Below are 113267 nucleotides of genomic sequence, written 5' to 3' on the forward strand. Positions count from 1 at the left end.
CAGTATCGCGCACAGTAAGGGCCGGGGCCGTGATCCGCGAGGGTCACGGCCCCGGCCCTTTTGCATGCGCTGACTGTCCCCGGTCCGCCCGGTTCCCCGGCGGCGGCAGGCTCGCCGGGCTCCCCGAACTGCTGGGCCCCGCTTGATGCGGGAAGTGGATGCGGAAGAAGAAGAGCCGCGTACGGTCGCCCTCACCGACGTCCGTACGCGGCATCTTCGCCTGCCGGGGTGCTCCAGCGCACCGCTCTCGCCCGTCCGCGAGTCGTCGCGGGCGCGGGCCTTCCCCGGCGGCACTGGCTCCCCGTCCCCAGGGGATTCAGTGCCCGTTCAGTGGCCGGCTGTTATCAGCCGGACGGTCCTCGTTGGTCTGCGCTCGGTCCGTGTGCCGCCCCGGCGGCCCGAGTGGGGTCCGTCGCCTCGGCGGTCGGGCGTCAGCGGGTGATCAGGTCGGCGACGGCCTGGGCCTGGCTCGCCATCTGCTCCCAGCCGCCGAAGAGCATGACCAGCAGCACGGCGCAGGGCAGCGCCATGGCGAGCGCCACCGCCGGGTGCCTGGTCGGCTCCGCGGACCGGCGCTGAGTGAAGGCCGGCCGACGGCGGCGGGGGGATCCCGTGAGCTGCTGTGCCATGCCCCTACTCCTGATTCGTGTGCTGCCCGTACCCGTCGATCCGGTCGTACGGCCGGTCGAGGTGGACGCGGTGGACGGCTTACCTCGGGGGACGAGCTCCCCGTCCACCGCTGAGGACAACGCTATGGCGCGAGGGGGCAGTCGGACGTCATGCCGTCGTACTGTTCTGCGGGCATCCCGGAGGATGACGCTCCGACTTGGGGACTACTACCGCAGGGGGAGACGGTCTCGACCGCGCCCCCGGGGGAACCCTGAGAGACGACCCCGAGAAACGTTTCGGCACCCCCCTGACCTGCCAGGCAGTGCAAGATCGGACAATCGCACGGAGGGTTGAGGTGTTGCGTATCAGCACACCGCAGCGGGCAGTCCGTAAGCTGTGCCAGACAGGAACTGACGATGCCCCAACCGACGGGGCCTCACCCACAGGCTGACGGGGAACGAAGATGGCGATGATGCGGCTGAGGCGTGAGGACCCCCGCATCGTCGGGCCGTACCGCCTGCACCGGCGGCTGGGGGCCGGCGGCATGGGCGTCGTCTACCTCGGCTCCGACCGCCGCGGGCAGCGGGTCGCACTCAAGCTGATCCGCGCCGAACTCGCCGAGGACATGGAGTTCCGCACCCGCTTCGCCCGGGAGATCGCCGCCGCCTCCCGGATCCGCGGCGGCTGCACGGCGCGCGTGGTGGGCTCCGACATCGAGGCCGACCGCCCGTGGCTGGCCACCGCGTACGTCCCCGGCCCGTCGCTGTACAAGCGGGTCGGCGACGAGGGCCCGCTGAGCTGGCCGGAGGCGGCCCGGATCGGCGCCGCGCTGGCCGACGGACTGGTCAAGGTGCACGGGGCCGGCGTCGTCCACCGGGACCTCAAGCCGTCCAACATCCTGCTCTCGCCGCGCGGGCCGCGGATCATCGACTTCGGCATCGCCTGGTCGCGCGGCGCCAGCACGCTCACCCACGTCGGCACGGCGGTCGGCTCCCCCGGCTTCCTTGCGCCCGAGCAGGTCCGCGGCGCCGCGGTGAACCCCGCGACCGACGTCTTCGCGTTCGGTGCCACGCTCGCGTACGCGCTCACCGGCGACACCCCGTTCGGCTCGGGGGCCTCGTCCGAAGTGATGCTGTACCGGGTCGTGCACGAGGAGCCCGACCTGTCGGCCGTACCGCCGCAGCTGGCACCGCTGATCGGGGCCTGCCTGGCGAAGGAGCCCGCGGAGCGGCCCGGCGCGGCCGCCCTCCACGAGCGGCTCAGCGAACTGGCGGCCCGGGGCACGGCCGCGCCCGACGGCACGGGCCCGGACCGGCCGGAGCGTGCGGCGGGCGGGCGGCCGCCCGGTGCGGCGCCCGGCCGCCCCGGCGTGCCGGGACGCGGCGCGGCAGCCCCGATGCCACCGGCCGGCGGCGGGCGCGGGGTGCCCGCGCCCGGGCGGGCCCCCGACCCGGCGGGCGCCGCGCGCGCCCGAGCGGCGGCGGGCAGCCGGCCGGGCGGGCCGCACGGCGGCGGGCAGGGCGTCCAGGCCGGTGGAGCCGTCGGGCACCCGGGCGGGCCGCAGGGCGGGTACCCGGGCGTTCGCCCCGGTGCTCGGGCCGGCGTCCACCCGGGCTCGCGGCCCGGTGTCGCGCAGCGGCGGCCGCAGGGCCAGCCGGCCACCACGCCGATGCCGCGGCCCGAGTCCGTCCAGACCACCCGGCCGATGCGCGAGCGCCAGCAGACCCCACCGCCCGGGCGGACCGGCGGTCCCGGCGGGCCGGCGGGAGCGCGCGAGCGGGAACAGCAGTGGGCGGACCGGCCGCGCCCGCGGGCCCGGGACCGGCAGCACACGCCCGCCCCCGGCGGACGTCCCGGCGGCTCGCGCCGGCGGCTGATGCGGCAGCGACTGATCGTCTTCGTCACCGTCACGCTCGGCGTGGCCCTGGCGATCGCGGCGGCACAGGGCTGCGAGAACCGCAGCAACCAGGGTCGCGGCCCGCTCGGCGCCGGCGGCACGACCATGAGCGCCGCCCCCGTGCCGGCCGGCCAGGCGGGCACCGCCGCACCCGCCGCTCAGCCGGCCGGGGCCGGGCAGTCGGTGGACGGCGTGGCGCCGTCGGCCGCGCCCACCCCGCTGGCGGCGGCCCACGGCGGTGCCGCGGGCGGCGACGGGGCGCTGGCGCCCGCGCAAGGCGCGGGGCCCACGGTCGACTGGCCGAACCGCAGCTACCCCGACCCGGCGGGCGGTCCGGCCGTCGCCCTGCGGGACGGACGTTCGGCGGGGGCCGGGCCGCAGGTCGCGCTGAGCGCGGTCCTCCCGGCCCGCTACAAGGGCGCGCCGGCCACCCTGGTGGTGCTGCGGCGGGCGGAGGGCTCGGTGCCGGTCGACCTGGTCCAGCTCTTCTCGTTCAACGGGGACACGCCCGTGCCGCTCACGTCCCGTTCCTCGGCCGCCGACCCGCAGGCGACGGCCACCTGGCGGCTCGACAACGGCGCGCTGGTCCGCGAGGAACGCAACGGTCAGACCGGCGCGACCGCCTCCACCCGCTACTCGGTGCGGGCCGACGGGACCCTTGAGGAGTCCTGGCCCGGCGCCCCCACCCTCACCGTCACCCCGCCTCCCGCCGCAGCCCCCGCGCCGCCCACCTCCCCCACCGGCTGAAGCGCTCACGCAGCGGGGGGGTCGGCGGGCGCCGGCATCGCCTCGGCCGCCGCCTTCACGGCACGGGAGGTCGGACCGGACTTCACACTCCGCGAGCATCGCCACGAGGCCGGGAGGCCTGGGACGCCGGTGGGGGGCTGTTTGCCGGTGGGCCTGGGGCGACGGTGCAGCGTGGGCCGACCGTGGGGCTGGGCCGACGGTGGGGCCTGGGGCGCGAGGCCGCAGGGCGGGCTCGGAGAGCAGCCCCGCACACAGGAGGTCGGACCGGCCGACTTCCTGTGTCAGGCGGTGGCGGTGACGGCGTAGAAAGCCACCGCTGCGGCGGCGCCGACGTTGAGGGAGTCGATGCCGTGGGCCATGGGGATCCGGACGGGGTGGTCGGCCGCGGCGATGGCCCGGCGGGTGAGGCCGTCGCCTTCGGCGCCGAGCATGAGGGCGGCCTTGGGGAGGCTGTGCGGGGCCAGGGCGGCGAGGTCGACGGCGCCGTCGGCGGGGGTGAGGGCGAGCAGGCTGAAGCCGGCGGCGCGGACCGTGTCCAGGGCGTCCGGCCAGGGGTCGAGCCGGGCGTAGGGGACGGCGAAGACCGCGCCCATGGAGACCTTCACGGCGCGCCGGTACAGCGGGTCCGCGCAGTCGGGCGAGAGCAGGACGGCGTCCATGCCGAGCGCGGCGGCGCTGCGGAAGATCGCGCCCAGGTTGGTGTGGTCGACCAGCCCCTCCAGCACCGCCACCCGGCGGGCGCCGGCCAGCACCGCGGCGGCGTCCGGCAGCGGCTTGCGCTCCATCGATGCGAGTGCGCCGCGGTGGACGTGGTAGCCGGTGACGGCCTCGGCGAGGGCGGGCTCGACGACGTGGACGGGGGCTTCGGCGCCGGCGATCACGTCGGCCATCACGTCCAGCCACTTGGCCGTGAGCAGCATCGACCGCATCCGGTAGCCGGCGGCGAGGGCGCGGCGGATGACCTTCTCGCCCTCGGCGATGAACAGGCCCTCGGCGGGCTCGCGCCGACGGCGAAGTTCGACGTCGGTCAGGCCGGTGTAGTCGGCGAGTCGCGGGTCGGCGGGATCGGTGATGGTGCTGGGTTCGGACACCCTGCGATCTTGCCAAGTCGGGGTGGAGAAGGCCAAACGGCCCAAGGGCCGGAGATGGCTGCCCTTGGCCCGTTGGCACGCAGAGTGCAAATATGACGTATGGCCCGTTTTCCGGGCCGATCCTGGGCTCCGTCGGCCTCTGGTGCTTCTGGCTCCTCCGTCGCCTCCCGTGCCACTGGTACCGCCGGCTCTTCCGGTGGGCGCCCACACGGTCGGCAACAGCAGCCACGAGCGGCGCGGCCGAAGCCGGTGAAGCGCCGGTCGGTGGCTGGGCAGGTGTTCGCGCTGCAGGTGGTGGTGGTGCTGCTGCTCGTGGCGTCCGCCGTGGTGGCGCTGGTGGTGCAGTCCCGCAACGACGCCCGGGAGGAGGCGCGCAGCCGGTCGGTGGCGGTCGCCCAGACCTTCGCCAACTCGCCCGGCATCGTCGAGGCGCTGCGCTCCCCCGATCCGACCGCGATCCTCCAGCCGAAGGCACAGGCCGCCGCGGTCAACGCCGGCGTGGACTTCATCGTCGTGCTCGACACCAACGGCATCCGCTACACCCACCCCAACCCGGCCCGGATCGGCCAGAAGTTCGTCGGGAACTACCAGCCCGCCTTGCAGGGGGAGGTGGTGACCGAGGAGGTCAACGGCACGATCGGACCGCTGGTCCAGGCGATCGTTCCGGTGCACGCGCCGGACAGCCAGGTGGTCGGTTTGGTGTCGGCGGGCATCACGATCGCCAACGTGAGCAGTGCGAGCGAGCGGCAGCTGCCCGTCGTGCTGGGCGCCGCGGCGATCGCACTGGGGTTGGCGACCTGCGGCACGGCGCTGATCAGCCGGCGGCTGCGGCGGCAGACGCACGGGCTCGGCCCGGCCGAGATGACGCGGATGTACGAGCACCATGCGGCGGTGCTGCACGCGGTGCGCGAGGGGGTGCTGATCGTCGCGGGCGACGGCCAGCTGCTGCTCTGCAACGACGAGGCGCGCCGACTGCTGGACTTGCCCGCCGACGCCGAGGGGCGGATGGTGCCGGAGCTGGGTCTGGACCCGGCACCCGAGGAGCTGCTGACCGCCAACCGGGCGGTCACCGACGAGGTGGTGCTGGCCGGCGAGCGGCTGCTGGCGGTGAACGTCCGGCTGACCGACCGGGACGGCGGCCCGCCCGGCTGTGTCGCCACGCTGCGTGACTCCACCGAGCTGCTGGCGCTGTCCGGACGGGCCGAGGTGGCGCAGCGGCGGCTGCGGCTGCTGTACGACGCGGGTGTCACGGTGGGCAGTTCGCTGGATGTGACGCGGACGGCCGAGGAGCTGGTGCAGGTGACGGTGCCGCGGTTCGCGGACTTCGCCAGCGTCGACCTGGCCGAGCCGGTGCTGGAGGGTGAGGAGCCGCCGCAGGGCCTCGCACTGGGGCGGATGCGCAGGGCGGCGTTCCGCGGGGTCCGGGCGGACTCGCCGTTCTACCCCGTCGGCACCGTGGTGGAGGTGGTGCCGTCGACGCCGCTGGCGGGGTCGCTGGACAGCGGGCTGCCGGGGGTGGAGCCGAGGCTGGCGGAGACATCGGCCTGGCGGGAGCAGGATCCGGAGCGGTCGGCGCAGGTGCTGGCCTACGGGGTGCACTCGCTGGTGCGGGTGCCGCTGCGGGCGCGCGGGGTGCTGCTGGGGGTGGCGCGGTTCTGGCGGGCGGACCGGGAGGAGCCGTTCGAGGAGGAGGACCTGGCGCTCGCCGAGGAGCTGGTCGCGCATGCCGCGGTCTGCATCGACAACGCGCGCCGGTACACCCGGGAACACACGATGGCGGTGACCTTGCAGCACAGTCTGCTGCCGCGCACCCTGCCGGAGCAGAACGCGCTGGAAGTGGCGCACCGGTACCTGCCGGCGCAGGCGGGGGTCGGCGGCGACTGGTTCGACGTGATCCCGCTGCCGGGCGCGCGGGTGGCGCTGGTGGTCGGGGACGTGGTGGGGCACGGACTGCACGCGGCGGCCACGATGGGGCGGCTGCGGACGGCGATCCACAACTTCTCGACGCTCGACCTGCCGCCGGACGAGCTGCTGGGACACCTGGACGACCTGGTGAACCGGATAGACCAGGAGGAGTCGGCGACCGGCGGTGCGGCGGCGGTGACCGGTGCGACCTGCCTGTACGCGATCTACGACCCGGTGGCGCGGCGTTGCACGCTGGCCAGTGCGGGGCATCCGCCGCCGGCGCTGGTCGATCCGGAGGGTCGGGTGGTGTTCCCCGAGCTGCCGACCGGGCCGCCGCTGGGGCTGGCGGTGCTGCCGTTCGAGACGGTGGAGCTGGAGGTGGCCGAGGACAGCCGGCTGGTGCTCTACACGGACGGCTTGGTGGAGGACCGCGAGAGGGACATCGACGAGGGGCTGGAGCTGCTCCGGACCGCGCTGTCCGGGCCGCCGCGGACGCCGGAGCAGACGTGTGCGGACGTCCTGGGAGCGATGCTGCCGGCACATCCGCAGGACGACATCGCGCTCCTGGTGGCGCGGACGCGGATGCTGGCGCCGGAGCAGGTGGCGGAGTGGGAGGTGCCGTCCGACCCGGCCGCGGTGGGCGAGGTGCGGGCGGCGGTGTCGGAGAAGCTGGCGCTGTGGGGGCTGGACGAGGCGGCGTTCGTCACCGAGCTGATCCTCAGCGAGCTGGTGACCAATGCGATCCGGTACGGGTCGGGGCCGATCCGGGTGCGGCTGCTCCGCGACCGGACGTTGATCTGCGAGGTGTCGGACGGCAGCAGCACGTCGCCGCATCTGAGGTACGCGGCCACCACGGACGAGGGCGGACGCGGGCTCTTCCTGGTCGCCCAGTTCGCGGACCGGTGGGGCACGCGGTACACGGCCACCGGGAAGGTGATCTGGACAGAGCAGCCGTTGGAGTGAATGTGGCTGCGTGTGGTTTGGCGTGGGAAGTCGGCGGGGCCGACTTCCCACGCCCGCGGTGTTTGCAAAGGCCACGCTTTGCAAACAGCACGGGCGAGCCCGAGGGCCGGCCGCGGAGGTGTCCGGTGCGGGGGCCCGGGGTCATCCCCCGGGCCCCCGGAGGACGGCCCGGCGCCGTGCTTTGCAAAGTCACCTTTGCAAAGCGGCGGGTGGGTCAGGAGTGGAGGGCGGGGGCGAGGACATTGACGACGTCGCCGATCACGATCACGGCCGGGGGCTTGATCTGCTCGGCCTGGACGACGGCCGCGACGGTGGCGAGGGTGGCGTCCACGCGGCGCTGGGCGGCGGTGGTGCCCTCCTGGACGACGGCGACCGGGGTGTCGGCCGGGCGGCCGCACTCGACCAGCCTGGCCGCGATCGCCCCGATCTTGTCCACGGCCATCAGCAGCACCAGGGTGCCGCTCATCCGCCCGACGGCCTCCCAGTTGGTCAGCGAGCGCTCGTCATCCGGGCCGACGTGACCGGAGATCACCGTGAACTCGTGGGTCATCCCGCGGTGGGTGACCGGCACACCGACCGAGGCCGGGACACTGATCGAGCTGGAGATGCCCGGGACCACGGTGACCGGCAGCCCGGCCTCCGCGCAGGCCAGCAGCTCCTCGCCGCCACGCCCGAAGACGTACGGGTCGCCACCCTTGAGCCGGACCACGAACTTGCCGGCCTTGGCGTGCTCGATGAGCGTCCGGTTGATCGCCTCCTGGGCCATGAACCGCCCGTACGGGATCTTCGAGGCGTCGATCACCTCGACGTGCTCCGGCAGCTCGGCCAGCAGCTCGCGCGGCGCCAGCCGGTCGGCGACCACCACGTCCGCGTCGGCCAGCAGCCGGCGGCCGCGGACGGTGATGAGGTCCGGGTCGCCCGGGCCGCCGCCGACCAGGGCGACGCTCCCCCGGCCCGACGGCTGGGAGGTACCCCCGACACCGTGCGCACGGTACTGGCGGGCGGCCAGCGAGCCGTCCCGCAGGCCGTCCACGATGGCGTCGCGCAGGGCGGCGGAGTGCCGCGGGTCGCCGGTGAGGACGGCGACGGTGGCGCCCCCGTCGCGGCCGCTGGCCGGCGTCCAGGCGCTGGCCGCGGCCGCGTCGTCGCTGCGCGCGCAGAACACCCGCTCCCGCTCGGCCTCGGCGCTGACCGCCGCGTTGACCGCCGGGTCGTCGGTGGCGACCAGCGCGTACCAGGTGCCGGCGAGGTCGCCGTCCTGGTAGCGGCGCTCGTGCCAGGTCAGCTCACCGGCGTCGGCCATGGCCTGGACGGCGGGCGTGGTGGCCGGGGATATCAGGTGCAGGTCCGCACCGGTGGCGATCAGGGCGGGCAGCCGGCGCTGGGCGACGTGGCCGCCGCCGACCACGACGACGCGGCGGCCGGCGAGCAGCAGGCCGACCGGGTACGGGGTGCGGCCCTCGGTACCGGGGTGGGGGTTGGGCGCGGTCATGGGCGGAGCTCCTGGATCGGGGTGAGGGTGGTGGGGGTACAGCACCGCTCCGCGTGCCGGCGCGCCCTCGGGCCGGTACACGGAGCGGTGCGGGCAGACGTCAGGACTTCTCGGTGACCCCGGCGGAGTCGAACGTGGCTACATCGTGCATCGCGCGGGCCGCACTCTGCACCAGCGGCAGGGCCAGCAGGGCACCGGTGCCCTCGCCGAGCCGCAGGTCGAGGTCGATCAGCGGACGCAGGCCGAGCTTGGCCAGCGCGGCCTGGTGACCGGGTTCGGCGGAGCGGTGGCCGGCGATGCAGGCGGCCAGCACCTCGGGGGCGATCGCCTTGGCTGCCAGCGCGGCCGAACCGGCGATGACACCGTCCAGGATGACCGGGGTGCGCAGCGAGGCGGCGCCGAGCAGGAAGCCGGCGATGGCGGCGTGCTCCAGGCCGCCGACGGCGGCGAGGACGCCGATCGGGTCGGCCGGGTCCGGCTGGTGCAGGGTGAGGGCGGCGCGGATGACGTCGACCTTGCGGGCGTGGGTCTCGTCGTCGATGCCGGTGCCGCGGCCGGTGACCTCGGCCGGGTCCAGGCCGGTGAAGACCGAGATCAGGGCGGCGGAGGCGGTGGTGTTGGCGATGCCCATGTCGCCGGTGATCAGTGCCTTGTTGCCGGCGGCGACGAGGTCGCGGGCGGTCTCGATGCCGATCTCGAGGGCCTTGAGGGCCTCCTCGCGGGTCATCGCCGGACCCTGGGTCATGTCGCCGGTGCCGGGGCGGACCTTGCGCGGCAGCAGGCCGGTGGTGCGGCCCTGCTGGATCGCGTCGGGCAGCTCGGCGGCGACGCCGACGTCCACCACGCAGACCTCGGTGCCGATCTGCTTGGCGAAGGCGTTGACCACCGCTCCCCCGGCCAGGAAGTTGCCGACCATCTGGGCGGTGACCTCCTGCGGCCAGGGGCTGACGCCCTGGGCGTGGACGCCGTGGTCGCCCGCGAAGATCGCCACGCAGGCGGGCTCCGGGAGCGGCGGCGGGCACTTGCGGGAAAGGCCGGACAGCTGGGCGGAGATGATCTCCAGCATGCCGAGCGAGCCGGCCGGCTTGGTCATCCGCTTCTGGCGGTCCCAGGCCTCGCCGAGCGCCTTGGCGTCGAGCGGGCGGATGCCGCGCAGGGTCTCGGAGAGCACGCTGTGCGGCTCCTCGCCGGGCAGCGCGCGGTTGCCGTACTGCTCCTCGTGGACGACCCAGGAGAGCGGGCGCTTCTTGGCCCAGCCCTGCTGCTGGAGCTCGGGCTCGTCCGGGAAGGCGTCGACGTAGCCGACGCAGAGGTAGGCGACGACCTCCAGGTGCTCGGGCAGGCCGAGCTCGCGGACCATCTCCTCCTCGTCGAAGAAGCTCACCCAGCCGACGCCGAGGCCCTCGGCGCGGGCGGCGAGCCAGAGGTTCTCGACGGCGAGGGCGGCCGAGTACGGGGCCATCTGGGGCTGGGTGTGGCGGCCCAGGGTGTGCCGGCCGCCACGGGTGCGGTCGGCGGTGACGACGATGTTGACGGGCGTCTCGAGGATCGCCTCGATCTTGATTTCCTTGAACTGCTTGGCCCGGCCCTTGGGGAGCGAGTCCGCGAACGCCTCGCGCTGGCGCTCGGCCAGTTCGTGCATCTTGCGGCGGGTCTTGGCCGAGCGGATCACCACGAAGTCCCACGGCTGCGAGTAGCCGACGCTGGGCGCGGTGTGGGCGGCCTCCAGGACGCGGATCAGCACCTCGTGCGGGATCGCGTCCGGGCGGAAGCCGTTGCGGATGTCGCGGCGCTCGCGGATGACCTGGTGGACGGCCTCACGGCCGGCGTCGTCGTAGCCGGGGGCGGCCGGGCCGCGCGGCTCGGCGGGCTCCTCGGGGGCGGCTTCCTCGGCGGCCGGCTCGGCACCGGTCTCGGGGGCGGGCTCCGTCCCGGGGGCGGGCTCCTCGGCGGAGGCGTCGGCGGCGGGCTCCGCGACGGCCTCGGTTGCGGCCTCGGCTTCGGCCGGAGCGGCCTGGGCCGGCTCGGCCTCGACCGGTGCCTCGGCGGCTCCCTCGGGCTCTCCGGTCGGCGCCGCGGGCTCGGCGGCGGCCGGCTCAACAGCGGCGGGCTCGACGGCGGCGGCCTCGGCGGGTACCCCGGCGTCGGGGGCCACGACCTCGGGTGCCACGACCTCGGGTGCCACGGCGTCGGGTGCCACGGCGTCGGGGGCGGTGTCCCCGGCCGGCGCGGCCTCCTGCGGCTGCCCGCCGTCCGGCGCGGCGACGGCCTGGCCGGACGGCATCTCGCCGGTGCCGACAGCCGTCTCGGCAGCCGCGGGCTGGGCGCCGGCCTCGGCGGCGACGACCGCCTCGGCCTCGACCGGTGCCTCGGGCTGCTCGGCGGGCGCTATGGGCACGGCCTGCTGAGCCTCGCCCTCCGCGACGGCCGCGGCCTGCTCGGTCGCCTCGACCTGCGGGAGGCCGTGCGGGGCGGGCGCGGCGAGGAAGGCGGAGATCCGGCGGGGCTGGTTGGCCGGGGCGCCCTGGGTGGCGGGCTCGGACGGCTGCTCCTCGACGGCGGCCGGGGCGGACGCCTCGGCAACGGGCGCGGCCTCGGCGGAAACCTCAACGGCGGCCGGCTCGACAGAGACGGGCTCGGCGGCGGGCTCGACGGGCGCGGGCTCGACGGAGGCCTCCGGGGCCTCGACGGGCGCGGCCTCGACGGGCGGCTCGACCGGCTGCCCGGCGAGGGCCTCTGCGGCCGGAGCGACGGCCTGGTCGGCCGGCTGCCCGGCAGCGGCCTCGGCGGCCTGCTCCGCCACGGGCCCGGCGACGGCCGCGTCCATGGCGGGCACCTCCGCGACGACCGCCTCCACGACAACCGCCTCCGTGGCAGCCGGATCGACCGCCACCGCTGCCTCGACGACCTGCGGGGCCGCCGGGACCGGCTGGACGCCCGGTGCCTGCTGGGGCACCGGCTGGGCCTGCAGCGGCGCGACGGCCTGCGGCGGCTCCGGCTGGCCGACGACGACCGGGATGCCGTGGGCGGGCGTGCCGCCCTGCGAGGGGCCGCGGTCGGCGAGGGAGCGGACCGGCACCTGGCCGGTCATCAGCGACGGGTCCGGGATCGGCGGGCCGGCGTGCAGCGGGCGGCGCTGCTGCTGAGCCGCCGTCAGCGCCTCCTGGCCCTGTGCCTGGAGCGGGAGCTGGACGGGCTGGCCCTGCAGCGGCTGCGGCTGGACCGGGGCCTGCTGCGCGGCCGGGTCGGCGGCGCCGAGCACCGGCGGCTCCAGCGGCGGCCAGGACGGCTCGACCGGGGTGCCGTGGGCGCCCTGCTGGTCGGCGGCCGGCTCGGCGGGGACGGCCGCGAGCGGCTCGCCCCAGGAGCCCTGCGGGCCGGGCATCAGCAGCACGTCGTCCTCGTCGTCGAGCGGGTCCGGCTGGTCGGGCTGGTCGAGGAAGTGGAAGGCGGGACGCGGGGCGCCCGGGTCGACGGCCCAGCCCTCGCCCGGCACACCGGGGACGGACATCTCGGAGACCGGCACCCCGGCGGCGTGGGCACCGGCGACGGGGGCGCCCGGAACCGGGGCCCCGGGCCCACCGGCGACCGGCATGCCGTAACCGGGCGCGGCGAGCGGCTGGCCCTGGCCGGGCACGCCCTGCGGCGGCAGCGTGACCGCCCCCGGCGGCACCGCGCCGGGCAGGCCGTTCCCCGGCATCGCGGCGTTCGGCATCGCGGCGTTCGGGATCACGCCACCGTCCATCGCGACGCCCTGCACGGGTGCGACGCCCTGTACGGGTGCGACAGCCGCGACGCCCTCCGGGCCGCCGAGCGGGTCGGGCCCGGCGAGCAGGTGCTCCGGCAGTCCCTCGTTCGGGACGTGGCCGCCATCGGTCATGTCAAAGCTCCTTCCAGGCCGCTGCCGCGCCCTTGGCGACGCGATCACCGACCGCAGCGCCCATCCGCACGGGCCGGGCCAGCACCGGCCCGCCCCTCAACCACACACGGCCGCCGCGCCGAGGCGCTGCGGCCGAAGTCCTTCCGGCGCGCTGCGGCACCCCGGCCCGCACACCACCCCGGAGGGGTGGCGTGCCATCTGAAACAACGACAAGCCGGGGCAACCGGCACGACCGCACCGGACCCTACGGCATTCTCCAGGTCCGGCATGCGGCCCGTCGAATTGCCCACACTCCGAGCCGTAGCTGGTTGCATCGCGTCAAAAAGGCGACAAACCGACCGGATCGGGCGGGCCATCGGACGCCGCAGCCGTCCCGGACGCCACACTACCGGCCCGGCGCCGCCGCCTCTCGAATCGGTGTCCGGATGCGACCTGGATCACCGCCCGGACGTGCCCGCCGCGCGACCTCGTCACCCCGTCAGGAGCCGGAGCCGCGCCGGAACCCTCACCGGATGTGCCACCGGGGTCACCGCCGGAGGCACTTCGTCTTCACACGATCTGCTCACCCCAGAGCAGGAGCACGCCCGGCTCCCCCGTGCCGAGCCGCAGCGCGCCCGTCCCGTCCGCCTGCAGCGGCGTGGCCTGCAGCAACGCGCCGTCCGGCCGGTAGCCGGCCTCGGCGATGGCGCGGCGGATCTCGTCCGCCTCGGCGAGGCCGTGGGCGACGGCCACGAACCGCTCGGGCCGGCGGGCCAGGACGGCGCGCACCACCACGGTGCCGCCGGCCTCGACGACGGCGGCGTCCGGCTCCGGCAGGCCGCCGAGCACCTCGGGGCCGCTGCCGTGGACGGTCTCCACCTCGACGCCGTAGCGGCGGGCGTTGACGGTGAGCCGGGCGCAGGCCGAGCGGTCGGCCTCGATCGCGACCACGGCGGCGCCGAAGCGGGCGGCCTCGACGGCGAGGGCGCCGTGGCCCGCGCCGACCGACCAGACGAGGTCCCCCGGGCGGGCACCCAGACGGGCCAGCACCAGGGCGCGCACGTGCGCCGGGAGCGTCCCGGATGCGCCGGGCGCGTCCTCCGCGCTCCCGGCGCTCGCGTAGGAGTCGACGGGGAGCGCCCAGCCGCGGTCCGGGCCGGGGAAGCCGACCGGCCGTCCGGCCAGCCAGCCGGCGGCCTGGCCGACCGTGCCCGCCTGCGGGCCGCTGCCGTTGCCGCCGATGACCAGCACGACGTTGGGGTCGCGCCAGATGTGGTCGGCGACCCGGTCGGAGGTGAGGACGGTGACGTCCTCCTCGGGGGTACCGAGGGCCTCGCAGACCACGAAGGTCCGGTGCACCCCGCGCAGCATCAGGGCGAGTTCGCTCGGCCCGGCGCCGGGCGCGGTGAGGACGGCGACCTTGGGGTTGGCCCGGCAGATGTTGGCGGCGCGGCGCAGCCGTCCGCCGTGTGCGCTGACCACCTGGGCGTCCTCCCAGGGCATGCCGGCCCGGGCGAAGGCGGCGGCGACCGAGGAGACGGCGGGCAGGACTTCGAGTTCGAGGCCGTACTCGGGGCGGCGCAGGGTGCGGACGACGCCGAAGAAGCCGGGGTCGCCCTCGGCCACGACGACGGCGGCGCCGCGGTGTTCGGCGATCCGGCGGGCGGCGAGCTGGACGTTGCCGAGGGCGAGCCGCTCGGCGCCGGGCGGCACCGGGAGGGCGTTGAGCTGGTAGGGGGCGCCGGCCACCAGGGTCGCCGCGGCGAGGGCCGCGCCGGCGGCCTCGGTCAGCGGGGTGCCGTCCCACCCGATGACCGTGATCCGGTCAGCCATCTGCGGCTGTTCTCCCTCGCCTCGGTGCGCCGACATGCGGCGCCCGCGTGCGGCGCCGGTCAGAGGTTACCGGGTGCCATCCCATCGGCGCCGACATCTCGCACACATGTCCGTCGCGCGCGGGGCCTGCGGGGCGCGGGTGCGGAAGGTGGCGAGGGGCGGCGTGGGTGCGGGGGCCGAGGGGCGCGAGGGGCGGCGAGGGGCGCGGGTGGAGGCGGAGGAGCCGGGGCCGGAAGGGGTGCGCCGGGGCCGGGGCGGTGCGAGCTGGCTCAGTCGCGCAGGACGTAGCGGTCGCCGGGCCAGCCCGTCCCGTGGTCGGCCGGGTTCTCCATGTCCTCGGGCAGCAGGCTCCACAGGATGAGGTCGCTGCGGCTCTCTCCCCCGGCCTGGCGGCCGGGAGCCGCCCCCACGGTGACCTCGCCGGGCTCGCCGCGCACTATCCACGCGCTGCGCAGCACGCCCTCGCTGATGGAGCCGACCTTCTGGGCGACCTGCTGGGCGGCGGTGTTTCCGGCGGCGGTGCGCATTTCCAGCCGCAGGAAGCCGCGGTCCTCGAAGAGCCACTGGGCGACGCCGAGGACGGCCTCGGGCGCGTAGCCCTCGCCGCGTGCCCAGGGGGCGGTGACGTAGGAGATCTCGGTGGAGCGCAGCCGCCAGTCGGTGTTGCGCAGTTCGACCAGGCCGACGAGGCGCTGGGTGAGGTGTTCGGTGACGGCGAAGACGATGCCGCGGCCGGCCGCGCGGTGGGCGGGGGCGAGGGTGCGGGCGAGTTCGGCGGCGTAGGTCTCGGTGAAGGGGTGCGGGGCGTCGGTCCAGGCCAGGACGAGTTCGTCGGCCATCATCTCGGCGAGGCCGGGGGCGTCGTCCTCCGCAAGGGGGCGCAGCAGCAGCCGTTCGGTGCTGATGGCGGTCTCGGGGAAGCTCGCTGCCATGCCGTCTCTCCTCGCCGGGTCGTGGACACACCGTACGCCTCGCCGGTGCCCCCGGTGCCGTGCGGTGCACGGACCGGACGACGGTACGTCAGAACGCGGTCTGTCAGGGCGTCACTGGTGCATACTGCCCGACCGGGCCCCCGCCGAGGTGCGGCGGGGGCCCGGTCGTGGGAGTGCGTGGCCGTGGTGCCGGGCCGGGGTCGGTCAGAAGGCCGGGACGACGGAGCCCTGGAAGGTGTCCTCGATGTACTTCTTGACCTCGGGCGAGTGGAGCAGCTCGGCGAGCTTCTTGACCCGCGGGTCGTTCTCCTTGCCCTGCTTGACGGCGAGGATGTTGGCGTAGGGGTTGCCCTCGGCCTTCTCCAGGATCAGGGAGTCGCCGGCGGGCTTGAGGCCCGCGTCGAGGGCGTAGTTGCCGTTGATGACGGCGGCGTCGAGGTCGTCGATGGAGCGGGGCAGCTGGGCGGCCTCCAGCTCCTTCCACTTGAGGTTCTTCGGGTTGGCGGTGACGTCGGCGGGGGTGGCGGCGGTGCCGGCGCCGGCCTTGAGGGTGATCAGGTTGTTGTCGGCGAGCAGCTTGAGCGCGCGGCCCTCGTTGGTGGCGTCGTTGGGCAGGCCGACGGTGGCGCCGTCCTTGAGGTCGCCGATGGCCTTGACCTTCTTCGAGTACACGCCCAGCGGCTCCAGGTGGACCGGCTCGACGGAGACGATCTGGGTGCCGTGCTTCTTGTTGAAGTCCTCCAGGTACGGGACGTGCTGGAAGTAGTTGGCGTCGGCCGAGCCGTCCTGCACCGCGGTGTTGGGGGTCACGTAGTCGGTGACCTCCTTGATGTTGAGCTTGAGGCCGGCCTTGTCCGCCAGGTTGTCCTTGACGTACTTGAGGATCTGGCCGTGCGGGGTGGGGCTGGCGACGACGGTCAGCGGGGCGTTCGGGTCGGAGGACCCGGACGAGCCGGAGCTGCCGCAGGCGGCGAGGGAGAGGGCGATGCCGGCGGTGGCGAGGACGCTGGTGAACTTCAGGGCGTTGCGCACGAAAAGTGCCTTTCTGCGTGATGCGGGGAGCCGCGTCCGGTGCGGACGGCGGGTGGTCAGGGGGCGACGAGGTCCTCGTCGGGGGCGGCCGGGGCGGCAGGGGTGCCGCCGCGCGGGCCGAGCAGGCGGGTCCGGCCGCCGGTGCGTCCGCGGTTGGCGAGGCTGCGGACGGCCCAGTCGCCGAGCAGCTGGACGACGGTGACGATGATCACCAGCTCCGCGACGATGATCCACATGAAGGCGGTCTCGAAGCGGAAGTAGCCGTAGTTGATGGCGAGGGTGCCGAGGCCGCCGCCGCCGACCACGCCCGCCATCGCGGAGTAGCTGATCAGCGTGATGATCGTGGTGGTGACGGAGGCGACGAGGGCGGGCAGCGCCTCGGGCAGCAGCGTCTTGCGCACGATGGTCCAGGTGGAGCCGCCCATGGCCTGGACGGCCTCGACCAGGCCGCGGTCGACCTCGCGGACGGAGGTCTCGACCAGCCGGGCGAAGAAGGGGATCGCGCCGATGGTGAGCGGCACGGTCGCGGCCTCCCAGCCGATGGAGGTGCCGACCAGCCAGCGGGTGAAGGAGATCAGGGCGATCATCAGGATGATGAACGGCACCGAGCGGGCGACGTTCACGACGGCGCCGAGCACCTTGTTGACCGGCCGGTTCTGCAGCAGGCCGCCCTTGTCGGTGACGACGAGGAGGACACCCAGCGGCAGCCCGAACAGGATGGTGCCGACGGTGGCGACGCCGACCATCTGGAGGGTCTCCCAGGTGGCGGGCCACATCAGTTCCTGCATCTGGTCCCAGGTCATGCCACCGCTCCGTTCGCCGCCTCGATCACGTCCACCTGCAGGCCCTGTTCGCGCAGGAAGCCGATGGGCACCACGTTGTCCGTGCGGCTGCCGGGCAGTTCGACCCGCATCCGGCCGACCATGCGGCCGGCGATGGTCTCGACGGCGGCGCCGAGGATGTTGATGTCGATCTGGTAGGTGCGGGCGAGCTGGGAGACGAAGGGCCGGGCGGAGGTGTCGCCCTGGAAGGTGATCTCCAGCACGGTGCTGCCGGGGTGGCCGGTGCCGAACTCGCTGAGCGGGAAGAGCTCGCGGGCGAGTTCGGAGCCGGGCTCGGCGAGCAGGTCGGTCAGTTCGCCGGACTCGACCACCTTGCCGCCGCGCATCAGGGCGGCGGAGTCGCAGACGGACTTGATGACGTCCATCTCGTGGGTGATCAGCAGGACGGTGAGGCCGAGCTGCTGGTTGAGGTCGCGCAGCAGCTTGAGGATGGAGCGGGTGGTCTCGGGGTCGAGCGCCGAGGTGGCCTCGTCGGAGAGCAGCACCTTGGGGTCTCCGGCGAGGGCGCGGGCGATGCCGACGCGCTGCTTCTGGCCGCCGGAGAGCTGACCGGGGTAGCTGCGGGCCTTGTCGGCGAGGCCGACCAGGTCGAGGAGTTCGGCGGCCTTGCGGCGGCGCTGGGTGCGGTCCAGGCCGATGATCTCCAGCGGGAGCTCGACGTTCTGCTGGACGGTGCGCGAGGCCAGCAGGTTGAAGTGCTGGAAGACCATGCCGATCCGGCGCCGGGCCTCGCGCAGCTCCCTGCCGGCCCGGTTCTCGCCGCCGGCGAGCGCGGTGAGCTCGACGCCGTCCACGGTGACCGTTCCGGAGCTGGGGCGTTCCAGCATGTTGACGCAGCGGATGAGGGTGGACTTGCCCGCGCCGCTGGTGCCGACGACTCCGTAGACCTCGCCCGGGCGCACGTGCAGGTCGACGCCGGCGAGGGCGGTCACCTCGCGGCCGCGGGAGCGGTAGACCTTCGTGAGGTCCGTGGTGGTGATCACAGCTGCTTCCGTGGGTCGGGGGCGGACGGCGTGCGGACGCCGGACCGGGTTGCGGTCGGCGACATGGACGGCGTGACGCCAGGGGGATCCGGACCTGCCACCCCTTGATCGTCCCCGGTGGGCGGCCGGGCCGCGCGACGGCGTGGCCCTTACGAGTCATCAGGGACTGCCACCTGCCCGGGCGTGGGCAGGCGGATGGAGGGGACTGCTCTGCGGCAGGCAGGGCGCGCTCACTCAGGACGGGAGCGGCCGGTTCTCGCTTCGGGGCGCGAGGTGGGGGGCACCCCCGGGCGGAGCCTGGGGGGCGGGAACGGTGGCCCTCAGCGGTGACACATTCGACGGCACATGGCACGCTCACCTGCCGGCAGGGTGCCGGTGGGGGTCCATTTCGTCGTCGCAGTCATGTGAGCCAGTAAATCAGATGGTCGGACCTGGTCCCAATTATTTGGATCAGCCGTCCGCAATGCGGACACCCATCGCTGTGACCAGCAGCGATACGGCCCGGCGCTACCTCCGGAACGTCCGGATGGTGGCGGCGCCGGGCCGGGTGGTGCCGAGTGGGGCCCGGGGAGGGCTCAGGCGGTGGCGGCGAGCTCGACCGCGGCGGGCTTCTCCAGGTGGATCAGGCTGAGCCGGCCGTCGACCTGCTCGACGGTGGTCTGGCGGTAGCCCTGGCGGGCGTAGAGGCGCAGGTTGCCGAGGCTGCGGTGGCCGGTGAACAGGCGGTAGGCGGTCACCGGGCGGCCCTCCTCCGCGAGGCGGCGCTCCAGTGCCTCCAGCAGCCGGCCACCGAGGCCGTGCCGCTGCATCCGGGGGTGGACGACCAGACGCCCTATCCGGGCGATGCCGTCGGGGCCGGTCCGGCCGCGGACGGTGCCGACCACCTCGTCGCCGAGGCGGGCCACCAGGAAGTGCTGTTCGGTCAGTTCGCCACGCAGGCTCTCCAGGGTCTGCGTCAGCGGCTCCAGGGTCCAGTCGCCGTACAGCTCGGCCTCGCTCTGGTAGCCGAGATACTGGAGCTTGAGGATCTGCTCCGCGTCCTCGGCGTCCGCCGCCGAGATGATCACGCTCATGCCCATGTGCTGGGGCCTCCCCAATGTCGTGCCCGGCGCGCAAACGTGAGGGTGTCGCACCGGATGCCCTGCCGGAGATGTCCCGGCCGGGGATCCGCCCTGACCGGGGGTGGCGCACGAACGTACCGACCGCGATGCCCGGGGTGGGCCCGCGACGCCGTGGCGCGTTCACGCTCAGTATCCGAGCGATTGCGCGGCCGTCAAGAGCTACGTTCGCCAGCGCTCTACCCGCGTGTCAGTTGCTCTCAACCTCACGGCCGCCGGACGTGGTGAGGGTCACGTCCGGACGGAGGGCCGGGGGCGGACGGGGGAACGGGCCCGCGCGGGACGGGGGATCCGAGCGGGAGGGGAACGGGTCCGCGCGGCGGACGGGCGGAGGCGCAGGGCCGACACGCCGGGGTCACGCCCGGCGGCGGGGCACAGGGCCCGGCCCGCGTCACGCCCGGCGGCGGACGGGTGGTCAGGCGTAGCGCTCGCCGTGGAGGAGGGCGCGGAGGCAGGCCAGGCAGCGGGAGCGGGTGGGGCCGATGGAGCCGCGGGGCATGCCGAGGCGTTCGGAGAGTTCGCGGTAGCTGGGTGGCGGGTCCTCGGCGAGGGCCGCGACCAGCTGGGGGCAGCGGCCGGGCAGGGCGGCCACCGCCTCGCGGACGAGGCGGCGCCGGAGCGTGGCGAACACCACGGCCTCGGCGGAGGGGACGGACGGAAGGTTGGCGCACATACCGTTCATGACCGGGCACGGGCGGGCCCGGTTACGGGCGGCCGGTCGCGTGCACGCGAAAGGGGCGCGGCGGTCGCCCCGCCACGCCCCTGCCGTCGGCTCCCGGCTGTCAGCCCTGGACCCACTCCGCCTGGCGCGCCAGGTCGGCCTTGACCTCGCCGAGCTGTACGGCGACCGCCGAGGGGGCAGTGCCGCCGCGTCCGCTGCGCGAGGCGATCGCGCCGTGGACGCTGAGCACCGAGCGCACCTCGGGCGTCAGGTGCCCGGAGATGGCGGCGAACTGCTCGTCGGTCAGGTCGCCCAGCTCGATGCCCTGCTGCTCGCAGACCTTGACGCAGGAGCCGGCCACCTCGTGCGCGACCCGGAACGGCACGCCCTGCTTGACCAGCCATTCGGCGATGTCGGTGGCGAGCGAGAAGCCGGCCGGGGCCAGCTCCTCCAGCCGCTCCCGGTGCACGGTGAGGGTGGCCATCATGCCGGTGAAGGCGGGGAGCAGCACCTCCAGCGTGTCGCAGGAGTCGAAGACGGGCTCCTTGTCCTCCTGGAGGTCCCGGTTGTAGGCGAGCGGAAGCGCCTTGAGGGTGGCGAGCAGGCCGGTGAGGTTGCCGATCAGGCGGCCGGACTTGCCGCGGGCCAGCTCGGCGATGTCCGGGTTCTTCTTCTGCGGCATGATCGAGGAGCCGGTGGAGAAGGCGTCGTGGAGCGTGATGAAGCCGAACTCCTTGGTGTTCCAGATGATCACCTCCTCGGCGATCCGGGAGAGGTTGATCCCGATCATCGCGGTGACGAAGGCGAACTCGGCGACGAAGTCGCGCGAAGCGGTGCCGTCGATGGAGTTGCCGACCGAGCCGCGTTCGAAGCCGAGGTCGGCGGCGACCGCCTGCGGGTCGAGGCCGAGCGAGGAGCCGGCCAGCGCGCCGGAGCCGTACGGGGAGACGGCGGTGCGGGCGTCCCACTGGCGCAGCCGCTCGGCGTCCCGGCCGAGGGCCTGCACGTGCGCGAGGACGTGGTGGGCGAAGAGCACGGGCTGGGCGTGCTGGAGGTGGGTGCGGCCCGGCATGGCGGTGTCCGGGTGCTCCTCGGCCAGGCCGACCAGGGCGTGCTGGAGGTCGAGGACCAGGCCGCCGATGATCTTCGCGTGGTCCCGGAGGTACATCCGGAAGAGCGTGGCGATCTGGTCGTTGCGCGAGCGGCCGGCCCGCAGCTTGCCGCCGAGTTCGGCGCCGAGGCGCTCCAGCAGGCCGCGCTCCAGCGCGGTGTGGACGTCCTCGTCGGCGACGGTGCCGGTGAAGGTGCCGGCCTCGACGTCGGCGAGGAGCCGGTCGAGCCCGGCCAGCATGGCGTCGAGTTCGGCGTCGCCGAGCAGGCCGGCCTTGTGCAGGACGCGGGCGTGGGCCTTGGAGCCGGCGATGTCGTACGGCGCGAGGCGCCAGTCGAAGTGCACGGAGGCGGAGAGCCTGGCCAGCGCCTCGGACGGGCCGTCGGCGAAGCGCGCGCCCCAGAGGCGCAGCTCAGGACCGTTACTGGCGGCGTTCTGGTCGGCAGGCATCGCTAGGGCTCCTTACACAGGACTACGGGAGGAGGGGGTGGGTCCCGCCGTGGGGGCGGCCGGACCCGGGAGGGCGGTTCAGGCGAGTGCGACGCGCTCGGTCACGGCTCTCCCCTTCACAGCCGGGTGAACAGGTTTACGGTGATAGGCATAAGTATGCACTACACCGTATGAAACTCACAACCCCGGACGGGACGTGGGGAAGGACCGCCGGCGGGACCGGCCACCGGCCCGGTTCAGGCCTACCTGGGCCCGGAAGTACGGCGGAGCCCAAAGGTACGGCCGGACCCGAGAGGGCCGCCGGGCCCGGAACCGGCCGTGGGCCCGGATCACCGGGCCCACGGGAGCGGGACGTGCCTACTGCGCCTTGGCCTGGGCCAGTTGCATCAGGTGGTCGGCCAGGGCCTGGCCGCCGGCCGGGTCCCGGCTGATCAGCAGGACGGTGTCGTCGCCGGCGATGGTCCCGATGATCTCGAAGACTTCGGCCTGGTCGATCGCGGAGGCCAGGAACTGGGCGGCGCCCGGCGGGGTGCGCAGCACGACGAGGTTGCCGGAGGCGGTGGCGGAGACCATGAGTTCACCGGCCAGCCGGGCCATCCGGCCCTCGCTGGCCGACTCCCCCATCGGTGCGCGCGGCGTGCGGTCGCCGCCCTCGGCCGGGACGGCGTAGATGAGCGCGCCGTCCCGGTTGCGGATCTTCACCGCGCCCAGCTCGTCCAGGTCCCGGGAGAGGGTGGCCTGGGTGACCACCAGCCCGTCGTCGGCGAGCAGCTTGGCGAGCTGGCTCTGCGAGCGCACGGGCTGGCGGGTGAGCAGGTCCACGATCCGCCGGTGGCGCGCGGTCCGGGTCTGCGGGACCTGCGGCGACGGGCCGGCGGCGGGTTGGCCGGAGTTGGGTGCGGTCATGTGATTATTCTCCCGGACTACGCTCAGCTCGCATCGGCCGGGGCGTTCTCCCGCACCGTCCGGAGGATCTCCGGCAGGGCGGCCAGGAAGGCGTCCGCCTCCTGCTCGGTGAGCACCAGCGGCGGCGCCAGCCGGACGGCGTCCGGGACGGCCGCGTTCACCAGGAAGCCGGCCTCCTGGGCGACGGCCTGGACCTTGGCGGACACCGGTTCGGTGAGCACGATGCCGAGCAGCAGGCCGGCCCCGCGCACGTGCGAGACCAGCGGGTCGCCGATCGCCTCGATGCCCTCCCGCAGCCGCTCGCCGAGCTTGCGCACGTGCTCCAGCAGGCCTTCGGACTCGATGGTGTCGAGCACCGCGAGCGCTGCCGCCGCGACCACCGGGTTGCCGCCGAAGGTCGTGCCGTGCTGGCCCGGGGTGAGCAGCCCGGCGGCGTCCCCGAAGGCGAGGACGGCGCCGATCGGCAGGCCGCCGCCGAGCGCCTTGGCGAGGGTGACGACGTCCGGCTCGACGCCGTCGAAGGCCTGGTGGGCGTACCAGTGGCCGGTGCGGCCGATGCCGGTCTGGATCTCGTCCAGGATCAGCAGGGTGCCGGTGGCGCGGGTGATCTCGCGGGCGGCGGCCAGGTAGCCGTCGGGCAGCGGGACGGCGCCGTTCTCGCCCTGGACGGGCTCCAGGAAGACGGCGGCGGTCTCGGTGGTGACGGCCGCCCGCAGCGCCTCGATGTCGCCGAACGGGACGTGCGTGACGTCGCCGGGCAGCGGCAGGAACGGCGCCTGCTTGGCGGGCTGGCCGGTGAGCGCGAGGGCGCCCATGGTCCGGCCGTGGAACCCGCCTTCGAGCGCCACGACGTGGGTGCGACCGGTCCGCCGGCTGATCTTGAAGGCGGCCTCGTTGGCCTCGGCGCCGGAGTTGCAGAAGAAGACCCGGCCGCCCGCCCGGCCGTCCAGCCTCAGCAGCCGCTCGGCGAGGGCGATGGTCGGCTCGGCCATGAAGAGGTTGGAGACGTGGCCGAGGGTGCCGATCTGACGGGTGACCGCCTCGACGACGGCCGGGTGGGCGGTGCCGAGGGCGTTGACGGCAATGCCGCCGAGCAGGTCGGTGTACTCCTTGCCGTCCGCGTCCCACAGCCTGGCGCCCTCGCCGCGGACCAGCGGGATCCGCGGGGTGCCGTAGTTGTCGGTGAACGCGTGCTGCCACCGGTCGGTGAGCTGTGCGCTGCTGCTCGGCTGCGCCTCGTCGGTCGTCATGCCAGTCCCCCGGTCACGGTCGCTTCGTCGTCCGGCACGACCATCGTGCCGATGCCCTCGTCGGTGAAGATCTCCAGCAGCAGGCTGTGCTGCACCCGGCCGTCCAGGACGCGGGCGGTGCCCACGCCGGAGCGGACGGCGCGCAGGCAGCCCTCCATCTTGGGGAGCATGCCGCTGGCGAGCCCGGGCAGCAGCTCCTCCAGCTCGCTCGCGTTGAGCTGGCTGATCACGTCGTCGGACTCGGGCCAGTCCTTGTAGAGGCCCTCGACGTCGGTGAGGACGACGAGCATCTCGGCGCCGAGCGCGACCGCGAGGGCGGAGGCCGCGGTGTCGGCGTTGATGTTGTAGACGTGGCCGTCCGCGCCGCGGGCGATCGAGGAGATCACCGGGATGCGGCCGTCGGCGATGAGCGCCTTCACGGCGCCGGCCTCGATGTTGACGATGTCCCCGACCAGGCCGATGTCGACCTGCTCGCCGTCCACCACCGCGTACCTCTTGACCGCGGTCATGGTGTGCGCGTCCTCGCCGGTCATGCCGACGGCGAACGGGCCGTGGCCGTTGAGCAGCCCGACCAGCTCGCGCTGGACCTGGCCGGCCAGCACCATCCGGACCACGTCCATGGTCTCCGGGGTGGTGACCCGCAGACCGTTGGTGAAGGAGGACTCCAGGCCGAGCCTGTCCAACTGGGCGCTGATCTGCGGGCCGCCGCCGTGCACCACCACGGGGTGCAGGCCGGCGTAGCGCAGGAAGACCACGTCCTGGGCGAAGGCCGCCTTGAGGCTCTCGTCCACCATGGCGTTGCCGCCGAACTTGATCACGACGGTCTTGCCGTGGAAGCGCTCCAGCCAGGGCAGCGCCTCGATCAGCGTCATGGCCTTGGGCAACGCCGTGTTGTTGCGGGCCTGTTCGCCCTTGGGTGCGATCTGCACTGTTGTGGTCCCCGGCTCAGGTGTCAGGTGGAGTAGGCGCTGTTCTCGTGCACGTAGTCGGCGGTGAGGTCGTTGGTCCACAGGGTGGCGGCGGCCTCGCCGGCGTTCAGGCGGGCGGTGATCACGACCTCGCGGCCGGTCATGTCGACCAGGTCGCGGTCCTCGCCCACGCTGCCGTCCCGGCAGACCCAGACGCCGTTGATGGCGACGTCGAGGCGGTCCGGGTCGAAGGCGGCGGAGGTGGTGCCGATCGCGGCCAGGACGCGGCCCCAGTTCGGGTCCTCGCCGTGGAGGGCGCACTTGAGCAGGTTGTTGCGGCCGATCACGCGGGCGACGTCGACGGCCTCCTCCTCGCTGGCGGCCGCGGTCACGTCGATCCGGATGTCCTTGCTCGCGCCCTCGGCGTCGCCGATCAGCTGGCGGGCGAGGTCGGCGCAGACGGTGCGGACGGCCTCGTCGAACTCGGCCTGCCCGGGGGTGACGCCGGAGGCGCCGGAGGCGAGCAGCAGCACGGTGTCGTTGGTCGACATGCAGCCGTCGGAGTCGATCCGGTCGAAGGTGGTGCGGGTGGCGCCGCGCAGCGAGGCGTCCAGGGCGGCGGCGTCGAGGTCGGCGTCGGTGGTGAGGACGACCAGCATGGTGGCCAGGCCCGGGGCGAGCATGCCGGCGCCCTTGGCCATGCCGCCGACCGTCCAGCCGTCCTTCGTCACCTGGGCGGTCTTGTGGACGGTGTCGGTGGTCTTGATGGCGATCGCGGCGGCCTCGCCGCCGGTCGCGCTGAGCTCCTGGGCGGCGAGGGCGACGCCGGGCAGCAGGATGTCCATCGGGAGGCGGACGCCGATCAGGCCGGTGGAGGCGACGGCGACCTCGCCGGCGTTCACCTTCAGCTCCTCGGCGGCCTTCTCCGCGGTGGCGTGGGTGTCCTGGAAGCCGAGCGGGCCGGTACAGGCGTTGGCGCCACCGGAGTTGAGGACGACCGCGGAGAGCACGCCGCCCTTGAGGACCTGCTCGGACCAGAGCACGGGGGCGGCCTTGACCCGGTTGGCGGTGAAGACGCCGGCCGCGGCGAGCGAGGGGCCGTCGTTGACGACCAGGGCGAGGTCCGGGGTACCGGAGGCCTTGATGCCGGCGGTGACGCCGGCGGCGCGGAAGCCCTTGGCCGCGGTCACGCCGACGTTGACGTTCTCGGTCACGGTGCGACTCCGTTCAGGGGGAGGCCGAGCTCCTCGGGAAGGCCGAGGGCGATGTTCATGCTCTGCACCGCGCCGCCGGCGGTGCCCTTGACCAGGTTGTCGATCGCGCTGATCGCGATGATCCGGCCGGCGGTCTCGTCCAGGGCGACCTGGACCAGGGCGGCGTTCGAGCCGTAGACGCTGCTGGTCTGCGGCCACTGGCCCTCGGGCAGCAGGCGGACGAAGGGCTCGCCGGCGAACGCCCCGGCGTAGGCGGCGCGCAGGCTCTCGCCCGTCACACCGGGCTTCGCCTTGGCGGAGCAGGTGGCGAGGATGCCGCGCGGCATCGGCACGAGGGTCGGGGTGAAGGAGACGGTGACCGGCTCGCCCGCGACCGGCGTCAGGTTCTGCGCCATCTCCGGGGTGTGCCGGTGTACGCCGCCCACGCCGTAGGCGCTGACGTTGCCCATGACCTCGCTGCCGAGCAGGTGGGTCTTGGCCGCCTTGCCGGCGCCGGAGGTACCCGAGGCGGCGACGATCACGGCCTCGGGCTCGGCGAGCTTCGCCGCGTACGCCGGGAAGAGCGCCAGCGAGACGGCGGTCGGGTAGCAGCCGGGCACGGCGATCCGGTTGCTGCCCTTGAGCGCGGCGCGGTGGCCGGGCAGCTCGGGCAGGCCGTACGGCCAGGTGCCGGCGTGCGCGGAGCCGTAGAACTGCTCCCAGTCGGCCGCGGCCCTGAGCCGGAAGTCGGCTCCGCAGTCGACGACCAGCACGTTGCCGCCGAGCGCCTCGGCGACCGCGGCGGACTGGCCGTGCGGCAGCGCCAGGAACACCACGTCGTGGTCGGCCAGCACCTCGGGGGTGGTGGGCTCCAGGACCCGGTCGGCGAGCGGCAGCAGGTGCGGCTGCAACGCGCCCAGCCTGGCGCCCGCGTTCGAGCCGCCCGTCAGCGCCCCGATCTCCACCTCCGGGTGGCCGAGCAGCAGGCGCAGCACCTCACCGCCCGCGTATCCGCTCGCGCCGGCGACGGCGACTCGCAATGCCATGGCGTTCCCTCCTTTGTCGTGGCATGAATATACGCAGTACGGAACATTCATGCAAGGAGCATCCGGCGAACCCACCCGGGGCGGTGTGACCGGTCGCTTCGGTCGGCCGATGAGCGGCCGACCGGGCGACTGAGCGCGTGGCATCGGCCCGGTCGGCGAGCCGACGGTGTCCGAGGGCCCGATTCGCCCCGGCGCAGCCGCCGCCCCGCCGGTCAGAGGCTCGTCCCGCCGACCGAAGCGCTCGGGCACGACGCGTTCGCGCGTCCGGGTCTCGCGCCCGGGGAGTTTCGGCATCGATCGGCCGATTTGTGATCACGGTTCGGCGACCTTCCGTCCACCGAGGTTCCGATCACCCCTCCTGACGTTCGGGCGGCGCTAGGTTTCGGAGGCAAACACTCTTGATCATCACGGGGGATCCACCATTTCCATTCAGTCCGCCGAGCTGCCACACGGCGCCGCGCCCACCGAGCCCGTCTCCGACGCCACGGCCCCGGACCTGCCCGTCCACGGTGAGGGACAACTCAGCTGCCGGCAGTGCGGCTCCGTCCCCGCCGTGGATGCGACCTTCCGCGGGCACCTGGGCCTCATCGTGATCTTGAAGTACCTGAAGCGCCGGGGACCGTACTGTCGCAACTGCGGCATCGCCACGCACCGCGACATGACCTCCGACAGCCTCTGGCAGGGCTGGTGGGGCATACCCTCGATGATCGTCAACCCCATCATCATGCTGATCAACATCCCGCAGCGCCTGAAGGTCAACAAGCTGCCGGAGCCGCAGCCCGGCGCGCCCCGGGCGCCGATGAACCCCGGCAGGCCGGTGTACCTGCGGCCCACGATCTTCGGTGTGCTCATCCCGGTGATCCTGGTGTCGCTGATCGTCCTCATGGAGAAGGGCGACCCCGAGTTCGCCAAGGCCGGCGACTGCATCCACAACAACAACACGATCGTGCTTCCCGGTGCCGTCGACAGCAACGCCGACGTCGAGGTGGTCCCCTGCTCCGACCCGAGGGCCGAGGCCCGCGTCGTGGGCCGCGAGGACGACACCAACGACGGCGAGACCGTGTGCCGGAAGTCCTTCCCCGACGCCGACGGCTACTTCACCTACAAGCGGGGCAGCGACAAGTACACCCTCTGTCTGAAGAGCCTGAAGCAGAAGCCGGGCACGGTCTTCGCCCCGCAGTGAGGCACCGGCCGGGCCGTTCGCCCTGTGCTGCACAGTCGCCGGCCGAAGCGCCCGGCCACCTGCGGGTAGCGGCCCGGCCGGCGCTCAGCGCTTGACGGCTCGCAGGACGACGAACTTGGGGTTGCCGGCGACGAGTTCGCAGTTGCCGAAGAGCCGGCGGAGCTTGACGTGGTAGCCGAGATGGCGGTTGCCGACGACCCAGAGTTCGCCGCCGGCGCGCAGGGCGCGGCGGGCGCCGGTGAACATGCGCCAGGCGGTGGCGTCGGTCGTGGCCTGGTGCGAGTGGAACGGCGGGTTGTTGAGGACGAGGTCGACCGAGCCGGGCGGGACGGCCTCGGTGGCGAGGGCGTCGGCGGTGAGGAACGCGGCGGGTGCGTCCGGGCCGAGGTTGGTGCGGAACGTGGCCTCGGCCGAGGCCACGGCCTGGTGCGACTCGTCCACGAAGAGCAGCTCGGCGCCGGGGCTCGCCAGCGCCGCGGCGGTGCCGACCACGCCGTTGCCGCAGCCGAGGTCGACGACCCGGGCGCCGGGGGCGGCCGCGGGGAGGTGGCCGAGGAAGAAGCGGGTGCCGATGTCGAGCCGCTCGGCGCAGAAGGTGCCGGCGTGGTTGACCACGGTGCGGCCGGCCGCCGGGCCGATGTCGGCGGGCAGCGCGTAGGAGTGCGGCCACGGGTTGGGCCCGGGGTCGAGCGCCGGGTCGGGGGTGCAGAAGACCAGCCGGGCCTTGCGGACGGCGAGCGAGGTGCGGGTCGGGCCGAGGATGCGCTCGAAGAGCTGGAGCGTGGAGGTGTGGATCTCGGTGACCATGCCGGTGCCGACCACCACCGTGCCGGGGTGGACGGCCGGGGCCAGGCGGTGCAGCTGGTCCTCCAGCAGCGCGAGGCTCTTCGGGACGCGGACCAGCAGGACGTCGATGCGCCCGGGCGGGGTGTCGCGGGTGGTGAGCAGCCGGGCGGCACCGGGGGCGGCACCGGCCCGGGCGAGGTTGGCCAGGGTGGCCTGCCGGCCGAGGTGCGAGTCGCCGATCTGGACCGGGGCGTGGGCGGCGAGCGCCGTCGTCAGGGCGCCCCAGCGGTCGCCGAGGACGACGACGGTGCGGCCGGTGAGCTCGATGGCCCCGCCCTGCGCGCTGCCGGCCTCGCCGGCGAGGTGGCGCAGCAGGTACTCGTCGGCGGCGTCCCAGGCGCGCAGCCGCTCACGCGGGTCCTCCGGGTAGCGGGTGAGGTCGAAGGTGCCCCACGGGGTGGTGAAGGGGGTGGCGGCGGCAGGCGTGCTGAGGCGGTTCATCGTGGTCTCAGGCTAGCCGACCGCCGGGCGCGGGCCGCCCGGGCGGCCGATACTGGAGGGGCCCGACCGGAAGGGTCTGACCGGAAGAGGACTTGGGCATGGACTGGAAGCTCGAAGTGGTGGTGGTCCCGGTGTCCGATGTGGACCGGGCCAAGGTCTTCTACGAGGAGCAGGCCGGCTTCACCGTCGACCACGACACCCGGATCCGGGACGGCGTGCGGGTGGTCCAGCTGACGCCGCCGGGCTCGGGCTGCTCGATCGTGCTGGGCACCGGCGTGACGGACGCACCGCCGGGCTCGCTGAAGGGACTCCAGCTGGTGGTGACGGACATCGACCGGGCGCACGGCCAGCTGGTCGCGCGGGGGGTGGAGGTGAGCCCGGTCCAGCACTTCGAGGCCGGCGCCCGGGTGGACGGGCACGGCGGGGAGTGGAACTCGTTCGTCTTCTTCAGCGATCCGGACGGCAACGGCTGGGCGGTCCAGGAGTCACCGCCCGCCTAGTTCGGCGTCGCTGAGCTGCGGCTTGACGCCGGTCTCGGGACGCCACGGTGCCGGGTGCGGCGAGTTCGACCGGTGCCGGTCGCCGTGCGGCCTGGCCCGCCGGGGCCGTACGGCTACCCGGCCTGGATGGCGTCCGCCGGGACCTCGAAGATGATCGTGAGTCCGCCGCGCTCGTCCCCCTGCTCGCCGACGCGTGTGAAGCCGAAGCCCTCGATGCAGGCCAGGGAGGCGGCGTTGTCGGATCCGATCCTGGCGCGCACGGTCCTGACACCGGGTTCGGCCGCCGCCCTGGCGAGCAGTGCCCTGAGCATGGCACGGGCATAGCCCTGGCGGCGGTACCCGGGAACGACGGTATAGCCCACCTCGACCGTGCCGGTCTCGTCCGGCGGCCCGTGGAACCCGGCGTCGCCGACGACGACCCCGTCCGGCTCGGACACCGCGGCCCGCGTGGTCCAGGGCGCGGCAGAGGGGTCCTTGGCGAGCTGGTCGGCGCGGTAGCCGAAGATCCAGCGGGCTCGCTCACCGACGAAGTGTTCGTCGAGGGCGACCCCGGCCTCGGCGCTGCCGCCGGCGAGGTCACCGTCGGCGAGCGCCCGCAGTGCCTTGGCGCTGAGCTCGACGAAGCGGACGCGTTTGGGGGCGGAGAGTGGATCGTTGTTCATCGCGGTGATACTCACCGAGAGCCGGAGGACTGTCTACCGGTTTTCGGCGCGACGGCCGGACGGCGGCCGTCGCGACGGCCGGACAGCGGCCGCGTTCGCCCTGCTCGGACTGGCCGGCGCGCCCCGGTCCACGGTTCGGCAGCACTGCGTCACGCCCCGCAGCAAGCGGCCGCCTGCGGAAACGCCTGCGCAGGATCTCTCAGCGGCTGATCAGAAGTACCCTCGCGCAGATCGTCCGGCACCGGCGTGATCTGCGCTGTGGCGGCCTCGCTGACGAACCGTGGTCAGGAGGCGGCTCCGGTGACTCCCGGGGCGACGAAGCGGCGGTGGAGGGTGGTGAAGCTGACCTCCGGTTCCCCTTCGATGCCGACCTTCTCGATCGCGGGGGTCAGCCTTTCCCGCATGAAGCGGTTGAAGTCGTCCGCCGTGTCCCACACGTCGGTGACCCGAAGGCCGCCCTCGTCGAACCAGGCGACGTGGAGGACGGCGCCGTCGGGCGTCTGTTCCTCCCAGCGCACCAGGTCACGGACGGCGTCGTACTGCTCGGGCGTGGCACCCGCCCATCGGAAGGACAAAACGACAGCCATGGCACTGCTCCCATCGATCCCCTGACTTCCAGGCTACGTCCCCAGCTCCTCTTCGCACCGATGGCGGCATGGCGGTCAGGGCGGGTCGACCGGGCACCGGCGGGCCCCAACCGGCCCACCCCGGCCGATCACCGTATACTTCTGCGGCTCGACGGCCTCCGCGGCGTCGAGGGAGAAGCGCGGGGGGCGCGGTGGAACTGCGGGACATCGAGATCTTTCTGGTGCTGGCCGAGGAGCTGCACTTCGGCCGGACCGCCGAGCGGCTCCGGGTCTCCCAGGCCCGGGTCAGCCAGGCGATCAAGAAGCAGGAGCGGCGGATCGGCGCCGCGCTGTTCGACCGCACCAGCCGCACCGTGCGCCTGACCGAGGTCGGCCGCCAGCTGCGCCAGGACCTGCAGCCGGTCTACGCCGGGCTGCACGAGTCCCTGGAACGCGCCAGGCTCGCCGCCCGCGGCGTCACCGGCCGGCTCCGGGTCGGCATGCTGCCGTTCAACCTGGTGGACCTTCACTTCTACTGGAAGGCGTTCCGAGCGCGGCACCCTCAGTGGGAGCTGGAGATCCGGCAGCTGGCGTACACCGATCCGTTCGGCAGGCTCCGGGACGGCGACTTCGACGTACTGGTCGGCTGGTTGCCCGTGGAGGAGCCAGACTTCACCGTCGGACCTGTCCTGTTGACGGACCCTCGGATCCTCGCGGTGTCCGCCGACCACGAGCTCGCCGGGCGGACCTCGGTGCGCCTGGAGGTGTTCGCCGGCTTCGCGCACCCGATGCCGCCCTCCCTGCCGGACTACTGGGAGGACGGCTACATACCCTTCCACGTACGCGGAAACCGGACGATCGAGCGCGGCCGGCCGGTGACCAACGCGGACGACCTGATCAACCGGGTCGGCATGGGCGAGATCATCCATGGCTTCCCCAGCCACGTCACCCGGTACTGGGGCCTGCCGAACATCCGGTGGATCCCCGTCCCGGACCTGGCGACGCTGTCGTACGCCCTGATCTGGCGCACCGAGGCCGAGAACGAGGCGATCCGCGCACTCGCCGCCACGGTGCGCGAGATCGGCCCGTACCACTTCTGACGCACCGCCACCTCCGGAGTCGACAACCGTCGGGTTGATCGAACGGCGCACGAAGTCCGCGTCGATCCCCACGCCCCCACGGAAGGCCCGAGGCACCCGGGCAGGCTGCACGGCAAGGGCCTCCGCCAGGAGCCGGCCACACGTGTTCGGCATGACCGTGGCGTACGCGATGCCCGACGCCTTGCGAAGGGAGCCGCCCACCTGGCCCGAGCCGCGCCCGCGGCCGTCCCGCCTTGCGGGACGTGCTGCGCACCACCGCGGGCCGGGACCTGTTCCGGCGGGCCCTGCCCGCCCACCACACCGCCGAGGCCGACGCCCGGTGGCCCGCACTGCGCCGGGCGCTGCACGGCCGCCCGTTCTCGCTGACCCGGCTGGAGGCGATCGAGGCCGAGCACGCCGCGCTCGCCCTCCTGGTCGAGACGGTCGACCAGGCACTGACCGGCCCCGAGGTCGGCCCCGACCCGGCCGGGCGCGATGGCCGAGCTGCTGTCGGGCTCGTACGTCTGGTAGCCCGGGCCGCGGGCGGCCGGCGGGCGGCTGGCGGCTTCGCCGGCGGTGGGCGGCCGGCGGCTTCGTCGGCGGTGGGCCGGTGGGTCCGGGGCCCGGTAGGTCCGGAAGGGCTCGGTAGGCTCGGAGGATGGTCGAAGACGAGGGAAGCGTCCGGGTGGACAGCTGGATCTGGTCCGTGCGGCTCACCAAGACGCGGGCGCTGGCGGCGGCCGCGTGCCGGGCGGGGCACGTGAAGGTGAACGGGGAGCGGGCCAAGCCCGCGCAGGCGTTGAAGCCCGGGGACGAGGTCCGGGTGCGCCAGGAGGGGTACGAGCGGGTCGTCGTGGTGACGAAGCTGGTCCGCAAGCGGGTCGGGGCGGGTGTCGCGGCCGAGTGCCTGGTGGACAACAGTCCGCCGCGGCCGCCTCGCGAGCACCTCGCGGCGGCCGGCGAGCGGGACCGGGGCGCCGGGCGGCCCACCAAGCGGGACCGGCGCGAGCTGGACGACCTGCGGCGGCGGTAGCGGGCGCCCGGTGGTGGACCCGCCGGCCGGGCGCCGGCTGCCGGCCGAGGAAGTCCAGCTGCTCCCGGGGGAGTTCGGCCAGGCCACGACGCAGATCGAGCCGACGGGCAGGCTCTCGGAGCAGCCGACGAAGGACCCTCGGATCTCGCCCGGGGGTTCATGCCGCGGAATCCGACACCGGTCCGACGGGGGGCTGTCGCGCCATCATCCGCCGCAGCGCCCCCGCTACCGGACCGGACGGGCGGCCTGGAGGGCGAGCCGGCGCGGGGCGTCCTCGCCGATCCGGGCGAGCAGGTCGTCCAGCTCCAGGAAGACCTCCCAGGGCTCACGGCGGCCGGCGGTCGCGAGCCGGTCGACCACCCGGTCCTCCAGGTCCCGCACCCGGCTGTTCTTCCACGCCTTGTCGGCCAGGCTCACCAGCAGGTCCTCGACGGTGGTGCCCTGCTCGCCCCAGCGTGCGTGGGTGCGGGCGAACCGGGCCAGCCGCTCGGGAACGCCGTGGGCGAGCAGCAGCTCGTACCCGGCGGGTTCGTGGGCGGAGCCGGGCCCGGAGAGCTCCTCACGGTGGACGGCCTTGCCGATGTCGTGGGTGGCGGCGCCGAACAGCACTGCCTCACGGTCCAGCGCGAGGCCGGGGCAGGCGGCGGCGCACCAGTCGGCGAGGGTCTCCGCGACCTCGTGGACCAGGCCGAGGTGGGCTACCAGCCGGGGTGGCGCGCCGGCGGCCTCCAGCAGGCGGGCGGCGGCCGCGGGCAGCGGCGGGATGTCGGTCACGGGCGCAGGGTAACCCGGGCGGGTGAAGACTTGCCGACTGACGGATTGTCAGTGGGGGGAGTTAGTGTCCGGGTGGATGGGGACGCGAGCCGGCCCCGGCGCCTGGAGGGGAGGCGCCGGGGCCGGCCCACGGACAGGAGACGGACGCTCACGAGGCGCACGGCCCGACAGCCGTACGACTCACCGGGCGTACGGCCGACGAGGCCCGACCCAACGGCGCACGGCTCGACGGCCCACGACGCGACGCGGTACCGCTCAGCGCTTGAACGCGACGCCCGCGTACGCCGAGACGTCCTGCCAGCCCTCGGGCAGCTCGCCGGTCGGGACGTGCCCGGCCTCGGGGCGCCAGAGCGGGAGCTGGACGAGGCCGGGGCCGGCGAACTCGAAGTCCCCGAAGAACGGTTCGACGCCGGCGCGCGGGCGCAGCACCAGCGGGGCGCTGGCGCTCTTGTATATCCGGGCGCCCTCGGCGGCGCTCTCTCGGGAGGCGAAGTCGGGGCTGCCGTGCGACAGGATCAGCATGCTGCCGGGGGCGAGTACGTCGCGCAGGGTGCGGACGATCGCCTCGGCGCCGTCCTCGTCGCGGATGAAGTGCAGGACGGCGACGAGCATCAGGGCCACCGGCTCGCCGAGGTCGACGGCGGCGTGCAGGCCGGGGTGGTCGAGGATCGTGGCGGGTTCGCGCAGGTCTGCCTCGATCACCGAGGTGGGGCCGGCCGGGTGGTTCGCCAGCAGGGCGCGGGCGTGGGTGGCGACGATCGGGTCGTTGTCGACGTACACCACGCGGGCGTCGGGGGCGAACCTCTGGGCGACCTCGCTGGTGGAGCCGATGGCGGGGATGCCGGTGCCGATGTCGAGGAACTGGCGGATGCCCTGGCCGGCCGCGAACTCGACGGCGCGGCCGAGGAATTCGCGGTTGGTGCGGGCCAGCAGCGGCAGCGCCGGGTAGGCGGCGATGGCGGCCTCGGCGGCCTTGCGGTCGGCCTCGAAGTTGTCCTTGCCGCCGAGGTAGTAGTCGTACATCCGGGCGGTGTGCGGAATGCCCGTGTCCAGCTCGGTCGGCGGCTGCCAGTCGTCGGCCCGTGCCCAGTCCCAGTCGGTGCCGACGCCCGTGCCGGTCGTCGCCGCAGCGGTGTCCTCGTCCATCGTGTTCCGCCCCCTATGCCTGACTGCCGGAATGCCTGCCCGTCGCGGTGCGTGTACCACCGCGCCGTGCGCCGTGATCGTATCCGACGACTCGCCGTGGAAACAGCGTGAGTTCAGGTTTCCGCAGGCCCCTGCGGGTGGTGCGTGCGCACGTCCAGGGCGGTTCGGATACGGCGTCGAATCGCCCCGGCGATGCGCCGTCCCTATGCTGGCTGCCGATGACTGCCAACCGGATGACCGCCGACCGCCGCACCGTCCTGCGCGCCGCCGCCCGACTGGCCGCCCTCGCCGCCGGAAGCGCGCTGCTCACCGCCTGCGGCAGCACCGGCCCGCGCCGGGCCGACCCGGGGGCGCTCGCCGTCCACCCCGGGACCGTCCACCCGGGCGGCGACGACCCGGCCGCCGTGGACCCGGCCTGGGCGGGCGGCGAGGGCCCGGCTTCCCCCGCCCCGGCCGCACCCGCCACCCCCTCCCCCGACCCGGCGGCGGCCCCGGCGGCGGCCAGCGCACCGCCGGCCCCGCCGGTGCTGCCGCCGCTCGCCCCCGGTACCCCGGCCGAGGTCGCCTACGGGCCGCGCACGGGCAAGAACGTCGCCCTGACCTTCCACGGCAGCGGCGACCCGAAGCTGGCCACCGCCCTGCTGGAGATCGCCGAGCAGCGCGGCGCCAAGCTGACCGTGATGGCCGTCGGCAGCTGGCTCGACCAGCAGCCGCAGATGGCCCGGCGCATCCTGGACGGCGGCCACGAGCTGGGCAACCACACCCAGAACCACCAGAACATCTCCGCCATGACCCCCGACCAGGCGCGGGCCGAGATCGCCCAGTGCGCGGAGCGGCTCCAGCGGCTCACCGGCTCGATCGGCCGCTGGTTCCGCCCGTCCGCCGCCCAGTACGCCACTCCGATGGTCCGCGAGCAGGCCCGGGCGGTCGGCTACGAGCACGTGCTCTCCTTCGACGTCGACCCGCGCGACTACAACGACCCGAGCTCCGCCGAGCTGCAGCGCCGGGTGCTCGGCTCGGCCAAGGGCGGCTCGGTGGTCGCCCTGCACATGGGCCACCAGTGCACGGTGGACGCGCTGCCGGGCATCCTGGACGGACTCGCCAAGGCGGGGCTGAAGCCGGTCACCGCCAGCCAGCTCTGCGCCTGACGCCCCGCATCCACGCGACGCCCCCCAGCCACGCGGCGGCCCGTGCGATGCTGCGGGCATGCGCTACATCATCATCGGGGCGGGTGCGGTGGGCGGCACGATCGGTGCCCGGCTGCACGAGGGCGGACACGACGTGGTCCTGGTGGCGCGCGGCGCCCATCTGGCGGCGCTGCGCGAGGACGGGCTGCGGTTCGGGACGCCGGAGGGTTTCCGCACCCTGCGGATCCCGGTCGCGGCCGGGCCCGGGGACGTCGAACTGCGCCCGGACGACGCGCTGCTGCTCGCCGTCAAGACCCAGGACACCCCCGCCGCGCTGGCCGCGTGGGCGCCGCACCCGGTGGCCGGCGGCGGCACGGCGGGCGAACGGCTGCCGTTGGTCTGCGCGCAGAACGGCGTGGAGAACGAACGGCTCGCGCTGCGGCTCTTCCGGCAGGTGCTGGCGATGTGCGTCTGGCTGCCGTCCGGCCACCTGGAGCCGGGTGTGGTCACCGCCGCCGGGACGCCGCTGAGCGGGGTGCTGCGCCTCGGCGGGTACCCCCGCGGCGACGGCGGCGAGCGGGCCGCGGCCATCGCCGCCGACCTGGCGAAGTCCTGCTTCAGCGCGCCGGTCGACCCCGAGGTGATGCGCTGGAAGTACGCCAAGCTGCTCGGCAATGCCGGCAACGCGCTGGACGCGGTGGCCGGCTCGCGCGAGGGCGAACCGCTCAGCGGCCTCCAGCAGCGGGTGATGGCGGAGGGCGCGGCCGTGCTGGCCGCCGCCGGCATCGCGCACCACGACCCTGCCGAGCAGGCCCGGCTGGTCGGGGAGCTGCTGGAGCTGGAGCCGGTACCGGGGGCCGAGCGCGGTGGCAGCTCGTCCTGGCAGAGCCTGGCGCGCGGCACCGGCTCGATCGAGGCGGACCACCTCAACGGCGAGATCGTGCTGCTGGGCCGGCTGCACGGGGTGCCGACCCCGCTCAACGAGGCGCTGCAACGGCTCGCCAACGCGTTCGCCCGCACCGGGCGCCGGCCGGGCTCGCTCACCGCGGAGGAACTGGCGGCCCTGCTGGAGCTCCAGGCCTTCTGACCTGCGCGGCGGGCGCCCGGGGAGGCTCAGCCCATCGGGTCCTCGGGCCCGTACGTGCGCAGCCGCAGGGTGCGGGCGTCGGAGGCGCGGATCTCCTCGGCGCGGCTGACCAGTTCCTCCAGGTTGTCCCGCCCGGCGTGGATGAAGCGGCCGTGCAGGGCGTCGAAGCGGCCGCGGGCGGCGTCCACGGTGACCGCGACCATGTACGGGATGGAGCCCCAGGTCTTCATGGACTGGAACATCGGCATGCCGGCGGTCATGTCGGTGGCGACCGCGCCGGGGCTGATGTCGAGCACCACCACCCGGTGCTCGGCGAGCGAGTCGGCCATGTTGTCGGAGAGCTGGAGCAGCGCGCCCTTGGACGTGGCGTACGCGGTGTAGTGGCCGTCGGGGCGCAGCGCGAAGCCGGAGTTGAGGTTGACGACCCGGCCCCGGCGGCGTTCGACCATGCCGGGCAGGACGCAGCGCAGCAGGTTGTAGGGGCCGCGCAGGTTGGTCTCGATCACCTGCCACCACTGGTTGGAGTCGGTCTCCCAGAGCGGGACCTCGGCCCGGTCGACCTGGCCGGCGTTGTTGACCAGCAGGTCGATCGGGCCGAGGTCGCGCTCGACGACCCGGACGGCCTCGCGGACCGAGCCGGGCCGGGTGACGTCCGCGGTGACGGCGACGCCGCGGGCGCCGTGCCGGGCGCACTCCTTGAGGGTGTCGGTGAGGGTCTCGTGCGTGCGGCCGACCAGGCCGACGGCCATGCCCTCGGCGGCGAGGCCGACGGCGATCTCGCGGCCGATGCCCCGGCCGGCTCCGGTGACGAGGGCGACCTGTCCTGTGAGTGATCCCGTTGCCATCCCCGACTCCCTTCGCCTGCCACCGGTCCCCCTGACATCAGCCTTCGCCCGCCGCGGCCGTCCCGCATTCTGTCCGGCTCCCGGGCGTGCCCGGCCCCGGGCGCACGGGTTCCGTCCGCCGGGTCACCCGTCCGGCGCAGCCGCCCGGCGGGCCGGCCCAGCCGGGGAGGGGATGACCTACCCGCCGGTACGGAGTAGTAACGTCGTCGGGGCGGTGCACTGGTGCACGCATTCCGGTGCGCCCTCCCGCTGAACAGCAGTTTGCTGGGCCACCTGTCGCCGGGGCCGCACCCCCGGCACAACCGAAGGGCAACTGAGTGAGTGACATCGCGCGCGTCGGAGTGATCGGCTGCGGCCTGATGGGGTCGGGCATCGCGGAGGTGTTCGCCCGGGCGGGGCTGGACGTCCTGGTGTCGGAGGCGAGCGGGGAGGCCCTGGAGTTCGGCCGTACCCGGCTGACCAACTCCCTGGAGACGGCCGTCAAGCGGGGCAAGCTGACCACCGAGCAGCGCGACGACGCGCTGGCCCGGCTGGCCTTCACCACCGACCTCGCCGACTTCGCCGACCGTGACCTGGTGGTCGAGGCGGTCGCCGAGCGCGAGGACATCAAGGTCCAGATCTTCCAGACGCTGGACCAGGTGGTCGAGCGCCGGGACGCCATCCTCGCCTCCAACACCTCGTCGATCCCGATCGTGAAGCTGGCCGCCGCGACCTCGCGCCCGGAGCAGGTGATCGGCCTGCACTTCTTCAACCCGGCGCCGGTGCAGAAGCTGGTCGAGGTGATCCCCACCCTGACCACCTCGGCCGCGACCACCGAGCGGGTGGAGACCTTCGCCACCCAGGTGCTCGCCAAGGAGCCGATCCGCGCCCGTGACCGGGCCGGCTTCGTGGTGAACGCGCTGCTGGTGCCGTACCTGCTCTCCGCGGTGCGGATGTTCGAGTCGGGCGTGGCGACCGCCTCCGACATCGACAAGGGCATGGAGGCCGGCTGCGCCCACCCGATGGGCCCGCTGCGGCTGTGCGACCTGATCGGCCTGGACACGATCGTCTCGATCGCCGAGTCGATGTACGACGAGTACAAGGAGCCCCTGTACGCGGCTCCCCCGCTGCTGTCCCGGATGGTCGACGCGGGCCTGCTGGGCCGCAAGTCCGGCCGCGGCTTCTACGACTACACCGCCGGCGCCTGACCGGCGCGCCGCAGGGGCGGGGAGGCTCGGGCCTCCCCGCCCCTGCGGCATGCTCGGGCGTCAGCTGTTGATGCTGTAACTGTCGCCGTAGACCTTCCACTTGAGCGGCGGGTTCAGGTCGAAGTTCTTGGCGTTGAGGAAGACCAGCTGCTCGGTGTCGACGCGACTGGTGTCGGAGTGCGCCTCCTCGGTCTTCATCGCGGCGCGGCGGGCGTCCAGGAAGGCCTTGAGGTAGGTGGCCTCGTCGCCGCCCTGGGCGGGGGTCTTGGCCTTCTTCATCGCGGTCTTGCGGATACCGCCGAAGCTGGTCGAGTCGGTGCCGGGGCCGTGCATGACGATGGCGTCGTAGTACATGAACTGGCCGAGTGCGCGCAGGCCGTCGGACTTGGCCTGGTTGACGGCGGGGTTGAAGTAGACGCGGTCGCGCTCGTCGTTCTGGGCCTGCTGGAAGACGGTGTCCTTGGCGGCGGTGGCCCAGTCGCGCTCGAAGGCGGAGCCGAGGCCGGCGTGCGACTCGGTGCCGTTGACCTTGCGCAGCGCCGGGAGGTACTTGGCGAGGACGTTGCCGGGCTTGAGGGAGGTGTAGTGCTCGACCAGGTCGAGCATGTCGCCGGTGCCGGAACAGAATCCGATGATGCCGGCGGTGTAGCCGCGGCCGTCCTTGATGTCCTCGATGTACTTGTACTGCGACTTCCAGTCCAGCGAGGAGTTCTCGGCGCTGGACACCAGCTGCATCGCGATGTCCTTCTTGTGCGGGTCGTCCAGGCCGGCGGCCTTGGCCTGGACGACGGCCGCGGCCGGGGCCGCCGCGTGGGCGGCGCCGGCGGCCGCGACGGTGGCGGGGGCGGCCACCAGCAGGGCGGCGAGGGCTATGCGTACGGTGCGGTGCTGACGGTGCATCTGACGCTCCGTGTCCGTGGGGGCGGGCAGGGGGTACCCGCCGCAAGGGCGTTAGGAAACTTTCCTAACTAAGAAATAGCGTTCACGGACCCGGGGCCGCAAGGGCTTTGACGGAAACTCTTCAAACCCCGAGGTCAGAGCGCACGACGTCGGACCACCCGCCGTCACGCCGCCCCACGTCACGCCACCCTCGTCAGAGCGCCCGGCGCCGCACCCACCAGACCGCGGCGGCGCAGACCGCCACCGCCAGCGCCGTCATCCACCCGCACTCGATCAGCTGGAACGCCCAGTAGCGGTCGTCCGGCTGGTAGATCTCGTGGACGGCGTAGCCGCCGTCGCGCATCAGCTTCTCCCCGTCGTAGAAGCCGTTGCCGAGGTTGTAGAAGTCGCGCATGGGGATCCGGTCCCCCGACGGGTCGGTGAACCACGTACTGGCCGCCCAGCGGTGGTCGACGGCGGGCTGCACCAGGGTGTGGACGGTGTCCTCCAGCGGCGTCCGGTAGTGGAACCGCGCGGACTGGGCGACCAGGGTGGTCGCCACCGAGGCGCCGACGCCGATCCCGACCGCGACCACCGTGCGCCGCAGCACCGCGCCCGCGAGCGCCGAGACCGCGAGGACCAGCAGCACCCGGCCGGCCAGGGCGAGCGGCGCGCCCACGAACAGCAGCGGGGAGAACCGGCCCGTCTCCTCGGCCAGCGGCGCGCTCCACCAGTCGAACGCCAGGCCCAGCAGCGCCGCCCCCGCCACCGAGACCACGCCCGCCAGGGCCAGCCCGGTCGCCGTCCAGCGGGCGCGCCCGGCCCCCTGGGTCCAGGCGTAGCGGTAGGTGCCGTGCTCGAACTCCCGTGCCAGCAACGGCCCGCCGACGAACGCGCCGACCGAGCCGCCGAGGAAGTAGAGGAGGTTGGCGCCGACCGTCAGCCGGGTGCCGTACTCGCGCAGGAAGACCTTCCACAGCTCGTTGCACGACTGGGTGCTCCGGTCGCAGCCCGCCGCCCCGGACCGGTCGAAGGCCGCGTGCAGGAACCAGCCGTCGACCAGCAGCAGCACGGCGCCGACGGCGAGCACCCCGAGCACGGTGAGCAGCGCGGTGCGGTGGCGCAGCCAGGCCGCGGACAGGACACCACCCCGGGGAAGGCCGGTGGTGACAGCGGTGACGGCGGTGATCGTGCTCACGACTGCAGGACCCTCTCGTTCGTACGGACGGCCCCGCGCGGGCCGGGCAGGGCGGAGGCGGCCGGCTCGCGCAGGTAGGCGAGGACCAACTCCTCCAGGCCGACGCGCTGTTGGCGCCAGCCGCCGGCTACCGGGGCGTCGACGCCGCCGGTGCGGACCAGCAGGTGGGACTGCGCGCCGGCCCGGCGGTCGCGTACCACCGGCACCGTCGCGGCGACCCCGTCGGCCTCGACGGTGGGGCCGGTGAGCATCCGGTGGCCGCCCACCAGCTCGTCCACCTCCCCGGCGACCTGGACCCGGCCGCCGCCGAGCACCACCAGGTAGTCGCAGCTCTGCTCCAGTTCGGCGATGGCGTGCGAGGAGAACAGCACCGAGAGGCCGTCGTCGGCGACGGCGGTCAGCAGGACGGCCATGAAGTCGTGCCGGGCGAGCGGGTCGAGGGCGGCCAGGGGCTCGTCCAGGAGCAGCAGTTCGGGCCGCTTGGCCAGGGCGAGGGCGAGCGAGACCTGGGCCTGCTGGCCGCCGGAGAGCCGCCCGTAGCGGCGGTCGAGCGGGATGCCGAGGCCGTCCAGGTGGGTACGGGCGCGGGCGTCGTCCCAGCGGCGGTTGAGGCCGCGGCCCATCCGCAGCAGGTCGCGGACGGCCAGGCCCGGGTAGAGCGCGGCATTCTGGGCCACGAAGCCGATCCGGTCCAACGCGCCGGGCGAGCCGGGGAGTTCGCCGCCGAGCACGCTCAGGGCGCCCTCGGTGGGGGCGGTCAGGCCGGCGGCCAGGTTGAGCAGGGTCGTCTTGCCGGCGCCGTTCGGGCCGACCAGGGCGACCACGTGCCCGGCCGGGACGGCGAGATGGCAGTCCCGCAGGGCCCAGGAGCGGCGGTAGCGCTTGCCCAGCCCACCGCAGTCGATCACCGTGTCCGACGCCATCACGCCACCACCCCGTCGTTCCCGTTCCCCCCGTTGTCTCCGCTGCGCAGGTCGCGCAGGGCGTCCTCGAACACCGCGGCCATCCCCTCCTCGTCCAGTCCGGCCGCCCGCGCGGTGCGCAGCCAGTCGAGCAGCCCCCGTCGCAGCGCGGCCCGTTCGCGCAGCGGCACGACGCCGGCGGGCAGCCCGCGGACGAAGGTGCCCTGGCCGCGCCGTCCGGCGGCGAGCCCCCGGTGTTCCAGCTCGCGGTACGCCTTGAGCACGGTGTTGGGGTTGATCGCCAGCCCCGCCACCACCTCGCGGACCCGGGGCAGCCGGTCGCCCTCGGCCAACCAGCCCATCCGCAGCGCCTGTTCGACCTGCTGCACCAGTTGCAGGTAGGTCGGGACGCCGGAGGCCGGGTCCAGGCGGAACTCGATCGGGGAGGGCTGGTCCCCCGGTTCTGGTTTATCTACTTCCATAGTTAATGAGTTAAGGAAGGATCCGACGCGCCGTCAACCCAAGACATGGCAAAGGGCCCTGCCGGATCCAGGATCCGGCAGGGCCCTCGGGCACCACGCGTCAGGCGCCGCGCAGCACCGCACCCGTCCGGGCGATGGCCTCGGCGACGGCCGCCTCGCGGGCGGCGGTGGCCTCGTCCGCGGTCAGCGTGCGGTCGGTGGCGCGGAAGCGCAGCGCGTACGCCAGCGACTTCTTGCCCTCGCCGACCTGCTCGCCGGTGAACACGTCGAACAGCCGGATGGCCTCCAGCAGGTCACCGGCGCCGGTGCGCAGCGCGGCCTCGACCTGGGCGGCCGGGACGGCGGTGTCCACGATCAGCGCGACGTCCTGGGTGGCCACCGGGAAGCCGGAGACCGCCGGGCCCGAGACCCGCCCGGCGCCGTCCTCGGTCAGCAGGTCCAGGTCGAGCTCCATCGCGACGGTGCGCTCCGGCAGGCCGAGCGCCTTGACCACGCGCGGGTGCAGCTCACCGGCGTGGCCGACCACCCGGTCGGTGCCGGCCACGACCAGCTCGGCGCAGCGGCCCGGGTGCCAGGGCAGCAGCTGGCCCTGGCGCACGGTCAGCTCGATACCGGCGGCGCGGGCCACCGTGCGGCCCGCCTCGACGGCGTCCGCCCAGCCCGCCTGGGCGCCCTTGCCCCACCAGCCGGACGGCAGCCGCTCGCCCGCGAGGGCGACGGCGACGCGGCGCGGCTGGTGCGGCAGCGCGGCGTCCAGCGCGGCCAGTTCCTCGTCGCTCGGACGGCGGTCGACGGCCGGGCGCGGCGCGACGGACAGCTCGTCCTTCGGCAGGAAGACGGTGCCCGTCTCGAAGACGGCCAGGTCGGTGTTGCCGCGGCCGATGTTGCGGCGCAGCGCCCCGAGCAGGCCCGGCAGCAGCGTGGTGCGCAGCGCCGGCTCCTCGTCGTTGAGCGGGTTGACCAGCTTCACCGTGCGGCGGCGCCGGTCGTCCCGCTCCAGGCCGAGCGCCTCGAAGGCGGCCTCGCCGACGAACGGGTAGTTGTTCACCTCGACGTAGCCGGCGGCTGCGAGCGCGACGCCGACCCGGCGGTGCGTCCGCTGGGCCTCGGTCAGGCCCTTGCCCGGCGGCACGGTGGGCATCCGGGCGGGCACGTTGTCGTACCCCTCCAGCCGGATGACCTCCTCGGCGAGGTCGTACGGGTCGGTGAGGTCGGGGCGCCAGGTCGGCGGGGTGACCTCCAGGACGTCGGCGCCCGCGACGGAGCAGCCGATCTCCTGCAGGCGCCGGGTCACGCTCTCGCGGCCGTACGCGGTGCCGGCCACCCGGTCGGGCAGGTCGGCGGCGATGGTGATGGTGCGCACCGGGTGCGGGGCGGCGATGTCGGTGACGCCCGCCTCGGCGGTGCCGCCGGCGATCAGCACCAGCAGGTCGACGGCGCGCTGCGCGGCGGCGCGGGCGGCCTCCGGGTCGACGCCGCGCTCGAAGCGCTTGGACGCCTCGGACGGCAGCTTGTGCCGCTTGGCGCCGCGGGCGATGGCGACCGGGTCGAAGTGCGCGGCCTCGATGATCACCTCGGTGGTGCCCGGGCCGGCGGCCGGGTCGAGGATCTCGGTGGAGGCGCCGCCCATGACACCGGCCAGGCCGATCGGGCCGCTGTTGTCGCAGATCAGCAGGTCCTCGGCGGAGAGCTTGCGCTCGACGCCGTCGAGGGTGGTGAGGGTCTCGCCCTCCTCCGCCCGGCGGACCAGGATCGGGCCGTCGACGCGCTGCTTGTCGTAGGCGTGCAGCGGCTGGCCGACCTCCAGCATCACGTAGTTGGTGATGTCCACGGCCAGCGAGATCGGGCGGATGCCGGACTTCTGCAGGCGGCGCTGGAGCCAGATCGGCGACTTGGCGGCCGGGTCGAGGCCGACCACCGTGCGGGCCACGAAACGGTCGCAGCCGGCCGGGTCGGCGACCTTGACCAGGTAGCCGTAGGAGTTGGCCGGCGGCACGTCGAGCAGCGCCGGGTCGGCCAGCGGCAGCCCGTACGCGGCGGCGGCCTCACGGGCCACGCCGCGCATCGACAGGCAGTAGCCGCGGTCCGGGGTGACGGCGATGTCCAGCACCTCGTCGACGAGCTGGAGCAGCTCGATCGCGTCGGTGCCGGGCTCGTACTCGGGCGGGAGCACGATGATGCCGTTGTGGTCGTCGCCCATGCCCAGCTCGCGGGCGGAGCAGATCATGCCGGCCGAGGTGTGGCCGTAGGTCTGCCGGGCGGCGATCGGGAACGGGCCGGGCAGCACGGCGCCCGGGAGCACCACGACGACCTTGTCGCCGACCGCGAAGTTGGTCGCGCCGCAGACGATCTCCTGCGGCTCGCCGGTGCCGTTGGCGTCGCCGACGTTGACGAAGCAGTGCCGGATCGGCTTCTTGAAGCCGGTCAGCTCCTCGATGGAGAGCACCTGGCCGACGACCAGCGGGCCCTTGAGGTCGGCGCCGATCTGCTCGACGGTCTCGACCTCCAGGCCGGCCCGGACGAGGCGCTCCGCGACGTCACGGCCGGTCTCGCCGGCCGGCAGGTCGACGTACTCGCGCAGCCAGGAAAGCGGGACGCGCATCAGATCTCCATCCCGAACGGGAGGGTGAAACGCACGTCACCCTCGACCATGTCGCGCATGTCGGCGACGTTGTGACGGTTCATCAGGATCCGCTCCAGGCCCAGGCCGAAGGCGAACCCGCTGTAGCGGTTCGGGTCGACGCCGCAGGCGACCAGCACCCGCGGGTTGACGACGCCGCAGCCGCCGAGCTCGATCCAGCCCTCCGAGGAGCAGGTCCGGCAGGGCTTGTCCGGGTTGCCGACGGACTCGCCGCGGCAGACGAAGCACTGCAGGTCGATCTCGGCGCTCGGCTCGGTGAACGGGAAGTACGAGGGGCGCCAGCGCAGCTCCAGGCCGTCGCCGATCAGCTTGGAGACCAGCTGCTCGATGGTGCCCTTGAGGTCGGCGAAGGTGATGCCCTCGTCCACGGCCAGACCCTCGACCTGCCGGAAGACCGGGGTGTGGGTGGCGTCCAGCTCGTCCGTCCGGTAGACCCGGCCGGGGCAGACGACGTAGACGGGGGGCTCGCGGTCGAGCATGGTGCGGGCCTGGACCGGCGAGGTCTGGGTGCGCAGCACGACGCCGGAGTCGGCGGAGCCGTCCGGGGCCTGGACGAAGAAGGTGTCCTGCATCGAGCGGGCCGGGTGGTCCGGGCCCAGGTTGAGGGCGTCGAAGTTGAGCCACTCGGCCTCGACCTCGGGGCCCTCGGCGATCTCGTAGCCCATCGCGACGAAGGTGTCCTCGATGCGCTCGGCCAGCGTCGTCAGCGGGTGCCGGGCGCCGCGCGGCGCGCGGTCGTAGGGCAGTGTGACGTCCACCGCCTCCTCGACCAGGACGCGGGCGTCGCGCTCCGCCTCCAGCTCGGCCTGGCGCTTGGCGAGGGCCTGGTTGACGGCGCCGCGGGCCTGCCCGATCAGCTTGCCGGCGGCGGCCTTGGCGTGCGGGGGCAGGGCGCCGATCTCGCGGTTGGCGAGGGAGAGCGCGGAGCGGTCGCCGGTGTGGGCGACCTTGGCCTGCTTCAGCTCGTCGAGGGAGGTGGCGGCGGCGAAGGCCTGGACGGCCTCGTCCCGGGCCTGCTCCACCACCTCGGGCTTGAGGGCCTCGACCTCGACCGGGTCGTACGACTTGTTGGGTGCCGACATCTCTATCTTTCCCGTGCTCCTGCTCGTCCGTGCTCAGGTAAAGGGGGGCTCGCTCCCTCCTTGCCCGCCAACGGACAGGAGGGGCCCAGCGCGTCGCCCGGCGTGGCCGGGGCACGGGCAGCCCCCGCCTCGGTTCTCGGGGAGGTTGTCCGCGGCACGGCCGCGCAGGGCGTTGCGCAACGCCAAAGGTCGAGTGTAGTCGCAGCGCGTAGCGCGACCGTCGTGAAGCCCGCCCGGGGTCCGCTTCACATCATGAAGTCGGGCACCCCGGCGGGCAGGATAAATCGGAACCGGGCGCCGCCGCCGGGCGCGCGGTCGACGCGGATCGAGCCGCCGTGGGCCTCCACGATGCCCTTGACGATGTAGAGGCCCAGGCCGGTGCCGCCGCGCTTGGAGCCGCGCCAGAAGCGGGTGAAGACGCGCGGCATCGACTCCTCGGGGATGCCGCTTCCTTCGTCGCTCACGGTGACTGCGGTGCCTTCCACGGTGCGGGGCGGGGTGCCGGAGCGCTCCCAGACGGGTGCCTCGACGACCTCCTTGGCCGGTGCCACCTCGATCGTGACAGTTCCCTCGCCGTGACGCACCGCATTTTCCAGCAGGTTGGCCAGCACCTGGTCGACCTTGTCCGGGTCGGCCCAGAGCACGGTGAGCGACTCGCTGATCCGGATGTCGAAGCGGTCCTCGGGGATGCCGGTGGCGACCTTCCGCTCCACGTGCCGGCGCACCGCCGCCGCCAGGTCGACGACCTGCTTGCGCAGCTCCAGCCGGCCGGCGTCGATCCGGGAGATGTCCAGCAGCTCGGCGATCAGCCGGGTGACCCGGTCGGCGTCCGCGTCCACGGTCTCCAGCATCAGCCGCTTCTGCCCGTCGGTGAACCGCTCCCACTTGGCGAGCAGGGTCGCGGTGAATCCCTTGACGCTCGTGAGCGGCGAGCGCAGCTCGTGCGCGACGGTGGCGATCAGCTCGGCGTGGCTGCGCTCGGTGCGGCGGCGGGCCTCGGTGCCGCGCAGGGCGATCACCAGCCGCTGGAGCGGCCCCTGCGGGCCCTGCCGCACGTACCGGGCGGAGACCAGCACCTCACGGCCGCCGGGCAGCAGCAGGTTGCGCTCCGGCTGGCTGGTGCGGACGGCCAGACCGCCGTACGGGTCGGTCAGCTGCCACCAGCGGCGGCCGTCGAGGTCCTCCAGCGGGAGGACGTCCTCCAGCGCGCTGCCGAGCGCGTCCTCCGGGCGGATGCCGGTCAGCCGGGCGGCGGCCCGGTTGAAGCAGACCACCCGGCCCAGCGCGTCGGCGACCACCAGGCCGTCCGGCAGGTCGTCCGGATCGAGCTCTGGCCCGCTGCCGACCATGGGTGTCCTCCCCGATTACCCACCGTGTCTTTCCCCCCACCGAGGCAGACCCTAGCGCTCCTGGCCCTGTGCGCGACACCCTCCGGGCGAGCGCTGCGCCCGCGCGGACGCATAGAGGCAGACGGCGGCGGCCGTGGCCAGGTTGAGGCTCTCGGCGTGTCCGTGGATCGGTACGCGCACCACCTCGTCGGTGAGTGCGCGGGTCTCCTCCGGGAGCCCCCAGGCCTCGTTGCCGAACACCCATGCGCCGGGCGCGCCCAGGGTGCCCTCGTCCAGCTCCTGGTCGAGGTCGCGCTCCCCCGCGCCGTCGGCGGCGAGCACCCGCACGCCGGCCTCCCGCAGCCTGCCGACCGCCTCCTCGACCGGCACGCCGACGGCGACCGGGAGGTGGAACAGGCTACCGACGGAGGCCCGGACGGCCTTCGGGTTGTACAGGTCCACCGAGGCGTCGGTGAGCACCACGGCGTCCGCGCCGGCCGCGTCGGCGGTGCGCAGCACGGTGCCGGCGTTGCCGGGGTCACGGACGTGGGCGAGCACCGCGACCAGCTTCGGGCGGGCCTTGAGCACCTCGGCGAACGGGGTGTCGATGAAGCGGCAGAGCGCCACGATGCCCTGCGGGGTCACGGTGTCGCAGATGTCCGCGATGACCTCGTCGGTGGCGGTGAGCACCGGGACGCCCTCGGCCAGGGCGGCCTCGACGATGCCGGCGTGCCGCTCGGCGGCCTCCGGGGTGACGTACACCTCGACCACGGCGTGCTCGCCCGTGCCCGGCAGCCTCCCGAACGCGACGGCCTCGCGGACGGCCTGCGGGCCCTCGGCGAGGAAGCGGCGCTCCTTGGTGCGCTGGTTCCGCTTGGCGAGCCGGCGGGCGGCGACGACGCGCGGCGAGCGCAGGGAGGTGAGCAGGGGGGTGTCGGTGCTCGGCATGGTCTCGTCTCTGTGGCGGGGAGCCGGTGGCGTGCGGGGACCAGGGGTCCCGGGGAGTTAACGACGGGGAGGGCAGAACGACGGCGGGCGCGGAGAACGCAAAACCGGACCCGCAGGAGGTGCCTGCGGGTCCGGTCGGTGCGACTGCCGATCCAGGAGGATCAGGCGGCGTCGGCGGCGGCCTTCGGGGCGTTCACGTCGGCCGGCAGCGCCTTCTGCGCGACCTCGACCAGCGACGCGAAGGCGCCCGGGTCGTTCACCGCGAGGTCGGCCAGCATCTTGCGGTCGATCTCGACGCTGGCGGCCTTCAGGCCCTGCACGAAGCGGTTGTAGGTGATGCCGTTGGCACGGGCCGCAGCGTTGATGCGCTGGATCCACAGCTGACGGAAGTCGCCCTTGCGCTTCTTGCGGTCGTTGAAGTTGTAGACCAGCGAGTGGGTGACCTGCTCCTTGGCCTTGCGGTACAGGCGCGAGCGCTGGCCACGGTAGCCGCTGGCGCGCTCCAGGATGACCCGGCGCTTCTTGTGGGCGTTGACTGCCCGCTTGACGCGTGCCACTTGATTACTCCTTGGGTTGGACCACGGACTACTTCACGCGGTCCGTCATTCGAATGGGTCGGGAAGGATCAGCTGCCCCGCTCGCGGCTCGCGCCGGGCGGGAGGGCGATCACTTGCCGAGAAGCTTCTTGATCTTCTTGGCGTCAGCGGGGGCCAGCACGACGGTCCCGGCCAGCTTGCGGGTCAGCGTCGAGGGCTTGTGCTCCAGGAGGTGGCGGCGGCCGGCGCGCTCGCGCAGCACCTTGCCAGAGCCACTGATCTTGAAGCGCTTGCTGGCGCCACTGTGCGTCTTCTGCTTCGGCATTTCGCCGTATCTCCTCGTCGGTCCGTCCACGCCCGCGCGGTGTTGGCCGCGCGGGCGTGAAGGATGGATCTGCGGTGACCGGGCGGGACGCCCCGTCACCCTTGGTGGCCGGTCTCCCGGGCCGCCCTGGCCGTGAAGGCTCAGGCGTCCTGGGAGGCCTCGGCCGGCTGCTCGACCTCGGCGGCGTCCTCGACGTCGGCCTCGTCGGCCTCCGCCTCGGCCGCGGCGTTCTCGGCCTCAAGCGCTGCGTCGTCGTCGACCGCGGCGTCGTCGGGACCGGTGGTCCGGCCCTGACGCTCGGCCTTGCGGGCGTCGGCGAGCGCGCGGGCCTCGGCCATCGCCTCGGTCTTCTTCTTGTGCGGGCCGAGAACCATGATCATGTTTCGGCCGTCCTGCTTGGCCGAGGACTCCACGAAGCCCAGATCCTGGACGTCGTTCGCCAGCCGCTGCAGCAGTCGGAAGCCCAGCTCGGGGCGGGACTGCTCACGACCGCGGAACATGATCGTGATCTTGACCTTGTCGCCCTGCTTGAGGAACCGGACGACGTGACCCTTCTTGGTGTCATAGTCGTGCGGGTCGATCTTCGGCCGGAGCTTCATCTCCTTGATGACCGTGTGCGCCTGGTTCTTGCGCGCCTCACGGGCCTTCATGGCCGACTCGTACTTGAACTTGCCGTAGTCCATGAGCTTGCACACCGGCGGCCGGGCGGTCGCCGCGACCTCGACCAGGTCAAGGTCGTACTCCTGCGCGAGCTCCAGCGCCTTGGCAAGCGGCACGATGCCGACCTGCTCGCCGCTGGGACCGACGAGTCGCACCTCGGGGACGCGAATCCGGTCGTTGATGCGGGGCTCGGTGCTGATGGGGCCTCCTCGGTTGCACCTTCTGCGATGCGGCCGTCGGACGGCGGTCGCACGTAGTGGACTCGACCACTGGGCGGGGCTTCATTCGTGCTGCGCTGCCTGACTTGCTGGTAGGCACTGCATGCACCGCGACACGAAAAAAGCCCCGCTCGGTACAAGCGGGGCTCCACACAACCGGGGGCGGCGTCCGGTGAGGGACGCTGCGGGCGACTCGGCGCCTGGGCGCCGAACGCGGACCGGGACCCGTCGACCGTGAGGTCGACCAGGTGGGAGACTTTCGCGGTTGCCCTCTCGGGCCTCCTGGGTGGAGCCTCCACTTGCTGGCCGGGCGCCCTCAAGGGCTCCTGGCCGGTCAGTCTCGAAGCATACAGCGCGCGGGGGTCCAACGCTATTCCGCCCCTCCCCACCTGCCCTTGTACGCTCCCTCTGTACGGACACCGGCACGACGGAACGAGCCCCCCTTGAGCAGCGAGCCCACCCAGAACCCCGCCGCGGACGACGAGGCGATCGGTTTCGACGACCTCACCCGGGACATCGCCGAGGTCCCGGCCGTCGAGGTGATCACCACCGTCGCGGTGCACCTGATGAGCGCCGCCGCCGTGAAGTGCGGCCTGGCCGAGGGCGGCGAGGCCGACAAGGACCTCGACGAGGCGCGCAAGCTGATCACCGCGCTGGCCGGGCTGGTCACCGCCGGCGCCCCCGAGATCAGCAACTTCCACGCCGCCCCGCTGCGCGACGGCCTCAAGTCGCTCCAGCTGGCCTTCCGCGAGGCCTCCCTCGTCCCGGACGCGCCGGGCGCGGGCCCGGGCGAGAAGTTCACCGGGCCGGTCTACGCCTGAGCCCCCGGACACGACGGTGCCCCCTCGGATCCCCGATCCGAGGGGGCACCTTCGCGTTCAGCGCCGGTGGAGCGGCTCGCCCGGCAGCTCCGCACCGGCCGGCAGCACCGCCAGGCTCAGGCCCCGGTCGAGCCGGACCCGCAGCACCGGGTCGGCGGCCACGGCCCGCCCCACCCGCTGCGCGGCCGCCTGCACGCCCGCCTGGTCCAGCGCCGGGTCGAACACCACCGCGAGCAGCCCGTCGCCGTCCTGGTACGGCGCCAGCAGACCGCTCACCACCTCCGGCTCGGCCGCCAGCACCGCCCGGACGGCCTCCCGCACCTCGGGGTCGGCCAGCGGCGGCAGGTACGGCCGGTTCTCGGCCAGCGCGCGCAGCCGGGCGCCGGACAGCTGGTACGTCACCGGGCCGGCCGGGTCGACCAGCAGGGTGTCGGCCCGCTCCGAGAAGGCGACCATCGCGGCCTGCGGCGCGGCGACCGGCGCCGGGCGGGCGTCGGCGCGCCAGCGGGTCATCGTCTCCAGCGAGGTGAAGGCCGGCAGGGCGCGGCGGCCGTCGGCGGCCTCCACCACCGGGACGGCCATGTCGCTGGTCTTCTCGTGCCTGTGCCCGTGCTCGTCCACCTCCACCTCCCCGAGGACGGCGACGATCGGGACCATCAGGCGGGTCGGCGCCAGCGCCGCGAGCACCTCCGGTTCGGCCGTGCGGTCCTGCGACCAGCGCGCGAGCGCCGCGGCGAGCGCGGGGTCGGCGGTGCCGTCGTCGTCGGCGAATCCTGGGTTCGGGATGTTCTTGCGGTCCACCCGGCCGACCCTATGCCACCTCACACCCGCCACCCGCCCGCGGCAATCGGGTACGTCGCGCCCCTACCCGTCGGTAGTGGGGGTGTGGCAAGGTGCGGCCATGGCCACGCTCGAAGCTGCTGCCCGTACCGTGCCCGCCCCCTCGCCGGCGGCCGACCGCGCCCGGTACGACCGCGCCCGGTACGACCGGGCCACCGCCCACCTCGACGGCCCGGTGGCCGTCGTCGACCTGGCGGCCTTCGACGCCAACGCCGCCGACCTGGTGCGCCGCGCGGCGGGCAAGCCGGTCCGGGTGGCCAGCAAGTCGGTGCGGTGCCGGGCCCTGCTGGAGCGGGTGCTGGCCACGGACGGCTTCGCCGGGGTGATGAGCTACACCCTCGCCGAGTCGCTCTGGCTGGCCCGCGCCGGACTGCGCGACATCCTGCTCGCCTACCCCTCCGCCGACCGGGCCGGTTTCGCCGAGCTGACCGCCGACCCGGAGCTGGCCGCCTCCGTCACCGTGCTGCTGGACGACCCGGCCCAGCTGGACCTGATCGACGCGGCCCGGGGCGGCTCCGCCGAGGTGCGGGTCTGCCTGGAGCTGGACACCGCGCTGCACCTGCTCGGCGGGCGGGTGCGGGTCGGCGCCCGGCGCTCGCCGCTGCGCACACCCGAGGCCCTGGGCGCCTTCGCCGAACTGGTCCAGCGCCGCCGGGGGTTCCGGGTGGTCGGGCTGATGGCGTACGAGGGGCACATCGCCGGTGTCGCGGACGACGTGCCGGGCAAGCCGGTGCGGTCGCGGATGATCCGGCTGCTGCAGGCCAAAGCGCGGACCGAGCTGGCCGAGCGCCGCGCCGAGACGGTCCGGCGGCTGCGGCGGGTGGCCGAGCTGGAGTTCGTCAACGGCGGCGGCACCGGCAGCGTCGAGTCGACCGTCGCCGAGCGGGCGGTCACCGAGGTGGCGGCCGGCTCCGGGCTGTACGTGCCGCAGCTGTTCGACCACTACCGCTCGTTCCGGGGACGGCCGGCCGCCCTGTTCGGCCAGCCCGTGGTGCGCCGGCCCGGCGTCGGCGTGGTGACGGTGCTCGGCGGCGGCTACCCGGCCTCCGGCGTGGCCGGCCCGGACCGCTCGCCGGTCCCGTACCTGCCGCAGGGGCTGCGCTACGACCCGATGGAGGGCGCCGGCGAGGTGCAGACCCCGCTGCTCGGTTCGGCCGCCGACGACCTGCTGATCGGCGACCGGGTCTGGTTCCGGCACGCCAAGGCGGGCGAGCTGTGCGAGCGCTTCGCCGAACTGCACCTGATCGAGGGCGACGCGGTGGTGCGGACCGTCCCGACCTACCGGGGCGAGGCGAAGACGTTCCTCTGACCCGCCGTCCGCCCGTGCCCTACCGTGGTGCGTACACCACGAGGCCATACGGAGGCGGCATGGAAGCCGAGATCGTGCAGCTGGCGACGTCGGGGGCGACCACGCTGGTGGGGCTGATGGCCACCGAGGCCTGGACGCAGGCCCGTTCACGCCTGGCGGCGCTGTTCGGACGGGGCCGGGACGCCGCGGAGGTCGCCGCCGAACTGGAGGAGATCCGGGTCGAGGTGGTGCGGGCCGAGGGCGAGGCCGAGCTGGTCGCCGACTGCACCGCCGAGCTGCGCGGCCGGCTCCGCCGCCTGCTGCGGGATCCCGAGGCGGCGGCCGAACTCCGCTCGATCCTGGACGAGTTCACGCCGCAGCTGCCCGCGCAGGCGCAGGTCACCGTGCACAACGAGATCAGCGGCGGGACGCAGGGCAACGTGATGCTGGGGTACACGGTGAACGCGACCCTCCACCAGCACGGCCGACCACAGGGCTGATCCCTGCCCACACCCTTTCCCGAACCTTAAGAAGGCCCGATGGGATGCCTAACTCAGGCTTCCCGTCGGGTCTTTGTGCTGCACGTACGGCTACAGTCCGTCAAAAAGCGTGCCACAACGGGCTATTGCCAGTTGGTCTAGTCCAATCATACGCTCTGGCCGGGGGCCCGCGCGCCGGGTCGGCGGCCCCCGGGCAGACGTGTCCATCCCCCACACGGTCGACCCGGAACACGGTCAAGGAGTCCCCACCCCATGTCCATCAAGCGAAGTGCCCTGTCCGTCGGCGTGATAGGCGCCGCGGTCCTCGCCGTGTCGGCCACCGCCACCGGCACCGCTAGCGCCCACGGCACGATGACCGGCCCGGTCAGCCGGGTCGCCGCCTGCTACGCCGAAGGCCCGGAGACCCCCAAGTCCCAGATCTGCAAGGACCTCGTGGCGATGAGCGGCACCCAGCCGCTGTACGACTGGAACGAGGTCAACATCGCCAACGCGGACGGCCACCACCAGGCGCTGATCCCCGACGGCAAGCTCTGCTCGGCCAACCGGGACAAGTACAAGGCGCTGGACCTGCCGCGGGCCGACTGGCCCGCCACCCCGGTGAGTTCCGGCAGGCTCGACCTCAAGTTCCGCGTCACCGCGCCACACCTCGGCACCCAGACCGTCTACATCACCAAGCAGAGCTGGGACCCGACCCAGCCCCTGAAGTGGTCCGACCTCGACCCGACCCCGGTCGCGGTGGTGCCGACCAGCAGGACCGCGGCGGACGGCTACTACAGCTACAGCGGCACGCTGCCGCAGCGCACCGGCCGCCAGCTGCTCTACATGGTCTGGCAGCGCAGCGACAGCCCCGAGGCCTTCTACAGCTGCTCCGACGTCGACTTCGGCAAGGCCGCCGCAGCCGCCGGGCAGCCGGCCCAGGCCTTGGCCGCGCAGGCGCCGGCCGCGCCGAGCGAGGAGCAGATCGCCGCGGGCCAGTCCAAGTCCACCGTCGCCCACCACGGACACGGCGGCAACGCCAACGAGCCGGCCGGCGCCGTCGTTCCGACCGCCAGCGCCGCCGTCGGCGGCTCGGCCACCGGCCCGCTGCTGCTCGCCGGGGCCGCGGCGATCGGCGTCGGCTGGGCCGGCATGGTGCTCCGGCGCCGTCGCTTCGAGGCTGTTCGACGCGACTCCTGACCGCCGGAGGCCGGACCCGGACCGCCCGTCAACCCCCGTGCGGTCCGGGTCCGGCGACCCACCCTCGTGACGGTCCGCCCCGTGCCGGCTGAACACGGTGCGGACCGGAGAGCCGGCGAGCCGGACACGACGGTGGCCCACCCGGAGGGTTCCGGGTGGGCCGCCGTGCGTGAGCGGATCAGCGCGGTCAGGTGGTACCGGTGCCGGTCCCGTCGTCGGGGCCGGCGCCGCCGCCCGGGAAGGCCGGCACCTTGCCGGTGTAGTCGGCGATGCCCTTGACGATGGTGTCCATCACGGCGACGTCCGGTGCCTTGTCGGCGATGTCGAAGCCCAGGTGGACGGAGACCAGTGACTTCCCGTCGGCCGACGGGAAGACCACGGTCTCCACGTAGCCGTCGTTACCCTTGGCCGCGTCGACCTTCCAGCGGACCAGGTAGCCGTCCCTGCCGCCGACCTTGACCGCCTCCGACTTCAGCTCCTCGTGGGAGTTGAGGTCGTTGTACGAGTCCTTGGCCGCCTTCTCGATGTCGGCCTTGGCCGCCGCCTGGACGTCGGTACCGCCCCCGCTGATCCGGCCGGTGTTGGCGCCGCCGAGCGAGCAGGTGCCGCCGCCCTCGCAGGTGTACGAGCCCACGCTCAGAGCGGCGTAGCCGTCCTTGGTGGTGCCGCCCTCCCAGCCGGCGGGGACGGGCAGGGTGACCCGGTTCACCAGGTCGGCGGCGGTGCCGCTGCCCTTGCCGTTCCCCTTGCCGTTCCCCTTGCCGCCGTTCCCGTTGTTGCCGTTGCCGTTCCCGTTGTTGCCGTTCCCGCCGCCCTTGCCGTCCCCGCTGCTCCCACCGTTGCCGTCGGGTCCGCTGAAGTCGGGCAGGCCGCCCCAGGGGCCGTCCTGGCCGTACGGCGCCGGCCTCGCGGTGCGGTGCGAGGCCTGCTTCCCGTCGTGGTCGTCCATCGCCAGGTAGGTGATGCCGGAGCCGGCGACCAGCCCGAGCAGCGCGGCCACGGCCGTCGCGAGGACCAGCTTGGACGGCCTGCGCGGACGCTTCGGCGCCGGCGGCACGGGCGCGCCGTAGGCGGTGGCGAAGGGGGGTGGCTCGGGGTAGCGGACGCTCGGCCCGCTCCCCAGCACCTCCCCCTCCAGCACCCGGGTCTCGGCGGTCTCGTCCGGCCCCGGAGCCTGCGCCGCCGGGGGCTCCGGCGGCGGGGCGTCCGAGGGTGCGGGCCGGGTGCTGGCCGTCCAGCCCGTGCCGTCCCACCAGCGCTGCGGCCGCGGATCGCTGGTGATGTCCTTCGGGTCCGGGTACCACCCGGCGGGGATCTGCTCACTCACGACAGAGAATCTAAAGGCAGCCGGATAAACGCGATATCAGCGCGACCGCGAATTCCCGGCATTTTCGATGAGATTCCGGTGAGAACTCCGGGAGCGGTCTACAGCGGTGTGACGTACGCCCCGGAGATACCGCCGTCGACCAGGAACTCGCTCGCCGTGATGAAGGAGGAGTCGTCGCTGGCCAGGAAGGCGACCGCGGCGGCGATCTCCTCCGGGCGGGCGAAGCGGCCGAGCGGGACGTGCACCAGCCGGCGGGCCGCCCGTTCCGGGTCCTTCGCGAAGAGCTCCCGCAGCAGCGGGGTGTCCACCGGCCCGGGCGAGAGCGCGTTGACCCGGATGCCCTCGCGGGCGAACTGCACGCCCAGCTCGCGCGACATCGCCAGCACCCCGCCCTTGGAGGCGGTGTAGGAGATCTGCGAGGTGGCCGCGCCCATCCGGGCCACGAAGCTGGCGGTGTTGATGATCGAGCCGCGCCCGTGCCTCCGCATGTACGGCAGCGCCGCCTTGCAGCAGAGGTAGACGGAGGTCAGGTTGACCTCCTGGACCTTGCGCCAGGCGTCCAGCCCGGTGGTCAGGATGGAGTCGTCCTCCGGCGGCGAGATGCCCGCGTTGTTGAAGGCGACGTCCACACTGCCGTACGTCTCGTAGGCCTCGTCGAAGAGCGCCTCGACCATGTACGGGTCGGTGACGTCGGTGTGCACGAAGAGGCCGCCGACCTCCTTGGCGGCCGCCTTGCCGGTCGGCTCGTCGAGGTCGGCGCAGACCACCTTCGCGCCCTCCGCGGCGAGCCGGCGGGCGGCGGCCAGGCCGATGCCGCTGCCCGCGCCGGTGATCACGGCGGTGCGGCCGGCCAGGCGGCGGCAGACCGGGCCGGCCTGCTCCGGCTTCGGGGCCTTCTCGGTCATGCCGGCTCCTACTCCTCGCTCTGGATGAAGACGTTCTTGGTCTCGGTGAAGTGCCTCAGCGCGTCCGGCCCCAGCTCGCGGCCGATCCCGGACTCGCCGAAGCCCCCGAACGGCGTCCAGTACCGCACCGAGGAGTGCGAGTTGACCGACAGGTTGCCCGCCGCGACGCCCCGGGCCAGCCGCAGCGCCCGGCCGAGGTCGCGGGTCCAGATGGAGCCGGAGAGGCCGTAGCGGGTGGCGTTGGCAAGGCGCAGGGCGTCCGCCTCGCCGTCGAAGGGCAGCACCACGGCGACCGGGCCGAAGATCTCCTCCGTGACGACCGGGGCGTCGGGCTCCGCGGGCGCCAGCACCGTCGGCGGGTACCAGAAGCCGGGGCCGTCGGGCACCGTGCCGCGCGCCAGCACCGGCAGGTCGGGGGTGACGTAGGAGGCGACCCGGCGGACCTGGGCGGCGGAGATCAGCGGGCCGAGCTCGGTCCGGGGATCGGCCGGATCGCCGGTGCGGACGGACTCGACGGCGGGCAGCAGGTGGGCCAGGAAGTCGTCGTAGGCCTCGCGCTGCACCAGGATCCGGCTGCGGGCGCAGCAGTCCTGGCCGCTGTTGTCGAGGAAGGACATCGGGTCGGCGGCGCGGGCGAGGTCGGCGTCGGCGAAGACGATGTTGGGGCTCTTGCCGCCGAGTTCGAGGGTGACTCGCTTGGCACGGGCGGCGCAGCGGGCGGCCACCTCCTTGCCGACCACGGTGGAGCCGGTGAAGACGATCTTGCGGACGGCGGGGTGGTCGACCAGGGCCCGGCCGGTGGTGCCGCCGGCGCCGGGGACGACCTGGAACAGGCCTTCGGGCAGCCCTGCGGCGAGCGCGAGTTCGGCCAGCCGCAGGGCGGTGAGCGGGGTGGCCTCGGCGGGTTTGAGGAGTACCGCGTTGCCCGCCGCGAGGGCGGGGGCGAAGCCCCAGGCGGCGACCGGCATCGGGAAGTTCCACGGGGCGATCACGCCCACCACGCCGACCGGTTCGTGGAAGGTGACGTCCAGGCCGCCGGCCACCGGGATCTGCCGGCCGGTCAGCCGCTCCACTCCCCCGGCGGCGTACTCCAGCAGGTCGCGGACGTTGCCCGCCTCCCAGCGGGCGTTGCCGACGGTGTGGCCGGCCTCGGTCACCTCCAGGATGGCCAGCTCGTGCACGTGCGCGTCGACCTGGTCGGCGAACCGCCGCAGCAGCCGGGCCCGTTCGCCGGGGGCGAGGGCGGCCCAGCCCTGCTGGGCCTTGACCGCGCACTGGACGGCGGCGTCGAGCCGCTCGGGGGTGGTGTCGGGGACGTCGGCGATCGGCTCGCCGGTGGCGGGGTTGCGGACGGTGCTGGTGGCGGGCTCGCCGCTGCCGGTCGGATTCACGTGCTCACATCCGCTCGAAGGATCGGTAGCGCTCCCAGTCGGTGACGGCGCCGTCGTAGGCGGCCTGCTCGACCCGGGCCATGTGCAGGTAGTGCTCGGCCACGTCGGGGCCGAAGGCGTCCCGGGCCAGCTCGCTCTCCGCCCAGAGGTCGGCGGCCTCGCGCAGGGAGCCGGGCACCCGGGCGTAGTCGTCGACGGAGTAGGCGTTGCCGAGGCAGGGCGCGGGCAGGTCGAGCTTCTGCTCGAGGCCGTGCAGGCCGGCGGCGATCATTCCGGCCACCGCGAGGTACGGGTTGACGTCGCCGCCGGGCACGCGGTTCTCCATCCGCAGGCCCGGACCGCGCCCCACCACCCGGTACGCGCAGGTGCGGTTGTCCCGGCCCCAGGCGACGGCGGTCGGGGCGAACGAGCCGGGGCGGTACCGCTTGTAGGAGTTGATGTTGGGCGCGTAGAGCAGGCTGAACTCGCGCAGCGCGGTGAGCTGCCCGGCGAGGAAGTGCCGCATGGTGTCCGTCATCCGCCCGTCGCGGTCGGCGAAGGCCGGAGTACCGCCCGGGCCGGCCGAGGAGTCCCGCAGGTCGCGCAGCGAGAGGTGGATGTGGCAGCTGTTGCCCTCGCGCTCGTTGTACTTGGCCATGAAGGTGAGCGCGCAGCCCTGTTGGGCGGCGATCTCCTTGGCGCCCGTCTTGTAGACGCTGTGCTGGTCGCAGGTGGTGAGGGCGTCGGCGTAGCGGAAGGCGATCTCGTGCTGGCCGAGGTTGGCCTCGCCCTTGGCGGACTCCACGACGAGGCCGGCGCCGGCCATCTCGACCCGGATACGGGAGAGCAGCGGCTCGACCCGCGCCGTGCCGAGCATGGAGTAGTCGACGTTGTACTGGTTGGCCGGGGTCAGGCCGCGGTAGCCGCCCAGCCAGGCCTGCTCGTAGGTGTCGCGGAAGACCAGGAACTCCAGCTCCGTGCCGATGTCGGCGGCCAGCCCGTACTCTGCCAGCCGCTCGATCTGGCGGCGCAGCAGCTGCCGCGGCGCGGCGTCGACCGCGCGGCCGCCGTGGCGGGCGAGGTCGGCGGTGGCCTGTGCGGTACCGGGCTGCCACGGGGTGAGCCGGAGGGTGGAGAGGTCGGGGCGCATCGCGAAGTCGCCGTAGCCGGTCTCCCAGGAGGAGAGGGCGTAGCCGTCGACGGTGTTGAGGTCGACGTCGACGGCGAGCAGGTAGTCGCAGGCCTCGGCGCCGTGCTCGGCGACCTCGTCGAGGAAGAACCGGGCGGCGAAGCGCTTGCCCTGCAACCGGCCCTGCATGTCGGTGAAGGCGAGCGCGACGGTGTGGATCTCGCCGGCGTCGACCAGCGTGCGCAGCTCCTCCAGGGTGAGCGGCGCGCGCCGGGGCGCGCCCTCGGCGGCGTTGTCGGGCATGCGGGAAACCTCCTGTTCGATCACTCAGCGAGAGCGTGCGGTCACAGCGAACCGTACGGCCTGCCACGGACGGGGCGGAAGAGGGCGGGCGGGTGTGGCGCGCCGAGAGTCTGGATTGACGGGTTATCAGGAGTGACGGGAGGAGAATGCGCGCCATGGATCGCAGGCCTTTCATCGGCGTCAGCACCTATCTGGTGGACGCGAGTTGGAGCGACTGGCGGGACCGCCGGGTGGCGCTGGTGCCCGAGCGGTACACCGCGTACGTACGGAACTCGGGCGGGGTCGCGGTGCTGCTGCCGCCGGACGCCCCCGATCGCGCGCCGGAGGTGCTCGCCCGGCTGGACGCCCTCGTCATCGCGGGCGGGCCGGACATCGACCCCGCGTACTACGGGCAGCCGCGGCACCCCCTGACCGACGTGGACTCGCCGGAGCGCGACGTCTGGGAGTCGGCACTGCTCCGGGCGGCGCTGGCGGCCGGCATGCCGCTGCTGGGGATCTGCCGGGGCATGCAGGTGCTGAACGTGGTCTGCGGCGGCACGCTCGTCCAGCACCTGCCGGACGTGGTCTGCCCGAACGTCCACGCCGGCTCGCCCGGCAGGTACGGCGAGCACAAGGTCCGGCCGGTGCCCGGCACGCTCCTCGGCGGGCTGCTGCCGGAGAGCGAACTCACCGTGCCGACCTTCCACCACCAGGCCGTCGACCGGCTCGGCGACGGCCTGCGGGTGAGCGCGCACGCGCCCGACGGCACCGTGGAGGCGCTGGAGGGGCCGGGGTTCACGCTGGGTGTGCAGTGGCATCCCGAACAGGGCGAGGACCTGCGGGTGATGCAGGCCCTCGTCCGGGCGGCGACGGCGGCCCGCACGGTGCCGCTGGAGGCGGTCGGCGCGGTCGCGCTGGGCTGACGGGGTCGCGGCGGCCTTCCGCCGCGCGGTGCCCGGTGCCGCCGGCGGGGGCGTCGCGTGCCGGCGGGCGACGGCGGCGCGGTGCCGCTCAGGCGGTGACGGGGTCGGTCCGGCCCAGTCGGCGGGCCGCCGTCACCAGGCTGGGGAGCATCCGGGCGGCGTGTTCGGCGTAGCCCTGCGGCGAGGGGTGGACGCCGTCGGGGCCGAGGAGTTCGTCGGCGCGGTCGCGGAACTCGGCGCCGGAGGACGGCGCCGGCACCGCGCCCATCCGCTCGGCGGCGCGGCTCTGCAGCCGGGCCAGCCGGCGGGACCTCCGGGTCCCCGCCCAGCGGGCCGGGGCCCGGAAGCCGGGCCCGTGGCCGGGGTCGGGGCAGGGCACCACGACCGGCTGCCAGCCGGCCTCGCCCAGCGCCCGCAGCAGGTGCGCGAACCGGCGGGCGGAGCGGCCCAGCGGCAGCGGGAGCAGGACGTCGTTGCCGCCGACGATCAGGACCGCGATCCCAGGGCTGAGCCGCGCCGTCCGGGCCACCTGGCGCCGGACGTCCGTCGTGGTGGCGCCCACCCGGGCGAGGACACGCAGGTCCACCGGCCGGTCGAGGTGCTCGCCGAGCCCCTGGGCGAGCCGGGCGCCGAGGGTCTCCTCGCGGCGGCCGGCGCCGAGGCTCTGGGCGAGCGAGTCGCCGAGCATCAGGAGGGTGAGCGGCCGGTCGTCGGCGGGCGCGGTGGGCGCGTACCGGCCGTCGGCGGTCGGGACGGACCAGTCGGTGGGCGGGCGGTGCATCAGCAGGCGGCTGTAGAGCCGGGCGGCGGCGAGCCGGGCCCGGCCGAGCGGGCCGCCGGGGCGGCGCGGGCGGGTGTCGCCGGTGGCACGGGCCGCGGGAGGGGCGGTCGGGGCGGAACCGGTGGGCATGGCGGTACTCCAGGTCGGGGGCGGGAGAGCGGGGGTGGACGGCGGGCGGCAGGCGACGGCCGCCCCGCGGCCGGGCACGGGCCCTCCGCGGGGCGACGCGTCGGCCGGCTGACACGGCTAACGGCCACCGGCCGGTGGCCCGGCGGCAGCCAGGTGGCGGTCAGGCGGCGGTCAGCACGACCGCCGCGTTGTGGCCGCCGAAGCCGCAGGAGACCGAGACCGCCGCCTGGGCGTCGGCCGTCCGGGGCAGCTTGGTGACCACGTCGAGGCCGATCCGCTCGTCGATCCGGTCGAGATTGGCCGTCGGCGGGATCAGCCCGTGCTGCAGGACCAGGACGGTCAGCGCCGCCTCGATCGCGCCGGCCGCGCCCATGGTGTGGCCGATCACGCTCTTGTTGGCGGTGACCGGCGGCGGCTGGTGGAAGACCCGCCGCAGCGCCGCCGCCTCGGCCGGGTCGTTCAGCGCGGTGCCGGTGCCGTGCGCGTTGACGTGCCCGATCTCGTACGGAGCCAGGCCGGCGTCGGCGAGCGCGGTGTCGATCGCGCGGGCGAGGCCGTCGCCCTCCGGGTGGGGGGCGGTGAAGTGGTAGGCGTCGGTGGCGGAGCCGTGACCCGCCAGGTAGGCGCGCGGGCGGACTCCGCGCGCCCGGGCGTGGTCCACGCGCTCCAGGACCAGGACGCCGGCGCCCTCCCCGAGCACGAAGCCGTCCCGGTCGGCGTCGAACGGGCGGGAGGCGCCGGCCGGGTCGTGCCGGCGCCGGGAGAGCGCGCCCAGCCGGTCGAAGGCCGTCGCCACCATCGGGAAGCGCGGGCTGTCCGTGCCGCCGGCGAGCACCAGGTCGCAGGTGCCGGCCCGGATCAGGTCGCAGGCCAGGGCGAGGGCGGTGGTCCCGGAGGCGCACGCGGTACTGGCGACCAGGCTGGGGCCGCGCGCGCCGAGGTCCAGGCTGACCTCACCGGCCGCCATGTTGGGGATGCTGCGCGGCAGCATCAGCGGGGAGACCCGGTCGGCCCGGCCCTGCTCCAGCCGGGCGTACTCGACCCGGTAGGTCTGCACACTGTTGGCGCTCACCCCGAGGACGACGCCGACCCGGTCGCCGTCCCACTGCGCCGGGTCGAGCCGGGCGTCACCGACGGCCTCGCGGGCGGCCAGGACGGCGAGCTGGGCGAAGCGGTCGAGCCGGCGGGCCAGCCGGCCGCCGAGCAGCCCGACGGCGTCGTAGTCGTCCACCGGGCAGGAGAAGTCGACGTTCAGCCCCGCCAACCAGGGGTCGGGCCGGGCGGTCGGCTCCCCGCCGAGGAAGTGCTTCCAGCTGGCCGGCACCCCGAACCCGGCCGGCGTGACCAGCCCGAGCCCGCTCACGGCCACCGCGCGTCCGCTCAACTGACCGCACCCGCCGCAAGGTCGGCGTCGGCGAAGGCGGCCAGCCCGCCGAGGGTGACGTCCGGCCGGATGTCGGTGACCGTGACGCCGATCCGCTCCTCCACCACCAGCGAGAGTTCGACCAGGGCGAGGCTGTCGAGCCGGAGCTCGGCCAGGGTGGCGTCCGGGCGGACGAGTTCGGCGGGGACGTCGAACTCCTCGACCAGGCAGTCGCGGAGGGTCTCGTAGACGGCAGACATGCGCAGGGTCCTTTCGGGGCGGGGCGACGGGAGGAGGGGGACGGCCGGTCAGCCGTCCAGGTCCGGCACCAGGGCCGGGACGGCGGGCGGCGCGGGTGGCGCGGTAGCGGCGGCGGCAGGCACGCGTCCGGGCAGCCGGAGCCAGGCCGTCAGCACGCCGAGCAGCGCGACGGCCACGCCGGCCCAGGAGGCGTCGGCCAGCCCGTCGGTGAACGCGGCACGTGGGTCCGGACCGCCGTGCGCGTCGCCCACCGCGGTGGCCAGGACGGAGCCGAGCACGGCCACGCCGAGTGTCGAACCGACCTGCCGGGTGGCGTCGTTGAGGGCGGAGCCGACCCCGGCCATGGCCGCCGGCACCGCGCTCATCACCAGTTCGGTGGCGACCGGCGCCAGCAGCCCGGCGCCGAGGCCGGAGACGCCCTCGAAGGCCAGCACCGGCGCGTCCGCCGACCCGGGGCCGAGCCGGCCCAGTTGGACGAAGCCGGCGGCGATCAGCAGCAGCCCGCCGGCCACCGGGACGCGGGCGCCCAGCGGGCGGGCGGCCACCGGGCCGAGCACCGCCCCCACCGCGAGGCCGAGCGAGAGCGGGACCATCCGCTGCCCGGCCTCCCAGGGGGAGAGGCCGCGAACCTGCTGGAGGTAGAGGGTGAGCAGGAACATCGCGCCGAACATGGCGAAGGACATCATCGCCAGGCAGAGCGTGGCCGGCCAGACCGGTCCGCCACGAAGCAGCCGCACCGGCACCATCGGCGCCGCGCAGCGCAGTTGCCACGCCGTGAACCCGGCGAGCAGCAGCGCCGCCACCGCGAAGGCGACGAGCACCCCGGCGCTGGTCCAGCCGCGCCCGGGCGCCTCGATGAAGGCCCAGACCAGCGCCAGCAGCCCGCCGCAGGAGAGCAGGGCGCCGACGCGGTCCAGCCGCCGCGGGTCGGGGTCGCGGGACTCCGGCAGCACCGGGACGGACGCCAGGATCGCGGCCACCACCGGGACGTTGAGCCAGAACGCGGCCTGCCAGCCGTACTGCTCGACCAGCCGGCCGCCGGCGACCGGGCCGAACAGCGCGCCGACCCCGGCCACCGCCGCCCAGACGCCGATCGCCCGCCGCCGGTCGGCCCGGTCGGGCAGGACGTGCACGATGGTGGAGAGCGTGGCGGGCATGAAGAGTGCCGCGCCCAGCCCCATCACGCAGCGGGCGGCGACCAGCCGGGCGGGCCCGTCGCCGGTGGCGCCGGCCACCGAGGCGAGCGCGCAGAGCGCCAGACCGGCGGCGAACGCCCGGCGGCGGCCGTAGCGGTCGCCGAGCGCGCCCGCGGCGAGCACGCAGCCGCCGAGCGCGAGCGCGTAACCGTCGACGATCCACTGGGTCTCGGCCAGGGTCGGGCCGAGTTCGGCCCGCAGGCCGGGGACGGCCACGTTGAGGACGGTGAAGTCCAGTCCGAGCAGGAAGAGCGCGGCGCAGACGACGGCCACCGCCGCCCATGCCCGCCGCCTGGTCACCGGTGCGGCTTCGTGCTGCACGCGCCCGGCCTCAGACCGGCAGCCGCAGCGGCTCGTCACGCCGCACGAAGCCGAACCGGTAGAGGGTGGCCGCGCCGCGCAGGAACGTCACTTCGCAGGCCCGGAGGTAGCGGCGGTAGCGGCGGAAGCCCTCCTCGCCGACCAGGCGCTCCGCCTCCGCCCGGGCCCGCAGCAGCCGGGCCGACCAGGCGCTCAGGGTACGGGCGTAGTCCTCGGCCGAGGCACGGACCACGGCGACGGAGAAGTACGGGTCGCAGGCGGTGGCGATCTCGTCCAGCCTGGGCAGCACCGCGCCGGGGAAGATGTCAGCGGCCACGAAGGAGCCGACCGGGCCGTCCCCGCCGGCCACGCCGTCGTAGGCGATGGTCTGCAGCGACATCCGGGCACCGGGGCGCAGCCAGCCGTGGCAGCGCTGGAAGTAGGCCCCGTAGGCGGCGACCCGCCCGTCGCGGCTCATGCCGGCGGTGGCGAAGTGCTCGAACGCACCCACGGAGACGATGCCGTCGTACGGCCGCTCGGGGCGGTGGTCGTGCCAGCTCTCCAGTCGGACCTCCACGCCGGGCAGGCCGAGGTCCGCGACGTGGGCGTGCTGGGCGCGGGAGAGGGTGAGGCCGGTGCCCTCGGCCACCCGCCGCTCGCCGGCCGCGTGCGCCAGCAGGCCGCCCCAGCCGCAGCCGACGTCCAGCAGGCGCAGGCCCGCGCCGGGGGCGGCGCCGGCCAGGTCGAGGTGGAGGTCGAGCTTGGCCCGCTGGGCCCGGGGCAGCGCGGTGGTGTCGGCCTCGTCGCGGGCGATGCCGTCCCAGACCGCCGCCGAGTAGCTCAGCGTCTCGTCCAGCCAGAGCGCGTAGAAGTCGTTGCCGAGGTCGTAGTGGAACTCGATGTCGGCGGCGCTGGTGCCGGTGGTGGTGAGGGTCATGCTGCTCCTGTGGTCGGCCGGTCGGGGGTACGGCTCACATGGGATCGGGTGCGGCGCCAGGGGTGTCGGGGGTGCCCGCCGGGGCGTGCTCGGCCCGGCGGGCGCGGATGGCGAGGGCCTGGTCGCGGCGTTCGACGAACCGGGCGGCGCGGGTGTCCAGCCGGGCCAGGTGGGCGGCGAGCCGGTCCCGGGCCTGCTCGCCGGCGGGGCCGAGGCCGGTCAGCTCGAAGACCTTCAGCGAGCGCAGCAGCGGCACCAGCACCTCGTCGTGGTGGACCCGCAGGTCGTAGACGCCGGCCACCGCGACCTCGGCCGCCATCCGGGCGAAGCCGGGCATGCCCTGGCCGGGCATCGCGAAGTCGCGGACGGCGGCGTCGAGCACGGTGAGGACGGGGTCGGGGTCGATCTCCAGGGCGGCGCGCAGCAGTTCGCGGTAGAAGACCATGTGCAGGTTCTCGTCCTGGGCGACCCTGGCGAGCAGCCGTTCGCAGACCGGGTCGCCGCTGAGCCGCCCGGTGTTGCGGTGGCTCACCCGGGTGGCCAGCTCCTGCACGGAGACGTAGGCGACCAGCTCGACCACACCGACGGGCTGCGGGACCGCGCCGGTGCCGACCTGCGCCATCCTGGCGCGCTCCAGTGCGACCGGGTCGACGGCGCGGGCGGCGTGCAGGTAGGCGCGGATGGAGGCGGCGTGCCGGTCCTCCTCCGCGGTCCAGCGGTGCAGCCAGGCACCCCAGGCGCCGTCGCGGGAGGTCTGCGCGGCGATCGTCCGGTGGTAGCCGGGCAGGTTGTCCTCGGTGAGCAGGTTGACCACCAGGGCGGAGCGCACGGCGGGGCTCAGCGTGGACTGCTCGGGCCGCCACGGCTCGCCGCCGAGCGGGCCGTCGAAGTCCCGGCCGAGGCTCCACGGCACGTACTGGTGCGGGAACCACTCGCGTGCCGTATTGATGTGACGATTCATCAAGTCTTGGGCGGTCGGCTCGAGTTCGGCGAGCCAGCGGACGGCTTCCACCGTATCGATCTTCACGGACGGTGATCATTGCGGGACCGTGAGCGATCATGCAAACCGGCGTCACCCGATCGGGGCAGACACGCCGCCGAGCTGACGCCGCCCGGCCGTATCCGGGAGGACGGCGCGCGCCCGCGGCGGGGCGACGGGCGGGGCGACGCACGGCCGGCGGGGCGGCGGGGCGGCGGCGAGGGCGGCCGGGGCGGGCGGCCGGAGCGGGGTCAGGCTGGCGGCAGGCCCGCCAGGGTGGCGAGCACCCCGGCCGCGCCGGCCGCGAGCAGGGCGGGCACCACGCCCCGGCGGGCGACGGCCAGCCAGAGCAGCGCGGCCGCCAGCACCCCCCACTGCCAGCCGTACCCGAGCGCGGCGGCGAGCGGCACCGCCGAGCCGGCGATGGCGCCGATCACGGCGGGCCCGGCGCCGGTGAGGAAGTCCTGCACCCGCCGGTCGGCCCGGAGCCGGTCGAAGTGCCGGCCACCGAGGATCACGAAGAGGAACGACGGCGCGAAGGCGACGGCCGCCGCCAGCAGCCCGCCGCCCACCCCGGCGGCCGCGTAGCCGACGACCGCGACGGTGTGCACGACCGGGCCGGGGGTGACCTGGCCGAGGGCGACGGCGTTGAGGAACTGTCCGTCCGTCATCCAGTGGTAGCGGTGGACCGCGTCGTCCTGCATCAGCGGGATGATCACGAAGCCGCCCCCGTAGGAGAGCGCACCCACCTTGAACGCCACCCAGGCCAGTGCGCCGAGCCCGCCGAGCGCGGGCAGGGCGGGCAGGGCTGCGGCCGCCATGCCGCGTCGCCGGAGGCCCCGGCCCTTGCCCTGGCCCCGGCGCCGATCCCGGTCCCGGTCCTGGTCCTGGTCCTGGTTCCGGCCCTGGTCGCGGCCGTCCGTACCGGCGCGGACGGCGATCTCGGCCAGCCCGGCGGCGATCACCACCAGCACCAGCCACGGCCCGGTGAGGATCGCGGCGGCCGCGCCCGCCAGCGCGTACCCCGTCCAGCGGGCCCGGGCGGCCCGCCCCCGCCCGGCTCGGGTGAAGCTGCCGGGGACCAGTGTGGTGGCGGCCTGCACCGCGACCGCCGGGACGGCCGCACCGGCGCCCGCCGCCGCGCCGAGCACCCAGGTCGGCGGGTCGCCGGCCAGGAAGAGCGCCGAAAGGAGGAGGATCATCACCAGCCCGGGGGCGATGAAGCAGGCACCGCCGACCAGCGCTCCTGGCGTGCCGCGCAGCCGCCACGCGGTGAGGATCGCCAGCTGGGTGGAGGCCGGACCGGGGAGCAGGTTGGCGGCCGCGATGCCGTCCTCGAACTCGTCCGGCTCCAGCCACCCGCGCCGCTCCACACAGAGCCGACGCAGCAGCAGGATGTGCGCGGGCGGCCCGCCGAAGCCGAGCACCCCGATCCGGGCCCACTCTCCGGCGATCACCCCCAGGCCGACCGGTCCGGTCCGTTGCATGCTGCGTCTCCCCTGTTCCGTGGCGGCGCGACGATACCGGACGGGGGTTACCGCGCGGCAATGACAACGGCTTCCAGTGCAGCCTTTGGATCTTCGTTCGATCTGCGGTTCACTTCGGGTGCAGGGCGGTTGTGGCCCTGCCCCCACCCCCGTATGTCCAGGAGAGGACTTCGATGGCCGGGCACGAGCACTCGCGCGATGATCATGCGCATGACCACACGCACTCCCACCGGGGCGGAGGCCACGGCCACGGCGGCCACTCGCACGGCGTAGCCGCCGACGCCGACCGCCGCTGGCTGGTGAGCGCGCTCGCGCTGATCGTGGTGTTCATGGCCGGCGAGGTCGTGATCGGCTTCGCCGCCCAGTCGCTGGCGCTGATCTCCGACGCCGCGCACATGCTCACCGACGCCGCATCGATCGTCCTCGCCCTGGTCGCGATGCGGCTGGCCGCCCGGCCCGCCCGCGGCGGGTACACCTACGGGCTCAAGCGGGCCGAGATCCTCTCCGCGCAGGCCAACGGCGTCACTCTGCTGGTGCTGTCGGCCTGGCTCGGCTACGAGGCGATCGGCCGGCTGCTCGACCCGCCGGAGGTGACCGGCTCGCTGGTGCTGGTCACCGCCCTGGCGGGGATCGTGGTCAACCTGGCCGCCGCCTGGTGCATGTCCAAGGCCAACCGCAGCTCGCTCAACGTCGAGGGCGCGTTCCAGCACGTGGTCACCGACCTGTACGCGTTCATCGCCACCGCCATCGCCGGCGTGATCATGCTGACCACCGGCTTCGTCCAGGCCGACGCGATCGCCTCGCTGATCGTCGTGGCGCTGATGCTGAAGGCCGGCATCGGCCTCGTCCGCGACTCCGGGCGGATCTTCCTGGAGGCCGCCCCGGCCGGCATCGACCCGGACGCCGTCGCGGACCGGTTGGTCGCCCAGCCGCTGGTCGAGGAGATCCACGACCTGCACATCTGGGAGATCACCTCCGGGCAGCCGGCGCTGTCGGCGCACATCCTCGTCACCCCGGGCGGCGACTGCCACGCCGTCCGCCGCGAGCTCCAGCGCCGGCTGGCCGGCGAGTACGGGATCACCCACAGCACGCTCCAGGTCGACCACGTCGGCGAGGACGAGGCGGGTGCGCTGCTCCAGATCACCGCCCGGGGCGACCTCTCTCCCGAGCACTGCGCCGACGCACACGGTCCGGTCCACCGCGCCGGTCCGCACGAGCACTGAGCCCCGGCACCCGCGCCGGGCCCGGCACAGCACCGCCCGGTGCGGCGCCCGGCTGTCGGCCGGTACGGCATGATCGGAGGGTGACCGCACCGCGACTGATGCTGCTCGACTCCGCCAGCCTGTACTTCCGGGCCTACTACGGCGTGCCGGACTCCCTGCGTTCCCCGCAGGGCGAGCCGGTCAACGCCGTCCGGGGCCTGCTGGACTTCATCGCCCGGCTGGTCCAGGACCACCGGCCCGACCAGTTGGTCGCCTGCATGGACGCCGACTGGCGCCCGCAGTGGCGGGTGGACCTCGTCCCCTCCTACAAGACGCACCGGGTGGCCGAGGCTGCCGAGGACGGCGAGGAGGAGGTGCCCGACACGCTGGCCCCGCAGGTGCCGGTGATCGAGCAGGTGCTGGACGCGCTCGGCATCGCCCGGGTCGGCTCCCCTGGCTACGAGGCGGACGACGTGATCGGCACCCTCACCGCACGGGCGAAGGGCCCGGTGCAGATCGTCACCGGCGACCGCGACCTCTTCCAACTGGTCGACGACGCCCGCGGGATCACCGTGCTCTACCCCGTCAAGGGAATGGGGAACCTCCAGGTCACCGACGACGCGCTGCTGCTGGAGAAGTACGGCGTGCGCGGCGCCCAGTACGCCGACATGGCCGCCCTGCGCGGGGACCCGAGCGACGGCCTGCCCGGCGTCAAGGGCATCGGCGAGAAGACGGCGGCCCAGCTGATCAACGAGTACGGGGACCTCGCCGCGATCCGGGCCGCCGCACTGGAGGTCGGCTCCCGGCTCACCCCGGCCCGCCGGCGCAACATCGTCGAGGGCGCGGCCTACCTGGACGTGGCACCGACGGTGGTCCGGGTCGCCTCCGACGCGCCGATGCCGGCGTTCGACCCGGCACTGCCGCACGAGCCGCTGGACCCGATGACCCTGGAGGAGCTCTCCACCCGCTGGGGCCTCGGCACTTCGCTGGAGCGGGTGCTGGCCGTCCTCGCCGGCTGAGGCGCGTACACGGAAGGGCCCGCCCGGGATCGCCCGGGCGGGCCCTTCCGTCCTCAGGGCCAGGCCCCGTCAGAGGCTCAGCCCACCGAGGAGTAGGCGATGATGCCGCGGCGCAGCCCCTCCACCGCCTTGCGGGCGGTTCTGCGCAGCTCGGCGTCCTCGCCGGCGGCGTCCTGGATCTGGCCGAGCACGTCGATCAGCTGCTTCGTCCAGCGGACGAAGTCGCCGGCCGGCATGTCGGCGTCGCGCAGTACCTGGTCCAGGCCGTGGCCGAGCGCCCAGCGGTAGGCGGCCCAGGCGAAGCCGAGGTCGGGCTCGCGCTGGCCGACGCCCTCGGCGGTGTTGATCCGGTGCTGCTCCTCCAGGGCGTCGAGGTGGCCCCAGATCCGGACCATCTGGCCGAGCGCCTCCTTGGCGGCGCCCTCGGGCACCCGGGGGGCGGCGGCGTCGTCGGACTGCCGGGCCTCGTAGACCAGCGCCGAGGCGCAGGCGGCGAGCTCGGCGGCGGCCAGGCCGCTCCAGACGCCTTCGCGGATGCACTCGGAGGCGAGGAGGTCCAGCTCGCCGTAGAGCCGGCCGAGCCGCTTGCCGTCGGCGGTGACGGTGTCGCCGCTCAGGTAGCCGAGGTCGGTGAGCAGGCCGCAGACCCGGTCGAAGGTGCGGGCGATGGTGTGGGTGCGAGAGCGCATCCGGCGCTCCAGCTGCTCGGTGTCGCGGTGCAGCCGGTGGTAGCGCTCGGACCAGCGGGCGTGGTCCTCGCGCTCGTCGCAGCCGTGGCAGGGGTGCTGGCGCAGGGTGGCGCGCAGCCGGGTGATCTCGGGGTCGTCGGCGGCGGCCGCCCGGCCCTTGCGGAACCGCTCGGGCTCCAGGTGGCCGGCCTTGGTGCGCAGCGCGGAGGCGAGGTCGCGGCGGGACTGCGGGCTGCGCGGGTTGAAGGACTTGGGGATGCGCAGCCGCTCGATCGCGGCGACCGGGTGCGGGAAGTCGATCATCGCGAGCCGCTTGACCTGCCGCTCGGCGGTGAGCACCACCGGGCGCGGGCCGTCCTGGAAGTCCGGGTGGCGGGTGGCGTTGCGGCCGTTGCGGCTGACCGGCGGCAGGCCCGGGTCGAGGACGAGGGCGAGGCCGGCGAACTTGCCGGTGGGGACGTGGATGACGTCGCCCGGCTTGAGCTGCTCGATGGACTCGACGGCGGCGGCCCGGCGCTGGCTGCTGCCCTCGCGGGCGAGCTCGTTCTCGCGGTCCTTGAGCTCGCGGCGCAGGTTCATGTACTCGTCGAAGTCGCCGAGGTGGCAGGTCATCGACTCGCGGTAGCCCTCCAGCCCCTCCTCGTTGCGCTGGACCTGGCGGGCGATGCCGACCACCGAGCGGTCCGCCTGGAACTGCGCGAACGACGTCTCCAGCAGTTCGCGGGAGCGGTGCCGGCCGAACTGGGAGACCAGGTTGACGGCCATGTTGTAGGACGGCCGGAACGAGGACTTCAGCGGGTAGGTGCGGGTGCCGGCCAGGCCGGCCAGCGCCTCCGGGTCGAGGCCGCGCTGCCAGAGCACCACGGCGTGGCCCTCGATGTCGATGCCGCGCCGCCCGGCCCGGCCGGTGAGCTGGGTGTACTCGCCGGGGGTGATGTCGGCGTGCTGCTCGCCGTTCCACTTGACGAGCTTCTCCATGACCACCGAGCGGGCGGGCATGTTGATGCCGAGCGCCAGGGTCTCGGTCGCGAAGACGGCCTTGACCAGGCCCTTCACGAAGAGCTCCTCGACCACCTCCTTGAACCGGGGCAGCATCCCCGCGTGGTGGGCGGCGATGCCTCGCTCCAGCCCGTCCAGCCACTCGAAGTAGCCGAGGACGTGCAGGTCCTCGTCGGGGATGTCGGCGCAGCGCTCCTGGACGATGTCGCGCACCCGGGCGCGGTCCTCCTCCTTGTTGAGCCGCAGGCCGGAGGAGAGGCACTGCTGGACGGCGGCCTCGCAGCCGGCCCGGCTGAAGATGAAGGTGATCGCGGGGAGCAGGCCCTCGGCGTCGAGGCGGTCGATGACGTCGACGCGGCCCGGCGTCCAGACCCGGCCGGGGCGGCCGTTGGGCATGGAGCGGCCGCGGCCGCGGCCGAACTTGTCCCGCGGGTTGCGGTCCAGCTCGGAGCGGGCGAGGCGGACCAGCTCGGGGTTGACCGCCTTGGCCGGGTTGCGCGGGGCGTCCTTGGGGCGGCCGTCGCGGTCCGGGTTGGCGAACAGGTCGTACATCCGGTTGCCGGCCATCACGTGCTGCCAGAGCGGCACGGGGCGGTTCTCGGAGACGATCACGCGGGTGCCGCCGCGCACGGTGTCCAGCCAGTCGCCGAACTCCTCGGCGTTGGAGACGGTGGCGGAGAGCGAGACGAGGGTGACGGACTCGGGGAGGTGGATGATGACCTCCTCCCAGACGGCGCCGCGGAAGCGGTCGGCGAGGTAGTGCACCTCGTCCATGACCACGTAGCCGAGGCCGTTCAGGGTGCTGGAGCCCGCGTAGAGCATGTTGCGCAGCACCTCGGTGGTCATCACCACCACGGGCGCGTCGCCGTTGACCGTGTTGTCGCCGGTGAGCAGGCCGACCTTGGCGGCGCCGTAGCGCTTGACCAGGTCCCCGTACTTCTGGTTGGAGAGCGCCTTGATCGGCGTCGTGTAGAAGCACTTCCGCCCGCCCTGGAGGGCGAGGTGGACGGCGAACTCGCCGACGATCGTCTTGCCGGAGCCGGTGGGCGCGGCGACCAGGACGCCTTCGCCGGCCTCCAGGGCCTGGCAGGCCTCCAGCTGGAAGTCGTCGAGCGGGAAGTCGTAGAGCTGCTGGAAGCCGTACAGGGCCGTGGCCTGCTCCTTGGCCCGGCGGCGGAAGGCCGCGTACGCCTCGGCGGGGTTGAGCTCCCGGTCTTCGGGGTGCTCGGGCAGAGGGGTGTTCATCGCCGTCCGGGTGTGGTTGGTGTGATCTCGCATCTCAGCGAGAGGTTACCCGGGAGGACTGACATCGATAGCACCGTTTTTCCACGGGCCCGGATCAGTTCTCTCTCACATCCATAGTTGCAAATGTCTTCAAGTAGCTGCGAAGTGGTCACTCGGCGTACGGATTCGAACGTCTTCGGTCATCTGCGGTGAAGTCAGGCCCCACCTCCCTACATTCGCTTCGACAGCCACCACTCACGGGAGTCCCCCGGTTACAGGAGGAGAAGACGATGGCGAATCTGGAGACCTCGCTCAAGGAGGCCATGGCCATCGACGGTGCCATCGGCATCGCCCTGGTCGACTACGGCAGCGGCATGGCGCTCGGCACCCTCGGCGACGGCGGCGAGCTGGACCTCAACGTCGCCGCCGCCGGCAACACCGACGTGGTCCGGGCCAAGATGCGGGCCATGGAGCTGCTCAACCTCCACGACAACGAGATCGAGGACATCCTGGTCAGCCTGACCAGCCAGTACCACCTGCTCCGGCCGCTCACCATGCCGAACGGCCGGGGCCTCTTCCTCTTCCTCGCGCTCAACCGCGGCCGCGCCAACCTGGCGATGGCCCGGCACCAGCTGAAGCGGATCGAGGTCGCGCTGGAGATCTGAACGGACCGGTCACCAGAGAAGGGGGCGCCGTGGGGGTCGCGCTGTACCAGGCCAAGGCCGAGTTCTTCCGGATGCTCGGCCACCCGGTCCGGATCCGGGTCCTGGAGCTGCTTCAGGCCGGACCGACGCCCGTCCGGGACCTGCTGGCCGAGCTGGAGATCGAACCGTCCAGCCTCTCCCAACAGCTCGCCGTCCTGCGCCGGTCCGGCATCGTCACCGCCAGCCGCGAGGGCAGCACGGTGGTCTACGCCCTGGCCGGTGCCGAGGTCGCCGACCTCCTCAGGACGGCCCGGCGGATCCTCACCGGCCTGATCGACGACCGGAACGTGCTGCTCGCCGAACTGCGCGCCGCCTCCGAGTGACCGCCCTCACCCCCGTCGCGAGAGCAGCTCCGCCAGACCCGCCGCCAGCCTCCCGTACTCGTGCGGCCGGTTGTACAGCTGCGCGCTGATCCGCAGCACCCCGCCGCCCGGCCAGGGGCGCACCACCGTCCGCACGGCGTGGCGCCGCCACAGCTCCGCCATCACCGCCACCGCCGCCTCGTCGCCCTCGCCCCGCCCCGGGGGCAGGCGCAGCGCGCGCATCGCCACGCCCGCGGTGGCCGGCAGCGGTTCCAGGCCGAGGCGGTCGGCCAGCACCGCCCCGCCGTGGGCGGCGAGTGCCTCGTTGTGCCGGCGCACCTGCCCGGCGCCGAGCTCGCGCAGCAGGCCGAACCCGGCCGGGGCGGCCAGCCAGGGCGTGTAGTCGTAGGTGCCGCGCCATTCGACGCTGGCCGGGAAGCCGCGGTGGTGCTCCCAGGAGAGGGCCAGCGGGCGGACCCTCCCGGCCCACTCGGGGCGGACGGCGAGGACACCGGTGGCGCGCGGGGCGAAGGCCCACTTGTGCAGGTTGCCGAACCAGAAGTCGGCGTCCGGTTCGACCGGCTCGGGCAGCATGCCGGGGGCGTGGGCGCCGTCCACCACGGTGGTGACGCCACGTGCGCGCAGGGCGGCGAGCAGGCCCGGGCCGGCGATCCGGCGGGCGGTCGGCGAGCTGAGCTGGTCGAGCACGGCGAGCACCGTGCCGCCGGTGACGGCGGCGAGGACGGCCTCGCGGACGGCGTCCTCGTCCGGGGTGTCCAGCGGCAGCCGTACGGTGTGGACCTCGGCGCCGGCCTCCTCCGCCCGCCGGCGGACGGCCCGGGTGACGGCCCCGTAGCCGTGGTCGGTGACCAGGATCCGGTCGCCGGGCGCCAGCGGGACGCTGTCCAGGGCCACCGCGACGGCCTCGGTGACGTTGGCGACCAGGGCGAGCCGGGCCGGGTCGGTGTCCAGCTCGGTGGCGAGCGCGGTGCGGGCGGCGCCGACCCGCCGGGGCAGGTCCGCGAAGAAGCCGTCGGGGTCGCGCTCCTGCTCGGCCCGGAGTCGTTCCTGCGCCCGCTGCACGGGGAGAGGCACCGTGCCGTAGGAGCCGTGGTTGAGGTGGGCCGCGCCGGGGTCCAGGGTGAACAGCTTGTCCGTACCGGGCAGCGGCGCCGGCGGTTCGGCGGTCCGCGGGTCCTCGATCACTTCGCCTCCAGGGGTTCTGTTCTGCGGCGACATCATAGTGGTGTGTGACATTTCACATGTCGTACCACTGGTCCGGGCAGCGCCGCGCGGAGAACATCGGGCCGTGACCATCACCGACCCCTTCCTCTCCCTCAGCGCCCGCACGGGCCGCTTCGGCTTCGGCGCTCCGCGTGCGATCGTCCTCAGCGAGGACGGCACCCGGCTGCTGCTGCTCCGCTCCACCGGCGCCGAGGACCAGGTCGACCGGCTCCACCTGCTCGACCTGGCCACCGGCGAGGAGCGCCTCGTCGCCGACCCCGCCGCACTCGCCCCCGGCCGCACCGGCGACCCGGCGGACCTCCCGGCCGTCGAACGCCGGCTGCGCGAGCGGATCCGGCTCACCGCCGCCGGCATCGGCTCCTACGCCGCCACCGCCGACCTCGCCGTCGCCGTCCTCACCCTCGACGGGCGGCTCTTCCGCGCCGACACCACCGCCGGCACCTGCGCCGAACTCCCCACCGCCGGGCCCGCCTTCGACCCGCGTCCCGACCCGGCCGGCCACCGCGTCGCCTACGTCGCCGACGACGCCCTGTACGTCACGCCCGGCCTCGTGCCGCTCAGCCCCGCCGACGGCGCGCGCTGGGGCGTCGCCGAGTTCGCCGCCGCCGAGGAGCTGGGCCGCTCCCGCGGCCACTGGTGGCGCCCGGACGGCGGCGCCCTGCTCGCCGCCCGGGTGGACGAATCGACCCTGCCACGCCGGTACTTCGCCGACCCGGCCCGCCCGGACGAGCAGCCGGAGGACTTCGCCTACCCGCAGGCCGGCGGCCCCAACGCGGACGTCCAGCTCTGGGTCCTCGGCCTGGACGGCGGCCGCGTCCGGCTCCGCTGGGACGACACCGGGTTCCCGTACCTCTGCGCCGCCGAATGGGCGGGCACCGGCGAGGTGCTGCTCACCGTCGCCGACCGGCTCCAGCAGCACGTCCTGCTGCTCAGCGCCGACCCGGCCACCGGCGACACCACCGAACTCTCCCGCACCAGCGACGCGTTCTGGGTCGACGACCTGCCCGGCACGCCCGCCCGGCTGGCCGACGGGCGGCTGCTCACCGTCCACGACACCCCCGAGGCACGCGGCCTGGCCCTGGACGGCAAGCCGCTGGACACCACCGGGCTGCAGATCCGCCGCGTGGTCGGCCGGCTGCGCGGCCGGCTGCTCTGCGAGACCGGCGAGGGCGACCCGTTCGACCAGCACGTCCACCTGGTCGACCCGGACGGCGGCCGGCCCGAGCGGCTGAGCACCGGCCCCGGCGTCCACTCCGCGCTCGCCGCCGACGAGACCCTGCTGCTCAGCTGCGCCGGGCCGGACGGCGTCCGCCGGACGGTGCGCCACGACGACGGCGAACTCGAACTCACCGACCTCTCCGCCGCACTGCCCTACCGGGTGACCCCGCAACGCGCCCGGGTCACCGAACTCGCCCTGCCCACCGCCGTGGTGTACCCGCGCGACCACGTGCCCGGCCGGCGGCTGCCCGTCCTGCTGGACGTCTACGGCGGGCCCGGCTTCCAGGCGGTGGCCAACGAGCCGCGCCGCTGGCAGCTCCGCCAGTGGTGGGCCGACCAGGGCTTCGCCGTGGTCACGACCGACAACCGGGGCACCCCGTTCGTCACGCCCGCCTTCACCAGGGCGATCTTCCGCCGGTTCTCGCAGGTCGCCCTGGATGACCAGGTGGCCGCCCTGCAGGCACTCGCCGCTGACCACCCCGACCTCGACCTCGGCCGGGTCGGCGTCCGCGGCTGGTCCTACGGCGGCTACTTCGCGGCGCTGGCCGTGCTGCGCCGCCCCGACGTCTTCCACGCCGCCTGCGCGGGCGCCCCGCCCACCGACTTCCGCCGGTACGACACCGCCTACACCGAGCGCTACCTGGGCCTGCCGCAGCAGAACCCCGAGGGGTACGCCGCGGACGACCTGGTACCCGACGCACCGTCACTCACCAGGCCACTGCTGCTGATCCACGGGCTGGCCGACGACAACGTGCACCCCTCGCACACCCTGCGGCTCTCCCAGGCGCTGACCCGGGCCGGCCGACCGCACAGCGTGCTGCCGCTTCCCGGCGTCACCCACATGACCCCGGGCGGCGTGCAGGAGCAGGTCACCCAGGCCGAACTGGCCTTCCTGCGCGCCTCCTTGTCGGGGTGATCCGTTGTGGCGGGCGGCGGCGCCTGCCAGACTCCCGCCGGGACCGGCGTCCACCCGGGCGCCGGACCGGACGGGGAGGAACAGACGGATGAGAATCAGCAGACCGGGCCCGGTCTCGCAGCGGCAGTGGACCCCCTTGACCGTCGTCAACGGCGGGCTCGCCTTCGCGCTGGAACTGGGGCTGCTGGCGGCGCTCTGCTACTGGGGCTTCAGGACCGGCTCCGGCCCGCTCACCCGGGCCCTGCTCGGGCTGGGCGCTCCGGCCCTCGCGGCGGTCACCTGGGGGCTGTTCCTGGCCGCGGGCGGCCCCACCGTACGACTGCCACTGGCCGCGGAGATCGCGCTCAAGCTGGCGGTCTTCGCGGTCGGCGCGCTGGCCCTGAACGCCGCCGGCCGCCCCGCCCTGGGGCTGGTGTTCGGGGCCCTGGCACTGATCAGCGTGACCGTGGAGTACACCACGGGCTGACCGAACGCCAACCCTCCGGCGCCGCACGACCGCACGGTCGTGCGGCGCTCTGCGTTCCGCCCCCGTCCGGCGTCTTCCGTGTGACCCATGACATGTGAAATATTACCTGCGCTCCACGACCGTCGGCCTTCCCCCCGACCGTTGCCCCCGACCACCCACCGTCCGGAAAGGACCGGTCAGTTGCGCAGACTGTCCGCGGCACTCGCGGCAGCGCTCACCACGAGCGCGATAGCGGCCACCCTCCTCGGCACCCCCGCCCAGGCCGCACCCCCCTCCCCCGCCACCACCGCCGCCGTCACCGCCCAGGCCGCCGACGAGGGCGGCGCCGAAGCCCCGCCCGGCCCGCTCGCCCCGCAGGAGCGCGAGCGCCAGTCGCTGCGCACCAAGGCACTGGAGCAGCTCAACAAGGGCTCCGTGGCCAAGACCGCGGAGAAGCGCGCGCCCGCCAAGGTGAAGATCGGCAACGACTACGTCCAGCTGGCGCAGCAGCGCAAGGACAAGGTCTTCGTGATCCTCGCCCAGTTCGGCGACGAGGTGGACAACACCACCCAGTACAACGGCCAGCCCCGCTACGGCGGAACGCCCGGCCCGCGGCACAACACCATCCCGCAGCCCGGCCGGAGCGACAACCACACGCTCTGGAACGCCGACTTCGGCCGCGACTACTACCAGCAGATGTTCTTCGACGACACGCCCGGCGCGGTCTCGATGCGCAACTACTACCGCACCCAGTCCTCCGGCCGGTACGACGTCGAGGGCACCGTCAGCGACTGGGTCACCGTGCCGTACAACGAGGCCCGTTACGGCAGCAACAAGGGCCCGCAGGGGTCCGGCGCCTGGACCCAGGCCCAGGAGTTCGTCCGGGACGCCGTCAAGGCCTGGTACGACGGCGAGATCGCCAAGGGCCGGACGGCCGCGGACGTGAAGGCCGAGCTGGCCCAGTACGACGTCTACGACCGCTACGACCACGACAAGGACGGCGAGTTCAGCCAGCCCGACGGCTACCTCGACAACGTCATCGTGGTGCACGCGGGCGTCGACGAGACCTGGGGCGGCGGCGCGCAGGGCGCCGACGCGCTGTGGGCGCACCGCAGTTGGGCGTTCCCGGACCCGGCCGGCCAGACCGGCCCGGCGGGCAACAAGATCGGCGGCGCGCCGGTCGGCGACACCGGCCTCTACGTCTACGACTACGTGCAGGGCGGCGAGAACAGCGGAGTCGGCCTGTTCTCCCACGAGTTCGGCCACAACCTCGGCCTGCCCGACCTGTACAGCACCAGCGGCGGCGACAACAGCGTCAACTTCTGGTCGCTGATGTCCTCCGGCTCCTACCTGGGCAAGGGCAAGAACACCACCGGCGGCTACCCCGGTGACCTCGACGCCTGGAGCAAGCTGCAGTTCGGCTGGCTCAACTACGACGAGGCGCAGGCCGCCACCCGCTCCAGCCACGCCCTCGGGGTCAGCGGCTACAACACCGACCAGGCCCAGGCCGTCCTGGTACACCTGCCGGACGGCACCACCGACACCGACCTCACCGACCCCTACCAGGGCGGCAGGCACTGGTGGAGCGACACCGGCGACAACCTGGACAACGCACTGGCGCGCGACGTCGACCTGCGCACGGTGAGCGGGCCGGTCACGCTGACCGCCGCCACCTGGTACGACATCGAGCAGGACTACGACTTCCTGGCCGTCGAGGCCTCCACCGACGCGGGCAGGACCTGGAAGGCGCTCGGCGGCACCGTCGACGGCGCGCCGATCGGCAACACCACGGCCAACACCCCCGGTCTGACCGGCACTTCGGGCGCGTACCGGCAGCTGTCGATCCCGCTGGACGGCTACGCCGGACAGACGGTCCGGCTGCGGTTCCACGTCACCTCCGACAACAACACGCACGGCCGGGGCGTCCTGGTCGACGCCGTCCGGATCGCCGCCGGCGCCACCGAGCTGTTCGCCGACGGCGCCGAGGACGGAACCGCCGGCTGGACGGCCACCGGGTTCACCGTCGTCACCGGCCGCACCGCCGTCAAGCAGCACCCGCGCGCCTACCTGGTGGAGAACCGCCGGTACGCCGGCTACGGCGCCTTCCTGAAGACCGGCCCGTACAACTTCGGGTACACCGGGGTCGACAACAAGAAGGACATCGTCGACAACTACCCGTACCAGGAGGGCGTGCTGGTCTGGCTCTGGGACACCGGGTACGGCGACAACAACACCAAGGACCACCCGGGCGGCGGCCTGATCCTGCCGGTCGACGCACACCCGACGCCGATCCGGTTCGCCGACGGCTCGCTGGTCAACGGCCGCGCGCAGACCTACGACGCGACCTTCTCGCTGAAGCCGACCACCGCGTTCACCCTGCACAAGGGCGGCGTCCCGGTGCGGATCGGCGCCGAGCCGGCCGTCCCGGCGTTCAACGACCACTCCGGCGTCTACTCCGACCCGGCGACCCCGCAGCTCTCGGTGAAGGTGCCGGACACCAACACGAAGATCGAGGTGGTCCGCGAGGCCCAGGGCGGCCGGATCACCACCGTCCGGGTGGGCCCGGCCTCCTGAGCACGGCCCCCGGCAGCGCAACGGCCGTGGCCCCCGGATCCGTCCGGGGGCCACGGCCTTCGGTCTTCCCCCGCGGGAAGCCGTTGGGGCGGGGACACCGGCACCCGGCCCGTCGGGCCCGTCCCCTCCCCATCGCCCCACCCCCAGCCCCCACTCCCCAGCCCTCGCACGCGCGGCCGCAGCCGCGGCCGCAGCCCAGAAGGCCCGTACCCCTCGCTCCCGGGTACGGGCCTTCGACGTCGTGGAACCCGGTCGGGCGCGGCCCTCAAGAGGTTCCCCGCCGCGCCCGACCGGGGGTCGGAGAGGGGCCCGTCGACGGGCCCCGGGGTGGAGCCGTACCGCCCGGCGTGGGGAGACGGGGCGGTACGGCGGTCGGGGGAGGCCTAGGCCTCCGGGAAGTGGCAGGCCGCCTGCCGGGCGCCCGGCCCGGCGATCTGCAGCAGCGGCCGTTCCGTGCGGCAGATCTCCTGCGCCTTCGGGCAGCGCGGGTGGAAGGTGCAGCCCGTCGGCGGATTGGCCGGGCTCGGCGGGTCGCCGAGCAGCACGATCCGCTCGCGCGCCCGCTCGGCCGCCGGGTCCGGCAGCGGCACGGCGGAGAGCAGCGCCCGGGTGTACGGGTGGGCCGGGTTGCCGTACACCTCCGCCTTGTCGCCGATCTCGACGATCCGGCCGAGGTACATCACCGCGACCCGGTCGCAGACCCGCTTGACCACCGAGAGGTCGTGCGCGATGAACACGTACGCCAGGCCCAGCTCGTCCTGGAGCCGCTCCATCAGGTTGACCACCTGGGCCTGGATCGAGACGTCCAGTGCGGAGACCGGCTCGTCGGCGATCACCAGCCGGGGCGAGGTGGCCAGGGAGCGGGCGATCCCGATCCGCTGGGCCTGGCCGCCGGAGAACTCGTGCGGGTAGCGGTCGAGGTGCTCGGGGATCAGCCCGACCAGCTCCATCAGCTCGGCGGCCCGCTTCCGCGCCTCGGCCGCGCCCGAGCCCTGGACCAGCAGCGGTTCGGAGATGATCCGGGCCACCGTCTGGCGGGGGTTGAGCGAGGAGTACGGGTCCTGGAAGACCATCTGCAGGTGCCGTCGGTGCGGCCGCAGCTGGGCCTGCGACAGGCCGCCGATCTCGGTGCCGTCGAAGGTGACGGTGCCCGAGGTCGGGTCGAGCAGACGGACGATCATGCGCCCGGTGGTCGACTTGCCGCAGCCGGACTCGCCGACCAGGCCGAGCGTCTCGCCCTTGCCGACGTCGAAGCTGACCCCGTCCACGGCCCGGACCGGGGCGCCGGCCCGGCCGGCCCGGCCGCGCTTGCCGGGGAACGTCTTCACCAAGTCCCGCACCGACAACAGCGGTTCGAACGGCTTGGTGGCGGCCGGGGACGGCTGGGCGGTCATGAACGGGCTCCTTGCGGCACCAGCGGCAGGTGGCAGGCGGCCTGGTGGCCGGGGGCGAGCGGGCCGAGCGCGGGGCGCTCGGCCAGGCAGCGGGCGTGCTCCTCGGCGGTGGCCGCGGTGGTGCGGGCGCAGCGCGGGGCGAAGGAGCAGCCGGGGGCGGGGGCGATCAGCGACGGCGGGCTGCCGGGGATGGCCCGCAGCGGGGCGTCGTCGGTGTCGTCGAGGCGGGGCAGCGAGTCGAGCAGCCCGCGGGTGTACGGGTGCGCGGGGGCGCCGAACAGCCGGTCCACGGGGGCCTGTTCGGCGGCCCGGCCGCCGTACATGACCAGGACCTCGTGGGCGACCCGGGCGACCACGCCCAGGTCGTGGGTGATCATGACGACGCCGAGGCCGCGGTCCTGCTGGATCCGGGCGATCAGGTCGAGGATCTGGGCCTGGACCGTGACGTCGAGGGCGGTGGTGGGCTCGTCGGCGATCAGCAGGTCGGGTTCGCAGGCGAGTGCCATGGCGATCATCACGCGCTGGCGCATGCCGCCGGAGAACTGGTGCGGGTACTCGTCGACCCGGCGGGCGGGTTCGGGGATGCCGACCTCGCCGAGCATCTCCACCGCGCGCTCGCGGCCGGCCTTGCGGGAGGCCTTGAAGTGCACCCGGTAGTGCTCCGCGATCTGCTCGCCGACGGTGTAGAAGGGGTGCAGGCTGGAGAGCGGGTCCTGGAAGATCATGGCGATCCGCCGGCCCCGGACGGTGCCCAGCTGCCGCTCACCCAGCCCGTTCAGCTCCTGCCCGGCGAGCCGGATCGAGCCGGTGACGGCGGCGCCGCGGTGCAGGCCCATCACGGCGAGCGAGGTGACGGACTTCCCGCTGCCCGACTCCCCGACCAGCCCGAGGGTCTGCCCGGCCGCCACGGTGAAGGAGATGCCGTCGACGGCCCGGACGGTGCCGCGCGGGGTGTCGAAGGAGACTGCGAGATCCTCGACCTCCAACAGTGCCATCAGTACCTCACTCTCGGGTCGACCACCGCGTAGAGCAGGTCGACCAGCAGGTTCGCCGCGACGATGAAGAAGGCCGCGAGCAGGGTGACGCCGAGGATGACCGGCTGGTCGGAGCGGATCAGCCCGTCGTAGAAGAGCCGGCCGACCCCGGGCAGGCCGAAGATGGACTCGGTGATGACGGCGCCGGCGAGCAGGCCGCCGAGGTCGATGCCGAAGATGGTCAGGATGGGGGTCATCCCGGAGCGCAGCCCGTGCTTGACCGTCACGGTCAGCGCGGGCAGGCCCTTGGCGCGGGCCGTCCGGATGTACGGCTCGGCCATCGTCTCGATCATCGAGTTGCGGCTCTGCCGGGCGTACATGGCCGCGTACAGCAGGGCCAGCGCGATCCACGGGAGCAGCAGGTTGGAGGCCCAGCCGAAGGGGTCGTCGGTGAGCGCGTGGTACGACGGGTAGGGCAGCAGGCCGGCGGTCCGCACGACGCCCCAGATCAGCATGATCGAGGTGAAGTAGACCGGCAGCGACGCGGTGCCGACCGAGAGCACCATCAGGGTCTTGTCGGTGAGGCCGCCCTTGCGCAGGGCCGAGGTGATGCCGGCGCCGAGGCCGAGGACCAGCCAGAGCACCGCCGCACCGAAGGCGAGCGAGACGGAGACCGGCAGGCGGTCGGTGAGCAGGTCCCAGACCGGCAGCCCGTACTCGTAGGAGTAGCCCAGGCACGGGAAGCCGCAGTGCACGGCGCTGGGGCCGCTGCCGTAGTCGCGGCCGGCGAAGATGCCGAGCAGGTAGCTGCCGAACTGGTCCCAGACCGGCTTGTCCAGGCCCATCGCCACCTTGACGGCGTCGAGTCGCTCGGGGCTGCACGTCTTGCCGCAGGCGGCCGCGGCCGGGTCGTTGGGCAGCAGGTAGAAGATGGTGAAGGTGATCGCGCAGATGGCGAGCAGGATGCCCGCGACGCCGATCAGCCGGCGGCCGAGGTAGATGATCACGACCGGCCTCCCCGGGGGTCGAGGATGTCGCGCAGCGCGTCACCGAGCAGGGTGAAGGCGAGCACCGCGATGAAGAGGAAGACCGTCGGGATGAGGAAGTACGTCGGATCGGTCTCGTAGTGCAGGATGCTCTCGGCGATCATCTGGCCCCAGGACGCGGTGGGCGGGCGGACGCCCACGCCGAGGTAGCTCAGGGCGGCCTCGGTGGCGATCATGCCGGGGATCAGCAGCGTGGTGTACGCGATGATCGGGCCGGAGACGTTCGGCAGGATCTCCCGGGTGAGGATGCGCCAGGACCGGGCTCCGCCGACCTTGGCCGCCTCGACGTACTCGCGGTGCTTGAGCGAGAGGGTCTGACCGCGCACCACCCGGGCGATGCCGGGCCAGCCGAACAGGCCGATCACCAGGGTCATCAGCAGGATCCGGTTGACGTCCTTGGCCACCGACATCATGGCGATCATGAAGATCAGTGAGGGGAAGGACATCGTGAGGTCCATCAGCCGGGAGAGCGCCGCGTCGATGCGGCCGCCGAAGTAGCCGGCCACGATCCCGGCCAGGGTGCCGACGATCACGACCAGGGCGGTCGCGATGAACGCGATCAGCAGCGACACCTGGCCGCCGTGCAGGACGCGGGCGAACAGGTCGCGGCCCGAGCCGGGTTCGACGCCGAGCCAGTGCCGGGTGCCGATCCCGCCGAAGTCGCCGATCGGCGTGCCGCCGATGTAGGGGTCGACGGCGCGCTTGTCGAACTCCTCCGGGGTCCAGCCGCCGAGCGAGCTCAACGGGCCGGCCAGGGCGGCCGCCAGGATCAGCACGGCGACGGTGATCAGGCCGAACCGGGCCGAGCCCCTGGCCCACAGCTGGTCCCAGACCAGCCGCCAGGGCCCGCGCCCGGCGGCCTTCGCGGGGCCCGCCGCCGTGACCTCCACGGCGGCGGGCTCAGTGGTTGCACTCATCGGTGACGGTCCCTCAGCCCTGGCTCTTCGACGGGTCCTTGAGGCCGATCACAGCCATGTCGATCATGCCGGCGTAACCGGAGTTGCCGAACGCGCCGGCCACGTTGGTGCCGACCAGCAGCGGGCGGCGCTGCCACATCAGCGGAACGGCCGGGGCCTTCTTCACCAGGTCCTCGTCCAGCTGCTTCCAGGCGGCGTTGGCCTCGGCCAGGTCGGTCATGGCCGCGATCTGGTCCATCCGGTCCATCGTGGCCTGGTCCCGGAACTGGCTGTAGTTGCCCTGGTTGCCCTTCTCCTTGATGGTGCGGCCGTCGAAGAGGAAGGGCAGGAAGGTCGCGGCGGACGGGTAGTCCGGGCACCAGCCGTTGATGGTCAGCTCGGGGGCGTTCTTGGTGTCGCCGACGGCGTCGGCGATGGCGGACGCGTCCACGGTGTTGACGGTGACCTGGACGCCGGCCTTGGCCAGCGACTGCTGGAGCGCCTCTCCGCGGCTCTTGTCGCCGATGGAGACGGTGAGCGAGACCTTGAGGTCGGCCTTGCCGGCCGCCTTGAGCAGGTCCTTGGCCTTCGCCGGGTCGCCGGCGGGCGGGATCTTCAGCGGGTCGGCCTTGACGCCGGAGGTCAGCGCGGGCGGCAGGAAGGTGGTCGCGACGTCGGCCATCGCCGGGCCGCCGAACGCGGTGACCTGGGCCTCGCGGTCGACGGCGTACATCATCGCCTCGCGCACCTTCGGGTCGTCGAAGGGCGCCTTGGCGGTGTTCAGGTACAGCATGTCGGTACAGCCGGTCCGCTCGGCCACCATGCGGGACTTGACGTCCGCCTTGGGCAGCACCTTGGCGACGGACTCGTGCTGCATCCACGGCATCTCGACGGTGGAGGCGTCCGCACCCTCGCTGGCGATGATCCGGTCGTCGGCCTGGCCGCCCTTGAGGCCCTGGGTGACCACGATCTTGTCCGGGTACGCCTTGCGGACCGTGTCGGTGGACTGGTCCCAGTTGATGTTGCGGACCAGGACGAGCTGCTTGCCGCGGTCGTAGGAGGCGATCTTGTACGGCCCGGAGGCGAACGGCCGCGAGTCGTACTGGGTGCCCTTCTCCTGGGCCTGCGGCACCGGGGAGAAGGTCGGCAGGGTGGCGGTGTAGGAGAACTCGGCGACCGGGCGCTTCAGGTGGAAGACGATGGTCTTGTCGTCCGGGGTCTCGATGCTGGGCAGGTGCTCACCCGTCAGCGGGCCCTTGTAGTTCTCGCCGCCGGCCAGGTACTGGATCGCGTAGTCGGGGCCTCCGGTGAGGTCCGGGGAGAAGGACCGCTCGACGTTGTACTTGACGTCGGCGGACTTGATCGGGCTGCCGTCCTCGTACTTCAACCCGTCGCGCAGGGTGAAGGTCCAGGTCTTGCCGCCGTCGGAGGACTTGCCGAGGTCGGTGGCGAGGTCCGGGACGATCTCGCTGCCGGCGGCGCCCGGCTCGGCCTTGAAGGTGACCAGGGTGCGGTAGATCAGGCGGGTGCCGAAGTCCATGTGCGGCAGGACCCAGTTGCGGGCGGGGTCGAGGTGGGCGAAGTCCTGGTTGGTGAGGACGGTGAGGGTGCCGCCCTTGACCGGGGTGCCGCCGATGATCGAGCCGGACTCCGCGCCCGGGCCCTTGGTGCTCGTGGCCGCGGCGTCGCCGCCGGTGTCGCTCTTGTCGTTCTTGCAGGCCCCGAGGCCGAGGGTGAGTGTGGCCGCGAGGGCCGCCGCGAGGGCGGCGTGGGTGCGCCTGGTCATGTGCAACTCCGCAGTGGGGGGCCCGCCGTAGGCCCGTGGTCCGGCCCCGGGGCTGGTCCGGGGCCCGGCCGGGGAGGGCGACCTCAGGGGGTCTAGCCGCTCCGCGGTGTGACCCGTAACATAGTAATGTGAAATTGCACTGCACAAGAGGTGGCGCGCCCCGTTACCGAGCTGTGTCCGTGCAACCCTCCAGCCCCGCTTAGGAGAACACCCGGTGACCCTCCGTCAGACCGGCCTCAACACCGGCAGTCACGACCTGCCCGTCTCCCCCGCCCTCGACGCCTTCATGGGCACCTCCTGGGCCCGCACCCCGCTCCCGGCCGACCAGCGCGTCCCCGGGTACGCCGCGCTGCCCGGCCGCCACGCCCGCCTCTCCGCCGCCTTCCCCGGCGAGCGGCTGATCGTCCCCGCCGGCGAACTCAAGGTCCGCAGCAACGACACCGACTACCGGTTCCGCCCGCACAGCGCCTACGCCTGGCTCACCGGCCTCACCGGCGAGGACCAGGTCGGCCACGTCCTCGTCCTCGAACCGGCCGGCCCCGAGGGCCACGAGCCCGTCCTCTACCTGCGCCCGCGCTCCCCCCGCGGCGGCGACCCCGTCCGCGGCGCCGAGTTCTACCGCGACCGCCGCTACGGCGAGTTCTGGGTCGGCCGCCGCCCCGACCTCGCCGAGGCCTCCCGGCTCACCGGCCTGGCCACCGGGCACCTCGACGACCTCGACAAGCTGCTCACCGGCCCGCAGCCCGCCGGCACCCGGGTCCTCGCCGGCATCGCCCCCTCCCTCGACGCCGCCACCGGCCGCCCCGGCTCCCCGCGGCTCGCCGAGGGCGACGCCGCACTCGCCGCGGTGCTCTCCGAACTCCGCCTCGTCAAGGACGCCTGGGAGGTCGACCAGCTCCAACTCTCCGTCGACCACACCGTCCTGGGCTTCCAGGACGTCGTCCGCGCCCTGCCCGACGCCCTGCGCCACCACCGCGGCGAGCGCTGGATCGAGGGCGTGTTCAACCTCCGCGCCCGCGCCGAGGGCAACGGCACCGGCTACGAGACCATCGCCGCCTCCGGAGCCCACGCCTGCGTCCTGCACTGGATCCGCAACGACGGCGCGCTCGACCCCGGGGCCCTGCTGCTGCTCGACGCCGGCGTCGAGACCGACACCCTCTACACCGCCGACATCACCCGCACCCTCCCGCTCTCCGGCACCTTCACCGACGTCCAGCGGCAGGCCTACGAACTGGTCCTCGCCGCCCAGGACGCCGGCATCGCCGCCCTGCGCCCGGGCGCCCGGTTCCGCGACTTCCACCACGCCGCGATGCGCGTCATCGCCGAAGGCCTGGCCGACTGGGGCGTCCTGCGGGTCCCCGCCGAACAGGCGCTCGCCGAGGACAGCGGGGTCTACCGCCGCTACACCCTCTGCGGCACCGGCCACATGCTCGGGCTCGACGTCCACGACTGCGCCAAGGCCCGCGCCGAGACCTACCTCGACGGCGTCCTCGAGGAGGGCCACGTCCTCACCGTGGAACCCGGCCTCTACCTCCAGCCCGACGACGAGACCCTCCCGCTGGAACTCCGCGGCCTCGGCATCCGCATCGAGGACGACCTCGTGATCACCTCCGACGGCGCCCGCCTCATGTCCGGCGCCCTGCCCCGCACCGTGCCCGCCCTCGAATCCTGGATGTCCGCCCTTCTCGCCTGAGCCCCTCCGCCACCGCCACGGGGGGCGGTGACAGGGGGTGCGGTGACAGGGGGCCAGCAGCAAGGGGGTCAGCGGCTGGGGGCGACGGCAGCGGATCGGCGGCGGGGGGGTCGACGACAGGGGGTCGGGTTCAGGCGAGCTCGATCGTCCGATCCCCTGCCGCACGGTGGCCTCGCCCCCGCCGCCGATCCGCGGCGGCGCGGGCCCGCGGGCCGTCCCGTCCAGGCCGTCCGCCTGCCCGTGCTCGATCTGCGACGCCCTCGCCCGGCTCGCCCCGCGGTGTGCGCCCCGGCGATGGGATGATCATCGGCATGAGTGCATCCGGAGTCGAGTTGCTGACGCCCGCGGAGGCGGTCGAGCGGTCCGGGTTCAGCCTGGACACCCTGCGGTACTACGAGAAGATCGGGCTGCTGGACGCGGTGCAGCGGGCCCGGACCGGCCACCGGCGGTTCAGCGAGGACGACCTGGCCTGGCTCGCCATGCTGCGCTGCCTGCGGGACACCGGGATGCCGATCGCGGCCATGCTGCGCTTCACCGAGCTGGCCCGTGGCGGGGACGCGACGGTGGCGGACCGACTCACCGTGCTGGAGGAGCACGACGCGCAGGTGGAGGAGCAGATCGCCCACCTGCGGCGCCAGCAGCACCACATCCGGGCGAAGATCGGCCACTACCGCTCCGTGCTCAGCGACGAGCCCGCTCCCACAGCTCCCTGACGATCTCCGCGGCCGGCCCGCCGCGGGCCGCCCGGTGCCCGGTGCCGGCCCACAGGTGCATCGCCGCGGTGTCCGCCCGCGCGGCCGCCGCCGCGCGCAGCGGCTGGGTGAGGTGGTGCACCTCGGGGTAGACGGCCGGCGCGTACGGCCCGAACCGCTCGATGAACGCGTTGCCCAGGCCGCGGGCGGGCCGGCCGGTGAAGGCGCGGGTCACCACCGTGCCGGACAGTTCGGCCAGCGCCGCCCGGTGCGCCACCGACGCGCCGGACTCGTCGGCCCGCAGCAGCGCCGTCCCCAGCTGGGCGGCCACCGCCCCGGCCCGCAGCGCGGCCGCGATCGCCGGCCCGTCGGCCAGCCCACCCGCCGCGATCAGCGGCAGTGCCGTCACCGCCCTTACGGCGGGCAGCAGTTCGAGCAGCGGGACGTCTCCCGGCCGGTCCGCCACCCGGTGGGTGGCCCGGTGCCCGCCCGCCTCGGGGCCCTGCACGCAGAGCGCGTCCATCCCGGCCGCCCCGGCGCGCCGCGCCTCCTCGGGCGTGGTGACGGTGCCGATCTGGTAACTGCCGGCCGCCCGCAGGGCCCGCACCTCCTCGGGTGCGGGCAGGCCGAAGGTGTACGACACCACGGGGACGGGCACCGGCCCGGCCAGCAGCGCGGCGATCTTGGCCTCCCAGTCGTCGCGGTCCGGGGCGATCGCCTCGGGCAGCCGGACACCCCGGCGCTCGGCTTCCGGCAGCAGGCGCTCCCGGTACGCGGCGACGGCCCGCGCGTCGCCGGGCCCGGCGGGCCCGGCCGGAACGAAGAGGTTCACGCCGAACGGCCGGTCCGTCAGCTCCCGGACGCGCTCGATCTGTCCGGCCATCGTGTCGGCGCTCCGGTACCCGGCCGCGAGGAACCCGAGCCCGCCCGCCCCGTTCACCGCGGCCACCAGCTCCGGTGTGGACGCCCCGCCCGCCATGGGCGCGGCGATGACGGGAACGGCGAGCTCGTCGAGGCGGACGGCGGCCATGCGGGTTCCTCCACTCCACGCAACGGTTCGAACCCGTCCCACCCTACGTCCGCCCGCCGGCCCGCCGGGTTTCCCTCGGGCGGTCCCTCACACCCCCCGGCGGATCAGCCCCCGCGCCCGTGCCTCCCGCACCGCCGCCGTACGCGAGTCCACGCCCAACTTCGTGTAGATGTGCACCAGGTGCGACTTAACCGTCGCCTGGCTCAGGTGCAGCCGCTGGCTGACCTGCTGGTTGGTCAGCCCGTCCGCGACCAGCCCGAGCACCTCCGTCTCGCGCGCGCTGAGCGCCGCCGACGGCGTGCGCATCCGCTCCAGCAGCCGGTCCGCCACCGTCGCGGCCAGCGCCGTGCGCCCGGCCGCCGCCGAGCGGACGGCCCGCGCCAGCTCCTCGGGCGGCGCGTCCTTGAGCAGGTACCCGGTGGCCCCGGCCTCCAGCGCGGGGAGGGTGTCGGCGTCGGTGTCGTACGTGGTGACGACGAGCACCCGCGGCGCCCCGGCACCCCGGGCGGTGATCGCGGCGGTGGCCTGGGCGCCGTTCATGGCCGAGCCGGGCCCGAACTGGAGGTCCATCAGCACCACGTCCACCTCGACCTCCTCGGCGAGCTGCACGGCCCGCTCGGCGGTGGCGGCCTCGGCGACGATGGCGAAGTCGGCTTCGCTCTCCAGGACGGCCCGCAGTCCGGCCCGGACCACCGGGTGGTCGTCGGCCAGCAACAGCCGGATCACCTGATCACTCACGCACGTTCCTCGATCACGTAGGTTCCTCACTCGAAGCATTCGGCGCACCCGCAGGCCCGGAAGGACACGCAGGACCCGAGGCGCCCGAAGCACCCGGCGAACCCGGCGAACCCGCAGCGCTCGACGCACCTGCCGCCCCCGAGGCGCCCGGCGCACCCGGCGCACCCGCGGCGCCCGACCCGGCGGGCACCGGCAGCAGCACGGCGAGCGCCGTCCCCTCCCCCGGCGCGGACTCGACGGTGAAGGTACCGCCCAGCGCCCGCGCCCTGGCCCGCATCGACGGCAGCCCGAAGCCGCCGTCCCCGCCGGCCCCGCCCGTACCCGCGCCCGCGGCGACCGCCGCCGGGTCGAACCCCGTCCCGTCGTCGAACACGTCCAGCGCCACCTCGCCCTCCATGTAGCTGAGCGTCACCTCCGCGTGCGAGGCCTCGGCGTGCCGCACCGCGTTGCCGAGCGCGGACTGCGCGATCCGCAGCAGCGCCACCTCCTGCGGCGCCGGCAGCTGCACCCGGTCCCCGGAGACGTGCAGGCGGACGGAGAGGCCGCTGTGCGCCGTGGTGGTGGCGCAGAGCCGCTCCAGCGCGACCGGCAGCGAAGCGCCCTCCAGGTCGGCCGGGGTGAGCGCTCGGACGAAGCGCCGGGCCTCGGCGAGGTTGTCCTGGGCGGCCTGCCGGGCCTGTTCGACGTAGCCGGCGGCGGCCTCGGTCCGCTCGGGCAGCGCCCGTTGGGCGGCCCGCAGCAGCAGCTGGATGCTGGAGAGGCTCTGCGCGAGGGTGTCGTGGATCTCCCGGGCGAGCCGTTCGCGCTCGGCGAGCACGCCGGCCGCGTGGTGGGCGGCTGCGGCGTCCGCGCGGGCGGCGGTGAGTTCGTCGATGAGCCGGCGCCGCTCCTCGCTCTCCCGGTAGAGCGCCTGGTAGCCGAGGACGGTGGCGGTGGCGACGGCCGCGCCGAGCGCGGGCCCGATGGCGGAGGCCAGGCTGAACGTGTGCTGGTGCCAGGACCACGCCGCGATCGCCGTGCCCGCCGTGAGCCCGACCGCCACGAGCCCGCCCCGGCGGCCGAGCAGGTGCAGCTCCAGGAAGTACAGCGGGAAGGCCAGCCACACCCCGTCCTGGGTGGCGGCCAGCACGCCCACCCAGGTGACGCCGAGCAGCACCAGCCAGAGCGCGGCGGCCCGCCGGGACCGCCGGACGGCGCCGACCAGCGGCCCGGCCGTGTAGACGGCGGCCATCGCGGCGGCGGCGGCGGTGACCGCGGCCGGGTCACCGTCCCGGCCGGCCACCGCCCGGGCGACGGCGAGCGCGAGCAGGCCCGCCACCAGCAGGTGCAGGCAGACCTGGAGTACGCGGGCGACGGGGGTGGTGCGGAGTCGTTCGGTCGCCATCCGTCCAGCCTAGGATCCGCGGCGCCGGCCGGGCATCAATCAAAAGGTTGAACTCCGCTTCTGCCCTTCGATGCCGGGGATGCAATCCCCCGGGCGATGCCGGCCCGCCCCCTCCTCCACGACCGTGGTGAGCGTTGCCACAGCAGTCGAGGAGAGAGGCCGGACGTGTTCGTCGCCTGGAGGGACCTTCGGTTCGCCAAGGGGCGGTTCGCCCTGATGGGAACCGTGATCGTGCTGATCACCGTGCTGGTCGGCCTGTTGTCGGGCCTGACGGCCGGGCTGGGCCGGCAGAACGTCTCGGCGATCACCGGCCTGCCCGCCGACCACCTGGTCTTCTCGAAGCCGGCCGACGGCCAGAAGCTCTCCTTCACCGACTCCCAGGTCACACCCGAGCAGTGGCGGGGCTGGGCGCAGCAGCCGGGCGTCACGGCCGCACAGCCGCTCGGCATCACCACCACCAAGGCCGCCGCCGGGCAGCGCACCGCCGCGCTCTCCGCGTTCGGCGTGCCGGACGGCTCCGGGCTCGCCCCGCAGGGCTCCCTGCTCGCCCCGGGGCGGGCCGTGCTCTCCGAGACCGCCGCCGAGAGCCTGGGCGGTCTGCGCCCGGGCGCGGGCTTCACCCTGGGGGGCCGCCCGCTCCAGGTGGCCGCGGTGGCCGGCGACGCCTCGTACAGCCACACCCCGGTCGTCTGGACCAGCCTCACCGACTGGCAGGAGTTCGCCCCGGGCGGCAGCGGGCACGCCACCGTGATCGCCCTGACCACGGCCTCCGGCGCGGGCCTCGCCGCGGGCGACGCCCGCTTCGGCACCGAGACCCTCGGCCGCGAGGACGCGCTCGCCGCGATCGGCTCCTACACCTCGGAGAACGGCTCGCTGCAGCTGATGCGCGGCTTCCTGTTCGCCATCTCGGCGCTGGTGATCGGCGCCTTCTTCACCGTCTGGACGATCCAGCGCAGCGGTGACATCGCCGTCCTGAAGGCACTCGGCGCCTCCACCCGCTACCTGCTGCGGGACGCGCTCGGCCAGGCGGTGCTGCTGCTGGTGCTCGGTACGGCCGTGGGCACCGCCGTCGCGGCCGGTGCCGGGGTGCTGATCGGCTCCGCGGTCCCGTTCGTGCTGGACGCCCCGACCGTCCTCCTCCCGGCCGCCGTGATGATCGCGCTCGGCGCGGCCGGCGCCGCCCTGTCCATCCGCCGGATCACCTCCGTCGACCCGCTGACCGCCCTGGGGAGCGCCCGATGACCCTGCACCTCGACCGCATCACCCTCACCTACCCGGACGGCGACGGCCGGCTGACCGCCCTGGACGAGGTCTCGCTCAGCGTCCCCAAGGGCTCGATCACCGCGGTGGTGGGCCCGTCCGGCTCCGGCAAGTCCAGCCTGCTGGCGGTCGCCGCGACACTGATCGCCCCGGACACCGGCCGGGTCGTGGTGGACGGCGTCGAGACCACCGGTCTGAACCGCGCCGAGCTCACCGCCCTGCGCCGGCACCGGATCGGCATCGTCTTCCAGCAGGCCAACCTGCTGCCCTCGCTCACCGCCGCCGAACAGCTCCAGGTGATGGCCCACCTCGACGGCCGTTCTCCGCGCGCGGCCCTGCCCCGGGCCCTCGAACTCCTCGACGCCGTGGGCCTGCGCGACCAGGCCGCCCGCCGCCCGCACCAGCTCTCCGGCGGTCAGCGCCAGCGCGTCAACATCGCCCGTGCCCTGATGAACGACCCCACCGTCCTGCTGATCGACGAGCCCACCAGTGCCCTCGACCACGACCGCGGCGCCGCCGTCATCGACCTCGTCACCGAGCTCACCCACCGCCGCGCCACCGCGACCGTCCTGGTCACCCACGACCGCACCCATCTGAGGGCGGTGGACCAGGTCGCCGAGGTCCACGACGGAAGGCTGACCGTCCCGGCGGCGGCGTGACTACTTCTCCACGGTGAGCACGTCGTCCACCGAGAGCGTCACCGATGCCCCGCTCGATCCGATCGATCCGGCGGCGGCGTCACGGTGATCCGGCTCCCGATGATCTCGACCCGGTGCCCCGCGAACTGCCGGGAAACCGGCGCGGCGACTTCGAGCAGCGTCGGGTGCTCCATGGGCTCTTCCACTGCGGCGGCGGACATGGAATTCCGCCTGGCTGCCGATGTCGATGTCGATGTCGATGTCGAGAGCATCGTCGTAGAACCGAGCCGCCTTCAGGCGCCGGTCTTCGCCCTTGACCCGAACGAGTGCCGGTACCCCTACCGGGCCCGCAGCCGCAGGGCCGGGCGGGCCTCGTCCTCCGTGTCCTCCTGCCCCGCCGCCCAGAGCGACCGGACGTGGCCGAGATGGCGGGACATGCAGGCCTCGGCGGCCTCGGCGTCGCCGGAGAGCATGAGGTCGAGCAGTTCGACGTGCTCCTCGGCGGAGGAGACGAGCTCGCCGCGCTGGTCGAGGCGGTTGAGGCCGTAGAGGCGGGAGCGCTTGCGCAGGTCGCCGACGACCTCGACCAGGTGGGCGTTGCCGGCCAGGCCGAGCAGGTCGAGGTGGAACTGGCGGTCGGCCTCCAGGTAGCCGATCAGGTCGTGCTTGCGGGCGGCGGCGACGATGGCCTCGGCCTGGGGGCGCAGCGCCTCCAGCTGCTCGGCAGTGGCGGTGCGGGTGACCCGGCCGATGATGGGGATCTCGATGAGGGCGCGGATCTCGGTGTACTCGTCGAGGTCGCGCTCGGTCAGCTCGGTGACCCGGAAGCCCTTGTTGCGGACGGCCTCGACCAGGCCCTCGCGGGCGAGGTCGAGCATGGCCTCGCGGACGGGGGTGGCGGAGACGCCGAAGTCGGCGGCGAGGGCGGGTGCGGAGTAGACCACGCCGGGGCGCAGCTCACCGGAGATGAGGGCGGCGCGGAGGGCGTGGGCGACCTGGTCGCGCAGCCGCTCCTGGACGGAGATCAGGGTGCGGGGTTTCAGGTCGGACATGGCGTTCCTCCGGGTGGTTGCAGAACACCAGCGTACAATGTCACGTTACGTTGAGTGTGCAACATTCCGTGATTCGGACGATCCGTCACCAGACCACGAGCCCGACGGAGCCCATCGTGGCAGTGGCCGCCGGCCGTGACAACGGCCGGCGGCGCACTCCGCGGCAACGATCCCGCTACGCCTTCCGGAGCAGCCCGATCAGGCTGGCCGTGCTGGACGCCCCGTGTCCGGCGGCCACCCCGCTCCGGAAGACGTCGGCCAGCAGCCCGGGCGGCGCGCCGTCCACCCCGGAGGCCTCCACCGTGTCCCGGACGTGCTCGATGCCGGCGAGCCCCATGGCGAGCCGGTCCACGTCGCCCTCGTGGTGGCCGGCCGCGATCCGGGGCGCGTAGAACGCGAGGAAGCCGGGCACCGAGGCGGCCGGCCATCGCCCGGCCCATCGGGCCGAGGCCGATCACGGTGACGGGCTGCTTGAACTCCTGCCGCGAGTGCTCCGAGCGCTCCGGGTGCCGCGAGCCGGACACGGGGGTTCCCCTCCGCTAGAACGGACGCTCTATCCAGGAGGGGCCGACACAGCTCTGGAACGAACGCTCTATTCAGCAGGTCGGCTAGACTCACCGCGTGAAGACGACGACCGGCACCCGCGAGCGGATCGTCCGGGCCACCTCCCGGCTGCTGCAGCGCCAGGGGTACGAGGGCACCGGAATCAAGCAGATCTCGCGCGAGGCGGAGGCCACCCTCGGCTCCGTCTACCACTTCTTCCCGGGCGGCAAGCAGGAGTTGGCCGCCGAGGCGATCCGCCACGGCGACCAGGAGTTCGCCGAGCTGCTCCGCGCGGGGCTGGGCACGTCGGAGGACCCGGCCGAGGCGATCACCGCCTGCACCCGGCTTCTGGCCGAGGCTCTGCGCGAGTCCGAGTGGCAGGACGGCTGCCCGATCACCAGCACCGCCCTGGAGACCGTCGGCCGTGCCCCGGCGATCGAACAGGCCGTCGTCGAGGCGTTCGCCCACTGGCGCGCCCTCGTGGAGGAGAAGCTGCACACCGCCGGGCTCGGCGCCGACGACTCGCGCGAGCTGGCCGCCACCGTCATCAGCACCCTGGAGGGCGCCGAGCTGGCCGCCCAGATCGCCCGCAGCGAGGAGCCGCTGCACCTCACCGGCAAGCACCTGGCCCGCCTGATCACCACCTACCGGTAGCCGGAAACGCCGAAAGCGGCCGACGTGGCCGGGGATCCCTTCCCACCACTCCGGCCGCAGCTCCGGCCCACCATCACAACGCCCGACCACAGCCCGGGGAAACGGACTTGGGAATCGAACTCGCCCTCTACGACAGCCGCCCGCCCGGCCACCGGAAGAGGCCCGCCACCGAACTGCACCTCTCGCTCGGCCAAGGCGACGCACTGGCGGCCGCCCTCGCCGCCCACACCCACCCCACCGACCACCGCCTCGGCCGGGTCGACCCGTACGGCGACACCCTGTTCAACGAGCAGGACGCCGGCGCCGCACTGGCCGAGACGGCCGCCCCGCTCGCCCGGTGCAGCACCGAGGCCCAGCGGGCGGCCGTCCTCGACCTCGCCGAGGTGCTCGCCAAGTGCGCGGGGACACCCGGCAGTTGGCTCTGCTTCATCGGCGACTGAGTTCTCCCGGCGGCCGAGCTCTCCTCAGTGGCCGAACCCTTCCCACGTGACCGGGCTCGCCTCACGTGACCGAGCCCTTCCCAGTGCCCGAGTTCTCCTCCTCAGCCGCCGCACCGGTACATCTGAGCCGCGACCGCGAGATCCTCCCAGGCCATCCCGACGCTCTTGAAGAACCGCGGCCGGTCACTCGGCACCGGCACCTCCCCGCGGACCAACTCGGCCAGGTTCCAGAGCACATCGGCACCGGTGACGCCCGCCATCAGGAGGTCCCCCGCCTCCCGCAGCGCGGCGGCCCGCGCCTCGACGTACAGCTCCGCCCGGCCGACCAGCGCCGCGTCCACCTCGCAGGCGTCCGGCTCGTGCGAGCCGACCGCCACCACGACGGCGTGGCCGGGCACCAGCTCGCCGTCGAACAGCGGGGTGCGCGCGGTGGTGCAGCAGACCACCAGGTCGGCCCCGGCCACCGCGTCCGGCGTCCCCACCCGCGCCGACAGCCCGCGTCCGCGCGCGTACGCGGCCAGCGCCTCGGCCGGCGCCGCGCTACGGGCCACCACCGTGACCCGGGTCAGCGGCCGGACGGCGATCAGCGCGTCCAGGTGCCCGTACGCCTGCGGCCCGGCGCCGAACAGCACGAGGTGCTCGGCGTCCGGCGCGGCCAGCCGGCGCAGGGCGACGGCGGTGACGGCGGGTGTGCGCAGGGCGGTGAGCGCGGCACCGTCCATCAGGGCGAGCGGCTGGAGCGTCGGACCGTCCAGCAGCAGGTAGCTCCCGGTGATCCGGGGCAGGCCGACGGCCGGGTTGGCCGGGGCCACCCCGGCGATCTTCACCCCGGCGTACTCGGCGGAGGCGGCCGGCATCAGCAGCAGCTCGCCGGCCGGCACCGGCACCGCCGACCGCGCGGGCGCGGCCTCCGGGTCCAGCCCTTCCAACAGCACCCGCTCGATCGCATCGGCCGCCTGCACCGGCGTCAGGGCCGGCACCGGCCCGGCGGCGCCCGGCCGGCCCGCCGCCCCCGCCAGGGCCTCGGCGCCGGGTACCCGGGCGCCCGGCGCCGAGGCCTCCCGCGGATGAGCGCCCGGCGCGACACGCCGGAGCGGCGCAGCGGCCGCGCCGGGCAGCGTGAGGGCGGGCGTCCTCTCCGCCTCGCTCCGTTCGCCGGGCAGCGTCAGGGCGGGCGTTCCCCCGGTCTCGCTCCGGTCGCCGGTCACAACAGGAACCCCGTCCCCAGCTCGTCGTCCGCCTCCAGGACGAAGCTGTGCTCGCCGGTGCGGTGGGCGCTGCCCGTCACCTCGGTGACCACGCCCCCGTCGAACGGGTCGCCCCCCGGGAGCACCCGGCCGCCGAACACCGTTCCGACCAGCGACTCGTGCCGCAGCTCCCCGCCCGGCGCGAGCCGGCCCTCGGCGGCGAGGACGGCGAGCCGGGCCGAGGTGCCGGAGCCGCACGGCGAGCGGTCGATCTGGCCGTCGGCGAAGACGGTGACGTTGCGCTGGCTCAGCCCCCCGTCCACGGCGGGCAGTTCGTCGTACAGGATGACCCCGTAGACACCCGAGAGCAGCCGGTCCGTCGGGTGTTCGACGGCCGGCGAGCCGGCCAGGGCGGCCCGGATCTCCCGCCCGGCGGCGGTGAGTTCGGGCAGCAGGCCGGGTTCGACGGCGAGGCCCAGCGCGGCGGCCGGCACCGAGACGTAGCAGGCGCCCGCGTGCGCGACGGCGACCTCGACCACCCCGTACGAGGTGGGCACCGGCAGCTTGAGCGCGGTGACGACGGCCGGCACGTTGCGGAAGGTCACCCCGGTGGTCCGGCCGCCCGCGCGGTGGACCAGGGCGGTGACCCGCCCGGACGGGACGTCGATCCGCACCCGGGCCACCCCGTCGTCCGGGGCGGGGACGAGCCGGGAGTCCACCGCCCAGGCGCCGAGCGCGATGGTGCCGTGGCCGCAGGCGGTCGAGTAGCCGTCCTTGTGCCAGAAGAGCACGCCGAGGTGCGCCTCGTCGTCGTCCGGCGGCACCAGGAACCCGCCGTACATCCCGGTGTGCCCGCGCGGCTCCCGGGTGAGCAGCTGCCGCACCCGGTCGAGGGCGCTGGGCCGGGGCGCGGTGGCGGTGCCGCCCGCGCCGAGCGCGATGGCCCGGCGCTCGGCGACGCTGTCACCGGGGGCGCCGGGCGCGCCGCCGACCACGATCCGGAACGGCTCCCCGGCGGTGTGGTAGTCCACCGTCCGCACGAGCATCACGCACCCCCGGCCGGCAGCACGCTGACGGTGCGGCTCGCGGTGTAGAAGTCGAGCACCGCCTGGCCCTGTTCGCGGTCGCCGTGGCTCGCGCCCTTGGCACCCCCGAACGGCAGGTGGAAGTCGACGCCGCTGGACGGCGCGTTGATCCGGATCATGCCCGCGTCCAGCCGGTCGGCGGCGGCCAGGGCCACGTCCAGGCTGCGGCTGTGCACCGAGGTGGCCAGCGAGTGCGGGGTGTCGTTGGCGAGCGCGACGGCCTCGTCCAGGTCGGCGGCGGGCAGCAGGACGGCGATCGGGCCGAAGAACTCCTCACGCCGCAGCGGGTGGTCGGCGGGCACGTCGGCCAGCAGGGTCGGCTCGACGTACCAGCCGGCCCGCTCGGGGACCGACCCTCCGGTGAGCACGGTGGCCCCGGCCGCGCGGGCGGAGTCGACGGCGCCGGTGAGCCGGTCGCGGGCGGCGGAGGAGATGACGGGACCGCAGGCCGCGTCGTCGACCAGGCCGAGCGCCTTCACCAGCGCGGCGCGCAGCGGCTCGTACGCCGTGCCGACGGCGATCACCCGGCTGGTGGCGGTGCACTTCTGGCCCGCGTACCCGGCGATGGCGGCGGCCAGGTGGGCGGCGGCCTGCTCGACGTCGGCGTCCGGCAGGACGAGCGCGGCGTTGAGGCCGCCCAGCTCGGCCTGGACCGGGATGCCGCGCTCGGTGGCGGCCCGCACCACGGCCCGGCCGACGCCGGTCGAGCCGGTGAACGAGACCACGTCCGCCGAGCCGACCAGCGCCTCGCCCTCCTCGGCCCCGCCGGGCAGCACGGTGAACACGTCCTCGGGGAGGCCGGCCAGCTCGGCCAGGCGCAGCGCGCACGCGGTCGCCTCCGGGGCCGGCTTGAGCACCACGGCGTTGCCGACGGCCAGCGCCGGCGCGGCCTTCCAGGCCGGGATCGCCAGCGGGAAGTTCCAGGGCGTGATCAGCCCGGCCACCCCGTACGGGCGGCGGCGGGTGAGCAGCAGGCCCTCGCCGGCGGCGGGCTCGTGGACGGCACCGGACGGCGCGTACGGCGCCTGCGCGTAGTAGCGCCAGATCGCGGCGGTCCGGGCGACCTCGCCGCGGGCCTCGGCGAGCGGTTTGCCGACCTCGCGCACGATCAGCGCGGTCAGCTCGTCCGCGTGCGCCTCGACCGCCTCGGCGATCCGGGTGAGCGCCGCCGAGCGGGCCGCGGCACCGCCCGCGAGCCAGCCGGCCTGCGCGGCCCGGGCCCGTCCGACGGCGGCCCGGACGGCCTCGGCACCGGGTGCCTCGGCCTCGGTGACCAGGTCCTCGGGGTCGGCGGGGTTGTACGAAAGGATCGTCACAGCTAACAGCCCTTCAGATGGCTCAGAGCAGGAACCCGGCCGGGAACGGGTCGCTCGGGTCGAGGAAGTACTGGGCGGTGCCGGTGATCCAGGCCCGCCCGGTCACGGTGGGGACGACGGCGGGCCGTCCGGCCACCTCGGTCTCCTCGACCAGGCGGCCGGTGAAGGTCGTCCCGATGAAGGAGTCGTTGCGGAAGTCCCGCCCCAGCGGCAGCTCGCCGCGCGCGTGCAGCTGGGCCATCCGTGCGGAGGTGCCGGTGCCGCACGGCGAGCGGTCGAACCAGCCGGGGTGGATGGCCATCGCGTGCCGGGAGTGCTCGGCGGTGGAGCCGGGCGCGAGCAGCTGGACGTGGTGGCAGCTGTGGATGGACGGGTCCTCCGGGTGCACCGGCCGGCCGGGGCCGCCGTTGATCGCGTCCATCAGGGCCAGCCCGGCGTCCAGGATCTCCTGCTTGCGCTCGCGCTCGAAGGGCAGGCCGAACTCGGCGAGCGGCAGGATGGCGTAGAAGTTGCCGCCGTAGGCGAGGTCGTAGCCCACCGTGCCGTATCCGGGCACCTCGATCTTGCGGTCCAGCGCCACCGAGTACGAGGGCACGTTGCGGATGGTCACCGCGGTGGCGGCGCCGTCCTCGACCTGCACCTCGGCGACGACCAGCCCGGCGGGGGTGTCCAGCCGGACGGTGGTGACCGGCTCGACCACCGGCACCATGCCGGTCTCGACCAGCACGGTGGCGACGCCGATGGTGCCGTGGCCGCACATCGGCAGCAGCCCGGACACCTCGATGTAGAGCACGCCGTAGTCGGCGTCCGGCCGGGTCGGCGGCTGGAGGATCGCCCCGCTCATCGCGGCGTGGCCGCGCGGCTCGTACATCAGCAGGGTGCGGAAGTGGTCCAGGTGCTGCTGGAAGTGGACCCGGCGCTCGGCCATGGTGGCACCGGGGATGACGCCGAACCCGCCGGTGACGACCCGGGTCGGCATGCCCTCGGTGTGCGAGTCGACGGCGTGGAACACGTGGCGGCTGCGCATGTGATTGCGGCTCCCGTCGGATGGTCGGATGGTGGGTTCGGGGCCGGGCCGGCTGCCCCCGCAGCCGGCGCCGTTCCCGGGGCTTCTCGACGCCTACGCCAGGCCCTCGGCGAGCGCCTTCTCGGTGGCCGCGCGGACGGCCGCCTCGATCTCCGGGGTGAGCGGCAGGCGCGGCGCCCGGGTCGGGCCGCCCTGGCGGCCGGCGATGTCCATGGAGAGCTTGATCGCCTGCACGAACTCGGTCTTGGAGTCCCAGCGCAGCAGGGAGTGCAGCGCCTTGTAGAGCGGCAGCGCGGTCTCCAGCTCGTGCGCGACGGCGGCCCGGTAGAGGGCGACACTGGCCTCCGGCAGCGCGTTCGGGTAGCCGGCGATCCAGCCGACGGCGCCGGCCAGGGCCAGCTCCAGCAGCACGTCGTCGGCGCCGATCAGCAGGTCGAGACCGGGAGCCAGCTCGGCGATCTCGTAGGCCCGGCGGACGTCACCGCTGAACTCCTTGACCGCGACGATCGAGCCCTCGCCGTGCAGCTCGGCGAGCAGCGCGGGGACGAGGTCGACCTTGGTGTCGTACGGGTTGTTGTAGGCGACGATCGGCACGCCCGCCTTCGCCACCTCGGCGTAGTGGGCGCGGACGGCGGCGTGGTCGGCGCGGTAGGCGTTCGGCGGCAGCAGCAGGACGGACCCGGCGCCGGCCTCGGCGGCCTGCTCGGTCCAGCGGCGGGACTCGGCGCTGCCGTACGCGGCGACGCCGGGCATCACCCGGGAGCCGTCGCCGGCGGCCTCGACGGCGACCTCGACGATCCGGGCGCGCTCCTCGTCGGTGAGGGTCTGGTACTCCCCCAGCGAGCCGTTGGGGACGACGCCGTCGCAGCCCGAGGCGATCAGCCAGCGGACGTGCTCGGCGTAGGCGTCGTAGTCGACGGACAGGTCCGGGCGCAGCGGGATCGTGGTGGCGACCATGATGCCGCGCCAGGGCCGGGTGGTGTCGTGCGGGGTGTGGGACACAGGTGACTCCTTGGTGAGGTGTGACATTTTATTAGATGGCGCGCGGTGGAGACAAGAGTCCCCGCCGTGCAGGTTCAGTCGCGCGGCGCGTCGGCGGGCAGACCCGCCGCGAGCTGCGACAGCGGCACCGGGCAGGAGAGCGGACGGCTGTCCGCCCGCACCTCGACCGGCCCCGCCACCGAAGCCGGACCAGAACCCGGGCCCGCCACCGAAGCGGGGCCCGACCCGGCGGCCGAACCCGAGCCCGCCGCCAGGCAGGCCACCGCCGGACCGCACATCCGGCCCTGGCACCAGCCCATCCCGGCCCGGGTGAGCAGCTTCACGGTCCGCGCGTCGCCGGCGCCCAGCTCGTCCACGGCCTCCCTGATCGCGGCCGCCGGGACCTCCTCGCAGCGGCAGACGTCGGTGTCCGGGCGCAGCCACTGCGGCCAGCCCGGGCCCGGCCGGTGCGCCGCGGCCATCAGGTCGGCGAAGGCCCGCAGCCGGGCGCGGCGGCGCAGCAGGCCGGTGGAGACCGGCACGCCGGCCACCGCGTGCGCGGCCATCTCGCCCTCGGCGATCGCCAGGTCCGCGCCGCCGACACCGCAGGTCTCACCGGCCGCCCAGAGGCCGGGGACGGTGGTCCGCAGCTCGGCGTCGACCGCGAGCGCGACCGCGCCGTCGGCGGTGGTCCGGGTCCCGGCACCCAGCTCGGTGGCCAGCTCGATCTGCGGCAGCAGGCCGTGGCCGACGGCGAGCGCGTCGCAGGCGATCCGCCGCTCGCTCCCGGGCACCGGCGTCCAGTCGGCGTCCAGCCGGGCGACGGTGACGCCGGTGACCCGGTCGGTGCCGTGCGCCTCGACGACGGCGCTGCGGCGGCGCAGCCGGACGCCGTGGCGCAGCATCGCGGCGCCGTGACCGGCCCCCTCGACCAGCTTGGCCGGGACGGCGGCCAGGACGCCGGGGCGCCGGGCGTAGGCGAGGTAGTTGGTGGCCTCGACCACCGCGGGCACCCGGGCCCCGGCGGTGACCAGCGAGGACGCCGCGGCGAGCAGCAGCGGCCCGCTGCCCGCGACCACGATCCGCTTGCCGGGCAGCACCAGACCCGTCTTGAGCATGGCCTGCGCGCCGCCGGCGGTGACCACCCCGGGCAGCGTCCAGCCGGGGAACGGCAGCTGCCGCTCGTACGCACCGGTGGCGAGCACCACGGCGGCGGCCCGCACGGTCGCCCGGTCGCCGGCCTCCGGCCCGAGGGTCGCGTGCACGGCCCAGGCCGTGTCGTCCTCGCCCCCCGAGACCCCGGCGGCGCCCTGCCGGACACCCGACGCGCCGGCCCCGCCCTGCCGCACGTCGGCCGCACCGGCCACGCGGCCGACCCGCTCCAGCGCCCAGACCTGATGGCCGGCCAGGTGGTCGACCCGGCCCGCCTCCCGGTGCGCGGCAAGCCGGTCGGCCCACCCGGTGTAGACGGACCAGCCGTGGTGCAGCCGGTCCGGCCTGGCGGCGCCGAGGCCGGGGGCCGGGTGCCGGTAGTACTGTCCGCCGGTCCGCGGGCCGGCGTCGACGAGGGCGCAGCGCAGCCCGAGGTCGGCGGCGGCCACCGCGGCGGCGAGCCCGGCCGGACCGGCCCCGATCACCGCAAGGTCGTACGGCCCGGAGCGGTCGAAGGATTCAGACGGCGAGATCGGCACGGCCGTTGCCCTCCTGGGTGGTGACGGTGGTGCCGGGCTCGGCCGGCAGCAGACAGGTGCGCTGGTTGGGCCGCCCGTCGACGGTGGCCAGGCAGTCGAAGCAGACGCCGATCCCGCAGAACGCCCCGCGCGGCCGGCCGCCGACCCGGGTGGTGCGCCAGGCCAGGACGCCGTCGGCCCAGAGCGCGGCCGCGATCGTCTGCCCGGGCAGCGCGGGGACGGCCCGGCCGTCGAACTCGATGGTGTGGGCGGGGCCGGGTACCGCCCCGACCAGGTCGGCGGGGGTTCGGCGCATGACTGGGGTTCTCCGTTCCGGTCGTGGATCGTGGGCTGGTACGACTGTCGGGCTCGCGCGCCATGGCGGCGTACGAGCTCTTTGCAAAGCGACTGTCGCACTTTGCAAAAGTCACGCGGGACCGTCGGCCCCGAACCGGTCGGCCCGGAACGGCGTGAGGTCCAGCTCCGGCCGCTTGCCGGTGAGCTGCTCGCCGATCAGCAGCCCGGTGGCCGGGGCGAGCCCGATGCCCGCACCCTCGTGGCCGCAGGCGTGGTAGAGCCCGGGCACCCGCGGGTCGGCGCCGATCGCGGGCAGGTGGTCCGGCAGGTACGGGCGGAAGCCACGGTAGGCGCGCAGCACGCTGACGTCCGCGAGCACGGGGAACAGCGCCGCCGCCTGCGCGGCGAGCCGCTGGAGCACCTCCACCGAGAGCGTCCGGTCGAAGCCGACCCGCTCCCGGCTGGCGCCGATCAGCACCGGCCCGCCGGGCGTGCCCTCGACCACTGCCGAGGTCTGCAGCGCGGCCGATCCGCTGGCCACGTCCGCGACGTAGTCGGCGGCGTAGACCTTGTGCCGGACGATCCTCGGCAGCGGCTCGGTGACGAGCACGAAGCCGCGGCGTGGCAGCACCGGCAGGTGCACCCCGGCCAGGGCGGCCAGCTCGCCGCCCCAGGTTCCGGCGGCGTTGACCACCGCGGGCGCCGCCAGCCTCCGCCGGTCGGTCACCACGCCGAGCACGGCGCCGTCCGGCCCGGTGGTCACCTCCCGGACGGTCTCGCCGGTGTACAGCACGGCGCCGTCGCGGCGGGCGGCCCGCAGCAGGTGGGCGGCGGCCAGGGCGGGCTGGACCTGGGCGTCCTGTGGGTAGTGGAAGCCGCCGGCCAGCCCGGCGGCGAGGTGCGGTTCGAGCTCGCGCAGCCGCTCGCCGGGGATCTCCTCGGCCGTGACGCCGACCTCCGCCTGCTCGGCGGCGAAGGCGCGCAGGGCGTCCTGCCGGGCGGGTGTGGCGGCGACGACCAGGCCGCCCTTGGGCTCGTACTCGACGGCCGCGCCGAGCTCCTCGGCGAGCTCCTGCCAGAGCCGGGTGGAGAGCAGGGCGAGGTCGAGTTCGGGCCCTGGCTCCTTGTCGGAGACCAGCAGGTTGCCCTCGCCGGCGCCGGTGGTGCCACCGGCCACCGGCCCGCGGTCGATCACGGCGACGGCGAGCCCGGCACGGGCGGCGTAGTAGGCGCAGGCGGCTCCGACGACGCCGGCGCCGACCACGACGACGTCCAGGGGAGGTCTCTGAGGCTGGGACACGCCAGTAATATGTCACATGCCATCACGCCTGCCAAGACCGCCCCGCCGGACGGCGGCGCCAAGGAAAAAGCCCCGGCCCGCCGGGGAACGGCGGGCCGGGGCTGCGAGGCGGGTCACCTCAGGAGGCGGGGTTCACCCCAGGAGGCGCGGGTCACCTCAGGAGGCGCGGGTCACCTCAGGAGGCGGGCGTCACCTCGTCACGTGATGTCGTCCATCTGCTCGTGCCGCGCGGCCGGCACCGGCGCGCTCGCCGCCGGGGCGGCCGACGCCTGCACGGCCTCGGCCCCGCCCACCGCCTGCACCGAGAGGTCCAGGTGCGAGGCCTCCTCGTCGTCCAGCCCGAGGTCCGGGTTGCGGCGGGCCTTGCGCCGGTCGTTGAACAGCGTGATGCCGACGGCGAGGAAGTACAGCGCCCAGATCGGCGCGGCCAGCACCAGCATGCTGACGGGGTCGGCGCTCGGCGTGGCGAAGGCGGCGAACACGGTGATGGCCATCACCATGCCGCGCCACCAGCCGAGCAGCCGCTTTCCGGTGACCATGCCGACCAGGTTGAGCATCACCAGCAGCAACGGGAACTCGAAGGCCAGACCGAAGACCAGCACCATCCGGGTGGCGATCTCGAAGTAGTCGTTGGGCGGCAGGATCGGGATGGTGTCACTCGGGTTGAACGAGATCAGCACCTCGACCGTGGTCGGCATCACCAGGAAGGCGCAGGCCACGCCGGCCAGGAACAGCGGTGCACCACAGGCCATGAAGATCATCGTGTACTTGCGCTCGTGCTTGTGCAGTCCGGGCGCCACGAAGGCCCAGAGCTGGTAGAGCCAGACCGGGACGGCGGCCACCACACCGGCCGTCAGTGCGACCTGCAGCATCCAGTTGAAGCCCGCGGTGAGGCCGACCGCGGAGACGTTCGCGCACCGACCGTGGAACTGTGAGGAGTTCGTCTCGTCGCACCGCGGAATCGGCTTCAGCAGAAGCGTCTCGAGCTGCTTGTGGAAGATCAGCGCGACGATCGTGAACAGCACGATCGCCAGGACCGACTTGACCACGCGGTTCCGCAGTTCCCGCAGGTGGTCGGCGAGGGCCATCCGCCCTTCAGGATCCTTGGGCGTCTTCGACGCCTTGGAGAGCTTGCTCAACCCCGGTCCTCAACTCGTGCGTCGAGGCCCGCCGGTCGACGGGCCTCCAGTGGTCGCGTGCGTCGTGTGCGTCGCACCGCTCAGCGCGGCCCGCCGCCCTCCGCCCCCGGCTGTGCCGGCTGCTGCTCGGTGACCGGCCGGGCGGTCGCGGACGCCCCCGGCGCGGCCTGGATGGTCTTCGCCGAGCCGGCACCCGAAGCGGAGCCGACCGCGGGCGTGGCCTGGGGCGCGGGCCCGTCGGCGTCGTCCACGCCGTCCGACTTCATCGCCTTGGCCTCGCTCTTCAGGATCCGCATCGACTGGCCGAGCGAGCGCGCCAGATCGGGCAGCCGCTTGGCCCCGAACAGCACGATGGCAAAAACCACGATCACCAGAATCGCGGTCATCGAGATCCGCATGCCCGACCACCTTCAGTCATGGCGGCACCGGTGGGCCGCCCGCTGCGGGGATGGTAACCGCTGCGGGTGACGCCCTGACGACGGCCGCCCGAACAGGACAGCGGCCCCCGGCCGCAAGATGCAGGAGCCATCTGAGAGCGTAACCCGCCCGCACCCGCACGCAGCAGCCCCCGTACCTCCGGGCTGCCGGACGTGCCGAAGGACACTCAGCGTCCGGGCACCGCCGCCGCGAGTTCGCCGGCCGCCTCGGCCAGCGCGCGCGAGGCGGTGTCCACCCCCTTGGCCAGCGCCCGGACGTCCAGCCAGAGCCGGATCGCGAGGACGCCGAGGACCAGCAGACCGGCGGTGACGAGCAGGACGGCGGCGACGAGCATCCAGGACATGGCCACCACCCTATCCACCCGCCCGGAGTCGCCGGCCCGCCCCTCGCCCAGGGCTGCTCACCCCTCGACCGGCAGCCCCTCGACCCGGGCCACGAGGCTCGGGGGGCGGTACGGGCTGCTCACCCCTCGGCCGGGACGAGCCCCTCGACCGGAACGAGCCGCATCGTCCGCACACCGGCGCCCGTCAGGGCCGCGACGATCTTCTCCCCGGCCGCCTTGCGCACCGAGGCCCCGCAGAGCGGGCAGCCGAAGCTGTAGTGCGCCTGCGCCGGAGTCCGGCCGAGGGTCAGGCGGAACTCCTCGGCGGGCAGCTCCACCTTCTCCCGGCACTCCGAGCAGTACACCTTGAATCTGGTACCGGGCTCCACGGCTCAGACCAGCCCCTCCCCGGTGGCCGCCTTCTCCCCGTAGGCGGCCAGTGCCTCGGCCGCCGCCGACCGCGCCTGCTCGGCGAGCTCCGGCGGCGAGACGATCCGGCCGTCCCGGCCGAGCCGCAGCGCCAGCGGGCGCAGCTGGGAGGGGTCCGCGCTGCGCAGGGTGATCCGCAGGCCGCCGTCGGCCAGCTCCTCGGCGTGGTCGTGGGTGTAGTACTCGGCGACCCAGCGCCCGCCGGAGGTGACCTCGACGACCACCTCGGGGTCGTCGGCGGACGGATTGACCAGCCCGCCGGAGAGGTCGCGCGGCTCGCGCCGGGGCGGGTCGGAGGGGATGTCCAGCACCTTGATCTCGGCGACCCGGTCGAGCCGGAACATCCGGTGGTCCTCGGAGGTCCGGCACCAGGCCTCGAGGTAGGTGTGGCCCTCGGTGAGCAGCCGGATCGGGTCGACCTCGCGCTCGGTCATGCCGCCGCGGCCGTGCGAGTAGTAGCGCAGCCAGACCCGCCGGCCCTCGCTGAGGGCGCGGTCGATGTCGGCGAAGACGTGGCTCTCGGCCTCGAAGGTGACGCCGACCCGGGCGCTGCCCTCGGCGCTGTCCCCGGCCGCGTTCTCGATCTTGGCGACGGCGCGGGTGAGCGCCTCCCGGTCACCGGCCCGCAGTCCGGGCAGGCCGGCCACGGCACGGGCGGCGACCAGCAGGGCGGTCGCCTCGTCGGCGGCCAGCCGCAGCGGCTGGGCGACGTCGTCGACGTTGTGCCACCAGATCCGCTCGCCGTCGGTGTCGATGTCGAGCAGGTCGCCGCCGCGGAAGCTGGTGCCGCACATCGGCAGCACGTTGAGGTCGCCGATCAGCTCGCGCTCGGTGATGCCGAAGGCGCGGGCCACCTCGGCCACCTCGGCGCCGGGGCGTTCGCGCAGGTAGGTGACCAGCGAGAGCATCCGCCGGGTCTGGTCGATCGCGTTGCTCATGCCCGCACTCCCTCGATACCGTCAACAGCAGCGGCCGCGGCGACCGCGCGCAGGCGGTCGATCACGTCCGCGCGCAGTTCCTCCGGGCCGAGCACCAGCACGTCCGGCCCGAACTCGGCGAGGTCGGCGCCGAGCCCGTTGCCGTAGGGGATCTCCAGCTCGTCCCAGGTCTCGTCGGACCGCCGGGTACTCAGCGCCTTGGTGCGCAGCGGGAAGCCGGCTCCCCGGCGGACCCGCACCACGGCGGTGGCGGTGGCGCCCTCGCCGGCGAACTTGGCGACGGTGGCGCGGACGTCGACGTGCTCGGGGACGGTGCCGAGGAAGGCACCGGAGCGGGCGCGGACCTTGCCGGTGATCCGGCTGAGCCGGAAGACGCGGGCGTCGCTGCGGTCCCGGTCCCAGCCGGCCAGGTACCAGTGGCCTCGCCAGCACTCCAGTGCCCAGGGCTCGACGGTGCGCTGCTCGACGGCGGCGGCGCCGGCCTTGCGGTACTCGAAGGTGACCGGGCGGCGGTCGCGGGCGGCGGTGAGCAGCGGTTCGAAGGCGCTCTCGCGGGCGGGGATGCGCGGTTCGAGGGCGGTGCGGCCCTCGGTCTCGCTGAACGGGACGCCGGCGGCGCGGAGCTTCTGCAGGGCGCCGCTGGCCGCGCCGGACATCTTGGCCTGCTGCCAGACGCGGGCGGCGAGGGTGAGTGCGGCGGCTTCCTCGGCGTCGAGGGCGATCTCCGGCAGGCGGTTGCGGTCGGCGCGGGCGAGGTAGCCGAGTTCGCCGTCGAGGGCGTTCTCGTCGACGTCGATGACCAGTCCGAGTTCGCGCAGGTCGTCCTTGTCCCGCTCGAACATCCGGTTGAAGGCGTCCTCGCTGCTGTTCTGCCAGGCTTCGCGGTAGGCCTCGATGGACTCCCGCAGCTCCTTCTTGGAGAGCGGACGTCTGGTGTTCATCAGGCACAGGGCGAGATTCATCAGCCGCTCTGCCTTGGCGATCGCCATCGCTGACCCTTCCGGTGTGCCGCGCCGCGCGCGGGGTGCGCCCGCCGGGCGGTCGTCGACCCGGCGGGACCGACCGTACCGGTAGCGGTACGCAGTGCAAAAGCCGAGTCCGCAAACGCGTGGGGCCGCACCCCCGGCTCGGGGGTGCGGCCCTCGGTCACGACCGGGTCGGACCGGTGCCGGACGGCGGTCCGACCGGGATCCGACCAGGATCAGTCCCGGTCAGACGGAGATCAGGTCGACCACGAAGATCAGGGTCGAGCCCGCGGGGATGAGCGGCGACGGCGACTGGTTGCCGTACGCGAGGCGCGCGGGGATGATCAGCTCGCGGCGGCCGCCGACCTTCATGCCGACGACGCCCTGGTCCCAGCCCTTGATGACGCGGCCGGCGCCGAGCGGGAACTTGAAGGTGGAACCGCGGTTCCAGCTGGCGTCGAACTCCTCGCCGGTCTCGAACGTCACACCGGCGTAGTGCACCTCGACGACCTGGCCCGGCTTGGCCTCGTCACCGGTGCCGACCTCGATGTCGCGGATCTGCAGCTCGGTCGGCGCGTCGCCGCCCGGGAAGTCGATCTCCGGCTTCGTCTTGTTGCTCACAACTGCCTCTTCTCGGTTGCTTCCATTCATGACCAAGCGGCGGGCGCCCGCACCCGGTCCGTTCCCGGACCACGGTACGGGCGCCCGCCGCCCGTCCGGGCTCAGGCCACGCGGCCCCGCCCGAAGGTCACACACAGACCATTGTCACCCGAAAGTGGATCAGCCCTGACCGGCGTCCAGAATGTCCACCACGAAGACCAGCGTGGCGTTGGCCGGGATGTCGCCCTGGCCCTTGTCGCCGTAGCCGAGCGAGGCGGGGATGACCAGCTCGACGCGGCTGCCGACGGTCTGGCCCTCCAGGCCCTGGTCCCAGCCGGCGATGACCTGGCCGCCGCCCACCGGGAAGGAGAACGCCTGGCCCTTGCTCAGCGAGGAGTCGAAGACCTTGCCGTCCTTGAACAGCGCGCCGGTGTACTGGACGACGACCTTCTCGCCCTTCTCGACCTTGGGGCCGGTGCCCTTGATCAGGACGTGCGACTTGAGCTCGGTCGGGTCGGCGGCGCCGGCCACCGGGGTGATGTCGGCGGGCTTCTTGCCGTTGTCCTTCACCTGCGGGAAGTCCGCGGGCGGCGGGGTGACGGTGCCGCTGACCACGGCGTCGGGCGCGGTGCTGTTGCGGATGTCGATGACGAACACCAGGTTGTCCTTGGCGCCGATCGACATGCTCGGGTTGCCCTGGGCGCCGAACGCGGCGGCGGGCGGGGCCACCACCATGACCCGGCTGCCGGCCTTCTTGCCGAGCACGGCCTGGTCGAGCGCGGGGATCAGCGCGTCGGTGCCGGCCTGGAAGATCTGCGGCTTGCCCTTGTCATCGTACGAGCTGGGGATGTCCTTGCCGGTGGTCCAGTCCTTGGCCGTGTAGTCGACCGAGGTCCAGGAGTTCTTCTCGACCTTGGCGCCGGTGCCCTCGGAGAGCACCTTGACGACGAAGGAGCCGTCGGCCTGCTCGCCGGGCACCTCGATGGCGGCCTTCTTGCCGAACTCGCCGGTGATCGTCGGCAGCACCTTGGCGCTGTCCTTGATCGGCGGTACCGGCTCGGCGCTGGGTGTGGGCGGCGCGCTCTTGGTGGCGTCCGGCTTGGCGGCGGCGTCCGTCTTGGAGCCGCCGTCCTTGTTCACCTCGTACAGCGTGATCGCGCTGCCGACCAGCAGCAGGGTGAGAACGGTGCCGAGGATCACACCCAGCTTGCCGACACCGGGCGGGTTCTCGTCGTACCCGGCCTCCGAGGTGTCCTGGCGGCGCACGTTGGACGCGAAGATCTGCGGGGCCTCGTCGGTCTTCGTCCCGCCGGTCGGCCGCGCGGCCTCGCCGGGCTGGGCCCAGCCCGCCTGCTGCTTCAGGATCGACGGCGGTACGACGATCGACTCGCCGTCGCCGGGCAGCGGGCCACCGGGCCGCGAGTCGGCCGGGTCACCGGCGGAGTTCCCGTTCGCGGTGCCGGCCCCGCCCGGGCTCGACGCTTTCTCAGACATGACTCCCCATCCATCTCGCCACGAGGTCTTCGAGGTCTACGGCCGGCGTGGTGGGCGCCGGGGTGCTCTCGCACTGCCGCCCGGGTCCCGGGCGCCGGCGACGCCTACCACAGTGCGAGGGCAGTATGACAGGTCAGGATGAGGGCGGGCGTTTCCTTGTGCGATCGCCCGCCCAAGCGTACGGAATCCCATCCGTCGCTCCCAGACCGTGTCGGGGCTCCGGGACGTGGCCGGGCGTTCCCGCCGGCCGCGCGAACCGGTCGGACACGCCCTACACCGCCTCGAGGATGTCGATCACGAAGACCAGGGTCGCGTTCGGCGGGACGGCGTCCTTCCCCTGCTCCTTGTAGGCCAGCGCGGGCGGTACCACCAGCTCGACCCGGCTGCCCACGGTCTGGCCGACCAGGCCCTTGTCCCAGCCCTCGATCACGCTGCCGGTGCCGATCTGCAGCGCCTGTGCGCCGCCGTGGCTCCACGACGAGTCGAACTGCTGGCCGTTGCTCCAGAGCACCCCGGTGTACTGCACGACGAGGGTCTGCCCCGCCTTGACCTGCTTGCCCTCGCCCTTGATCAGCACCGCCTGCTGGAGGTCGGTGGGCGGGGCCTGCCCGGGCGGGATGGTGATCGTCGGGGCGGCCTTGCCGTTGTCCTTGACCTGCGGCAGGGTGGGCGGCGGCTGCGTCATGGTGCCGGAGAGGGTGGAGTCCGCCGGCAGGCTCTCCATGATGTCCAGCACGAAGACCACGGTGTCGCCGGGGCCCACGCCGAGCTCGGCGTTGCCCTGGCTGCCGAACGCGGCGGCCGGCGGGGCCACCACCAGCAGCC

At 74.1% G+C, this 113267-nt stretch carries 102 protein-coding genes and 1 pseudogene (1 of these 103 running past the window's edge); 27 read left to right on the top strand and 76 right to left on the bottom strand.

The genetic code is table 11. From position 1 onward, the window contains the following. Window positions 1-431: 431 nt before the first annotated feature. Window positions 432-629, bottom strand: a complete 198-nt coding sequence (locus ACZ3YO_RS05115; RefSeq protein WP_465564959.1) for a hypothetical protein — start codon at window positions 627-629, stop codon at window positions 432-434. A gap of 443 nt (window positions 630-1072) precedes the next feature. Here ACZ3YO_RS05115 and ACZ3YO_RS05120 point away from each other — a divergent pair. Continuing rightward, window positions 1073-2260: pseudogene (locus tag ACZ3YO_RS05120) on the top strand (serine/threonine-protein kinase); the annotation flags it as partial. A gap of 1274 nt (window positions 2261-3534) precedes the next feature. Here ACZ3YO_RS05120 and ACZ3YO_RS05125 read toward each other — a convergent pair. Next, a complete protein-coding gene (locus ACZ3YO_RS05125; RefSeq protein WP_465564961.1) occupies window positions 3535-4344 on the bottom strand; it encodes a TrmH family RNA methyltransferase in 810 nt (269 codons plus the stop codon). 99 nt (window positions 4345-4443) lie between these two features. On the opposite strand from ACZ3YO_RS05125, the gene ACZ3YO_RS05130 reads away from it, so the two are divergent. Beyond that, window positions 4444-7212, top strand: coding sequence for a SpoIIE family protein phosphatase (locus ACZ3YO_RS05130; protein ID WP_465564964.1), 2769 nt, complete (start codon window positions 4444-4446; stop codon window positions 7210-7212). A gap of 214 nt (window positions 7213-7426) precedes the next feature. Here the strand turns inward: ACZ3YO_RS05130 and cobA are convergent, their stop codons facing one another. The 15 genes from cobA to argC all read right to left on the bottom strand — a co-directional run bounded on the left by cobA (window position 7427) and on the right by argC (window position 26828). After that, entirely contained in the window at window positions 7427-8704 is a 1278-nt protein-coding gene (gene cobA, locus ACZ3YO_RS05135) for a uroporphyrinogen-III C-methyltransferase (protein ID WP_465564966.1), read from the bottom strand. 100 nt (window positions 8705-8804) lie between these two features. Then, window positions 8805-12584, bottom strand: a complete 3780-nt coding sequence (gene cobT / locus ACZ3YO_RS05140; protein WP_465564969.1) for a nicotinate-nucleotide--dimethylbenzimidazole phosphoribosyltransferase — start codon at window positions 12582-12584, stop codon at window positions 8805-8807. A 549-nt stretch (window positions 12585-13133) separates the two neighbouring features. Continuing rightward, window positions 13134-14396, bottom strand: coding sequence for a precorrin-6y C5,15-methyltransferase (decarboxylating) subunit CbiE (gene cbiE / locus ACZ3YO_RS05145; protein WP_465564972.1), 1263 nt, complete (start codon window positions 14394-14396; stop codon window positions 13134-13136). 269 nt (window positions 14397-14665) lie between these two features. After that, window positions 14666-15328 (bottom strand): GNAT family N-acetyltransferase, encoded by a 663-nt coding sequence (locus ACZ3YO_RS05150; protein WP_465564974.1) that lies wholly within the window; start codon window positions 15326-15328, stop codon window positions 14666-14668. Window positions 15329-15532: 204 nt separating this feature from the next. Beyond that, the gene (locus tag ACZ3YO_RS05155) at window positions 15533-16360 is read right to left on the bottom strand and encodes a MetQ/NlpA family ABC transporter substrate-binding protein (RefSeq protein ID WP_465564978.1); all 828 of its coding nucleotides are present in this window, start codon (window positions 16358-16360) and stop codon (window positions 15533-15535) included. A gap of 56 nt (window positions 16361-16416) precedes the next feature. Beyond that, window positions 16417-17163, bottom strand: a complete 747-nt coding sequence (locus ACZ3YO_RS05160; protein WP_396321720.1) for a methionine ABC transporter permease — start codon at window positions 17161-17163, stop codon at window positions 16417-16419. Then, complete coding sequence (locus tag ACZ3YO_RS05165) at window positions 17160-18185, bottom strand: methionine ABC transporter ATP-binding protein (protein WP_465564982.1); 1026 nt, start codon at window positions 18183-18185, stop codon at window positions 17160-17162. Before ACZ3YO_RS05165 ends, ACZ3YO_RS05160 begins: the two co-directional genes overlap by 4 nt. A gap of 575 nt (window positions 18186-18760) precedes the next feature. Further along, window positions 18761-19264: a GNAT family N-acetyltransferase gene (locus tag ACZ3YO_RS05170; protein WP_465564984.1), complete on the bottom strand. Its 504-nt coding sequence runs from the start codon at window positions 19262-19264 to the stop codon at window positions 18761-18763. A 454-nt stretch (window positions 19265-19718) separates the two neighbouring features. Then, window positions 19719-19976: a sigma-70 RNA polymerase sigma factor region 4 domain-containing protein gene (locus ACZ3YO_RS05175; protein ID WP_465564986.1), complete on the bottom strand. Its 258-nt coding sequence runs from the start codon at window positions 19974-19976 to the stop codon at window positions 19719-19721. Window positions 19977-20085: 109 nt separating this feature from the next. Next, window positions 20086-21525 carry an argininosuccinate lyase gene (gene argH / locus ACZ3YO_RS05180; RefSeq protein WP_465564988.1) on the bottom strand — a complete coding sequence of 480 codons (1440 nt, stop codon included), beginning with the start codon at window positions 21523-21525 and terminating at the stop codon, window positions 20086-20088. Window positions 21526-21882: 357 nt separating this feature from the next. After that, window positions 21883-22431 carry an arginine repressor gene (locus ACZ3YO_RS05185; RefSeq protein ID WP_396321724.1) on the bottom strand — a complete coding sequence of 183 codons (549 nt, stop codon included), beginning with the start codon at window positions 22429-22431 and terminating at the stop codon, window positions 21883-21885. 23 nt (window positions 22432-22454) lie between these two features. Then, window positions 22455-23681, bottom strand: a complete 1227-nt coding sequence (locus tag ACZ3YO_RS05190) for an acetylornithine transaminase (protein ID WP_465564991.1) — start codon at window positions 23679-23681, stop codon at window positions 22455-22457. Further along, complete coding sequence (gene argB / locus ACZ3YO_RS05195; protein ID WP_465544357.1) at window positions 23678-24553, bottom strand: acetylglutamate kinase; 876 nt, start codon at window positions 24551-24553, stop codon at window positions 23678-23680. The genes ACZ3YO_RS05190 and argB overlap by 4 nt, the downstream gene beginning before the upstream one ends. Before the next feature lie 80 nt (window positions 24554-24633). Then, window positions 24634-25803 carry a bifunctional glutamate N-acetyltransferase/amino-acid acetyltransferase ArgJ gene (gene argJ / locus ACZ3YO_RS05200; protein ID WP_465564994.1) on the bottom strand — a complete coding sequence of 390 codons (1170 nt, stop codon included), beginning with the start codon at window positions 25801-25803 and terminating at the stop codon, window positions 24634-24636. Further along, window positions 25800-26828 (bottom strand): N-acetyl-gamma-glutamyl-phosphate reductase, encoded by a 1029-nt coding sequence (gene argC, locus ACZ3YO_RS05205; RefSeq protein WP_465564997.1) that lies wholly within the window; start codon window positions 26826-26828, stop codon window positions 25800-25802. The genes argJ and argC overlap by 4 nt, the downstream gene beginning before the upstream one ends. Window positions 26829-27486: 658 nt before the next feature. Between argC and ACZ3YO_RS05210 the strand changes: the two genes are divergently transcribed. Further along, complete coding sequence (locus tag ACZ3YO_RS05210) at window positions 27487-28011, top strand: LppU/SCO3897 family protein (RefSeq protein WP_465565000.1); 525 nt, start codon at window positions 27487-27489, stop codon at window positions 28009-28011. Window positions 28012-28095: 84 nt separating this feature from the next. Here ACZ3YO_RS05210 and ACZ3YO_RS05215 read toward each other — a convergent pair whose 3' ends face one another. After that, entirely contained in the window at window positions 28096-29298 is a 1203-nt protein-coding gene (locus ACZ3YO_RS05215) for a methyltransferase (RefSeq protein ID WP_465565002.1), read from the bottom strand. 98 nt (window positions 29299-29396) lie between these two features. Between ACZ3YO_RS05215 and ACZ3YO_RS05220 the strand changes: the two genes are divergently transcribed. After that, the gene (locus ACZ3YO_RS05220) at window positions 29397-29798 is read left to right on the top strand and encodes a VOC family protein (RefSeq protein WP_396321730.1); all 402 of its coding nucleotides are present in this window, start codon (window positions 29397-29399) and stop codon (window positions 29796-29798) included. Window positions 29799-29911: 113 nt separating this feature from the next. Here ACZ3YO_RS05220 and ACZ3YO_RS05225 read toward each other — a convergent pair whose 3' ends face one another. Both ACZ3YO_RS05225 and ACZ3YO_RS05230 read right to left on the bottom strand, forming a co-directional pair. Further along, window positions 29912-30460, bottom strand: a complete 549-nt coding sequence (locus tag ACZ3YO_RS05225; protein ID WP_465565007.1) for a GNAT family N-acetyltransferase — start codon at window positions 30458-30460, stop codon at window positions 29912-29914. A 284-nt stretch (window positions 30461-30744) separates the two neighbouring features. Then, window positions 30745-31047, bottom strand: a complete 303-nt coding sequence (locus tag ACZ3YO_RS05230; RefSeq protein ID WP_465565010.1) for a hypothetical protein — start codon at window positions 31045-31047, stop codon at window positions 30745-30747. Between the two features lie 191 nt (window positions 31048-31238). Here ACZ3YO_RS05230 and ACZ3YO_RS05235 point away from each other — a divergent pair, with 191 nt between their 5' ends. Together ACZ3YO_RS05235 and ACZ3YO_RS05240 are read left to right on the top strand one after the other, a co-directional pair. Then, entirely contained in the window at window positions 31239-32126 is an 888-nt protein-coding gene (locus ACZ3YO_RS05235) for a LysR family transcriptional regulator (RefSeq protein ID WP_465565013.1), read from the top strand. A gap of 637 nt (window positions 32127-32763) precedes the next feature. Further along, window positions 32764-33138 (top strand): RNA-binding S4 domain-containing protein, encoded by a 375-nt coding sequence (locus ACZ3YO_RS05240; protein ID WP_396321731.1) that lies wholly within the window; start codon window positions 32764-32766, stop codon window positions 33136-33138. A 225-nt stretch (window positions 33139-33363) separates the two neighbouring features. Here ACZ3YO_RS05240 and ACZ3YO_RS05245 read toward each other — a convergent pair whose 3' ends face one another. Together ACZ3YO_RS05245 and ACZ3YO_RS05250 are read right to left on the bottom strand one after the other, a co-directional pair. Then, window positions 33364-33912, bottom strand: coding sequence for an HD domain-containing protein (locus ACZ3YO_RS05245; RefSeq protein WP_465565017.1), 549 nt, complete (start codon window positions 33910-33912; stop codon window positions 33364-33366). Window positions 33913-34167: 255 nt separating this feature from the next. After that, window positions 34168-35058 (bottom strand): SAM-dependent methyltransferase, encoded by an 891-nt coding sequence (locus ACZ3YO_RS05250; protein ID WP_465565020.1) that lies wholly within the window; start codon window positions 35056-35058, stop codon window positions 34168-34170. A 218-nt stretch (window positions 35059-35276) separates the two neighbouring features. On the opposite strand from ACZ3YO_RS05250, the gene ACZ3YO_RS05255 reads away from it, so the two are divergent. Continuing rightward, window positions 35277-36206 carry a polysaccharide deacetylase family protein gene (locus ACZ3YO_RS05255; RefSeq protein WP_465565023.1) on the top strand — a complete coding sequence of 310 codons (930 nt, stop codon included), beginning with the start codon at window positions 35277-35279 and terminating at the stop codon, window positions 36204-36206. Between the two features lie 58 nt (window positions 36207-36264). Then, a complete protein-coding gene (locus tag ACZ3YO_RS05260) occupies window positions 36265-37272 on the top strand; it encodes a ketopantoate reductase family protein (protein WP_465565026.1) in 1008 nt (335 codons plus the stop codon). A 26-nt stretch (window positions 37273-37298) separates the two neighbouring features. Here the strand turns inward: ACZ3YO_RS05260 and ACZ3YO_RS05265 are convergent, their stop codons facing one another. After that, entirely contained in the window at window positions 37299-38117 is an 819-nt protein-coding gene (locus tag ACZ3YO_RS05265; protein ID WP_465565028.1) for an SDR family NAD(P)-dependent oxidoreductase, read from the bottom strand. Between the two features lie 317 nt (window positions 38118-38434). Here ACZ3YO_RS05265 and ACZ3YO_RS05270 point away from each other — a divergent pair, with 317 nt between their 5' ends. Next, entirely contained in the window at window positions 38435-39304 is an 870-nt protein-coding gene (locus ACZ3YO_RS05270) for a 3-hydroxybutyryl-CoA dehydrogenase (protein ID WP_396321737.1), read from the top strand. Window positions 39305-39364: 60 nt separating this feature from the next. On the opposite strand, the gene ACZ3YO_RS05275 is transcribed toward ACZ3YO_RS05270, so the two are convergent. The 11 genes from ACZ3YO_RS05275 to infC all read right to left on the bottom strand — a co-directional run bounded on the left by ACZ3YO_RS05275 (window position 39365) and on the right by infC (window position 50485). After that, window positions 39365-40204, bottom strand: coding sequence for a chitosanase (locus tag ACZ3YO_RS05275; RefSeq protein ID WP_465544193.1), 840 nt, complete (start codon window positions 40202-40204; stop codon window positions 39365-39367). A 193-nt stretch (window positions 40205-40397) separates the two neighbouring features. Beyond that, window positions 40398-41381 carry a hypothetical protein gene (locus tag ACZ3YO_RS05280; RefSeq protein WP_465565033.1) on the bottom strand — a complete coding sequence of 328 codons (984 nt, stop codon included), beginning with the start codon at window positions 41379-41381 and terminating at the stop codon, window positions 40398-40400. Then, complete coding sequence (locus ACZ3YO_RS05285; RefSeq protein ID WP_465565035.1) at window positions 41378-42304, bottom strand: ATP-binding cassette domain-containing protein; 927 nt, start codon at window positions 42302-42304, stop codon at window positions 41378-41380. The genes ACZ3YO_RS05280 and ACZ3YO_RS05285 overlap by 4 nt, the downstream gene beginning before the upstream one ends. Beyond that, on the bottom strand, window positions 42304-42765 hold the full coding sequence (locus ACZ3YO_RS05290; RefSeq protein ID WP_465565038.1) for a GntR family transcriptional regulator: 462 nt from the start codon (window positions 42763-42765) through the stop codon (window positions 42304-42306). The genes ACZ3YO_RS05285 and ACZ3YO_RS05290 overlap by 1 nt, the downstream gene beginning before the upstream one ends. Before the next feature lie 100 nt (window positions 42766-42865). After that, window positions 42866-45367, bottom strand: a complete 2502-nt coding sequence (gene pheT / locus ACZ3YO_RS05295; protein ID WP_465565041.1) for a phenylalanine--tRNA ligase subunit beta — start codon at window positions 45365-45367, stop codon at window positions 42866-42868. Continuing rightward, the gene (gene pheS, locus ACZ3YO_RS05300) at window positions 45367-46488 is read right to left on the bottom strand and encodes a phenylalanine--tRNA ligase subunit alpha (RefSeq protein WP_465544202.1); all 1122 of its coding nucleotides are present in this window, start codon (window positions 46486-46488) and stop codon (window positions 45367-45369) included. Before pheS ends, pheT begins: the two co-directional genes overlap by 1 nt. Window positions 46489-46733: 245 nt before the next feature. Then, a complete protein-coding gene (locus ACZ3YO_RS05305; RefSeq protein WP_465544204.1) occupies window positions 46734-47837 on the bottom strand; it encodes a sensor histidine kinase in 1104 nt (367 codons plus the stop codon). Between the two features lie 51 nt (window positions 47838-47888). After that, complete coding sequence (locus tag ACZ3YO_RS05310; RefSeq protein ID WP_465565045.1) at window positions 47889-48764, bottom strand: TrmH family RNA methyltransferase; 876 nt, start codon at window positions 48762-48764, stop codon at window positions 47889-47891. A gap of 161 nt (window positions 48765-48925) precedes the next feature. Then, window positions 48926-49321: a 50S ribosomal protein L20 gene (gene rplT / locus ACZ3YO_RS05315; protein WP_030055649.1), complete on the bottom strand. Its 396-nt coding sequence runs from the start codon at window positions 49319-49321 to the stop codon at window positions 48926-48928. Between the two features lie 109 nt (window positions 49322-49430). Next, entirely contained in the window at window positions 49431-49625 is a 195-nt protein-coding gene (gene rpmI / locus ACZ3YO_RS05320) for a 50S ribosomal protein L35 (protein WP_148647646.1), read from the bottom strand. 140 nt (window positions 49626-49765) lie between these two features. Then, window positions 49766-50485, bottom strand: a complete 720-nt coding sequence (gene infC / locus ACZ3YO_RS05325) for a translation initiation factor IF-3 (protein WP_396321819.1) — start codon at window positions 50483-50485, stop codon at window positions 49766-49768. A 461-nt stretch (window positions 50486-50946) separates the two neighbouring features. On the opposite strand from infC, the gene ACZ3YO_RS05330 reads away from it, so the two are divergent. Beyond that, window positions 50947-51324, top strand: a complete 378-nt coding sequence (locus ACZ3YO_RS05330; RefSeq protein WP_209415201.1) for a DUF1844 domain-containing protein — start codon at window positions 50947-50949, stop codon at window positions 51322-51324. Window positions 51325-51381: 57 nt separating this feature from the next. On the opposite strand, the gene ACZ3YO_RS05335 is transcribed toward ACZ3YO_RS05330, so the two are convergent. Beyond that, window positions 51382-52125 (bottom strand): SseB family protein, encoded by a 744-nt coding sequence (locus tag ACZ3YO_RS05335; RefSeq protein ID WP_465565049.1) that lies wholly within the window; start codon window positions 52123-52125, stop codon window positions 51382-51384. A 100-nt stretch (window positions 52126-52225) separates the two neighbouring features. Here ACZ3YO_RS05335 and ACZ3YO_RS05340 point away from each other — a divergent pair, with 100 nt between their 5' ends. From ACZ3YO_RS05340 to ACZ3YO_RS05350, 3 genes are all read left to right on the top strand, one after another. Then, window positions 52226-53473, top strand: a complete 1248-nt coding sequence (locus ACZ3YO_RS05340) for an amino acid deaminase/aldolase (protein WP_465565051.1) — start codon at window positions 52226-52228, stop codon at window positions 53471-53473. Between the two features lie 59 nt (window positions 53474-53532). Beyond that, a complete protein-coding gene (locus ACZ3YO_RS05345; protein WP_465565053.1) occupies window positions 53533-53952 on the top strand; it encodes a hypothetical protein in 420 nt (139 codons plus the stop codon). 252 nt (window positions 53953-54204) lie between these two features. After that, on the top strand, window positions 54205-55128 hold the full coding sequence (locus ACZ3YO_RS05350) for a lytic polysaccharide monooxygenase auxiliary activity family 9 protein (protein ID WP_465565055.1): 924 nt from the start codon (window positions 54205-54207) through the stop codon (window positions 55126-55128). 187 nt (window positions 55129-55315) lie between these two features. Here ACZ3YO_RS05350 and ACZ3YO_RS05355 read toward each other — a convergent pair whose 3' ends face one another. From ACZ3YO_RS05355 to ACZ3YO_RS05370, 4 genes are all read right to left on the bottom strand, one after another. Further along, on the bottom strand, window positions 55316-56455 hold the full coding sequence (locus ACZ3YO_RS05355) for a DUF2510 domain-containing protein (RefSeq protein WP_465565057.1): 1140 nt from the start codon (window positions 56453-56455) through the stop codon (window positions 55316-55318). 98 nt (window positions 56456-56553) lie between these two features. Continuing rightward, window positions 56554-57360 carry a 3-oxoacyl-ACP reductase gene (locus ACZ3YO_RS05360; protein ID WP_465544221.1) on the bottom strand — a complete coding sequence of 269 codons (807 nt, stop codon included), beginning with the start codon at window positions 57358-57360 and terminating at the stop codon, window positions 56554-56556. 8 nt (window positions 57361-57368) lie between these two features. After that, window positions 57369-58751, bottom strand: coding sequence for an aldehyde dehydrogenase family protein (locus tag ACZ3YO_RS05365; RefSeq protein ID WP_465565061.1), 1383 nt, complete (start codon window positions 58749-58751; stop codon window positions 57369-57371). A 4-nt stretch (window positions 58752-58755) separates the two neighbouring features. Then, the gene (locus ACZ3YO_RS05370) at window positions 58756-60162 is read right to left on the bottom strand and encodes a glutamine synthetase family protein (protein WP_465565064.1); all 1407 of its coding nucleotides are present in this window, start codon (window positions 60160-60162) and stop codon (window positions 58756-58758) included. 155 nt (window positions 60163-60317) lie between these two features. Here ACZ3YO_RS05370 and ACZ3YO_RS05375 point away from each other — a divergent pair, with 155 nt between their 5' ends. Beyond that, window positions 60318-61064: a gamma-glutamyl-gamma-aminobutyrate hydrolase family protein gene (locus ACZ3YO_RS05375; RefSeq protein ID WP_465565067.1), complete on the top strand. Its 747-nt coding sequence runs from the start codon at window positions 60318-60320 to the stop codon at window positions 61062-61064. An 88-nt stretch (window positions 61065-61152) separates the two neighbouring features. On the opposite strand, the gene ACZ3YO_RS05380 is transcribed toward ACZ3YO_RS05375, so the two are convergent. From ACZ3YO_RS05380 to chrA, 7 genes are all read right to left on the bottom strand, one after another. Next, window positions 61153-61974: an SGNH/GDSL hydrolase family protein gene (locus ACZ3YO_RS05380; RefSeq protein ID WP_465565069.1), complete on the bottom strand. Its 822-nt coding sequence runs from the start codon at window positions 61972-61974 to the stop codon at window positions 61153-61155. 160 nt (window positions 61975-62134) lie between these two features. Further along, window positions 62135-63358 carry a beta-ketoacyl-[acyl-carrier-protein] synthase family protein gene (locus ACZ3YO_RS05385; protein WP_465565072.1) on the bottom strand — a complete coding sequence of 408 codons (1224 nt, stop codon included), beginning with the start codon at window positions 63356-63358 and terminating at the stop codon, window positions 62135-62137. Further along, window positions 63355-63597, bottom strand: a complete 243-nt coding sequence (locus ACZ3YO_RS05390; protein ID WP_465565074.1) for an acyl carrier protein — start codon at window positions 63595-63597, stop codon at window positions 63355-63357. The genes ACZ3YO_RS05385 and ACZ3YO_RS05390 overlap by 4 nt, the downstream gene beginning before the upstream one ends. A 48-nt stretch (window positions 63598-63645) precedes the next feature. Next, entirely contained in the window at window positions 63646-65115 is a 1470-nt protein-coding gene (locus tag ACZ3YO_RS05395; RefSeq protein WP_465565076.1) for an MFS transporter, read from the bottom strand. A gap of 10 nt (window positions 65116-65125) precedes the next feature. Further along, window positions 65126-66031, bottom strand: coding sequence for a class I SAM-dependent methyltransferase (locus ACZ3YO_RS05400; protein ID WP_465565078.1), 906 nt, complete (start codon window positions 66029-66031; stop codon window positions 65126-65128). Between the two features lie 34 nt (window positions 66032-66065). Next, window positions 66066-67058, bottom strand: coding sequence for an acyl-ACP desaturase (locus tag ACZ3YO_RS05405; RefSeq protein ID WP_465565080.1), 993 nt, complete (start codon window positions 67056-67058; stop codon window positions 66066-66068). Between the two features lie 203 nt (window positions 67059-67261). After that, a complete protein-coding gene (gene chrA / locus ACZ3YO_RS05410; protein WP_465565083.1) occupies window positions 67262-68497 on the bottom strand; it encodes a chromate efflux transporter in 1236 nt (411 codons plus the stop codon). 173 nt (window positions 68498-68670) lie between these two features. Here chrA and ACZ3YO_RS05415 point away from each other — a divergent pair, with 173 nt between their 5' ends. Further along, window positions 68671-69720, top strand: a complete 1050-nt coding sequence (locus ACZ3YO_RS05415) for a cation diffusion facilitator family transporter (RefSeq protein WP_465565085.1) — start codon at window positions 68671-68673, stop codon at window positions 69718-69720. A gap of 98 nt (window positions 69721-69818) precedes the next feature. After that, the gene (locus ACZ3YO_RS05420) at window positions 69819-70718 is read left to right on the top strand and encodes a 5'-3' exonuclease (RefSeq protein ID WP_396321820.1); all 900 of its coding nucleotides are present in this window, start codon (window positions 69819-69821) and stop codon (window positions 70716-70718) included. Window positions 70719-70795: 77 nt separating this feature from the next. On the opposite strand, the gene ACZ3YO_RS05425 is transcribed toward ACZ3YO_RS05420, so the two are convergent. Continuing rightward, window positions 70796-73651 carry a DEAD/DEAH box helicase gene (locus ACZ3YO_RS05425; protein ID WP_465565237.1) on the bottom strand — a complete coding sequence of 952 codons (2856 nt, stop codon included), beginning with the start codon at window positions 73649-73651 and terminating at the stop codon, window positions 70796-70798. 269 nt (window positions 73652-73920) lie between these two features. Between ACZ3YO_RS05425 and ACZ3YO_RS05430 the strand changes: the two genes are divergently transcribed. Together ACZ3YO_RS05430 and ACZ3YO_RS05435 are read left to right on the top strand one after the other, a co-directional pair. Next, a complete protein-coding gene (locus ACZ3YO_RS05430) occupies window positions 73921-74295 on the top strand; it encodes a hypothetical protein (RefSeq protein ID WP_396321763.1) in 375 nt (124 codons plus the stop codon). 29 nt (window positions 74296-74324) lie between these two features. Continuing rightward, window positions 74325-74657, top strand: a complete 333-nt coding sequence (locus ACZ3YO_RS05435) for an ArsR/SmtB family transcription factor (protein WP_396321764.1) — start codon at window positions 74325-74327, stop codon at window positions 74655-74657. Window positions 74658-74663: 6 nt separating this feature from the next. On the opposite strand, the gene ACZ3YO_RS05440 is transcribed toward ACZ3YO_RS05435, so the two are convergent. Beyond that, window positions 74664-75842, bottom strand: a complete 1179-nt coding sequence (locus ACZ3YO_RS05440; protein WP_465565088.1) for an aminotransferase class V-fold PLP-dependent enzyme — start codon at window positions 75840-75842, stop codon at window positions 74664-74666. A 103-nt stretch (window positions 75843-75945) separates the two neighbouring features. Between ACZ3YO_RS05440 and ACZ3YO_RS05445 the strand changes: the two genes are divergently transcribed. The 3 genes from ACZ3YO_RS05445 to ACZ3YO_RS05455 all read left to right on the top strand — a co-directional run bounded on the left by ACZ3YO_RS05445 (window position 75946) and on the right by ACZ3YO_RS05455 (window position 81034). Further along, window positions 75946-78015, top strand: a complete 2070-nt coding sequence (locus ACZ3YO_RS05445) for a S9 family peptidase (RefSeq protein WP_465565090.1) — start codon at window positions 75946-75948, stop codon at window positions 78013-78015. 88 nt (window positions 78016-78103) lie between these two features. After that, the gene (locus tag ACZ3YO_RS05450; RefSeq protein WP_465544239.1) at window positions 78104-78481 is read left to right on the top strand and encodes a YrdB family protein; all 378 of its coding nucleotides are present in this window, start codon (window positions 78104-78106) and stop codon (window positions 78479-78481) included. Window positions 78482-78661: 180 nt separating this feature from the next. Next, entirely contained in the window at window positions 78662-81034 is a 2373-nt protein-coding gene (locus ACZ3YO_RS05455) for an immune inhibitor A domain-containing protein (protein WP_465565093.1), read from the top strand. 383 nt (window positions 81035-81417) lie between these two features. On the opposite strand, the gene ACZ3YO_RS05460 is transcribed toward ACZ3YO_RS05455, so the two are convergent. The 5 genes from ACZ3YO_RS05460 to ACZ3YO_RS05480 are packed head-to-tail and all read right to left on the bottom strand — an operon-like array spanning window position 81418 to window position 87130. Continuing rightward, the gene (locus tag ACZ3YO_RS05460; RefSeq protein WP_465565096.1) at window positions 81418-82428 is read right to left on the bottom strand and encodes an ABC transporter ATP-binding protein; all 1011 of its coding nucleotides are present in this window, start codon (window positions 82426-82428) and stop codon (window positions 81418-81420) included. Next, complete coding sequence (locus ACZ3YO_RS05465) at window positions 82425-83423, bottom strand: ABC transporter ATP-binding protein (RefSeq protein WP_465565098.1); 999 nt, start codon at window positions 83421-83423, stop codon at window positions 82425-82427. Before ACZ3YO_RS05465 ends, ACZ3YO_RS05460 begins: the two co-directional genes overlap by 4 nt. Continuing rightward, the gene (locus ACZ3YO_RS05470) at window positions 83423-84409 is read right to left on the bottom strand and encodes an ABC transporter permease (RefSeq protein ID WP_449777166.1); all 987 of its coding nucleotides are present in this window, start codon (window positions 84407-84409) and stop codon (window positions 83423-83425) included. The genes ACZ3YO_RS05465 and ACZ3YO_RS05470 overlap by 1 nt, the downstream gene beginning before the upstream one ends. Then, complete coding sequence (locus tag ACZ3YO_RS05475) at window positions 84406-85365, bottom strand: ABC transporter permease (RefSeq protein ID WP_465565102.1); 960 nt, start codon at window positions 85363-85365, stop codon at window positions 84406-84408. The genes ACZ3YO_RS05470 and ACZ3YO_RS05475 overlap by 4 nt, the downstream gene beginning before the upstream one ends. A 13-nt stretch (window positions 85366-85378) precedes the next feature. Then, the gene (locus tag ACZ3YO_RS05480; protein ID WP_465565105.1) at window positions 85379-87130 is read right to left on the bottom strand and encodes an ABC transporter substrate-binding protein; all 1752 of its coding nucleotides are present in this window, start codon (window positions 87128-87130) and stop codon (window positions 85379-85381) included. Window positions 87131-87344: 214 nt separating this feature from the next. On the opposite strand from ACZ3YO_RS05480, the gene ACZ3YO_RS05485 reads away from it, so the two are divergent. Further along, window positions 87345-88823, top strand: a complete 1479-nt coding sequence (locus ACZ3YO_RS05485; protein ID WP_465565108.1) for an aminopeptidase P family protein — start codon at window positions 87345-87347, stop codon at window positions 88821-88823. 311 nt (window positions 88824-89134) lie between these two features. Further along, entirely contained in the window at window positions 89135-89536 is a 402-nt protein-coding gene (locus ACZ3YO_RS05490) for a MerR family transcriptional regulator (RefSeq protein ID WP_465565110.1), read from the top strand. On the opposite strand, the gene ACZ3YO_RS05495 is transcribed toward ACZ3YO_RS05490, so the two are convergent. From ACZ3YO_RS05495 to ACZ3YO_RS05505, 3 genes are all read right to left on the bottom strand, one after another. Beyond that, complete coding sequence (locus ACZ3YO_RS05495) at window positions 89505-90545, bottom strand: nitronate monooxygenase (protein WP_465565112.1); 1041 nt, start codon at window positions 90543-90545, stop codon at window positions 89505-89507. The genes ACZ3YO_RS05490 and ACZ3YO_RS05495 overlap by 32 nt on opposite strands. An 87-nt stretch (window positions 90546-90632) precedes the next feature. Next, window positions 90633-91283 carry a response regulator transcription factor gene (locus tag ACZ3YO_RS05500; RefSeq protein ID WP_465565115.1) on the bottom strand — a complete coding sequence of 217 codons (651 nt, stop codon included), beginning with the start codon at window positions 91281-91283 and terminating at the stop codon, window positions 90633-90635. A gap of 13 nt (window positions 91284-91296) precedes the next feature. Further along, the gene (locus ACZ3YO_RS05505; RefSeq protein ID WP_465565117.1) at window positions 91297-92667 is read right to left on the bottom strand and encodes a sensor histidine kinase; all 1371 of its coding nucleotides are present in this window, start codon (window positions 92665-92667) and stop codon (window positions 91297-91299) included. Window positions 92668-92832: 165 nt separating this feature from the next. Between ACZ3YO_RS05505 and ACZ3YO_RS05510 the strand changes: the two genes are divergently transcribed. Together ACZ3YO_RS05510 and ACZ3YO_RS05515 are read left to right on the top strand one after the other, a co-directional pair. After that, complete coding sequence (locus tag ACZ3YO_RS05510) at window positions 92833-93909, top strand: ABC transporter permease (protein WP_465565120.1); 1077 nt, start codon at window positions 92833-92835, stop codon at window positions 93907-93909. Next, entirely contained in the window at window positions 93906-94586 is a 681-nt protein-coding gene (locus tag ACZ3YO_RS05515; RefSeq protein WP_465565122.1) for an ABC transporter ATP-binding protein, read from the top strand. Before ACZ3YO_RS05510 ends, ACZ3YO_RS05515 begins: the two co-directional genes overlap by 4 nt. A gap of 38 nt (window positions 94587-94624) precedes the next feature. Here ACZ3YO_RS05515 and ACZ3YO_RS05520 read toward each other — a convergent pair whose 3' ends face one another. From ACZ3YO_RS05520 to ACZ3YO_RS05530, 3 genes are all read right to left on the bottom strand, one after another. Beyond that, entirely contained in the window at window positions 94625-94759 is a 135-nt protein-coding gene (locus ACZ3YO_RS05520) for a hypothetical protein (protein WP_465565124.1), read from the bottom strand. 144 nt (window positions 94760-94903) lie between these two features. Continuing rightward, window positions 94904-95617, bottom strand: a complete 714-nt coding sequence (locus ACZ3YO_RS05525; protein WP_396321781.1) for a GntR family transcriptional regulator — start codon at window positions 95615-95617, stop codon at window positions 94904-94906. A 175-nt stretch (window positions 95618-95792) separates the two neighbouring features. After that, a complete protein-coding gene (locus tag ACZ3YO_RS05530) occupies window positions 95793-96029 on the bottom strand; it encodes an imine reductase family protein (protein WP_465565128.1) in 237 nt (78 codons plus the stop codon). A gap of 209 nt (window positions 96030-96238) precedes the next feature. On the opposite strand from ACZ3YO_RS05530, the gene ACZ3YO_RS05535 reads away from it, so the two are divergent. Both ACZ3YO_RS05535 and ACZ3YO_RS05540 read left to right on the top strand, forming a co-directional pair. Beyond that, window positions 96239-96814, top strand: coding sequence for a TetR/AcrR family transcriptional regulator (locus ACZ3YO_RS05535; RefSeq protein WP_465565130.1), 576 nt, complete (start codon window positions 96239-96241; stop codon window positions 96812-96814). Between the two features lie 107 nt (window positions 96815-96921). After that, window positions 96922-97254: a hypothetical protein gene (locus ACZ3YO_RS05540; protein WP_465565133.1), complete on the top strand. Its 333-nt coding sequence runs from the start codon at window positions 96922-96924 to the stop codon at window positions 97252-97254. A 101-nt stretch (window positions 97255-97355) separates the two neighbouring features. Here the strand turns inward: ACZ3YO_RS05540 and ACZ3YO_RS05545 are convergent, their stop codons facing one another. The 17 genes from ACZ3YO_RS05545 to ACZ3YO_RS05625 all read right to left on the bottom strand — a co-directional run. After that, window positions 97356-98462 (bottom strand): ornithine cyclodeaminase family protein, encoded by a 1107-nt coding sequence (locus ACZ3YO_RS05545; protein WP_465565135.1) that lies wholly within the window; start codon window positions 98460-98462, stop codon window positions 97356-97358. Further along, entirely contained in the window at window positions 98459-99487 is a 1029-nt protein-coding gene (locus ACZ3YO_RS05550) for a proline racemase family protein (RefSeq protein ID WP_465565137.1), read from the bottom strand. The genes ACZ3YO_RS05545 and ACZ3YO_RS05550 overlap by 4 nt, the downstream gene beginning before the upstream one ends. Next, complete coding sequence (locus ACZ3YO_RS05555) at window positions 99487-100842, bottom strand: aldehyde dehydrogenase family protein (RefSeq protein WP_465565140.1); 1356 nt, start codon at window positions 100840-100842, stop codon at window positions 99487-99489. Before ACZ3YO_RS05555 ends, ACZ3YO_RS05550 begins: the two co-directional genes overlap by 1 nt. A 22-nt stretch (window positions 100843-100864) precedes the next feature. Then, window positions 100865-101869, bottom strand: coding sequence for a proline racemase family protein (locus tag ACZ3YO_RS05560; RefSeq protein WP_465565143.1), 1005 nt, complete (start codon window positions 101867-101869; stop codon window positions 100865-100867). Window positions 101870-101962: 93 nt separating this feature from the next. Continuing rightward, window positions 101963-102826: a dihydrodipicolinate synthase family protein gene (locus ACZ3YO_RS05565; RefSeq protein WP_396321822.1), complete on the bottom strand. Its 864-nt coding sequence runs from the start codon at window positions 102824-102826 to the stop codon at window positions 101963-101965. A 119-nt stretch (window positions 102827-102945) separates the two neighbouring features. Next, window positions 102946-104541: an FAD/NAD(P)-dependent oxidoreductase gene (locus ACZ3YO_RS05570; protein ID WP_465565146.1), complete on the bottom strand. Its 1596-nt coding sequence runs from the start codon at window positions 104539-104541 to the stop codon at window positions 102946-102948. Further along, window positions 104522-104836, bottom strand: coding sequence for a (2Fe-2S)-binding protein (locus ACZ3YO_RS05575; protein ID WP_396321789.1), 315 nt, complete (start codon window positions 104834-104836; stop codon window positions 104522-104524). The genes ACZ3YO_RS05570 and ACZ3YO_RS05575 overlap by 20 nt, the downstream gene beginning before the upstream one ends. Before the next feature lie 111 nt (window positions 104837-104947). Beyond that, window positions 104948-106117, bottom strand: a complete 1170-nt coding sequence (locus ACZ3YO_RS05580; protein WP_465565150.1) for an NAD(P)/FAD-dependent oxidoreductase — start codon at window positions 106115-106117, stop codon at window positions 104948-104950. A 197-nt stretch (window positions 106118-106314) separates the two neighbouring features. After that, complete coding sequence (gene tatC, locus ACZ3YO_RS05585; RefSeq protein ID WP_465565153.1) at window positions 106315-107256, bottom strand: twin-arginine translocase subunit TatC; 942 nt, start codon at window positions 107254-107256, stop codon at window positions 106315-106317. 80 nt (window positions 107257-107336) lie between these two features. Next, a complete protein-coding gene (tatA, locus tag ACZ3YO_RS05590; RefSeq protein WP_465565156.1) occupies window positions 107337-107654 on the bottom strand; it encodes a Sec-independent protein translocase subunit TatA in 318 nt (105 codons plus the stop codon). A gap of 206 nt (window positions 107655-107860) precedes the next feature. Beyond that, window positions 107861-108037 (bottom strand): hypothetical protein, encoded by a 177-nt coding sequence (locus tag ACZ3YO_RS05595; RefSeq protein WP_465544283.1) that lies wholly within the window; start codon window positions 108035-108037, stop codon window positions 107861-107863. Between the two features lie 119 nt (window positions 108038-108156). Further along, window positions 108157-108381: a hypothetical protein gene (locus ACZ3YO_RS05600; protein ID WP_465565158.1), complete on the bottom strand. Its 225-nt coding sequence runs from the start codon at window positions 108379-108381 to the stop codon at window positions 108157-108159. A gap of 27 nt (window positions 108382-108408) precedes the next feature. Beyond that, entirely contained in the window at window positions 108409-109383 is a 975-nt protein-coding gene (locus tag ACZ3YO_RS05605; RefSeq protein WP_465565161.1) for a helix-turn-helix transcriptional regulator, read from the bottom strand. Beyond that, window positions 109380-110372 (bottom strand): helix-turn-helix transcriptional regulator, encoded by a 993-nt coding sequence (locus tag ACZ3YO_RS05610; RefSeq protein ID WP_465565163.1) that lies wholly within the window; start codon window positions 110370-110372, stop codon window positions 109380-109382. Before ACZ3YO_RS05610 ends, ACZ3YO_RS05605 begins: the two co-directional genes overlap by 4 nt. A gap of 222 nt (window positions 110373-110594) precedes the next feature. Then, entirely contained in the window at window positions 110595-110999 is a 405-nt protein-coding gene (locus tag ACZ3YO_RS05615; RefSeq protein ID WP_396321797.1) for an FKBP-type peptidyl-prolyl cis-trans isomerase, read from the bottom strand. Between the two features lie 129 nt (window positions 111000-111128). Next, window positions 111129-112442, bottom strand: a complete 1314-nt coding sequence (locus ACZ3YO_RS05620) for an FKBP-type peptidyl-prolyl cis-trans isomerase (protein WP_465565166.1) — start codon at window positions 112440-112442, stop codon at window positions 111129-111131. A gap of 271 nt (window positions 112443-112713) precedes the next feature. After that, window positions 112714-113267, bottom strand: the 3' portion of a protein-coding gene (locus ACZ3YO_RS05625) for an FKBP-type peptidyl-prolyl cis-trans isomerase (protein WP_465565167.1). It continues 433 nt past the right edge of the window; only the last 554 of its 987 coding nucleotides appear in the window; its start codon lies beyond the right edge, outside the window; the stop codon is at window positions 112714-112716.

It is taken from the genome of Kitasatospora sp. NPDC022785, assembly GCF_055561295.1.

What these genes read in the sequence shown, in the direction of transcription:
- ACZ3YO_RS05115 (WP_465564959.1), bottom strand. Translation starts at nt 629, where the DNA reads ATGGCACAGCAGCTCACGGGATCCCCCCGCCGCCGTCGGCCGGCCTTC.
- ACZ3YO_RS05130 (WP_465564964.1), top strand. Translation starts at nt 4,444, where the DNA reads ATGGCCCGTTTTCCGGGCCGATCCTGGGCTCCGTCGGCCTCTGGTGCT.
- cobA (WP_465564966.1), bottom strand. Translation starts at nt 8,704, where the DNA reads ATGACCGCGCCCAACCCCCACCCCGGTACCGAGGGCCGCACCCCGTAC.
- cobT (WP_465564969.1), bottom strand. Translation starts at nt 12,584, where the DNA reads ATGACCGATGGCGGCCACGTCCCGAACGAGGGACTGCCGGAGCACCTG.
- cbiE (WP_465564972.1), bottom strand. Translation starts at nt 14,396, where the DNA reads ATGGCTGACCGGATCACGGTCATCGGGTGGGACGGCACCCCGCTGACC.
- ACZ3YO_RS05150 (WP_465564974.1), bottom strand. Translation starts at nt 15,328, where the DNA reads ATGGCAGCGAGCTTCCCCGAGACCGCCATCAGCACCGAACGGCTGCTG.
- ACZ3YO_RS05160 (WP_396321720.1), bottom strand. Translation starts at nt 17,163, where the DNA reads ATGACCTGGGACCAGATGCAGGAACTGATGTGGCCCGCCACCTGGGAG.
- ACZ3YO_RS05170 (WP_465564984.1), bottom strand. Translation starts at nt 19,264, where the DNA reads ATGGGCATGAGCGTGATCATCTCGGCGGCGGACGCCGAGGACGCGGAG.
- ACZ3YO_RS05175 (WP_465564986.1), bottom strand. Translation starts at nt 19,976, where the DNA reads ATGTGCGCCAACCTTCCGTCCGTCCCCTCCGCCGAGGCCGTGGTGTTC.
- argH (WP_465564988.1), bottom strand. Translation starts at nt 21,525, where the DNA reads ATGCCTGCCGACCAGAACGCCGCCAGTAACGGTCCTGAGCTGCGCCTC.
- ACZ3YO_RS05185 (WP_396321724.1), bottom strand. Translation starts at nt 22,431, where the DNA reads ATGACCGCACCCAACTCCGGCCAACCCGCCGCCGGCCCGTCGCCGCAG.
- ACZ3YO_RS05190 (WP_465564991.1), bottom strand. Translation starts at nt 23,681, where the DNA reads ATGACGACCGACGAGGCGCAGCCGAGCAGCAGCGCACAGCTCACCGAC.
- argB (WP_465544357.1), bottom strand. Translation starts at nt 24,553, where the DNA reads ATGACGCTGATCGAGGCGCTGCCCTGGCTGGAGCGCTTCCACGGCAAG.
- argC (WP_465564997.1), bottom strand. Translation starts at nt 26,828, where the DNA reads ATGGCATTGCGAGTCGCCGTCGCCGGCGCGAGCGGATACGCGGGCGGT.
- ACZ3YO_RS05210 (WP_465565000.1), top strand. Translation starts at nt 27,487, where the DNA reads ATGACCTCCGACAGCCTCTGGCAGGGCTGGTGGGGCATACCCTCGATG.
- ACZ3YO_RS05215 (WP_465565002.1), bottom strand. Translation starts at nt 29,298, where the DNA reads ATGAACCGCCTCAGCACGCCTGCCGCCGCCACCCCCTTCACCACCCCG.
- ACZ3YO_RS05220 (WP_396321730.1), top strand. Translation starts at nt 29,397, where the DNA reads ATGGACTGGAAGCTCGAAGTGGTGGTGGTCCCGGTGTCCGATGTGGAC.
- ACZ3YO_RS05225 (WP_465565007.1), bottom strand. Translation starts at nt 30,460, where the DNA reads ATGAACAACGATCCACTCTCCGCCCCCAAACGCGTCCGCTTCGTCGAG.
- ACZ3YO_RS05230 (WP_465565010.1), bottom strand. Translation starts at nt 31,047, where the DNA reads ATGGCTGTCGTTTTGTCCTTCCGATGGGCGGGTGCCACGCCCGAGCAG.
- ACZ3YO_RS05240 (WP_396321731.1), top strand. Translation starts at nt 32,764, where the DNA reads ATGGTCGAAGACGAGGGAAGCGTCCGGGTGGACAGCTGGATCTGGTCC.
- ACZ3YO_RS05250 (WP_465565020.1), bottom strand. Translation starts at nt 35,058, where the DNA reads ATGGACGAGGACACCGCTGCGGCGACGACCGGCACGGGCGTCGGCACC.
- ACZ3YO_RS05255 (WP_465565023.1), top strand. Translation starts at nt 35,277, where the DNA reads ATGACTGCCAACCGGATGACCGCCGACCGCCGCACCGTCCTGCGCGCC.
- ACZ3YO_RS05260 (WP_465565026.1), top strand. Translation starts at nt 36,265, where the DNA reads ATGCGCTACATCATCATCGGGGCGGGTGCGGTGGGCGGCACGATCGGT.
- ACZ3YO_RS05265 (WP_465565028.1), bottom strand. Translation starts at nt 38,117, where the DNA reads ATGGCAACGGGATCACTCACAGGACAGGTCGCCCTCGTCACCGGAGCC.
- ACZ3YO_RS05275 (WP_465544193.1), bottom strand. Translation starts at nt 40,204, where the DNA reads ATGCACCGTCAGCACCGCACCGTACGCATAGCCCTCGCCGCCCTGCTG.
- ACZ3YO_RS05285 (WP_465565035.1), bottom strand. Translation starts at nt 42,304, where the DNA reads ATGGCGTCGGACACGGTGATCGACTGCGGTGGGCTGGGCAAGCGCTAC.
- ACZ3YO_RS05290 (WP_465565038.1), bottom strand. Translation starts at nt 42,765, where the DNA reads ATGGAAGTAGATAAACCAGAACCGGGGGACCAGCCCTCCCCGATCGAG.
- pheT (WP_465565041.1), bottom strand. Translation starts at nt 45,367, where the DNA reads ATGCGCGTCCCGCTTTCCTGGCTGCGCGAGTACGTCGACCTGCCGGCC.
- pheS (WP_465544202.1), bottom strand. Translation starts at nt 46,488, where the DNA reads ATGTCGGCACCCAACAAGTCGTACGACCCGGTCGAGGTCGAGGCCCTC.
- ACZ3YO_RS05305 (WP_465544204.1), bottom strand. Translation starts at nt 47,837, where the DNA reads ATGGTCGGCAGCGGGCCAGAGCTCGATCCGGACGACCTGCCGGACGGC.
- ACZ3YO_RS05310 (WP_465565045.1), bottom strand. Translation starts at nt 48,764, where the DNA reads ATGCCGAGCACCGACACCCCCCTGCTCACCTCCCTGCGCTCGCCGCGC.
- rpmI (WP_148647646.1), bottom strand. Translation starts at nt 49,625, where the DNA reads ATGCCGAAGCAGAAGACGCACAGTGGCGCCAGCAAGCGCTTCAAGATC.
- ACZ3YO_RS05340 (WP_465565051.1), top strand. Translation starts at nt 52,226, where the DNA reads ATGGCCACGCTCGAAGCTGCTGCCCGTACCGTGCCCGCCCCCTCGCCG.
- ACZ3YO_RS05345 (WP_465565053.1), top strand. Translation starts at nt 53,533, where the DNA reads ATGGAAGCCGAGATCGTGCAGCTGGCGACGTCGGGGGCGACCACGCTG.
- ACZ3YO_RS05350 (WP_465565055.1), top strand. Translation starts at nt 54,205, where the DNA reads ATGTCCATCAAGCGAAGTGCCCTGTCCGTCGGCGTGATAGGCGCCGCG.
- ACZ3YO_RS05360 (WP_465544221.1), bottom strand. Translation starts at nt 57,360, where the DNA reads ATGACCGAGAAGGCCCCGAAGCCGGAGCAGGCCGGCCCGGTCTGCCGC.
- ACZ3YO_RS05370 (WP_465565064.1), bottom strand. Translation starts at nt 60,162, where the DNA reads ATGCCCGACAACGCCGCCGAGGGCGCGCCCCGGCGCGCGCCGCTCACC.
- ACZ3YO_RS05375 (WP_465565067.1), top strand. Translation starts at nt 60,318, where the DNA reads ATGGATCGCAGGCCTTTCATCGGCGTCAGCACCTATCTGGTGGACGCG.
- ACZ3YO_RS05380 (WP_465565069.1), bottom strand. Translation starts at nt 61,974, where the DNA reads ATGCCCACCGGTTCCGCCCCGACCGCCCCTCCCGCGGCCCGTGCCACC.
- ACZ3YO_RS05390 (WP_465565074.1), bottom strand. Translation starts at nt 63,597, where the DNA reads ATGTCTGCCGTCTACGAGACCCTCCGCGACTGCCTGGTCGAGGAGTTC.
- ACZ3YO_RS05400 (WP_465565078.1), bottom strand. Translation starts at nt 66,031, where the DNA reads ATGACCCTCACCACCACCGGCACCAGCGCCGCCGACATCGAGTTCCAC.
- chrA (WP_465565083.1), bottom strand. Translation starts at nt 68,497, where the DNA reads ATGCAACGGACCGGACCGGTCGGCCTGGGGGTGATCGCCGGAGAGTGG.
- ACZ3YO_RS05415 (WP_465565085.1), top strand. Translation starts at nt 68,671, where the DNA reads ATGGCCGGGCACGAGCACTCGCGCGATGATCATGCGCATGACCACACG.
- ACZ3YO_RS05420 (WP_396321820.1), top strand. Translation starts at nt 69,819, where the DNA reads ATGCTGCTCGACTCCGCCAGCCTGTACTTCCGGGCCTACTACGGCGTG.
- ACZ3YO_RS05425 (WP_465565237.1), bottom strand. Translation starts at nt 73,651, where the DNA reads ATGAACACCCCTCTGCCCGAGCACCCCGAAGACCGGGAGCTCAACCCC.
- ACZ3YO_RS05430 (WP_396321763.1), top strand. Translation starts at nt 73,921, where the DNA reads ATGGCGAATCTGGAGACCTCGCTCAAGGAGGCCATGGCCATCGACGGT.
- ACZ3YO_RS05450 (WP_465544239.1), top strand. Translation starts at nt 78,104, where the DNA reads ATGAGAATCAGCAGACCGGGCCCGGTCTCGCAGCGGCAGTGGACCCCC.
- ACZ3YO_RS05460 (WP_465565096.1), bottom strand. Translation starts at nt 82,428, where the DNA reads ATGACCGCCCAGCCGTCCCCGGCCGCCACCAAGCCGTTCGAACCGCTG.
- ACZ3YO_RS05465 (WP_465565098.1), bottom strand. Translation starts at nt 83,423, where the DNA reads ATGGCACTGTTGGAGGTCGAGGATCTCGCAGTCTCCTTCGACACCCCG.
- ACZ3YO_RS05475 (WP_465565102.1), bottom strand. Translation starts at nt 85,365, where the DNA reads ATGAGTGCAACCACTGAGCCCGCCGCCGTGGAGGTCACGGCGGCGGGC.
- ACZ3YO_RS05480 (WP_465565105.1), bottom strand. Translation starts at nt 87,130, where the DNA reads ATGACCAGGCGCACCCACGCCGCCCTCGCGGCGGCCCTCGCGGCCACA.
- ACZ3YO_RS05490 (WP_465565110.1), top strand. Translation starts at nt 89,135, where the DNA reads ATGAGTGCATCCGGAGTCGAGTTGCTGACGCCCGCGGAGGCGGTCGAG.
- ACZ3YO_RS05495 (WP_465565112.1), bottom strand. Translation starts at nt 90,545, where the DNA reads ATGGCCGCCGTCCGCCTCGACGAGCTCGCCGTTCCCGTCATCGCCGCG.
- ACZ3YO_RS05505 (WP_465565117.1), bottom strand. Translation starts at nt 92,667, where the DNA reads ATGGCGACCGAACGACTCCGCACCACCCCCGTCGCCCGCGTACTCCAG.
- ACZ3YO_RS05515 (WP_465565122.1), top strand. Translation starts at nt 93,906, where the DNA reads ATGACCCTGCACCTCGACCGCATCACCCTCACCTACCCGGACGGCGAC.
- ACZ3YO_RS05520 (WP_465565124.1), bottom strand. Translation starts at nt 94,759, where the DNA reads ATGGAGCACCCGACGCTGCTCGAAGTCGCCGCGCCGGTTTCCCGGCAG.
- ACZ3YO_RS05525 (WP_396321781.1), bottom strand. Translation starts at nt 95,617, where the DNA reads ATGTCCGACCTGAAACCCCGCACCCTGATCTCCGTCCAGGAGCGGCTG.
- ACZ3YO_RS05550 (WP_465565137.1), bottom strand. Translation starts at nt 99,487, where the DNA reads ATGCTCGTGCGGACGGTGGACTACCACACCGCCGGGGAGCCGTTCCGG.
- ACZ3YO_RS05560 (WP_465565143.1), bottom strand. Translation starts at nt 101,869, where the DNA reads ATGCGCAGCCGCCACGTGTTCCACGCCGTCGACTCGCACACCGAGGGC.
- ACZ3YO_RS05565 (WP_396321822.1), bottom strand. Translation starts at nt 102,826, where the DNA reads ATGGTCGCCACCACGATCCCGCTGCGCCCGGACCTGTCCGTCGACTAC.
- ACZ3YO_RS05575 (WP_396321789.1), bottom strand. Translation starts at nt 104,836, where the DNA reads ATGCGCCGAACCCCCGCCGACCTGGTCGGGGCGGTACCCGGCCCCGCC.
- tatA (WP_465565156.1), bottom strand. Translation starts at nt 107,654, where the DNA reads ATGCGGATCTCGATGACCGCGATTCTGGTGATCGTGGTTTTTGCCATC.
- ACZ3YO_RS05595 (WP_465544283.1), bottom strand. Translation starts at nt 108,037, where the DNA reads ATGTCCTGGATGCTCGTCGCCGCCGTCCTGCTCGTCACCGCCGGTCTG.
- ACZ3YO_RS05605 (WP_465565161.1), bottom strand. Translation starts at nt 109,383, where the DNA reads ATGAGCAACGCGATCGACCAGACCCGGCGGATGCTCTCGCTGGTCACC.
- ACZ3YO_RS05610 (WP_465565163.1), bottom strand. Translation starts at nt 110,372, where the DNA reads ATGGCGATCGCCAAGGCAGAGCGGCTGATGAATCTCGCCCTGTGCCTG.
- ACZ3YO_RS05615 (WP_396321797.1), bottom strand. Translation starts at nt 110,999, where the DNA reads ATGAATGGAAGCAACCGAGAAGAGGCAGTTGTGAGCAACAAGACGAAG.
- ACZ3YO_RS05620 (WP_465565166.1), bottom strand. Translation starts at nt 112,442, where the DNA reads ATGTCTGAGAAAGCGTCGAGCCCGGGCGGGGCCGGCACCGCGAACGGG.